Consider the following 114,002-nt stretch of genomic DNA (forward strand, 5'->3'; position numbering starts at 1 on the left):
CCGGTGAGTGAGCGGCTTGCGCTGCTGGAGGAGGCCGCGTTTCCCGACGTCGACCTCGACTGGGACGCGCCGCCCGAAGCGGGGTGGGTGTGGCCGGAGGTAGCGGGTCCGCACTGGTGCGGCCGGTACGCGTTCCGCTGCACCAGCGGCTCGTACAAGCCGCACTTCTGGGCCGGGGAGGCCTGGGAGGACGTACGGGACTTCGCCGCTCCGGCGCTCAGGGAGAGCCTCGACGGGTTCCTGCGGGGCCTGTTCTGGCACGACGACCCCGCGCCGCCGCCGCTCGACGGCCTCCTCCACGGCGACCCCGGTCCCCGGCGGCCCGGCCTGCTCGTCGCGTGCCCGCCGAAGGCGGTGGCGGAACTGGGCGCACGGTGGGCCACCGCCGAACCGCTGTTGGACGGACTGCGCGAGGTGTACGCCGTCCACGCCGCGCGTCCCGGCGGATGGATCGAGGACTTCGACGCGTTCGCCGTACTGCTCCGCGAGTGGGCCGCGGTCGTGGGCGAGGCCGAGCGGCGGGGGTGGGGGCTGCTCGGCCTGCCCTGGTGACCGTGACGGGCGGCGGCGCCCGGTGGCCTACTCGGCCCGCAGGGTCAGCTCCGGCTCCCCGTGCGCGTCGCCCGCCGCCTCGCCGATCACGGCGGTGAACGCCTCGGTGCGGACGGCCAGCCCTGAACCGTCGTACGCGAACGTGGGCGCGAACCCGCCCGTCGGTCCGTAGCGTACGGCGAAGACGTGCAGGTCCTCCGGGGCACCGGGGGCCGGTTCCGCCTCCAGGGCCGTCGAGCCGACCAGGTGCCGCCAGCCCTCGTCGGGGTTGCCGTAGCCGCGGGGGTCGGCCGCCAGGGCGAAGGCCGCCTCTTGCTGGGTCCGTTCCGCGCGGGCGTCGAAGTGATCCGCACCGTCCGACTCGGGGTGGGTGAGGCGGAGTTCGCCCGCCGACGTGACCTGGCCCTGCGCGGTCCGGCGCACCCGGTCGCCGTCGTCGGCGGCGTACGGCAGGCCGGCGAGCAGATACGGCGTTCCGGGCAGCCGTTCCACCGCGACGGTCGTCCAGAGGCTGGTGCCGTCGGTGACGTACAGGGACCGCACATGCCGCAGGACGTGATCGCGGCCGACGACCGGCTTGGTGACCAGCTTGGCCGCGAGGCCGCCGGCGCGGACGTCCCTGACACGGACCTCGCCCATGGGGCGGCAGAACAGGAAACCGTCCGCCACCGGGCCGAAGCCGTGCTGCCGGTTCACCGCGGCCGGGAGGTAGTACGTGCCCGCCGCCTCGACCAGCGACGGCGTCATACGGTCGTCGAAGGCCACCGAGACCGTCCCTGCGCGGAGTTGGTGGCGTGTGGGCGTCGTGGACGGCGTGCGGTGCCAGCGGGTGCTGTCCTGGATCTGCCAGACCAGCATCCAGGCGAAGTGACCGTCGACTCCCCCGTCCGCCTTGACCGCATGCCGGCCCCAGCGGGTGTCACCCCGGTAGCGCCCCAGGTCGGAGCCGATCCGGGCGCCGAAGTAGCGCAGCCCGAGGACCGACTCGAAGCCGCTGTGCTGCTCGCTGTAGCGCGGACCGCCGTTGTCGAAGCCGCCGCCCGTGAGGCGGGCGTCGACGTAGCGGGCGAGTGCGTCGCCGTCCTCGGCGAAGATCTCCTCGCCGCTGATCCGGTGGGCCTGGGCGAGGAAGGACAGGGAGATCGGGCCGTAGTTGTTGTCGTAGGCGCCGCCGTGTTCCGGAGGCAGCAGTGCACCGCGGTCCGCGACCCGGTGGGCCCGGATCCTGTCGGTGTACAGGGCGATCGCGCGCGTACGCATCTGCTCGCCCTGGTCCGGCGGGAGATGACGGGCCAGCATCAGCCCGCCGACGACGCAGCCGATGGCCTGGTTGCCGGCCTCCTGCGGGTTGAAGAAGGTCGCCTCGGTGAGCCAACGCCAGTAGCCGTGCGCCACGTCGAGGAGTTCGGCGCGCTGTCCGTCGTCGACGAGGCCCTCGGCCAGGTCCAGCACATCGACGGCCTGGAGGAGCGCCCACACCGTGCTCGGCCAGTCGCCGATGGGGTGCGCGCCGGAGGCCAGGGTGTAGCGGGCGTAGGGCAGACCGGAGTCGCGCACCGTCAGGTTCGGGTAGCCGGGGTTGTCCCCGGTGTAGACCCGCTCGCGCAGATGGAAGGCGAGGCTGCGGCGCACCGCCTCCGGCAGCCTGGGGTCCTTGCCGCGCTGCCAGGCGAGGGCGAGGAGCGAGGTGATGCCGAGCGATGTGTCGCCGATGTCGTCGACGCAGTCCGGGTGCTCCAGGTTGCCCTCCGGCGTGAGCCGGGCCAGGGCCTGCTCGACGACGTCGGCGAGGACCGCGTCGTACGCCTCGGGGCTGTCCGGCAGATCGTGCAGCGGGCCGCGCTGGTGCGGGAGGTGTACGGGAGGGGACGTGAGGTCCACGGGGATCAGCCCTTCATGCCTGAGATGGCCATGGCGTGGTGTGTCGGGGTCACACGACAGGTGCGGGCCGACGGGCGTGCAGTGCGACGGTCAGTGTGTGCGGGCCGAGTCCAGCGATGTAGACGCGGTTCCCGGTCGTCGCGTCGGTACCGCCGACCACGGTGTAGTCCTGACCCGGGTCGTACCGCAGTATGTCGCTGCGGTCCGGTCCGGCAAGCGGCTCGCCCGCCTCGACACCGGTCTCGACCCGGATCTCGTCGTCGCCGACCCTGTAGGTCATTGGACCGGTCGTCAGGCACCAGCGTCCGTCGCCGATCGGTACGGCGCCCTCCGGCACGCCGCCCGGCCGGAAGGTCAGTTCGAGGGCCCAGGGCACCGGTGGTCCGCCGATGTCGATCCGCAGATCGGCCCCGTCCTCCCGCAGATCGACCTCGACTCGGGTCGTGTGGGAGACCTCGTCCTGAGGGCGGTCGGGGAAGGCCATCGCCGCGGAGAAGCGGCCCTCGTCCACCAGGCGGTAGGCGCCGTCGTCGCGCCTTTGGTCCTTCGGGAGCGGCTGGTAGTAGGCGGTTGTGAGGGTCTGGGTGAGCCGGTACCGGTTGTCGGCGAGCTGTTCCATGTCGGCGGCGCGGAACGGGCCCAGGTCGAAGAACACCCGCGAGAGGCGGACCGCGTCGAGGACGGCGGCACCGGCGAACATGCGCAGGAAGGTGGGGTTGCAGGCGAGGCCCGAGCGGATGCGCCGGTGCTCGGGCACGTCGGAGCCGCCGTACACCACGGTGTGCGCGGTGAACGAGGCGTGTGCGGCGAGGTGTGCGGTGGGGAGGTACCGGTCGCGCGGGAACTTCTCCGCGTCCGGGGCCGGCAGGGCGCGGCACAGATCCGGGGTGAGGAGGGCCTGGGCGAGCAGGTCGGGGTCGTCGATGCCGTCGGCGGCCGCCAGGCGGGCTGCGCGGGCGAAGTCGCCCCGGCCGGTGCGGATCGCGAGCAGCCGGTAGTGCGGCAGGTAGGGCCACAGCGCGAACGAGAGCTTCTGGTCCTGGCGGCGCGAGTGGACGGTCTCGACCGTGCCGTCCGGCCTGATCAGGTCCAGGGTCGTGGCGAGGTTGCGTTCGACGGCGTCCAGCAGGTCGCTGCGCCCGAGCACCTCGGCCAGCAACAGCAGCGCCGGGTTGGTCACGATCGACGCGTAGACGGCACTGCGTTCCGAGTACAGGCCCTCCGTGTCGATGTCGACGCCCTCGGCGAGCCACTCCTCGACGCGGTCGAGCAGCCGGTCGTCGGGGAACGACCGGTGCAGACGGGCGAGCGCCGCGCTCAGCTCCCAGCGGTGGTTCGGGGTGTGCACGCCACCGGTCAGGAGACTGGCGGTGGCGGCGCCGGCGATCTCGGCGAGCGCGGCCGTCACCTCGCCCAGTTCCGGTCCCGCGTCGGCGGCGAGGACGTAGGCGTCGCACACGTCGTTGACGGTGAACGCGGAGTCGGGCGGTGACTGGACGTTGTCGCCGCCCGCGAAGAGACCGGAGGGCGTCTGCGCGGCGCGCAGGGCGCGGAGGTGGGTCGTCGCGGCGGCGACCGCCTGGCCGCTGCCGTGCAGGGCCGAGTCCGGGGAACGGTAGGCCGCGATCAGGGTCTTCGCCCGGCGGGCCAGAACGCGGTGGGTCACACCGACGGGTTCCCGGTCCGGGTCGGCCGCCAGGGGGGCGGCCGACCGGTCGGCCGCGCGGGCCACCGCGCGGATGAACTCGTGGTCGAGCGGGTCGGGCAAGGTCAGTCCTTCAGGCCGGCGTTGATGTCGGCGTTCATGACGTACTTCTGGAACACCAGGAAGACGATGATCAGAGGGATCATGGAGATGACCGAACCGCCGAGCAGCACCGACCAGTTGATGTTCTGGGCCCCGACGAGGCTCTGGATACCGATCTGCACGGTGAACTTCTCGGGGTCGTTCAGCATCAGCAGCGGCCAGATGTAGTCGTTCCACCGCCACTGGAACGACAGGATGGCGAGCGTCAGCATGATGGGCCGGGAGATCGGCACCATGATCCTCAGGAAGATCGACAGCTCACGCGCGCCGTCGATGCGGGCGGCCTCGATGAGCTCGTCGGGGACCGTCAGGAAGAACTGGCGGAACATGAAGCAGCCGGTCGCGGTGAGCAGGGCCGGGAGGATGATGCCGGCGAGCGAGTTGTAGAGGCCGAGGTCGCGGACCACCAGGAACAGCGGGGCGAGCATGACCTCGCCCGGCAGCATCGTGGTGGCCAGGATGCCGACGAAGAAGGCCTTGAGCCACTTGTTGTCGTACTTGGCCAGCGCGTAGCCCGTACAGCAGCTGACTCCCACCGTGAGGATCGTCGCGATCACACACACGATGGTCGTGTTGATGAAGTACTGGGAGAAGTTGGCGCTGTCCCACGCCGCCTTGTAACCCGACACGGTGGGGTTGTCCGGGAACAGCGTCAGCGGAAGGGAGAACAGGTCTCCCGCCGGTTTGAAGGAGCTGAGGACGAACCACAGCACCGGCACGGAGTAGAGGGCCGCCAGGACCCACAGCAGTGTCGTCGCGGGCACCGCGCTCCGGAGCCCGCCGCTACGGCCGCTGCGGGGCCCCTTCTTGGAGACGGACCGGACGGAATCGGCGTCGACCTTGCGCGGCATGTCTGTGGTTGTCATCGGTTCTCCACCCGCCGGTTGACCATCATCTGGATGATCGCGACGACCATCAGGATGAGCATGAGCACGAACGACGCGGCGCTCGCGTAGCCGATCTGGCCCGTCTTGAAGCCGGTCTGGTAGATGTACTGGACAAGCAGGTTGTTCGACGTTCCGGGTCCGCCGTTGTTGAGGGAGGCGAACAGCGGATACTCCTTCATCGCGTGGATCGTGTTGAGCAGGATCACGATGAAGGACGTCGGCGCGATGCTCGGCAGGGTGATGCTGATGAACTGGCGCCACGGGCCGGCGCCGTCGAGCGCGGCCGCCTCGTAGTACGACGTCGGTACGTTCTTGATCGCCGCGATGAACAGCAGCATCGAGAAGCCCGTCCAGGCCCAGGACGCCGCCACCACGACCACGATCAGCGACAGGTCCGCGTTCGACTGCCACGGAACGGCACTTCCGCCGACCTTCTCGATGAGGTAGTTGACCAGTCCGAAGTTCTCACCGAACAGCCACCGCCACAGGACACCCACGACGATGGGCGACAGCAGCCACGGGATGAAGAAGAAGACGCGGGCGACCGACACACCCTTCGCGTGCTTGCTCACCAGCACGTTGGCGATGAGCAGCGAGAACACGAAGTTCAGCGGAACGAACAGCACGGTGTACAGCAGCGTCCGGGTCAGCGCGTCGTAGAAGGTGGAGTCCCCGGCCAGGTTCTGGTAGTTGTCCAGTCCGACGAACTGGAACGCCCCTACGCCCGTGTAGTTCGTGAAGGAGTAGACGAGCCCGATCACCGCCGGCCAGAGGAAGAACAGCGCGAAGAGCACGACATTGGCCGCGATGAGGACGAGCGGCGCGAGGGTGTACTTGCTGCGTCTCCTGGGCGGGCTCACGGACACGTCCGAGGCGCGTTTTGTCATCTTCCTGACTCCGTGCTGGTGGATTGGATTGCTGGGGGCTCACACCATGAGCCCGGCATCACATCGGGTCCACAGGGCCGGGCGGCGGTGTCTGGACCCCGCCGCCCGGGCCTGTGGCCTGCGATCAGCCGCCGACCTGCTGGTTGTAGCCGTCCACGATGTTCTGCAGGGCCTTGTCGGCCGACTGCTGGCCGTTGATCGCCTTGCCGAGCTCCGTCTTGGTCGGGTCCTCGGTGAGGCTCTTGCCCTTCAGCACCCAGTTCGTCTGCGCGCCGTTGAAGTAGCCGGAGATCGGGTCGTAGAGCGGGATCGACTCGTTGTACAGCTTGAACGCCGCCTGCGCCGCCTCGGACTCGAAGGGGTACTTCGGGGTCAGACCGCTCTCGACCGGCAGGAAGCCGGACGCCTCGCACAGCGCCTGGTAGTGGGCCGGCTCGTACAGCCAGGACAGGAACTTCTTCGCGGCGGTGGCCGCGTCGGCGTTGTTGTTGAAGCCCACCGTCATGCCGCCGCTGTTGACGTCACTGGCCTGCACCGGCTGGGCGGGAGTCGGGACGCTCGCCCACTCGAACTTCTTGATGCTCTCCGCGAAGGCGGGAACCTGCCACACGCCCGACCAGTAGGCGACGACGTCACCGCTCTGGAACATGGCGGACGGGTCGGCGCCGCTGGTCCACACCGACTTCGGCATGGTCTTGTCGTCGTTCCATCCGACGAAGGTGTTCACGGCCTTCTTGGTCGCCGCGTCGACCGAGAACTTGCCGGAGTCGTCGGCGTGGACGTACTTCCCGCCCATCTCGTACACCATGGCGCGCAGCCGGGACGGCGACTGGTCGAACGTCAGGGAGTACTTGGCGTCGGTCTTCTCCCGGACCTTGTTGGCCGCCTTGATGAACTCGGTCCAGGTCCAGGTCTTCTCGGGCGAGGTCGGGAAGGAGACCCCAGCCTTCTCGAAGAGCGACTTGTTGATGAACATGCCGGACGCGGTGACGTCCGAGGGGATGGACAGCACCTTCCCGGACGAGTCCTTGGCGACGAAGTTGGCGTTGATCTTGTTGGTCTTGTTGTTGGCGATGTCGCTGAGGTCGATCAGCTTGTTCGACCAGATCGGGTCCAGCGCCGGAACGGCCGCCACGTCGGGCAGGGAGTTCGCCTGCGCGGCGTTGTGCAGCTTCGTCGTGTAGCCGTCGTAGGGGATGTTGACGAGCTTGACCTTGACGCCGGTTTCCTTCTCGTACTGCGCCACCATCTTCTTCCAGCCCGCGTCCTGCCCCGGAACCGTGGAGATCCAGAACGTCAGCGACTTGGAGGTACCGCCCGAGTCGGATCCGCCTCCGCAGGCGGAGAGCAGCAGGACACCTGCCGTGGCCACGGCAGCGAGGGGGACAAGGCGGCGCATACCGCCGCGGCCGAGTCGGCGGGAGCGCCGCACACCCACAGTGGTCATCTTCGATCCCTTTTCGTCATAGGGGACGGAGCACGGCGCCGACCGAAGCGGCACGGGTGCATTTTGCAGGAAAATTTGCTTTCCGGAAGGGGCGGCCTCGCCCGGCCGCGTGGTCCACGCGGGGCGAGGTCCCCGGCCGTCCTGGCCGTCACCGCACGGGCTCGCCCTCGTGCGGTTGCCGTACGTCGAGTACGGGCGGGAGTTCGCCCCAAGCCGGCTGTCCCGGCCGACTTAGAAAGCGCTTGTCCGGACATTGGCAGACCGAGTCCGAAACCGTCAATCCTTCGTCCGCGCCACCTCGGTCACGGTTTGGACTCCTCTGGCGACCGCGAGGCGGGCCGCGCCGACCACGGTGCCGAGATCACCGACCTGGCTGCTGACCACCTCGGTGGGCCAGCTCAGCCGCTCCAGCTCGGCCCGCACACCGGGCAGGAGCTGCGGAGACGCGCCGGTGCTGCCGCCCAGCACGAGCAGTCCCGGATCCAGTACGGCGGTCACGGCGGCGGCCAGCCGGCCCACGTCCACGGCGTGCCGGGCGACGACGGCACGGGCCGGGGCACTGCCCTGTCCGGCGAGCGCGAAGAGCTCCTCGGCCGTACGCGGGCCGGTGCCGTCGGTGTCCGGCCATGCCTCGGCGGCCCGGCGCAGCAGGGAACGGGCCCCGATGTACTCCTCCAGGGCCTCGTGGCGGGGCTCCAGGTCGTCGTCCCAGGGGTAGGGCAGCCGGGCGAGCTCTCCGGCGGCTCCGTTCGCCCCGGCCAGCACCTGCCCTCCTACGACGATGCCCAGACCGATACCGACGCCGATCCGCAGATAGCCGAAGGTGTGACGGCCGCGCGCCGCGCCCTCGTGCAGTTCAGCGAGCGCGGCGCAGTTGACGTTGTTCTCCAGGTGGACGGGGACTCCGGGCGGCAGCGCGACGGCCACCGCGTCGAAGACGGGCCCGGCCTTGGCGGTCGCCGGGCGCATGCCGGAGCCCTCCTCGACCCGGGCGGTGACGTCACCGACGGCCACCACGATGGTGCGCAGCGGGGCGTCGGCGGGCAGCGCGCTCAGCGCGTCGCGCACCACGTCGGCCGCCTCGGCCCGGGGCCCGGTGGCCTCGGCGAGCAGGCTGCCGTCCAGGGCGCAGCCGCGGACCCGGGTGAGCGCGGGACCCAGGTCGACGGCGAGCACGGCACCGGCGGCCGGGCCGAGGCGGTACACGGCCGCGTTGCGCCCCGTGCCGCTGGAAGCGGTGCCGGAGTGGGCGGCCAGCTGGACGCCCTCCAGTTCGGCGACGGCGGCGGAGACCGTCGGTTTGGACAGCCGCGCAAGGCTGGCGAGCTGCGGCCGGGTCGCAGTGCCGGCCTGGGCGAGCACGGTGAATACGAGGTTTGCGCTCTCGGTCAGACGGGGGGCTCCCACCACGTCGTGTTCCACAGTTCCCCCAGGTGACAGGCTGCTCTCCCGGGCCGATCGGCTCGGCGGAAGGCTGCGATGGGTTGCCTTGGCGGCACGCGTTGTCGCCCCGGCCGAAAGGCCCGGGAAGCCGACTGCGCGACGCCTATTGACAGGCACTGTACTTCGTTAGTTAACTTCCTAACGAACGTCACGGTACTCGCCTGCCGTGGTCCGTCCAGAGGCCCGTCCCGGGGCTTCCCTAGCCTTCCAACTGTCTTGCCCCTCCGGCACGGTTCGCCCGCCGTCGCAGCACACAGCGCACCGACGAAAGAGGATCCGTGCAGGTCACCCCTTTGTCTGGCCCTCTGATGGTCGGCATCGACGTGGGCGGCACCAAGACGCATCTGCGCGCGCTCACGGGCGGCACCGTCCTGGCCGATCACGTCCGTCCCAGCAGCGGCTGGCGGCCGTACGATCCGGTGGCCGCCGCCGGCTGGCTGGCCGCGCTGCTCGCCGAGGCCCTTCCCAAGGGCACGCGCCCGTCCGCACTGGCCGTTGGCGCCCACGCCTGCGAGACCGCGCGCCAGTGCGCACAGATCAGTACCGCCCTCCAACTGCACTTCGACGCGCCCGCGCTGGTCATGGGCGACGCCGAACTCCTCGTGCCCGCAGCGGGCCTGGACAAGGGTGTCGGCCTGGTCGCCGGCACCGGATCCGTCGCCGTGGGCCGCTTCGCCGACGGCACACCGGTCCAGGTCGGCGGCTGGGGCGCGCTGCTCGGTGACGAGGGCGGCGCCGCCGGTGTCGTCCGCGAGGCCGTCCGTGCCGTATGGGCCGCGCACGACCGCGGCGAGGAGCCCGACGCGCTGGCGCTCGGTCTGCTGGCCGCTTTCGACGTCCCTGAAGTACCCGCGCTCGGCGCCGCGTTGGAGTCCGTCACGGCACCCTCCGCCGAGTGGGGCCGGCACGCCCCGGCCGTCTTCGCCGCCGCCGAGGCCGGCTCCCCGCTCGCCCGCACCGTGATCGCCGAGGCCGGCCGCGCCCTGGCCGCGCTCGTCGAACGCCTCGCCGCCCGTGGGGTGGTGGTCGACGATGTCGTGGTCGCGGGCAGTACCGTCCTCTCCCAGCCCCCGCTGTACGACGCCTTCGTGTCGGCGCTGGAGGAGAGCGTGCCCACGGCCCGGCCGCGTCCCCTGCGGGCACCGCCGGTCGAGGGCGCGGTGGCGATGGCCCGTTCACTTCTGTGACACCTGTCGGACGCCGGGCCATCCCGAGTCCGACACAACTCGCCCGTAGATCTTCGCTCGTACGACTCGGCCCCAAGCGCTTTCTCCGCGCCTCGCGCGTTCCCCGCGCACCGGACGGTCGAGTCGGTCATTTGGATCTCTTCCCGGCCGTACGGCCGACGAACTCAAGAGAGGCTCGCATGCCGTCACCCGCCGGGCTCCACGCCAACCCGTCGATGAACAGAAGGCGCTTTCTGCTGACCTCCGTCGGCAGCGGGGCGGCCCTGGTGGCCGTCCCCGCCTTCGCCGGCTGGCTCCCCACCGCGGACGCCAAGGCCGCGACGGGCGCCGCCGCATTCGTCGACGACTACAAGACCAATGTCGTCGCGAACCAGACGCCCGAGACCAACGCCGTGATCCGCGTCCTCGGCGGCTTCGCGAAGGTGTGGAAGACCGGCGGCGCCTGGAACACCGGCACCCCGCTCCTGCCCGAGGTGCTGCGTGCCAACATGCGCTACTGCGCCCGGATCACCGCCGCGCGCACCGACGCCCAGGCGAAGGAATCGTTCATCATCGACCGGCAGCACCAGAGTTACTCGGTGATCGCCGGGCTCGGTCCGCTGGCCGACCTGTACAAGTCGGGCGCCAAGGCGGTCACCTCGATCACCAGCGCGCCGGACGGCACTCCCGCCGGGAAGATCAGCGACGCCCTGCCCGCCGACGCGCCGGCCGGTTCCGCGATCGGCGCCGGCTCGTACGACTCCGAGCTCGGCAACGTGGCCAAGCTGGTCGACACCGTGCGCGGCCCCTTCGCCTCCGGCAACCCTGCCAAGTTCGCCTTCCAGTACCCGCGTCCGTGGCGCATGAACGAGGACAGCGAGGTCGTCGACACCGGCGAGAAGGACGAGTTCGGTTTCCCCGTCTACGAGTCCGAGGTGGTCGTCGCCCCGCAGCTGCTGCGCCAGCGCAGCGAGAACCCGGCCGAGGACGGCGGCTTCCCCAGCGGGCACACCAACGCGCTGCACCTGGCGGCCCTGGCGTACGCCTACGCCGTGCCCGAGCGGTTCCAGGAGCTGGTGACCCGCGCCTTCGAGCTCAGCCACACCCGCATCGTGGCCGGCATGCACTCCACGGTCGACGTCCTCGGCGGCCGCGTCATGGCCACCGCCCTGGCCGCCGCCGCCCTCACCGACCCGGCCAACGCGGAGCTCAAGGCCGCCGCCCGCGCCCAGGCCCTGGCGTACTTCGCGGAGCACACCGGCACGACGGCCGACACGCTCCACGCGTACGCCCACTCGGCCTCCGCCGGCACCGACCCGTACGCCGACCGCGACGCCAACGCCCGTACGGTCAAGCCCAAGCTGACGTACGTGCTGACCCGGAGCGGGCGCGACCAGCCCCTGACCGTGCCGAAGGGCGCGGAGGTGCTGCTGGAGACGCGGCAGCCGTACCTGGACGCGGCGCAGCGTCGCGAGGTGCTGCGCACGACCGCGCTGCCCGCCGGGTACGTCCTGCTGGACGGCTTCGAGCAGTGGGGGCGGCTCGACCTGTTCACGGCGGCGGACGGTTACGGGGCCTTCGAATCCGACGTGACCGTCTCGCTGGATGCTGCGGCCGGGGGCTTCGGCGCGGCGGACACCTGGCGCAACGACATCCGCGGCGAGGGCGGTCTGACCAAGCGCGGCACCGGCACGCTCACGCTGACGGGGCACAACCGCTACCACGGCGGCACGGTGGTCGAGGACGGCGTACTGGTCGCCGGTTCGGCGAACGCCCTCGGGCAGGGCGACGTACGCGTGGTGGGCGGCACGCTCCGCGCGGACAAGGTGGTGCGCGTGCGCGGTGCGTACGTCCAGGAGGGCGACACGGCCCTGGACCTGCTGCTGCGCAAGAACCACGGTCCGGCGCTGGAGGTGTCCGGCCGGGTGGTGCTGGGCCGGGGCAGCGTGCTGTCGCTGCGTGTCGACGCCGAGCGCCCGCCGGTCGCCGGGACCACGATCGCGGTCATCGAGGCACAGCGGCTGCGCGGCCAGTTCGACCGGGTGGAGCTGAACTCCGACACGCTGCGGGCCGTACCCGTCTACACGACGGACGGTCTGTCGGTACGACTCCTCAAGCGATAACCGCGTCCCTGGGCGGGAGCTGATGCAGAGTGGGCCCATGGGCCGGCTCTGGATCAGCACCCGCCGCCACGGGGTCGGCGGCACCGCGGAGCGGATGATGGCGCTCGACCCGCACTCGGCCCCGGCATCGCAGGCACGCCCCGCCGCGCCCCGCGCCTCGGACACTTCGCGTGCGTCCGCGGCCCCGCCCTGGCGGCGGTGGGTCGGGCGGCCCTGGTTCGTGCCCCTCCTCGTGGTCGTGCTGCTGGGCCAGATGGCCGTCGCGATGGTGACGACGGCCGTGCAGCAGACCCCGACGATCGACGAACCCGTGTACGTGGGCACGGCGGCCGAGTATCTGCACGAGCACCGGCTGCGGCACAACCCCGAGCATCCACCACTGGGAAAGCTGGTCATCGGCGCCGGGGTGGCACTGGCCGATCCGCACGTCGACCGCTCCTTCACCGGCGATCAGGGCCGGTTGGGGCGGCATCTGCTGTACGAGTCCGGCAACGACCCGTGGCGACTGATGCTGTTCGCCCGTCTCCCCGTGATCGTTCTGACGCTTCTGTTCGGGTTGACCGTGTTCGCCTTCGCCCGTGAACTCGCCGGTCCGGTGGGGGGATTGGCGGCCCTCGGGCTGTACGCCTTCTCCCCCGACCTCATCGCACACGGCTCCCTCGCGACGCTGGACGTTCCGGCGGCCGGGTTCGTCCTGACGTCGGTCTGGCTGGTGTGGCGGGCCCGGCGCCGGCCGCGGTGGTGCGTGCCACTCGCCGGCGTGGCGCTCGGGGCGGCGTTGGCGACGAAGATGAGCATGCTGGCGGCGGTCCCGGTGCTGCTGGCGCTCACCGCCCTGTCCGTGTGGTGTGCGAGGCCGGCGACCGAGCCGCGCCGCCGGGCGCTCGTGCGCGCGGTCGGGGGCGTCGGCGTCGTGGCGTTGGCCGCCGTCGCCGTCGTATGGGCCGCGTATCTCGTGGTCGATCCGAGGCTGCGCTGGACGCCGGAGCAGCCGGTGCCGGTCGTGCACGGGCTGCGGGGGCTGGTCGTGGATCTGCTGCCGTTCCCTGAGGCGTACCGGGACGGAGTGCGCGTCCAGTTCGCCTTCGAGAACCACCCCTGGCAGGGCTTTCTGTTCGGCCGGCTCTACACCGGCTCGCTCTGGTACTACCTGCCGGCCGCGCTGCTGGTGAAGACACCGCTCGGCATGCTGGCGCTGTGGGCGGCGGGTGTCGTCGCATTGGTGGCGGTACGGCGGCTGCGGCCGGTGGCGACGTATCTGCTGGTGCCCACGGGGGCGCTGCTGGCCGCGGCGATGCTCGGGTCGCGGGACTTCGGCACGCGGTACGCCGTGTTCGTGCCGATGTTCCTGGCCGTTGCGGCGGGCTGTGTGCTCGCGGTGCGACGGCGGTGGGTGCCGGTCGCGGCGGGGGCGCTGGTGCTGTTCGTCGCGGTCAGCTCGGTGCGGACGTATCCCTACTATCTGCCGTACTCCAACGAGGCGTTCGGGGGTCCGCAGAAGACGCGGCTGCGGTTGCACGACTCCAACGTGGACTGGGGCCAGGACCTCGGCCGGCTGGCCGAGCGGCTGCGCGAGCGGTATCCGGGCGAGCGCGTCTGGCTCGTGTACAAGGGCAGCGGGGTGCCGTCCTTCTACGGCATCCGCGCCGCCGATCCCCGCAAGGTGCCGGTCGGCGAAGTGCGCGGGCTGCTGGTCGTGTCGGACTCCTCGGCGGCCAAGGCGACCGGGCGGCTGGCCGAACTGATCGACAGCAGTCGTCCCATCGACACGGTCGGCCATTCGATCACGATCTATCGCCGCTGAGCGTTGCCCCTCGGAGTGCCCAGGGTCGCCACGATGTGTGGGCTATGTTGAAGCACTGTGGGAGACAAAGGAGGCGCACCGGTGCCATCGCCCCAGCAGGCACGCGCGCAGGCATCCGCGATCACCTCGGGAAAGCCGGCCTCGGAGGCCGAGGCATCCCCGACTTCCCAGCTCAGGACGCTTTTCGACCAGCCGAGGCTGTCGCCGGGGCAGCGACGCATCGCCCAGTACCTGATCGAGCACATCACCGAGGCCGCGTTCCTTTCGATCACCGATCTGGCGGACCGGGTCGGCGTGAGCCAGCCCTCGGTGACGCGCTTCGCCGCGGCGGTCGGCTTCAGCGGTTACCCCGCGCTACGGGAGAAGCTCCAGTCGATCGCCCTGGGCACCCTCGCCGGGGGTCCGGCGGCGGCCGAGGAGAACGGCGCCAACGAACTGCAGGCCGCGGTGGACGCCGAGATCGAGAACCTGGAGAACCTGCGGCGCGACTTCGCCTCCCCCGACCAGGTGATCGACATCGGTCGCAAGCTGTCGCAGTCGACCCCGCTGACCATCCTCGGGCTGCGCATCTCGGGGTCCCTCGCCGAGTACTTCGCCTACGCCGCGCGCCGTATCCACCCGGACGTGCGGCTGGTGACGCGGGGCGGCAGCGTGGCTTACGACGCGCTGCTGCAGTCGCGCGAGGCCGGCGGCACCTGGGTGCTGGCGTTCTCCATGCCGCGGCACGCCCAGGAGACGCTCACGGCCGTCCGGGTCGCTCGCAGCGCCGGGCTCAAGGTCGCCCTGGTCACGGACCTGGCACTCGGGCCGGTCGCGGACACGGCCGACGTCGTCTTCGCCACCGGCACCGGCTCCCGCCTGGTCTTCGACTCCTACGCCGCGCCCGGCGTGATGGCCGCCGCACTGCTGCAGGCCATGACCGACGCCGACCCGGAGCGCACGCAGGCCCGGCTGGAGGAGTACGAGCACATCTCCGACGAGCACCAGTTCTTCCTGCGGGACTGATCCCGCCCCTCGCCCGCCCGCGCGGGGCCCCTATCCACTAAGGCAAACCGGAGCACAGCGGAACCATTCATTTCAAAGCGCGCATGAATGTTTTCATACGCCTTGCAAAGCGGACGGCATATATAAATACTTCACACGCACCATCCGCCCGCAGAAAGCAGTCGGTCCGCTCATGCGCACGTCAGCCCATCCGCCGTGCGAACACCGCCTGCCCTCTGCGGGCTCCTCCGCGAACAGCCGAAGCCGCCGTCTCCTACCCGCGTCGGCGCCTGGGTTGTTCGGTCGGGCATCGCCTGCGCGAGCGCCCGTGGCGGCGGCCCCGGTCATCCCCTAGGCCGGGGCCGCGCCGACCCCGTCGGACACCCCATACGACGCCGCACACCCGGAAGCGATGACCATGCCACTGACGACCACGCGCATCAGCACCGACTGGCCGTGCCAGGTCAAGACCCCCGGTTCCTACGACTGGGAGCGCTCCGCGGCCAAGTGGCTGCGCGAGTTGGTGCCGGCCCGCTACGCCAGCTACCCCGCGCTGATCCGCCACCCGGTGCTGCTCGCCCGGCACGCGCAGATCCAGGTCCACAACGAGATCCGGGTCGCGCGCACCGCACTGCAGACGGCACGGGCCGACCTCCCCGCGCTCGGCATGCCCGAGTCGGTCATCGAACACACCATCAAGCTGTATGCGGCGGAGGTCATGCAGCTCCAGCACATCGCCCGCAGCGTGCGTGCGGTGTCCCAGGCGCTGATCGACCACGGGCGCTGAGCAGTTCACCCTGCCCCTGAGGTCGCCGCGCAGGTGACCGTCGCCGCCGGCTCCCCGGTCGAGTCCGAGGTGTCGGCGAGGAAGCCGAAGGTGACGCTCGCGCCGGGCGCCAAGGTGCCGTTCCACGAGGCGTTGGAGACGGTGGCCCTGCCGTCCGCGGTCGTGGAGAGAGCGCCGTCCCAGACCTGGGTGAGGCGGGCTCCGTCGGGCGGTACGACCGTCGCGGTCCAGCCTGATGCCGAGGACGCGGGCGCGTTGGTGACCGTCACCTCGCCCTGGAAGCCGCCCTGCCAGCTGTTGACGGTCCGGACGGACGCCGTGCAGGCGGAGTCTTCGGGGGCGTCCGGCGCGGGCGGTGCGGGCTCGGCCGACGCGGAGGCGGTCGGGGACGGAGCCGGTTCCTCCCGGGCCGCGGCGTCATCGTCACGGCCGGAGAGCAGGAGAGCGCCCCCGAAGCCGATGACAGCGGCCGCGGTCACGGCCACCGCGACGGCGGTACGCCGAAATCCGGGGCCGGAGGCGGCCGGACCGGGCTGGACACCGCCCCGCCGTACGCCCCTCGTCTCCCCGGCGACGGACGGCAGTTCCTGTGTCGCGTCCTCGGCACTCGGCAGGGGCACGGTCTCGTAGCGGGCGTTGTCCTCCTCCCACTCCTTGAACAGCTCCGCGAGGGCGTCGGTGCGGCGTGGGCGCAGGACGTGGATGGGTTCCAGGGCCGGGCCGTCGTCCGGCTCCTCGGGCTCGGGCCGTGTGGGCACGCCGCTCTCCTTCCGTCCCCGTCGGCACGGGGCGTCGCCAATCCCCGAGGAGTGATACGGGGTTGGCGTCCCGCCGGTTCAGCGCAACCCGGCGGGCGCGCGGCGCGTTCCGTCGTGCGCGGCGAGGAAGTCGTGCAGCGATGCCGTCATCGCGGTGACGAAGGCGTCCCGTCGTGGGTCGTCCAGGGCGTCCAGCGACAGATACGGGTTCAGGTCCTCCAGCTCGACCAGCAGGAGCTCGCCGCCCGGCGCACGGCAGGCGTCGACGCGCTGGATGCCATGGCCGAGGCCGTTCCACTGGATGAAGCGCCGGGCGAACTCCAGGTCGCCGTCGTCGGGTTCGTACGGTTCCAGCTGCCAGCGCCGGTCTGTGTGCGGCGCGTACAGGGCGTACTGGAAGTCGTGGTCGACGAAGTAGAACGAGACCTCGTAGGCGAAGTCGACACACGGCTGGACCAGGACATCCCCGCCGGCCGACTCCCGCGCACCGTCCAGGGACACGAACCGCAGCCCCATGGAGTCGGCGCCGAACTTGGGCTTGACGACGTACCGGTCGGCCTCGGGCAGGAGGCTCAGATCCTCGGCACGGTCCACGGTGGGGATGACCGGATACCCGGCGGCGGTCAGGTCGAGCAGGTACTGCTTGCCGGCCATGTCGGCCTTCCCCGTGAGCGGGTTGTAGACGCGTGTCCCGTCCGCGGTCGCCCGTCGGCGGAACTCGTCGTACGCGTCCTGGTGGGCCAGGACCGGGCCGCTGTTGCGGACGACGACCGCGTCGAAGGCGTCCATGAGCGCGACCGTGTCCCGGGGATGGCACAGGGCGAGGTCGAAGTCGTCGCGCAGCCGGGAGGTGAGGAAGATGTCCTCGTCGCAGTAGCGGCGCCCGCGTGCCTGGTAGGCCAGGTCGGTGACGTACAGGATGCGGGGTCGGGCGGGCGGCATGCGGGGCTCCTCGGCTGCGGCGGCAGCCGATCGTACGTGGAGCGGCAACAGCGGACCATCAGCAGGTCGATCGGGGTCGCCGCGCACGCGCCGCGTCGCTCGCACCGGCCGCTCGGTCAGGCTTCCGGCTCCGCGAGCCCGCCGCGCAACCGGCGCGTGCGCAGGACCAGTTCGAGTTCGAAGCGGCGCTCGGGGTCGTCCAGGTCGTCGCCCCACAGATCCCGGATCTGCCGTAGCCGGTTGCGTACCGTCTGGGGATGGACGCCGAGCCGGGCGGCCACCTCGGGCGCGCCGCCCTGGGTCTCCAGCCAGGCGAGCAGGGTCTCGGCGAGGCGGCGGGCCTGTTCCGGTCCGGCCTCGGTCAGCCGGTCCAGCCGACGGCGCGCGAGGTCGTCGATCAGTATCTCGGCAGGGAGCAGGACGAGCGCCTCGGCGTGCTCGCTGCAGCGCAGGAGGCGGCCCTGGGGAAGCAGGCCCTGCTGGATCATCCGGGCGGCCGCCGTCGCCCAGTGCAGTGACGTCGCGGCCCGCGTCACGGGAACGCTGGGCCCGATGGCTCCGGACCAGCCGCCCATGGCGCGGCGCAGCCGCTCGACGCGGCCGGGTGCTTCGGGGTCCGGAAGCACCAGCCGGGGCTGTTCGCCGTCCATGTCCAGCAGGACCTCGTCGCCGAGGGCGGGCGTGACGGGCTGCTGGGCGGGGCGGAGCAGGACGGCGACGGCGACCTCGCCGGGCAGCTGCCAGTCGGCGGCGGCGGCGCGTTCGGCGAGGGCGGCCGTCGGGTCGGTGCGGTGCTCGGTAAGGAGGAGGTCGACCAGCAGGCGCTGGCGACGGATCCGCTCCCCCGCCTGTCCGGCGGCGACCTCGGCGTAGCCGTGCAGGGAGTGGGACACGAGCTCGTCGAGGTACTCGAACGCGGACTCGGCGAGTTCGTACATCGCGGGTGGCGGGATCTCGACCTGCTGCCCGATCTCGGCGAGGCTGCGCCAGGCCAGCCGCACGTTGAGCCGGTAGATCGCCTGGAGGGAGTCCAGGCGACGTCCCGCGAGGGCCTGGTTGCGGCCGAACTCCCGGAATACCTCGGGGAGTTCACGAGGGCGTTCGATGTCGGTGGTCAGCTGCGCCACGAAGTTCTCGAGCGCGAGCCGGATCGCCAGGAGCGCCTTCGGCTCGCCCGTCTCGTCGGTCGTCAGCTCCAGGTTGGGGAACTCCCGGCGCATGGCCCGCAGGATGTCCTGGGCGATGTCCGGTACCTGCTCCATGGCCAGGTCGGCGAACCGCCGCACCTGGTCGGGGGGCACCTTGTGCCAGGCGGGGGGTGCGGGCACGGGCAGCATCTCCTAGCGGTCCGCGGTCTGCGTGGACGGCGTGGGTGCGGACCGGTCGCCGGACGGGTCGGGGAAGGTGACGAGTGGCACGTTCGGCTGCTCGGGGGTGGCGCTCAGTGCGGTGACGAGGCCGAGGGCGGCGCCCGTGGCCAGGGCGGCGGAGAGTGCGCAGGTCAGCAGGGCGGCGAGGATTCTGGGCATGGGGACGAGGAGCCTCTCGTTCGAGGAGGTTGTCACCCAGCGTTCCGGCCCGGTCCGGCACGATCAGTATTGAGTCACTGTTGACACCGGGTCAATAGCGGCTTAATTTCGCCGGTCATAACTACTTACTCCCCGGTAGGCCATCTTCGCCCCGGGTGAGCCGGACTGTCCAGCGCACGGCCGCACAGTCCGCCTCCTTCCGCTGCCACCGGAGTGCCCTCATGCGCCGTACAGCTTCCGTTCTGCCGCTGATTCTGCTCGGTTTGGGCGTGTTCGCGCTGGTTTTCGGCCAGCTACTCGACCGGTATGTGGAGCCGCGGGTCAAACGCACGCCCGTGGACGTCGAGACCGACTCGGTGCTCACCGGGACCGGCAGCTATTTCGACACCGGCGTCCTGGAGACCGTGCACGGGCAGCAGATCACGATCACCCGCCGGATCGTGGGCGACGTGGCCGCCGCCGAGCGCAGCGGGCACGCGGTGTGGAACGTCTCCACGCAGATCGACAGCCCCGCCACCCTGCCGCTTCGGGACCCGCGCAGGTCGCTGCAGTGGACCACCGAGCGCTGGGTCACCGACCGGCGGACCAACCTGCCGGTGCACTGCTGCGGCGAGCAGCCGTCCTTCCGGGGCGAGGCCTATCTGAAGTTCCCGTTCGACGTGCAAAAGCGCACTCACCGCTGGTGGGACGGCGTGCTCGGCGGGGCCGTACGGCTGAAGTACTCCGGCACCGAGAAGGTGCTCGGACACGAGGGCTACCGCTTCACCGGAAGCGTGGCGCCCCGGCGCACGGGCGTGACCCGCGAGGTGCCCGGATCGCTGGTGGGACGGCCGAAGCAGCGACAGGTGACGGCCGAGGAGTGGTACGCCAACGCCCGGATCGAGCTGGTGGTGGAGCGGCGCACGGGCCGGATCATGAACGCCCGCATGGCGCCGAAGATCACGCTCCGCGCTCCCGGTGCCCGGTCCGACGCGGTCACGCTGCTGGCCGGCGACCGGCTGGAGTTCACCGACGCGACCCGGCGCACCCAGGTGGCGCAGACCGCACGCGACAGTCGCCGGCTGGAGGTCCTGGGCGAGACCGCGCCCGCGCTCACCACCGTCGCGGGCGGTGTGCTCGCGGCCGCCGGACTGACGTTCCTGGTCCGTGAGCGGCGGCGACGAACGGCACCGGCGGACTCACGGCGGATCGACAGGACTCACACAGGTGACTGACCCGGGGGCGTGAGCGGGGAGAAATTGTCACCCGCGTGCGTATCCCTACCGGGTGGTCTCTCCGAAAACTGACGTTACCAACCAGTACCTCCGCGTTCTCCCGGAACCGGCCCAACCGTCACACAACGTCCCCGCCCAGCGTGTCTTCCCCGGACGCCCGGCTCCCCCACCCCCCGCATCCGACGAGGTGGAGCAACGATGCCCCAACACGCTTCCTCCCTGGTCCCCGGCCAGGAGGGGATCACCGCCGCTCATCCCCGCACCGCCCCTCAGCACGCCGGCCGGCGTCGTACGCCCGCCGCCGACGGCACCGCCTCCGGCACATCCCCGTTCCCGCGCCGGATCGTCTTCCTCGCCCGCCGCGACCTGGACAACCCCGCGGCCGGCGGCTCCGAACTGCTCGTCGACCGCGTCGCCGACGGCCTCACCGCCGCGGGCCACCAGGTCACACTGCTGTGCGGCGGCCCGGCGGCGTACCGCGACTACCGCGTGGTCTCGGCGGGCGGCGACGCCGGTCATTTCCTGCGCGCCAAGCGGGCGTTCGCCCGTCAGGTCGGCGACTGCGACCTCCTGGTGGAGGTGTGCAACGGCATGCCGTACCTGTCACCGCTGTGGCACAAGGGCCCGACGCTGTGCCTGGTGAACCATGTGCACAGCGACCTGTGGGACATGCGCTACCCGGGTCCCATGGCCCGGCTCGGCCGCAGGCTGGAGCACTGGGCGCTGGCCGGCCCGCACCGCGGCAGCCTGACGGTCGCCGTGTCCGACTCCACCGCCGCGGCGCTGCGCTCCATCGGCGTCCGGCCGGAGGGGATCAGGGTGGTGCACAACGGCGTCGACGCCCCCGGCCCCCTGCTGCCCAAGGCACCCGAGCCGCTGTTCGTCGCGGTCGGGCGGCTGGTCGAGTACAAGCGGATCGATCTGCTGCTACGGCTGTGGGAGCGGGTGCGCCCCGTCACCGGCGGGCAGCTTCTCATCGTCGGCGACGGCCCCGAGCGGGAGCGGCTGCAGGCCATGGCCGGGCCCGGTGTGGTGTTCACCGGCCGGGTCTCGGAGGCGGAGAAGCACCGCCTGCTGTGCCGGGCGTGGCTGCTGCTGCACCCATCCCTGGTGGAGGGCTGGGGCCTGGTGGTGACCGAGGCCGCCGCGCGCGGCACTCCGGCGGTCGGCTTCGACATACCCGGTCTGCGGGACTCCGTCGTCAACGGGGTGACGGGGGTGCTGGCCGGGGGCGAGAGCTCCTTCGCCGCGGCCTGGTCCACGCTTGCGCTCAGCCCCGACCGCCGCAGGGTCATGGGCCGTGCCGCCGAGGCGCGCGCCGAGAACTTCCGGTGGAGCAGCACCGTGCGGCAGTTCCGGGAGGTGGCCGCGGAGGCGTGTCGCGCGGCGGCCCGGTCCACGCCGGGCGGCCCGGCCCCGGCGCCCGACCCCTCCCTGCCACGCGACGCGCCCCTCCCCGTCGTCCCGCCGCAGGCCACCCGCCGACCCACCCGCGCCTGAGGTGACCGCACATGACTGAGGCCGTCGAACGCCCCCTCAGAGACCCCTCCCTGCGCAGATCGCTCACGCTGTTCCGAGCCTTCCTGCGGGAGCGGACCGACCCCGACCGCTGCTACTCCCTGCTGGCCCGCGACGCGGTCGCCCAGGTGGCACGCCACACGGACCTGCGCGGCCGGATCGTCCTCGACGTCGGCGGCGGCCCGGGGCACTTCACCGAGGAGTTCCGCCGCCGGGGCGCCCACGCCTACCTCTTCGAGCCCGACCCGCGCGAGCTGGGAGCGCGAGGTCGCCCGCCGCAGGGCGCGGTGGTCGCCGACGGCTACCTGCTGCCGGTGCCCGACGCGGTCGCGGACGTGTGCTTCACCTCGAACGTCCTGGAGCACGTGGCCGACCCGCAGACCTTCCTCAGCGAGCTGGTCCGGGTGACCCGGCCCGGCGGGCTGGTCTACGTCTCCTTCACCAACTGGCTCTCCCCGTGGGGCGGCCACGAGATGGCGCCCTGGCACTACCTCGGAGCAAGCCGGGCACGCGAGCGCCACCGGCGACGGACCGGCCGCGAGGCCAAGCACACCGTCGGCGAGAACCTCTTCCCCGTCCACATCGGGCCCACCCTGCGGCAGGTGCGCGCCCGCGAGGACGTACGCGTCGTCTCGGCCCGCTCCCGCTACTGGCCCGTCCTCCCGAGCGCCGTCACCCGGATCCCCGGGCTGAGGGAGTTCGCCACCTGGAATCTCCTGCTGATCCTGCGCCGCACCGGAGCCCCGGAGACGCCCGTCGGCACCCAGGCACGTCCCAGCGAGGCACGTTCATGAGCACCACCGTCCAGGCTCCCGCGCACGCCGCGCCAGCACCCGCACCGACCGCCGCGCCCGTCCAACGGCACGGGCGACGCCTGCTGTTCGGGTTCTGGGCAGCGGTCCTGACCGCGTTCTGCGCGGTGTCCCCGGGACGGATGACCTTCGAGACGAAGCTCGGTGTGGCGGCCGATCCGCTGCGGTTCCTCGGCGACCTCGGCAGGCTGTGGCACGACCGGGCGGGCTTCGGCGGCATCTCCGACCAGTACGTCGGTTACGCCTTTCCGATGCTGCCGTACTACGCCCTGACGGACCTGGCGCACCTGCCGGTGTGGCTGGCGGAGCGGCTGTGGCTGTCGATCGTCGTGACCACGGCGTTCTGGGGTGCGCTGCGGCTGGCGGAGCGGCTCGGTGTCGGTTCGTCCCGGACCCGGCTGCTGGGCGCGGTGGCCTATGCCCTGTGGCCCACCTTCACCGTCGTCGTCGGCTCCACGTCCGCCGCCGCGCTGCCCGGCGCCCTGCTGCCCTGGGTACTGCTGCCGCTGACCTCCGCGACGCTGAGCCCACGGATCGCCGCCGCCCGCTCGGCGCTGCTCGTGCCGTGCATGGGCGGAGTGAACGCGGCCTCAACTCTCGCCTCACTCCTGCCAGTCGGCCTGTACCTGCTCAGCCGCCCGAAGGGCCCCCGCCGTCGCACGCTGCTCGCCTGGTGGCTGCCCGGCGTGGTGCTGGCGACCGCCTGGTGGACGGTGCCGTTGCTGCTGCTGCGCTTCTACGGCGAGGACTTCATGCCGTACGTCGAGCAGGCGGACACCACCACCGCCACCATGTCCGCGACCGAACTGCTGCGCGGGGCGGGCAACTGGGTGGCGTACCTCCACTTCGGTGAGGCCTGGCTGCCGGCGGGCTGGACCGTCGCCGCTTCCGTGGTCACCGTGCTGGGCTCGGCGTTCGCGGCCGCCCTGGGCCTCGCGGGACTGGCCCGCCGGGACATCCCCGAGCGGCGCTGGCTGCTGCTGATCGTGCTGGCGGTGGCGCTGGTCGCCCTCGCCGGATACGGCGGCGCCCTCGGCGCGCCCTTCCACGACACCGTGCAGGGCTGGCTCGACGGCACCCTGCGGCCGTTCCGCAACATCTACAAGTTCCAGCCGGGACTCGCCCTCGCACTCGCCCTGGGCCTGGCACACCTGACGGCGGTGCTCGCCGAGCGCCGGGGCACCCGGGCGCCGTACGGCCGACGCCATGTCCCGGTGATCGCCGCGCTGCTCGTGCTGCCGGGCCTGGCCTGGCCGTACGCGAACGGCACCATCCTGCAGCCGGGCGCGTTCACCAAGCTGCCCGCCCACTGGGAGCAGGCCGCCGACTGGCTGGACGAGCACGCCGCGGACAGTCGTGCGCTCGTCGTACCGGCCACCGCGCACGGCATCCACACCTGGGGCTCCCCCATCGACCAGCCCTTCGACGTGCTGGCGAAGACCCGGTGGGCGCAGCGGGACTTCGTGCCGTTCGGCACCGCGGGCTCGCGCCGGGCCATGGACGCGGTCGAGCAGGCGCTGCTGACGGGTGGTGAGGTGCCGGGCCTGCGGGCGTATCTGGCGCGGGCGGGACTGCACGAGGTGGTCGTACGCAACGACCTCGACCCCGACCAGATCGGCTATGTACCGCCGCGGACGGTGCGGCGGACCCTGGAGGCCTCCGGCTATCGCAAGGCCGCAGGATTCGGCCCGCTGGTGACCGCGGGGCGCATCCCCGCCGACACGCCCATCCAGGTGCAGGGCCTCTACCCGCGTCTCCAGGCGGTCGAGATCTACGAGCCCGAAGGCGCCGCCGGGCGACCGGGGCAGGTCGGCATCGCCGCGGCCGGGGACACGGCCGTCGTGAGCGGCGGTCCCGAGGCGCTGCTCCAGCTCTCCGCCGACCCGGCGCTGCGCGACCGGCCCGCCGTGCTGGCAGGGGACGCCCATCCCGGCGTCGACGCCCCCGCGGTCAAGGCCGAGGCCGATGGAATGCGCCGCGCCGACACCCGCTTCGGCCTGGTCGACTCCAACACCTCGTACACCTACACGCCTACCGAGCGGAACCCCTCCGGCAGCCTCCAGGACCCGGGCGAGGAACCGAGGCAGATCCTGCCCACGCAGGGCGTGGACCATCAGACGACGGCCGTCCTGCGCGGCGCGGCGTCGGTGACCGCGTCCAGCAGCGGGAACTGGCTGTTCCATCTGCCGCAGTACGACCCGGTGAACGCCTTCGACGGCGATCCGGACACCGCCTGGGCCGAAGGCAGCCCCGGCGAACCCTCCAGCCAGTGGCTGCGGGTGGGCTTCGCCCGGCCGACCGATGTCCCCTCGGCACTCCAACTGACCCCACTGCCCGCGGACGCCACGCGGCCCGCCCCCACCCGGGTGCGGATCGAGACGGACCGGGGTTCGGTCGACAGCACCCTGCGGCCGGACGGTGAGCGGCAGTCGGTCCGCGCGCCCGAGGGCCGGGCGAAGTGGCTGAAGGTCGAGATCCTGGACGCCGAGTCGGCGCGCCCGGGGCTGTCGGGCGCCGGATTCTCCGAGGTGTCCGTGCCGGGCGTGCGGGTGACCCGGCTGCTGGCCCTGCCGACCGACGCCGAGCGCATCGACGCCGACGCGCAGGTGTACTCGCTGCACCGCGGCACCGACCCGGGCGGGCTCGCTCCGGGCTCCACGGAGGCGGGACTGCACCGGCAGTTCCACACCCGGGGCGACACGAGCGCGTACGACGTGTCCGCCCGGGCCGTGGCCGTACCCGGCGACGAACTGGACCGCCTGCTGGACCGCGTCGCGCCGCAGCAGCGCCAGAGGATCACCGCGTCCGCCGACTCCACGAGCCGCGACGGGACCGCGCTCGGCGCGCGGAACCTGGTCGACGGCGACCTGACGACCGCCTGGATCGCCGGGGACCGGCCCGTGATCCATCTGAGCTGGCCCGGGCGGAAGAAGATCGACGAGATCGTCTTCGGGGCGGCGGGCGGCCTGTCCTCCCGTCCCCAGGAGGTGCGGATCAGCTCGCCGCACGGCACGGCGACGGCCGAGGTGGACGCCGACGGACTGGCGCGGTTCGAGGCGATCACCACGGACCGCCTCGACATCACGGTCACCAGGACCGCGCCGCTGACCCTCTACAACCCCGTGGCCGACGAGCGGCTCCAACTCCCGGTGGGCCTCAGCGAGGTGTACGTGCCCGCGCTGGCCGACCTGCGAGTCCAGCGGCCCGGGCCGGACGCCCGCTTCTCGCTGCCGTGCGGGCAGGGCCCGGCGCTCGACGTCGACGGCATGCTCCACCCGACGAAGGCGTCCGGCCAGGTCCGTGATCTGACGGAGCGTCGGCCGGTGAAGGTGGAGCTCTGCGGGGACGAGGCGCGGGCGGGCGGTGTGGAACTGGCCTTCGGCAGGCACCGCGTGGAGGCCACCGGCACCGGTCCGCTCGCCGTCACGGACGTCACGCTGTCCCGGGGCGAGCCGCGCGCCGCCTCCGGTACGGCGGGCCGTGAGGTCACCGTGCGGGAGTGGGCCGGCGACAGCCGGGAGGTCTCCGTGTCCGCCGGGTCGGGCGCGGCGGCCTACCTGCGGACCTACGAGAACCTCAACGACGGCTGGAAGGCCACGCTCAACGGTGAGGAGCTCACCCCGGTCCGGCTCGACGGCTGGCAGCAGGCCTGGCTGATCCCGGCCGGGAAGTCCGGGACCGTGCGCATGGAGTACGAGCCCGCCGGGCTGTACCGCGCCGGGCTGATCGGCGGGGCGGTCGGTGTCGCCGCGCTCGTGGCCCTCGCCTTCGCCGGCCGGCACCGTGCGGCTCGAAACGCCGCCGGGGACACAGGAGTTCCGCCTGCCCCGGGTCCGGTTCTCGGCACTGTGGCGCTTACTGTCGTCCTGGCGCTGGTGGCGGGGCCCCTCGCTCTGGTGGTGCCCGTGCTCGCGGTGGTCGCCCGGGTACGGCCCGGCGCCCTGGTGCCGGTCGCGGCGGTGGCCATGGCGGGGGCGGGCATCGCGGCGGCCACGGGGGCGGGCGCGCCGGTCGCCGCGGATCTCGGGGCGTTCGGCGCCATCGCGCAGGTGCTGGCGCTCGTGGCCCTGGCCGCGGCCGTGGTGACGAGCGGCACGGGCGGGCCGAGAACCCGCTTCGGCGGGAGGGGTGGTGCGCGGTGAGCGCACCTCCGGTGGAGCCCCGTGTCGGGCGTGGCAGGGCTCCGGTGTCGGCACGGCTGGCGTTCCCGACCGTCGACGAGGTGTCCCGGCACATCCTCCGCGACGACGAGCCGGAGACGGTCCACATCGAGGTCCATCTGCCCGGCCGGCCGAACCCGCGGCGACTGCAGGAGGCGTTCCACCGGGCCCTGCTCGTCCACTCCCGGATCCTCGTACGCCAGGCGCCGCACCGCTGGTACCGGCGGTCCTACGAGTGGGAGCTGACGGGCACGCCCGACGTGGACCCGGTGAGTTTCGCCGGGCCGGGGCGCGACGCGCTGGCCCGCGCGCGGTCCCGGGCGCTCGCGCTGTGCCCGCCGCTGTCCCAGTCTCCGCCCGTGCGGCTGGAGGTGGTCGCGCTGGACGGCGTACGGACCGTCCTGCTGCTCACCCTGCACCACACCGCGCTCGACGCGCCGACCGGGCTGCGGGTTCTCGCGACGACGGCCGCGCTCTACGGAGGAGGGGAGAGCGCGGCCGTGGGAGGGATCTCGCCCCCGCGCCGGGAGCAGGTCATACAGCGCGGGGACGGCCGTGTGCGACGGGTCCGGCCCGCACGGCTGGCCTCGTCCACCGTTGCCCGGCCGCCGCGGGCGGGCGCGGCCGCCAACGGCATGCTGCTGAGGGAACTGCCGCTGCCACAACCGGATCCGGCGGCTCCGTGGACCGTCAACGACCGGCTCCTGGTCGCCGCCTCCCTGATGGTGAGCCGCTGGAACCACTCCCACGGCGGGCCCTACCGCCCGGTGCGGATCACCATGCCCGTGGACGACCGTGCCCGCGACCTGGCGATGCCCCTCGGGAACGGGACACGTCTCGTCGAGGTGCCGGTGACGCCGCGGGACCGGTCCGACGTGCCGCTGCTCCTGGCCCCGCGTCCGGATCCGGCCGCGGTGACCCGGCTGCTGCACACCACCGCGCGGCGCACCCGTGCGCTGAAGGCGCAGCGCCGCGCACCGCTCGGACCGGGGGCGTCCCTGCTGACGGCACCCGTGCTTCCGGTCGGGCTGCGCGGCGGGCTCACCCGTGGCGTGCGACGGGCCGTCGCCCCGTGGACGTCGACCCTGCTGCTCAGCAACCTCGGGCGGCTGCCGTATCCGCTGGACTTCGGCGATGCGGGGCGGGCCGGTGCCGTGTGGTTCTCCGCGCCCGCCCGCATGCCTCGCGGCCTGAGCCTGGCGGCGGCCTCCACCGGCGGCCGGCTGCACATGACGCTGCGCTGGTCGCACGACCTCCTCGACGACGCGGCCGGCGCCGCCCTGGCCCGTCTCTTCGAGGAGTGCCTCTGTACGACGTACGGCCCACGGAGCACGCCATGACCGCCCACGCCCCTGCCCACGCCCCCGCCCCCGGTCTGCGCGACTTCTACGAGGACCCCGCCGTCCCGGTCGCCTCCGGCGAGGTCCGCAGCCGACTCCAGGCGCGGATGCTGGCCCGCGCGCTCGGGCCCGTGCGGCCGGGCCGCGCGCCCGCGACCGTGCTCGACGTGGGGTGCGGGGACGGCTCGGCGGCGGCCGTCGCGACGCGGATCCTGGACGGGCACCGGATCGTGGGCGTCGACTGGTCGCAGGACGCGCTGCGCCGGGCGGCGCTGCGGCTGCCCGGGGTGGTGCGGGGCGAACTGTCCGACGGCGGGCTTCCGTTCGCGTCCGGCAGCGCGGACGCGGTGCTGTTCAGTGAGGTCGTCGAGCATCTCGTCAATCCCGACAGTGCCCTCGACGAGCTGCGCCGGGTGCTGCGGCCGGGCGGCCATCTGATGCTCTCCACGCCGAATCTCGCCGCCTGGTACAACCGGGCGCTGCTGCTCGGCGGTGTGCAGCCCGTCTTCTCGGAGGTGAGCCTGCGCCGGGTCCACGGCCGGCCGGGCAGCCAGGTGGTGGGCCATCTGCGGCTGTTCACCGCGCGTGCGCTTCGGGAGTTCGTGACCGCGTCCGGGTTCGAGGTCGTACGGCTTCAGGGCGCGCCCTTCCACGGGGTTCCGCGTCCGCTGCGCCCGCTGGACCGGCTGGCCTGCCAGGTGCCGTCCGTGGCCTCGATCCTCCTCGTGCACGCGCGGCGGAGGTAGCGCGATGGTGTGGGCAGTGGCCGCGGCGCTGCTGGCGAACGTCCTGTACAGCACCGGGTTCGTGCTGGAGAAACGGGCGCTGGCCGGGCTGCCGCCGCTGTCCGCCGGACGGCCGGGCCGGGCGGTGCTCCTGCTGGCCGGCAGCCCGCTGTGGCTCGGTGGAGCGGTGGCCCTGGCCCTGGGCTTCGCCGCTCAGCTGGCCGTCTACCGTGTGCTGCCGATCGCGGCCGCCCAAGGGCTGTTCGTCACCGGGCTCGTGCTGCTGCTCCTGCTCTCCTCGGTGGTGCTCGGCGAGCGGCTGACGGCCGGGGAGCGGCGCGGTCTCGCCGTCATCGGGGTGGCGCTGCTGATGATGCTGGCCTCCCTGCACGACGGCACCGAACCGATCGCCCGCACCGCTCCGGCCGGCCCCCTGCTCGCCCTGTGCCTGCCCACGCTCGCCCTCGGCCTGTGGCTGTACGGCACGGCCGAGCGCCGCGCCCGGCGGCACGGCGACCGTGCGGCGCCTACGGGCGTGGTGTACGCGGTGGCGATCGGGCTGGTGTACGGGGTGAGCTCGCTCGCGATCAAGGGCGTGTCGGGACAGCTCGCCACCGCGGGGCCCGGCGGCGCCGTCCCGGCCCTGCTCCGCTCCCCCTACCCCTACCTGCTGCTCCTCACCGGAGCCTGTGGCCTCGTGCTCTCGCAGACCGCCCTGCAGCGCTGCCGGGCCTCGCTGATCGTGCCCGTGTGCACCACCGTCACCTGTGTGTTCGGCGTGGCGGGCGGCACGGTCGCGTTCGGCGAACCGCTCCCCCAGGACCCGCTGCGGCTCGTCCTGTGCCTGGGCGGCACCGCGCTCGCCCTGGCCGTCGTACTGACCCTGCCCCGTCACCAGACCGACCGACCCGCCCCTGAAGGGAACCGCCGATGAGGCCCGACGACCCGTTGCTGAAGATCCTGGTCTGCCCGCTCGACAAGGGCCCGCTGATCCTGGACGGACAGGGATCCGCGCTCTACAACCCCCGCCTGCGGCGCCGCTATCCGGTGATCGACGGCATCCCGCAGCTCCTTCCCGCCTCCGGGGAACCGGTGACGGACACGGAGCTCGCAGCACTCAGTACCCCGCCACCAGCGCACTGAGTGCCATCAGCCTCGCTCTGGTGCTACGTTCCCGTTCATGAGCTCCAGCAGTGCGGCGCCCGGCCGCGGCGAGAAGGCGCAGGCCGCGACGGCGAAGCCCCCGATGCGGGAGGCCCTGGTCGCGGCGGCGTTCCAGCTGTTCACCGAGCGGGGCTACGAGCAGACGACGGTCGACGACATCGTGGCGCTGGCCGGTGTCGGGCGGCGGTCGTTCTTCCGTTACTTCCCGTCCAAGGAGGACGTGGTCTTCCCCGACCACGAGCGGTGCCTGGCCGACATGACGGCCTTCCTCGCCACGAGCGGCGCGGAGCACGAGCCGGTGCGCCGGGTGTGCGACGCGGCCCGGCTGGTGCTGCGCATGTACGCGGAGAACCCGGCCTTCTCGGTGCAGCGTTACCGGCTCACCAAGAGGGTTCCGGGGCTGCGCGCGTACGAACTGTCGGTGGTGTGGCGCTACGAGCGCGCCCTGGCCGAGTATCTGCGGGAGCGCTTCGCCGGCCGGCGCGACGGAACCCTGCAGGCCGACGTGATCGCCGCCGCCGTGGTCGCGGCGCACAACAACGCGCTGCGTTCGTGGCTGCGGTCGGACGGGCAGGGCGACTCGAGCGCCGCGGTGGACCACGCGCTGGGGTACGTGCAGTCCGCCTTCGGTGTCGCTCCCGCCCCGGGTCCCGCGCTCGACGAGGAGCCCGACGACGTGGTGGTCGTGGTGTCCCGGCGCGGCGCCCCGCTGTGGCGGGTCGTGCAGGAGATCGAGACCACGCTCGGGCGCGACTGATCCGGGATCCCGCCAGATTCAGGGTACGGAGTGCCTTTACGTATGGCACTGAGTGCCATACGCTGCGGCTGTGCGCGGTGGCACGGTGAACCGCGCACGTGCGTGCCCGGATGACCCGAGCACGCGGGATTCCGGCCGAGCGCAGGGAGTTGACCAGCGTGTACCACCACTCAGGCAGCGTTGTTCGTCAGACCGCCGGCTTCGGGGCCGGTCTCCTCGACCCCGCGGCTCCGGACACGGACGCCATGCTCTTCCAGCGCTGCACCTGGTGCGGCACCGCCATGTACCACCGGCTGCTGTGCCCGGTCTGTCAGGGCAGTGATCTGCGCACCGAGCGCAGTGAGGGCGTGGGCACGGTCCGCCACTCCACCGTGCTGCACCGCAACACCCCCGCCGCGCGCAACGTGTCGCTGGTCGAGATGGCCGAGGGGTTCGTCGTACGCGGCCGGGTCATGGGCCCGCCCATCGGCATCCACAGCGGCGACCGGGTCCGGCTGTCCACGGCGAAGGACCCGGTCCGGGGCGAGCCGGTGTTCCAGCTGGTCGACGAGCCCTACCGGGCCTGGACCTGAGCCGCCTGTCCCCGACCGCCTGAGGCGTCCCGGATCCCGGGGAGCAACTCCCGTACGTCGACGGGCCGCCCGCTCTCGAAGCACTGGTTCGCGGCGAGCCCGACGGCCAGGGCCAGCGCTCCGTCGCGTTCGCTCGCCGTGGGGTGCCCGGCCGGATCCGCGTCGACCGACCGCGCGGGATCGACGGGGCCGAAGAGGGCGTCGAGCATGCGCGGGTCTCCCCCGCCGTGCGCCTCGTGGGCGGTCACGAGCGGAACGTCCACCGGAGGCCGCCACAGCGGACGCAGCGTGAGCCTGGCGCCGCCCGCGTGCTCGGCCGCCGTGTCCCCGTGCAGCGCCCCGCTGCGCGAGCTGATCGTGGTCCGGGGCCGCTGCCAGCGGCTCTCCTCGACTTCGAGTTCCAGTCGTCCGGCGCTTCCGTTGAACATCACCCGGTAGCCCTCCCACGGGGAGTACGCGGTGAGGTGGTACGTCATCGTCGTGCCCTTGGCGTACCGCACCAGGACGGCCATGTCGTCCTCGATGGTGACGGGCCCGTCGAAGACGTTGCGGTCGCGGACGTAGCCGTCGTCCCGCTCGGCGTCGAGGTAGAGGGCGCGCAGGGTGTCGTCGGCCGCCAGGTCCAGGGCGAAGGGGTCGTCGGCGGCCCGGTCGGCGCCGTGGGCGCGGTCGTAGTCCCGGCGCAGCCCGTGGCGTTCGCCCGCCGCACGGCCGTAGAAGCCGAGCCGCCCGTAGCCGAAGACGTCCCTCGGCTCGTCGGCGAGCCACCAGTTGACCAGGTCGAAGTGGTGGCCCGACTTGTGCACCATCAGACCGCCGCTGTGCCGCTTCTCCCGGTGCCAGCGGCGGAAGTAGTCGGCGCCGTGGCGTACGTCGAGCAGCCACTCGAAGTGCACGGAGAGGATCTCGCCGATCGCGCCCTCGGCGAGCAGGGCGTGGACCTTCTCGTGCACCGGGTTGAAGCGGTAGTTGAAGGCTACGGTCAGGGAGTTGCCGGTCTCTTGGACCGTGTCGAGGATGCGGGCGCAGCGGTCGGCGTCGACGGTCATCGGCTTCTCGGTGACCACGCGGCAGCCGGCCTTCAGGGCCGGGACGATGTACCGGTCGTGCTCGGCGTCGACGGTGGTGACGACGACCTCGTCGATCTCCTCCTTGGCGAGCAGGTCGGCGAAGCGGTCCGGCTCCCACTGGGTGGCGAGGGGTTCGCCGGCCTCGGTCAGCAGCCGGTTGTGGAAGGCCATGCGGGTGGGGCTGGGGTCGCAGAGGGCGGCGACCAGGTGGTCGGGGCGTTCGGCGAGGGCCCGGGTGAAGGTCTGGGCGCGGTGGCCGGTGCCGACAACGGCGGCGCGATGACGGGGGGTTCGGCTCATGGGGGTGGCCTTTCCCGTCGGCCGGTCACCCAGTCCTCGATGAGACGGACCGCGCGGCCGGAAATGGTACGCGGCACCGCACCCCCTTCCTTCACAGGCAACGCACAAGCATCTCCTGCCGTCCTCTCGGAGTGAGGGCTCCGGGGCCGTCCCGGGGCGAGCGGAAGGAGGGGCACGTGATCCGTGCCCGAATATGGGTCACCGCTGTGGCGTTACTCGCGGTGGTGGGGGCGTCGCCAGGGTGGGCGCAGGCTCAACCGGCCTCCGGCGTACGGGCGTTGGCTGACCCGGTCGACGAGGGCGCCGGTCTGCCGGACGACTGGAGCATCACCGGTGAGGGCGCCGCGCGGAAGCTGGTGTGGCGGTCCGACGAGCGTGTGCCCATGGGGGATGCCCGGGTCGAGTTCTACGCAGGCGACCGCCTGCTCGGCCGTCCCGCCCCCGGGAAGGACGGGCGCACCTTCCGGCTGGGCCTCGACGGGGTCCGTCTGGATTCCGTGCGGGACCTTGAAGTACGGGCCGCCGGACGCCGGTTGGACGCACCCGACACCACGTCCGGCGCACGCTCCGCGGTGACCGTCCCGCAGCGGCTGCCGGTGAACCAGGTCGACCCCGGCAAGCCGGGCGCCTACCGGACCGTCACGGGCGAGTACGACCTCGACCCGGTGCGGCTGCCCGGTTTCACCGAGCCGGTGGAGATGCGGGCGGTGGTGGTGGCGCCCGAGAACGCCGACGGCCGCCGTCCGTTCGCTCTCTTCCTGCACGGACGCCACTTCACCTGCTACACCCCGCAGGGCGAGATCACCGGCGACTGGCCCTGCGCCGCCGGCTCCAAGCCGGTGCCGAGCCACCGCGGCTATCTGCGCGACCAGCGACTCCTGGCCTCCCAGGGCTATGTGACGGTGTCGATCTCCGCCAACGGCATCAACGGCCAGGACTGGCAGGCCGAGGACGGCGGCGCGCAGGCCCGTTCCTCGCTCGTCCGGCAGCATCTCGCCCGCTGGGCCGACTGGTCCGCCCACCCGGCCACGGCGCCGCAGACCGTACGCAAGGCGCCCAAGGCCGATCTGTCCCGGGTGCTTCTGGTGGGTCACTCGCGGGGCGGCGAGGGCGTCAACCGGGCCGCGATGGACAGCCTTTACGCGCCGCCCGCGGACCAGGACGGCTATCACGGCCCGGTGCGCTGGCGCATTCGCGGCACCGTCCTCATCGGCCCGACGATCTTCGGCCAGAATCCGGTCGCCGATGTGCCGTCGATGACGATCCTGCCGGGTTGTGACGGCGACGTCTCCGACCTGCAGGGCGAGGTGTACGTCGACGGCACCCGCGGGGTGAGCAAGGGCAGCGCGCTGCACAGCGCCGTGTACATGGTCGGCGCCAACCACAACTTCTTCAACAGCGAGTGGACGCCGGGGCAGGCCGTGGCGCCCGCCGACGACGACTTCTGGCACGACGAGGAGCAGCCCGACCGGGTCTGCTCCCCCGGCACGAGGACCCGGCTGACCGCCGACCAGCAGCACAAGGCCGGCGCCACCTACATCGCCGCGGCGGCACGGCTGTTCGTCGCCGGGGACGACCGGGTCCGCCCGCTGCTCGACGGCTCGGGCCGCCGCGCCCCCTCGGCCGGTCCCGCGCACGTCCTGACCCACGCGGTGGGCGCGAAGCGCGGTCCCGGCTTCCTGCCGGACGGCAAGGTCGCCGTGAGCGGCGCCCGGCTGTGCTCGGCGGTGGATCCCGCCGCGGCCAAGGCCTGCCTCTCGTCGGAGACGGCCGGGGGCTCACCGCACTTCGCGCGGTGGGACACCGACCGTGAGCCCGGCCGCCGAGCGGTCGCGCTGAGCTGGACGGCGGCGGGAACCGCGGCACGGATACGGCCTCAGCAGCCGCTGTCCCTCACCGGCGCCAAGGCCCTCGCGCTGCGCGTCATCGTGCCGCCCAACACCACCGGGACGCAGCTGGACGTCTCCGTCACCGACGTCTCCGGACGGCACCGGACCCTCGGCCGGGTCAAGGTCGACGGGCTGCCGGGGTCGGACCGGACCGCCTCGTACTGGGCGCGTGAGGTGCGCGTCCCGATCGGGGCCGACGACGCGGCCGCCCTCGACCTGAAGCACGTCAAGTCCCTGGAGCTGACGCCGCGCACGAGGTCCGGGCGGGCCTGGCTGATGGACGCCTGGGCGTGGCGGCCGGGCACGCCTCCCGTGCGGGAGGCGTCACTGCCCCGGGTCGACGTCGGCCGGCTCACCGTCAAGGAGGGTGACTCGGGCGTCAGGACCTACCGGGTGCCGGTGCGGGTCTCCGGGCAGGGCAGCGGGCAGGTACGCCTGTTCGTCGCCGACCCGGTCACGGGCAAGGTCACGGACCGGCTGGTGACGGTCCGGCCCGGGACGCAGGGCATCGACGTACCGGTGAAGGTCGAGGGCAACACGCGCTACGGCTATGAACTGGCGCACGACGTGTTCGTGAAGGCGGTCCGCACTTCCGTGGTCGGCTCCCACCGGGGCGGGGTGACCGCGGAGAACGACGACCCGATGCCCTCGATCTCCGTGAGCCCGGTCGCCGACCGAGTGGCCGAGGGGAAGCCGCTGAAGTGGCGGGTCTCCCTGTCCGCGGTGGCCGATGTCGAGATCGGCGGCTCGTTCACCGTGCTGCCGGTCACCGGTGGCCAGGAGCTGTCGACGAAGGACGTCGACCCGCGCTGGCTCATGGACCACTCCGGTGCCTCCCCTGATCCGGAACGCCCGTTGTCCAAGGTGGACGGTCTGTACTTGTGGGCATCCGTCGACGCCGGGGAGAAGAGCACGGAGTTCGTGGTGCCGACGCTCAAGGACGGCGTGGCCGAGCCGGCCGAGTCGGTGCGCCTGCAGATGAGCGACGACACCGGTGAGCCGGTGCCCGGCACTCCAGTGCTGACGGGCACGGTGGTGGACGCCCCGTGACACGTCACCGGCCGTCCGTGACGTAGGTCCGGGCGCGGTGAGGCGGATCAGGGCGTCAGCGTGATCCGGATGCCGACTGTGCCGTTCACACCACGGCGCAGTCGGCTGCCGAGCAGCGTGAGGCGGCCGGTGATCCCGTACTTGCGGGCGATGAGCCTGCGGTAGCGGGCGCCGGTCGCCTCGTCGCAGATCTCGGCGGTGGCGGGGACCGACTCGCCGGTGGGCCTGCCGCGCAGGTCACAGGGGCCGACGAGGACGTCGGCGCGGGCCCGGACGCGCTTGACCTTCCAGGAGTCGGCGACCGTCCACACACCGAGCGCGTCCCCGTCGCGGACCACCCAGACCGGGGTGGGCACGCCGGTGCCGTTCTTGCGGTAGCTGGTGATGAGCAGGTATTTGCCCGCTCCGAGGTGTTCCAGCGACGTGTCGTCCATGGCCGGAAGTGTAGGCAGCGGGTGGGACGCCGGCCGTCGCGCCCCACCCCTGCCCGGTCAGTCGAGTGCCGCGGCCATCCGCCGTACGCCCTCCGTGATCAGCTCGGGCGATGTCGCCAGGTTCAGCCGTACGTGCCCCGCGCCGCCGGTCCCGAACGGGATCCCGGAGTTCAGTGCGACCCGGCCGCGGTGCAGGAAGACGTCCGCCGGGTCCTCGTCGAGGCCGAGGGCGCGGCAGTCGAGCCAGGCCAGGTAGGTGGCCTCACCTGGGCGGTAGGTGATCGCCGGGAGGTGCTCGGCCAGGAGGTCCGCGAGCAGGCGCCGGTTGTCGTCGAGGCCCGCCAGGAGGGCGTCGAGCCAGCCGGTGCCGTCGCGCAGGGCGGCGGTGTGGGCGATGACGCCGAGGTGGCTCGGCCCGTGGCTGACCTCTTCGGGCAGGCGGGCCAGGTCGGCGGCGGCAGCGGGCCCGGCGACGGCCAGGGCCGCCTTGAGTCCGGCCAGGTTCCAGGCCTTCGACGCGGACATCAGCGACAGCCCGCTCCCGCCGCCCGGGACGCTCAGGTACGGCACGAAGTCGACGCCGTCGGCGGTGAGGGGTGCGTGGATCTCGTCGGCGACGACGCGCACGCCGTGCCGGTCGGCGAGGGCGGCCACGGCCGACAGTTCCGCCGCGGTGTGCACGGTGCCGGTCGGGTTGTGGGGGCTGCACAGCAGGAAGGCGGCGCGCCTGCCGCCCGCGACCGCCCGCCGGAAGGTGGCGTCCAACGTGTCGAGGTCGATGCGCAGGTCAACGCCCAGCGGAGCCTCCACCACCTGCCGGTCCATGTGCTCGACGAACTGGTGGAACGGCGGATACACCGGTGAGTTCACCACGACCGGATCGCCCGGACCGGTGACCAGCTTGAGCATCTCCACCACGCCGAGCATCACGTCGGGCACGATCGCCGTCCGCTCCACGGCGAGCCCGCCCCAGCCCCACCGCTTGTCCGCGAACCCGGCGAGCGCCTCCGCGTACCCGGTGCCCGCCGGGTAGCCGGTGTCGCCGAGGGCGAGGGCGTCGGTGACCGCGCGGACGATCGGTTCGGCGAGCGGTACGTCCATCTCGGCCACCCACAGCGGCAGCACGTCGTCGGCGTAGGTGCGCCACTTCATGCTCGTGCGACATCGCAGGCGGTCCAGGGTCAGGGCGCGAAAAGGATTTGGTTCTGCGGACGTCTCGTGCGGGATCCTGGTCATGGGGCACAAGATAGGGGGCTGTGCGGTGGCCGGGAACGGCGAGAACGCGGCGTGGGCGGTGCCGCGCCGCGGTTTTCTCGAAGTGGCCTGCGACGAGTCGGGGTCGGACGGTGAGAATCTCACCGGCGGGAACACCGATGTCTTCGCGCACGCCAGTGTGCGACTGCCCGTGGAATCGGCCGCCGCATGTGTCCAGCAGGTCCGGGACCGGATTCGTTCGCCCGCGTCGGAGTACAAGGCGAACCATCTGCTGCGGGAGAAACACCGGGCGGTGCTGGAATGGCTGCTCGCGCCCGCCGGTCCGATCCATGGGAACGCCCAGGTGCATCTGATCGAGAAGGCGTACTTCGTCGTGGACCGGGCCGTCGACCTGCTGCTCGGCGACGCCGCCGACGCGCTCGGCCTGTACCGGGCGGGGCGAGGGGAATTCGGCGATGAACTCTGGCGGGAATTCCTGACGGCGGCCAACCAGTTGCTGCGGGTCAGGAACGACGGTGCGCCCCAGGAGCCCGTCGACGCGTTCTTCCGCACGGTGCAGGCGCTGCGACGCGCGGATCGCCGTACGGAATTGGCCGGAACACTCGACCGACTCACGGTGTCCCGGGCCCGCGCCGATTCCTATCGGGCGCGACTGGTGGACGGACCGACCCTCATTCCGGTCCTCAATCCCCTGCTGCCCGCCATCGTGAACACGGCCGCCTTCTGGAGTGCCGGTGGACGCCCTGTGCGGCTCGTCCACGACCGGCAGAACATGCTGACGCCGGAACGCATCGCCTGGATCGGGGAGACGGCCCGGCGGGCCGGTATCGGCTTCGGTGGGCTGCGGCTGGTGCACTCGGTGCTCGATCCTCGGGTGCAACTCGCCGACTTCCTCGCGGGGATCGCCCGCAAGATCGCCTCCGACGAGCTGAACGGACAGGGCGATACGGCACTCACCGCACTGCTGCGCCCGTACGTGGACCCGGCGTCGATATGGGGCGACGAGCGCAGCTGGGCGGTGCTCGGGCGGACCCGGGCACAAGAACGATCACCTGTGCGGTGAACACGGGCGGCCCGGGCCACGTATGGAGTGAGGGTGCTCAACCACGGGAGGGCCCCGCGGCGTTGACGCCGCGCTGTACTGGTTCGGGAGCCATGCATGAGGCACGCACGACGACGTCTCGTCCGGCGAGTGACACGGCTGGCGGCGGTCGGCGGACTCCTCCTCGGAGGAACGATGGTCACACGCGCCGTGGCGAGCGAACCACCGGACGCCTCCGCCGTCCCCCGCACGTACGCGGCTTCGGCCGCCGACACCGGCAGCGGTCTCGTCTCCCGTCTGGGCACGTCCCGTACGGCGGGCAGCTGGCTCGGTGCCGGCGGGAAGCCGGTCGTCGCGGTCACCGACGAGGAGGCGGCCGCCGAGGTGCGCAAGGCCGGTGCCGAGGCGAAGATGGTCGACCACAGCATGGACGAGCTGAAGTCGGCGACGTCCACGCTGCGTTCGGCGCCGCGCGTGGCCGGCACGGCGTGGGTCATGGACTACCAGTCCAATGAGGTGGTGGTACGGGGCGACAGCACCGTCTCCGCCGCCGACTGGTCCCGGATGACTCAGGTCGCGGGCGACATCGGGGGCTTCGTGCGCATGGAGCGCACCGAGGGCACGTTCACCACACGGCTCAACGGCGCGCTGCCGCTGCTGTCGACCGCCGGGCGCTGTTCGGCGGGCTTCAACGTCACCGACGGACAACGCGACTTCATCCTCACGGCCGGGCACTGCGGGCCGAACGGTTCGGTGTGGTTCGCCGACAACCGGGGCGAGCAGCAGATCGGCCAGACGATCCAGCAGAACTTCCCCGGCGGTGACTTCTCCCTCGTGGAGTACGCGAACGGGGACGCGGGCGACGGCGCCGACGTCGTGTCCATCGGCGACGGCAAGGGGGTGCGGATCACCGGCTTCGCGGATCCCGCCGTCGGACAGCGGGTGTTCCGCAGCGGCAGTACGAGCGGGCTGCGTGACGGCGAGGTGACGGGGCTCAACGCCACGGTCAACTACCCCGAGGGGACGGTCACCGGGCTCATCGAGACGAACGTGTGCGCCGAACCCGGGGACAGCGGCGGTCCGATGTTCTCCGAGGGGGTCGCGCTGGGAGTGACCTCGGGTGGCAGCGGCGACTGCAACGCGGGCGGTACGACGTTCTTCCAGCCGGTGACGAAGGCGCTGCAAGCGCTGGACGTCAAGCTGATCGTGACGGCGCAGAACGGTGCGGGTCAGGGTGCCTCTCCGGCGCCGTCGGCGACGCAGAGCGCGATCGCGCCCGATGACGCCTCACCCGGCTCGTCGGTCTCGGTGAGCGGCGCCTCGACGCTGCTGTCCCGCCTCGCGGACCCGAAGAACGTCGGTCCCGGTCTGCTGGTGGTCGCGGGCAGCCTGGTCGCGCTGGCGGCGACCCGGTTCATCCGGGCGGAACAGGACCGCAAGGCGTACCGGCGGTACTACTCGGCGACGTGGGGCTGAGGCCGGCCGCACGACAAAGGCACCCCTGGTCTCAGGGGTGCCCGGTGAGGATGGTGCGACGGGTGGTGAGGTGATCCGAGGAGGGCGTTCGGGACGGGCCGAGGCGAGTGCTCAGGCCGCCTTCTCCGACTGCGGGGCCGCTGCGGCCCACTCCAGGACCAGGCGCTGGTACTCCTCGCGCTGCTCGACGCTCAGTGTCCCGCCCGACCGGCGCCACAGCGCCCGGATCTCCTCGTTGACCTCGTCAGCCGATCGCTCGGAGGCGAATTCAACAGTGGTGGACATGCTGTGAAGCATAAGGCTCCAGGGGTGAAGGCGCTGTGAGTAAGCTCGCACAATGCGGGCATATCGGACCGTGTTGCTGATCACGTCCATCTGTCAACACCCCTCGCCGAGTTCAGGCGTCCACCGCCCCCAGCACCAGCACCTGGATCGCCAGCACGGCGGCGCCACGTGCCCAGTCGTGAAAGTCGGACACCTTGGTCTCCAGGTCGATCGGCGCCGCGAGCGGGTGCCGGTGGGCGCGGATGGTCTCCGCCACGGTCTTGCCGGCGACGTCCATGAGCCCCACCCCCTCTCCGGCGAGCAGGATCTTCTGCGGCAGCACGAAATTGCCGATCTGGGCGACCAGGGTGCCCAGCGCACGGGCCGCCTCCTCGATCACCCGGGCGGGCATCGGCTCACCGGCCGCGGCGAGCCGCAGGATCTCCTCGTACGTCCTGTCACGGCCGGTGGCGGCCTGCACCTGGTAGCGGATGTTGGGGATGGTCAGCAGTGAGACGGCGCTGCCGCGCGCACCGTCGGGGGTGAGCGGGCCGTTGGGGTTCACGATCCAGTGCCGCCCGAAACCGCGGTCCTCCTCGGCGTACGGCACCCGCTTGCCGCCCAGGACCAGGCCGTAGCCGATGCCGGCGCCGATGGTGAGCACGACGAAGCGGTCGAGGCCGCGGCCGGCACCGAACCAGGTCTCGGCCTCGACGAGGGCGGCCACGTCATTCTCCACGACGACCGGCAGCCCCGTGCGCTCCTCGACCAACTCGGCGAGCGGGACGTCGCTCCAGTGCAGGAACGGGGATTCCCCGACCACGGCACGGTCCTCCACGAGACCGCCCACGCCGATGCCGATGCCGGCGAGCCGGGGGTGGTCACCGGCGAGTTCGTCGGCCATCTCCCCCAGCAGGTCCACGACTTCGGCGGGGTCGTGGGTGGTGAGGGGCCGGTCGTGGCGGGCGACGATCTCGCTCCTGAGCGTGGTCACGACGCCGTAGACCATGTCGTCGGTGATCTTGAACCCGACGAAGGAGAGGGACTCGGCGACGACGTCCAGCGGCTGGGACGGGCGGCCCTGACGCACCTCGACCGGGGCGCCCGCCTCGGGGACCTCGACGAGGAGGCCCGACTCGATCAGCGGCTTGGTCAGCCGGGTGAGGCTGCCCGCGGACAGGTTGAGCCGTCCGGCGAGTTCGGTGCGCGACAGTGGTCCGCCGAGCAGAACCTCGATCGCGACGGAGCGTTCACCGGGGCTGAGCGGAAGCCAGCTGGCGGCTACTGGGGTCATGGTCGTCAGGCTCCCACACGATTCTTTCCCGCATGATTTCTTTCTCCGCGAAATCAACCAGGCCAGTGTAAGGCGACGGGATCGGCCAGGAGAAGATACCGACGCACCTCTTGACGGTTGGATTCTTCCGCAACAAAAGTAAGTGGCCGAGGACGAGCCGCAGACGAGGGAGTCTCCCGATGACCATCGCCTCCAGCAGCCCTCCGTCGCGTCTGCCGTTGGGCGACGCCACGGGGGCAGGGACGAAACAGCGGACCAGGCGGGCGGCATCCCGCGAGACCCAGGGGGACGGGCGGCTCGCCGCGGTGTTCATCGCACCGGCGCTGCTGGGCTTCGCCGTCTTCCTGCTCTGGCCGACGCTGCGGGGCATCTACCTGAGCTTCACCCGCTTCAACCTGCTCACTCCGGCGGAGTGGGTGGGCCTGGACAACTACGTGCGGATGGTCAACGACCCGATCTTCTGGGACTCGCTGACGGTCACCGTCGAGTACGTGGTCATCAACATCGGGGTGCAGACGGTCTCGGCGCTCGCCATCGCGGTGCTGCTGCAGCGGCTGACGCAGTCGGCGGTGCTGCGGGGGATCGTGCTCACGCCGTATCTGATGTCCAACGTCGTCGCGGGCATCGTCTGGCTCTGGATCCTGGACACCCAGCTCGGCATCGGCAACGAGATCATCTCGGCGGTCGGTGCGGACCGGATACCGTTCCTGGCCGACGAGACCTGGGCGATCCCGACGATCGCCCTGATCAACGTATGGCGGCACGTCGGATACACCGCGCTCCTGCTCTTCGCGGGACTCCAGGCCATCCCGGGCGACGTCTACGAGGCAGCCAAGGTGGACGGCGCGAGCGAGTGGCGGATGTTCTGGCGGATCACCATGCCGCTGCTGCGGCCGGTCCTGGCGGTCGTTCTGATCATGACGGTGATCGGCTCGTTCCAGGTGTTCGACACGGTCGCGGTGACGACCGCGGGCGGTCCGGCGAACGCGACCAACGTCCTGCAGTACTACATCTACGGCGCCGCCTTCGGCCGCTTCCAGTTCGGCTACGCGTCCGCCATGTCCGTCGCCCTGCTGGTGGTGCTCAGCGCCATCACCGTCATCCAGTACCGGCTCACCCGGGCCGGCCAGACCGACCTCGGCTGAGGAGAAGGGAGAGACCGGCATGGCTGCTGTGACCGCTCCGACGACACAGACCCGGGTACGACCCGTCAGGCGCCGCCCTTCCCCGGGGCGGATCGCGGCCTGGGCGGCGATGGCCGCGATCGTGCTCGTCACCCTGCTGCCGTTCTACTGGATCCTGCGCACCGCGCTGTCCACCAACACCGCGCTCGCCGCCCACCCCGGCGACCCGCTCCCCGTCGACCTGACGACCGGTGGCTTCGAGCGGGCGCTGGGTCTGCAGTCCACCGAGGAGGCGATCGCCCAGGGCGGCGCGGGCGGCGGACTGAAGTTCTGGCGCTATCTGATCAATTCGGTCGTCGTGTCGACCCTGATCACCGGCTGCCAGATCTTCTTCTCGGCGATGGCCGCCTACGCCTTCGCCCGGCTGCGCTGGCGCGGCCGGGACAAGGTGTTCGGTCTGTTCCTGGCCGGGCTGATGGTGCCCACGATCTTCACACTGCTGCCGAACTTCGTGCTCATCAAGCAACTCGGTCTCATCGACAACCTGTTGGGCATCGCCCTGCCCACGATGTTCATGACGCCGTTCGCGGTGTTCTTCCTGAGGCAGTTCTTCATGAACGTGCCCCGGGAGGTCGAGGAAGCGGCCCTGCTGGACGGAGCCGGGAGGATCCGGGTCTTCTTCCGGGTGATGCTGCCGATGGCGTCGACACCCGTGATCACCCTGGGCGTGCTGACGTACATCACCTCCTGGAACGACTACTTCTGGCCGCTGATGGTGTCGTACAGCGACAGTTCGCGCGTACTCACCGTGGCCCTGGCCATGTTCCGGGCACAGACCCCGCAGACCGGCTACGACTGGTCCGGCCTGATGGCGGCCACGCTCATCGCCGCTCTCCCGATGCTCGCGCTCTTCGCCGTGTTCGCGCGCCGCATCGTCAGCTCCATCAGCTTCACCGGGATCAAGTAAGGGGACAGGGATGCGAATTCGGATGCTCCCCCACGCTCGAATGAACTCGCGCGGGGGGACCCCCATGGTCACCGCACTGACCGGGGCCCTCGCGCTGTCCTTGGTCACCGGCTGCGCTCAGGGCGACTCCGTCTCGGCGGGCGGGAACACCGTGACGTACTGGCTGTGGGACGCCAACCAGCTGCCTGCCTACCAGGCCTGCGCGAAGGGCTTCGAGAAGAACAACCCGGGCCTGAAGGTGAAGATCACCCAGATGGGCTGGGCCGACTACTGGACCAAGCTCACCGCGAGCTTCATCGCGGGGACCGAGCCGGACGTCTTCACCGACCACATCCAGAAGTTCGGGCAGTTCGCCGACCTGAAGGTGCTCGAACCGCTGGACGACCTGGGCATCGACGACTCCGCCTACCAGTCGGGACTGGCCGCCAACTGGAAGGGCCAGGACGGCCACCGCTACGGCGCGCCCAAGGACTGGGACACCGTCGCCCTCTTCTACAACCAGAAGATGGCCAAGGAGGCCGGGCTCACCGCGGACCAGCTGAACAGCCTCTCCTGGAACCCGAAGGACGGCGGCACCTTCGAGAAGGCCATCGCGCGTCTGACCGTCGACAAGAACGGCAAGCGCGGCGACGAGGAGGGCTTCGACAAGAACAACGTCAAGGTGTACGGGATGGCGACGGGCGGTGCGGGCGACGCCGACGGTCAGACCACCTGGAGCCCGTTCGTCGCCTCGGCAGGCTGGAACTACACGGACAAGGCCCGCTGGGGCACCAAGTACCAGTACGACAGCGAGACCTTCCAGTCGGTGGTCGACTGGTACTTCGGCCTGGCGAAGAAGGGCTACCTCGCTCCCTTCACCGACTACACCGACGGAGCCAACCCGGCCAACGCCCAGGTCGCCTCCGGCAAGGCGGCGACCTCCTTCGACGGCGCCTGGATGATCTCCACGTACCACACCACCAAGGGCCTGGACGTCGGCACCGCACCCACGCCGATCGGCCCGACCGGCAAGCGGGCCACCATGATGAACGGCCTCGCCGACTCCGTCACCAAGAACTCCCGCAACAAGGAGGGCGCGAAGAAATGGGTGCGGTACCTGGCCTCCAACGAGTGCCAGAAGACCGTCGGCGGCTACGGCATCGTCTTCCCCGCAACCCCGGACGGCACCCGGGCGGCGGTGGCGGCGTACAAGAAGAAGGGCATCGACGTGTCCGCCTTCACCGAACCGGTCAACGACAAGAAGGACTCCGCCACCTTCTCCTTCCCGATCACCGACTACGCGGCGGACGTCTACTCCCTGATGCGCCCCGCGATGCAGGACGTCTTCGCCAATGACGCCCCGGTGAGCGGCCTGACCAGCACCAACGACCAGATCAACCTCGTCCTCGGCCAGTGAAAGGCATCCACTCCATGACGTTCTCCCTCGGCATCGTCGGCGCCGGCCAGTTCTCGGGCCAGTTCGCGAAACTGTTCCTGGCCCACCCCGGCGTCACCGACGTCTACGTCACCGACCTGCTCCCCGAACGAGCCGAACAACTCGCCGCCGCCGAAGGCCTGACCGGCACCTTCCCCTCGTACGAGGCCATGCTGGAGTCGGAGGCCGTCGACGCGGTCGCCGTCTTCACCCAGCGCTGGACGCACGGGCCGCTGGTGCTCCAGGGCCTGAACGCCGGCAAGCACGTCTACTCCGCCGTCCCCATGGCGATCACCACGGAGGAGATCGCGGCGATCATCGACGCGGTCAAGGCCACCGGGCTGACGTACATGATGGGTGAGACCAGCCAGTACAACCCGGCGACGGTGCACGCCCGCAACCAGATCGCGGAGGGCGCCTTCGGGCGGCTCTTCTACGCCGAGGGCGACTACGTCCACGACATGGATCTGGGGTTCTACGAGGCGTACCAGTACAGCGGCGGCGAGAACTGGAAGGCGACCGCCAGCTATCCCCCGCTGCTGTACCCGACCCACGCGGTGGGCGGCGTGCTGGGGGCGTGGCAGACGCACGCCGTGAGCGTCTCGGCGATCGGGGTCGTGGACGACCGGGGCGACGGTGTCTTCGACAAGGACGTCAGCCAGTTCGGCAACGACGTGTCCAACGCGACCGCGCTGTTCGAGGTGGCGGGCGGCGGCTCGTTCCGGACGAACGAGTTCCGGCGGGTCGGCTACCCGTCCCACATACGGGAGTCGCGTTTCCGGTTCTTCGGCACCGAGGCCAGCATGGAGCAGCTCGCCACGGTGGCCCTGTGGCAGGACAAGAAGGGCGTGAAGGACATCAGCGAGCTGCTGGAGCCCAAGCCCACCATGGCTCCTGACGATCCGTCACTCCAGCACATCGCGCCGGATCTGCGGGCCGCCTTCACCTCGGGTTCGGCGCCGGTGCACGACCGGTCGCGGCTGCCGCGGGAGTTCGACAACCTGCACAACGGCCACGAGGGCAGCCACCACTTCCTGGTGGACGACTTCGTGACCGCCGTCAACACCCGCACCCAGCCGTCCGTGAACGCGTGGGTAGCCGCCCGCTATACCCTGCCGGGCATCGTCGCGCACGAGTCCGCGCGGCAGGGTGGGGTCAGGCTGGAGATCCCGGACTTCGGGGACGCCCCGGAGGCGTGACGTTTCCCCGACATCGACTCGCAAGCCGGGTGCCTGTCCTGACTCAGGTGCCCGGCTTGCGGCCGTACACGTAGACGTCGTCGCCGTTCTTCAGCAGCGACCAGTACTTCTTGGCGTTGGTCTTGGTCATGTTGACGCAGCCGTGCGAGCCCGGCGGGTTCCACATGCTGACGCCGACGGAGTGGAAGGCCTGGCCGCCGTCGAAGAACTGGGCGTAGGGCATGGGCACGTTGTAGATGCTCGACACGTGGTCGATATTGCGCCAGTAGATCTTCTTCAGGCCCGTGCGGGTCTCGTAGCCGTTGCGGCCGGTGCGGACCGGTACGGGGCCGTAGACCAGCTTGTCGCCGTCCTGGATCCAGCTCAGCTGGAGCGTGAGGTTCACGCAGGCGATGCGGCCCTTGTTGACGGGGCACTTGCCGTCCTTGTTGGGCTTGTTGCCGACGGCCTTCTGCTTGTTCATCAGGTCCATCACGCCCCAGGTGACGGGACCCGCGTAGCCGGCGTTCGGGCTGATGCCGTGCTTGGTCTGGAAGGCCTGGATGGCCTTGCAGTCGGCGGCGGACTGCTTGCCGTCGACCGGTCGGCCGAGAAACTTCTCGACCTGCTTCTGGTACGGACCGGTCTGGGTCGTGCAGCTCGGGGCCGCCTGCGCCGGTGCGGCGCCGAGCGTGAGCGCGAGCGGTGCGACGAGTCCGCCGGTGATACCGAGTGCGACGGCGCGCCGTCTGCGTATGTCCCCCATGGCCGGGCCTTCCCTTTGCGTGTTCCTGTGGGCTTCTGCCTGGTAGACCAGCGCGTGGGGGTGTCGGTTGTGGCCCTGGCCGGGCTGTGACCAAACGGTGAAATTTGGCCAGGCCGGAGGTCTCGGAAGGTGGCATGGGTCACGCGGCGCGTCGGGCTCCTCAGGCGGGGTCCGAGTGCCGGACCGCCGCCTGGAATCCGGTGTTGACCGCGGTGAGGCCGCCGTCGACGGTGAGGGTGGTACCGGTGATCCAGGCCGCGTCATGGGACGCCAGGAAGGCGACCGCGGCGGCGATGTCCTCGGGTTCGCCGACCCGGCCCAGGGGGTACAGCCCGCGGACCGCGTCCAGGTCCGCCTCCCGCCCTTCCCAGGCGGAGGTGCGCACCGTGCCCGGCACCACCAGGTTGACGCGGACCCCTCGGGCCGCCGCGTGCCCGGCGAGAGTCCGGGTGAGGGAGCCGAGGCCGGCCTTGGCGGCGCTGTAGGCGTGGTTGCCGAAGTCCTGGAGGCCGTTGACGGAGCCGATGTTCACGATGGCTCCGCGGCCGGTGGCGGCCAGGTGCGGGAGGGCTGCGCGGCAGCAGCGGTAGGGGCCGGTCAGCGTGATGTCGAGGTCGCGGGACCATCCCTCGTCCGGGAAGTCCTCGAAGAGCGGGGGGTCGGGGGTGCACGAGGCCGCGCTGTTGACCAGGACGTCGAGCGAGCCGAAGGCCTCCACGGCGTGCGCGACGGCCGTCTCGACGGAGTCACGGTCGGCGACGTCGCAGGCCCGCGCCTCCGCCGTGAGCCCCACGTCCCGCAGGGCCGACGCGGTCTTCTCCGCCTCGGGTCCGTCCCGGTCGGTCACGAGGACGCGCGCGCCCTCCTCAGCGAGTCGGCGGGCGGTGGCCGCGCCGATGCCGCGGGCCGCACCGGTGACCAGGACCGCGTACCCCGCGAAGCGCGTTGTGTCCGTCATGGACCGCACCGTAGTGCCGGGACGGTCATCCGGGCAGGTAGCGTGCGTCCATGTCCGCGTTCATTCAGCAACTCCCCGCGCTCATCGGTGTCGTGATCGGCGCGCTCGGTTCGTATGTGGTGGTCGTGCGGGGCGACCGGGTGAGGTTCCGGCGGGAGCAGGCGGCGCGTTGGGAGGAGCGGCGGCTCGCCGTGTACAGCGACTACGCGCGGTCGGTGAAGAAGGCGGTCACGGTGGCCTACCGGGTCGCAGCCGAACGCGGCATCGGCACGCACCCGCACCCCCTGACCCTCGACGTCGCCCAGCCGCTGCTGGCCGAGGCGAACGACGAACGGGACCCCTCGGGCGAGGCGCTGATCATGCTGGGCAGCGTCGTCGTGGTGGAGAAGGCGCGGGCCTGGGTCACGACGGTGATGGACATGGAGCGCTTCCTCCGCGAGGGCGGCCGGGACCAGGAGGCCTGGCAGGCGCTGCTGGAGAGGCAGCGCGCCGGGCGCGAGGGCTACTACGCGGCGGTGCGGGAGGACCTGGGCCTCCCGCCGGGCCACTCCGCGCGCTGGCCGATCCGCGAGGCCGAGCCGGTGCCCCCGGTACCGTCTCAGCGGTAGCCCGTCGTGTCCGCCGGCTTCCCCGCGTCCTGGACCTCGACCAGGTACCGCCAGGCATCGGGGCGGCTGCCGTCGAGGTCCGTGAAGCCGTAGACCTGCGCGAGCTGCCCGCCGGAGAGGGACTCGCCGTTCCAGCGGGCCACGTCGGGGTCGGCGGCGAGGGCGGCGACGGCGCGGCCCACATAGCGCGGGGTCTCGGAGATGGCGAAGTGCGGGACGCGCTCGAGGGCGTCGCGCCAGTTGTCCTCCCGCACTCCGAAGGCCTCCAGCATCATCTCGGAGCGCAGCCAGCCCGGGGTCAGCGCGACGGCGGTGGCGCCGCGCGGTCCGAGTTCATGGCCGAGGGAGAAGGCCATGCGCAGGACCGACGCCTTGGCCAGGTCGTAGAAGAAGGAGCTCCGGTAGTTGACGCGGTTGTACTCCGCGGTGCCGTCGGTCATCTCGACCACCAGTCCGCCGGGGTGGCGCAGGAGCAGCGGCAGGGCGTGATGGCTGGTGATCGCGTGGGTCTCGACGGCCAGCCGGAGCAGGCGCAGGCCCTTGTCGAGGTCGTGCTCCCAGACCGGGCTGTCCCAGGCGAACAGCTTCTCGCCGCCCCAGATGTCGTTGACGAGGACGTCGAGGCGGCCCTGCTCCTGCGCGATCCGGTCCACCAGGACACGGACCTGCGCCGGGTCGAGATGGTCGGCGGGTACGGCGATGCCCTGGCCTCCCGCCTCGGTGACGAGGTCGGCGGTGTCCTCGATCGTCTCGGGGCGGTCGTACTCCGAGCGCCGGGCGCGTGTGCTGCGTCCCGTCACGTAGACGGTGGCCCCGGCGGCCCCGAGCTCCACGGCGATACCGCGTCCGGCTCCCCGTGTCGCCCCGGCGACCAGTGTGACCTTGTCCTTCAGCGGCTGTGACATGTCCGGCCTCCCGACCCCGTGCTTGTTACGTCGCTGTCGAGGGTGCCGGGTAAGCCGGACATCTTCTGTCGTCTTTTAAGGGCGGGTGTGGCCTTTTGCGGGAGGGTCACCCGTCCGGGCCTCAGTGGCCGCGGTCGATCCACTCCTGCAGATGCGGCGTCTCCGTGCCGATGGTGGTCGCGTCGCCGTGGCCGGTGAGGACCTTGGTCTCGGGCGGGAGGGTGAGCAGGCGGGTGCGGATCGAGTCGATGATCGTCGGGAAGTGGGAGTAGGAACGGCCGGTGGCGCCGGGGCCGCCCTGGAAGAGGGTGTCGCCGGTGAAGACGACGCCCAGGCCGGGGTCGTACAGGCACACCGCGCCCGGCGCGTGGCCCGGGGTGTGCAGGACGGTGAGGTCGGCGCCCGCGGCCTCGATGATCTGCCCGTCCACGAGATGGGCGTCGGGGTCGCGGTCCGGATGGGTCTGCTTCCACAGCGACAGGTCGTCGGGGTGGAGCCAGATGGTGGCGCCGGTGCGGTCGGCGAGGGCGGGTGCGGCGTCGATGTGGTCGTTGTGGGCGTGGGTGCACACGATCGCGGTGAGGCGGCGGTCACCGACGGCCTCGGCGATGGCGTCGGCGTCATGGGCGGCGTCGATGACGATCACCTCCTGGTCGTCGCCGACGATCCACACGTTGTTCTCGACGTCCCAGGTGCCGCCGTCCAGCGTGAACTGGCCGGAAGTGACCAGGCGTTCGATGCGCGCGGCCCCGCTCACAGCGTCACCACCGAGCGCAGGACGTCGCCGCCGTGCATCCGCTCGAACGCCTTCTCCACCTCGTCGAGCTGGATGGTCTCGGTGACGAACGCCGCCAGGTCCAGACGGCCCTGCAGGTGCAGGTCGATCAGCATCGGGAAGTCGCGTGAGGGCAGGCAGTCGCCGTACCAGGAGGACTTCAGCGCGCCACCACGGCCGAAGACGTCCAGAAGCGGCAGTTCCAACTTCATCTCCGGGGTGGGCACACCGACCAGGACGACCGTGCCGGCGAGGTCGCGGGCGTAGAAGGCCTGCTTGTACGTCTCCGGACGGCCCACCGCCTCGATGACGACATCCGCGCCGAAGCCGCCGGTCAGCTCGCGGATCGCCTCCACCGGATCCGTCTGCCGGGAGTTGACGGTGTGCGTGGCGCCCATCGCGCGGGCCTTGTCCAGCTTGCGGTCGTCGATGTCGACGGCGATGATCCTCGCCGCCCCGGCCAGCCGCGACCCGGCGATCGCCGCGTCCCCCACCCCGCCGCAGCCGATCACCGCCACGCTGTCACCACGCCCCACCCGCCCCGTGTTGATCGCCGCGCCGATTCCGGCCATCACCCCGCAGCCCAGCAGACCCGCGACCTGCGGTGCCACCGACGCGTCCACCTTGGTGCACTGCCCGGCCGCCACCAGCGTCTTCTGCGCGAACGCACCGATACCCAGCGCCGGGGACAGCTCCTGCCCGGACGAGGCAAGGGTCATCTTCTGCTTTGCGTTGTGGGTGTTGAAGCAGTACCAGGGCCGACCCCGCAGACACGCACGACACTGACCGCACACCGCACGCCAGTTGAGGATCACGAAGTCCCCGGGCTCGACGTCGGTGACTCCCTCGCCGACGGCCTCCACCACACCGGCCGCCTCATGCCCGAGCAGGAAGGGGAAGTCGTCGCTGATGCCGCCCTGCTTGTAGTGCAGGTCGGTATGGCACACACCGCACGCCTGCACCTTCACCACGGCCTCGCCCGGCCCCGGATCGGGCACCACGATCGTCTCCACCCGCACCGGCTCGTCCTTGCCCGGTGCGATCACACCGCGAACTTCCTGCGCCATGGTGCTTCACCCTTCCCTCGGCGGCTCCGGTTCCACTCCCGACCCTAGATGTGACTGATCAGTAAAGGCACGCGGCAGAGCCCTTCACAGCACCATCCAGCCACCACACCACTGGATACCCCCCGGGGTACCTCTGCTATCTTTGACATATACCCCCGGGGGTAATTCTTCCAGCGGGTTTCACGGGGAGACGGGGAAGACGAGGAGAGAGGAGCACTGCCGTGTATTTCGTCGACACCATCGACGTGCCGGGGCTCGGGAACCGCAGCTATCTGGCGGGCGGTGCGCACAGCGCCGTGGTCGTCGATCCGCCCAGGGACATCGACCGGGTGATCGCGGCCGCCGCCCGGCGGGGTGTGCGCATCACGCATGTCGCCGAGACCCACGTCCACAACGACTACGTGACCGGCGGCCTGGAGCTGGCCCGGATCACCGGTGCCGCGTATCTCGTACCGGCCGCGGCGCGGGTGGGGTACGAGCGGGTGGCGGTCGCCGACGGGGACCGTACGGAGATCGCGGACGGCCTGGGGCTGCGTGCCCTGGCCACTGCGGGGCACACCCCGCACCACACCTCGTACGTCCTGGAGGAGTCCGGGCGCGCGGTGGCCGTCTTCACCGGCGGTTCGCTGCTGATCGGCACGGTCGGGCGGCCCGACCTCGTGGAGCCGCGGCTGACCGGGCCGCTGGCGCGGGCGCAGTACGACTCCGCGCACCGGCTGGCCGCCGAGCTGCCGGACGAGACGGCGGTCCTGCCTACGCACGGTTTCGGCAGCTTCTGCTCCGCCACGCAGGGGGCCGGCGGGACGGCGACGACCATCGGACGCGAGCGCGCCGTCAACGAGGCTCTGGTGAAGGACGTGGACACGTTCGTCGCGGACCTGCTCGCCGGGCTGGAGGACATCCCGGCCTACTACGCGCACATGGGCCCGGCGAACGCGGAAGGTCCGGCGCCGGTGGACCTGACCCCGCCGCACCCGGCCGACGCCGGGGAGATCGCGGCGCGGCTGGCCGCCGGGGAGTGGGTGGTGGATCTGCGCAACCGGGTGGCGTTCGCCGAGGGACATGTCGCCGGGTCGTTCAACTTCGAGGCCGAGGGGCAGCTCGCCACCTATCTGGCCTGGCTGCTGCCATGGGGCAAGCCGGTCACGCTGCTGGCCGAGAGCCCGGCCCAACTGGCCGACGCCCAGCGGGAACTGGTCCGGGTCGGCATCGACCGGCCGGCCGCCGCCGCGACCGGTTCCCCCGCCGACTGGACACCGCAGGGCGAGCGGCCGCGCTCCTTCCCGCGCGGCACCTTCGCCGACCTGGCCGCTGCCGAACGGGCCGCACGGCACGGCGTCGTGGTCCTGGACGTGCGGCGCGACTCCGAGCGCGCCGCCGGTCACATCCGGGGCTCGGTGCACATTCCGCTGCACCGGCTGCGCGACCGTCTCGCGGAGATACCGGACGGCACCGTGTGGGTGCACTGCGCCGGCGGTATGCGCGCGGCCATCGCCGCCTCGCTGCTGGACGCGGCGGGACGTGACGTCGTCGCCGTCGACGACGGGTTCGCCGCGGCGCACGAAGCCGGGCTCCCCATGGCACGCATCACCGCGGCGCAGGCTCATGAGCGGGTGGGCGCGGACGCCGTTCTCGTGGACGTGCGCGAGCGCGACGAATGGGCCGCCGGACACGCTCCGGGCGCCGTACTCGCGCCGCTGTCCGCACTGTCGTCCGGGGAACTGCTCCCACAGGCCGCACAGGGCCGGCCGGTCGTCGCGATCTGCCGCTCCGGGAAGCGCTCCCGGGAGGCCGCGGCCCTGCTCGCGGCGCGCGGCGCCGATGTCGTGGACGTGATCGGCGGCATGAGCGCCTGGGCCGAGGCAGGGCTTCCCGTGGTGGCGGAGCCGGGGGCGCGCGGTGGTGAGTGAGGGCGCGGGCGGAGCGCGGGAGATCCTGGGCGATACGCGGGAGTTCGCGGGGCGAGCCCGGGAGCTCACGAGCCCCGCCCACCAGTCCGCGGAGCGAGCCCGGGAGCCGCTGCCAGAAGCGGTGCCGCCCCATCACTTCGGCCGCGCACGACCCCTGTCTCTGCGGGTGCCCCTGGACCACCACGCCTTGTCCCGCCGCCCGGGCCTCCCACGGTGAGCGCCCTTGTCCTCGGCCTGCTCGCCGGTGCCGTCACCGGGCTCGCGCTCGGGGCGTTGGGAGGTGGCGGCAGTGTGCTCGCCGTGCCCGCGCTGATGTATCTGCTGGGCTTCACGCCGGCCGCGGCGGCGACCGCGAGTCTGGTCATCGTCGCCGTCACGTCCGTCACCGCGCTGGGCGCGCATGCCCGCGAGGGCACCGTGCGATGGCGTGCCGGGGCGCTGTTCGCGGCGGCGGGCCTGGTGCCCGCGGCGGTCGGCGGGGCGCTGTCCGGGCGGCTGCCTCCCGGCCTGCTCACCGGGGCGTTCGCGGTGATCGCCGCTGTCGCCGCGCTGCGCATGCTCCGGCCGTCGGCCGCCGTACGGCACGACGACGTGCCGGTGCGTCCCGGTCGGGTCGTTCAGGCCGGCGCGGGGCTCGGCGCGGTCACCGGGGTGCTCGGGGTGGGCGGCGGCTTCCTCGCCGTACCGGCGCTGGTGAACGTGGTGGGGCTGCGGATGCGGGCCGCCGTGGGCACGAGCCTGCTGGTCATCACCGTCAACTCGCTGGTCGCGCTGGCGGCTCGGGCCGGCTCGGCCGCGCCCGTGGACTGGACCGCCGTCGCGCCCTTCGCCGCGGCCGCGGTGCTCGGTGCCTGGGACGGCAGGCGTCTCGCCGCGAAGGTCTCCGGAGGCACGCTTCAGCGGCTCTTCGCGTACGTCCTGCTGGCGGTGGCGTTGTTCATGCTGGGCGACGCCGTCGCGTGACACCTACGCCAGCGACAGGAACAGCTTCTCCAGCCGGGCCTTCATCTGCTGCGTCGTCTCGCCGTCCCGCTCGTTCCTGTCGGCGTCGGTGAGGCACTGCTGCAGCCCGGTCGCGATGATCGCGAAGCCGGCCCGGTCCAGGGCCCGGGAGGCGGCGGCGAGCTGAGTGACGACGTCCTCGCAGTCGCGGCCCTCCTCGATCATCTTGATCACTCCGGAGATCTGACCCTGCGCCCGGCGCAGACGGTTCAGCACCGACTTGAGCTCATCGCCCTCGAACTGCAGCTCCACGATCACTCCCTCTACATACCCTTGGGGGTATTTTACCCCCTCCCTCGAAAGGATCTCACTCCCCGTGAACCCGCAGCTCAACCCCGACTCCCACAACCCCACCTCCCTCAACCCCGACGAGGCCCGCACCCGGCTGCCCGGCCTGACCGTCATCGACGTACGCACGCCGGGCGAGTACGCCGCCGGCCATCTCCCCGAGGCCCTCAACATCCCCTTGGACCAGCTCGACAGTGCCCTGCCCGAGCTCCGGCGGCTTTCCGGCGAGTTGCTGGTCGTCTGCGCCTCCGGCGCCCGCTCGGAGAACGCGTGCCGTGTGCTCGCCGGGCACGGCATACCGGCCATGACCCTGACGGGCGGCACCCAGGGCTGGGCGGGGCGCGGGCACGAACTGCACCGACCGGCATCGGGCACGCGCGCCGTGTGGGCCATGGAGCGCCAGGTCCGCTTCACGGCGGGCACGATCGTCCTGGCCGGCCTCGGCCTCGGACTCCTGCACCCGGCCTGGCAGTTGCTCTCCGCGGGGGTCGCGGGCGGCCTGGTGTTCTCGGCCCTCACCAACACCTGCGGCATGGCCTCCCTGCTGTCGAAGCTGCCGCACAACCGTCCGCGCCCCGGCGACCTGGAAGCGACCCTGGCCGCTCTGGCCGAGCGCGGGCGGCCCGCGGTCACCTGAGGAAATCCCGGACGGCCCGGGCGAGATCGGCCTCGTCCAGGCCGTCCGCGTCACCCAGGGGCAGCAGACGGTGCGGTACGTGGAGGAGCGTCTCGGCGACGTGCCGGGCGGACAGTCCGGGCCGCCCGGGCTCGACGAGCACCACGTCCGCGTGGTCGGCGGCCAGGACGGCCGTGCGCAGGCCGACCTCGTCGAAGGGCCGGACGGTGGCCGTGTAGAGCACGGTCAGGTCGAGGCCGGCCGTGGCCCGCAGGACGGGGTCGAGGGTGGCGCCCACCGCGGCGACGACTCCGTCGGGCCCTTCGCGGACGAGCTCGAAGCCCTCGGTCACGCCGCGCGGTTCGGCGTTGGAGACGCCGGACACGTGCACGCACGCCCGGTCGCCGCCGCGCACGGCGCGCTCGATCGCGCGGCGCACCTCGACGGGGTGGCCGGGGGCGTGCACGGCCCAGCGGGGGTCGGTGGCGAACCGCGTATCCCGCTGGTCTCCGACACCACCGGCGAGCCGGTGGGAGCCGAGGCCGCCCGGCCGGACCACTGGGTTCGGGCACTGCGCGATCCGGTCCGTTTCGCGGACGCGGTCACCCGCATGAGGCATGACGGTGTGACCGCCTTCGTCGAACTGGGGCCGGGCGAGGTCCTGTCCCGCGTGCTCGACGCCTGTCTGCCGCAGGGGGACGACCGGCCGATCGTGCTCTGCGTCGCCCGGAACCGGCACGCCCAAGGCAGGCGGGCCGACGTAGCCTGAATGCTCCGTCCGACTCCGAAGGAGCGCCGTGAGCACAGACCGGACAGCGACCGACCAGCCCGCTTGGCGGCTGCTCCTCGGCTACGTACGGCCCCACCGGTGGGCCCTGCTGACGGGCGCCCTGCTGTCGCTGGTCACCGGGGCCACGGGGCTGCTCCTTCCGCTGGTGGCGCGGGACTTGATCGACGACCTGTCCCACGACCGGGCCATCACCGGGGCGCTGCTGGTCATGTCCGGGCTGGTGGTGGCGAACGCGGCGCTGGGCGCGCTGGGCTCGTACGTGCTGCGGCGCACCGCCGAGTCGGTGGTGCTCGGCGCGCGGCGCGCCCTGTCGTCGTATCTGCTGCGGCTGCGCATCACCGCCGTGGACCGCAGTGAGCCGGGCGATCTGATGGCCCGCATCACCTCGGACACGACGCTGCTGCGCGAGGTCACCACCGACTCCCTCGTCGGCCTCGGCACCGGCGGGCTCACGCTGGTGGCGACGGTGGTGATGATGGGCCTGGTGGACCCGGTGCTGCTGGCGGTCACGCTCGCCGTGATCCTGGGCGCCGGGACGATCCTCGGCGTGATCGTGCCGCGCATCAACCGGGCCAGCCGCGAGGCGCAGAACGCGGTCGGCGTGATGGGGGCCTCGCTGGAGCGGATACTCGGGGCGCTGCGCACGGTGAAGGCGTCCGGCGCCGAGCACCGGGAGGAGCGGACCCTGCACGAGGCCGCCGAGGAGTCGTGGCGGCAGAGCGTACGGGCCGCCAAATGGTCGGCGGCGGCGGGCAACACGGCCGGGCTCGCCATGCAGATCGCCTTCATCACGGTGCTCGCGGTGGGCGGGGCGCGGGTGGCGACCGGGGCGGTCGACGTCGGCACGCTGGTCGCCTTCCTGCTGTACGTCTTCTATCTGATGTCGCCGATCCAGCAGGTCGTCGGCGCCATCACCCAGTACCAGACGGGCGCGGCGGCGCTCGCCAGGATCCAGGAGGCGCTGCAACTGCCCGCCGAACCGGCCGCCGTACCCGAGCCGTTGCCCGCCGCCGGGGTGGAGCCCGCCGCGCTCGCCTTCGACGACGTCCGCTTCCGCTACGCCGACGACCTGCCGTACGTCCACCACGGGGTGACGTTCGCCGTGCCCGCGCAAGGGATGACCGCGTTCGTCGGCCCGTCGGGCGCGGGGAAGACCACCGTCTTCTCCCTCATCGAGCGGTTCTACGACCCCGAGGCGGGGACCATCTCGCTCGACGGGCGGGATCTGGCGGACTGGGAGCTGTCCCGGCTGCGGTCCGCCATCGGCTATGTGGAGCAGGACGCGCCGGTCCTGTCGGGATCACTGCGGGACAACCTGCTGCTCGGCAACCCCGACGCGGACGACGACGCCGTCACGCGGGTGCTGAAGACGACCCGGCTCGACGGCCTGGTCGCCCGGCTGCCCAGCGGTCTCGACACGCTCGTCGGACACCGCGGCACCAAGCTGTCCGGCGGGGAGCGCCAGCGCGTCGCCATCGCCCGCGCCCTGCTGCGCCGCCCCCGCCTGCTGCTGCTCGACGAGGCGACCTCGCAGCTGGACGCGGTGAACGAGGCGGCGTTGCGCGACACCGTCGCCGATGTCGCCCGTACGACCACGGTGCTGGTCGTCGCGCACCGGTTGTCGACGGTGACGATGGCCGACCGGATCGTGGTGATGGACGCGGGCCGGGTGCGCGCGGTGGGCACGCATCGCGAACTCGTCGCGCAGGACCCGCTGTACGCGGAACTGGCGGCGACGCAGTTCCTGGCGACGGCCGGGTGACGACACCGGCCGCGCCGTCGGGGGCTCAGCCCTGCAGCCTGCGAAGCCGCTCCGCGTCGCAGGTGCGGGGGCATGTGGAGCATGCCTCGTCCGGGCGGATCGTGTAGTACATGCAGCAGCCCGCGCGAGTGCGGGTGGGGTGCCGCTGTCCGTCCGGGGTCGTCAGGTAGCGGAAGTCGGCGCCGCCGGGATACGGAGCGACGGAGCCGGGAAGCAGTTCGGTGGCCGCGCGTACGGCGTCGCCCTCGCGGCCGAGGATCCGGCCCAGGTACCAGATGCCGGAGACGAGGTCGTCGGAGACCATCCCCCACAGGGCGCGCGGGCCGCGCCGTACGAGCGGGCCGATCGCTTCCAGGAGCGGCGCCATGTGGTCGGCGACCGCCCGCCTCAACTCCACGCGCAGCGCCTCTTCGTGAGGGACCGTCAGCGCGGTGGGAAGGTCGGCGTCCGAGTCGTCGGGCAGGCAGGCGAAGTCGGTTCCGGGAGCGAGGGTGAACACGGACGAGCCGAGATCCAGCCGCAGCTCCTCGGGCCGGATGCGCGGCACCCTCCGCTCCAGGTACCAGGGTCCACTCATGAGCAGCGCGACCGACCAGGCGTAGTCGTGCAGGGCGCGCGAGGCGGCCACATCGCGGCGCGGGGCGACCGTGTGGCGGTCCTGGATCCGGCCCGCCTCGGCGTCGACGAACGCTTCGAGGACGGCCGGTTCGGCTGCCAACTCGGCCGCTGTCACGCCGGCCTGGGCCACATCCTCACCCGGCTCCGCGACCCGCACGGACAGGACTTCGCAGAGGTCGGTCAGCCCGCGGTAGACGTCACCGAGCGTGCGCCGGGGCGGGGCGCCGGTCGGCGGGGTCGTCAGGGCCAGGGACATCGACGCTCCAGTACGGGATTTGCACACGCTGGCGAGGTAAGGCTTACCTTACACACGTCATCGCTGGACAACCGCATGATCGCAGCCGGAACGCGATCTTCTATTGCGAACGTCACAGAGATCACACAGCAGTTGAAATCTAAAGCAAGGCTAACCTAATCTCACGGCTTGTGACTGCGACCCAACAGGGCGCACCCCCCACAGGTGTGCCCTCCCGTGCCCTGAGGCACATTCCGATCTTCCTCGCCGGCATCGCCGCCCTCGCCCTCTGCACCGCCCTGAGCCTCGCCCTCGGCGCCCGTTCGGTACCCCTGTCCACGGTGACCGACGCGCTGTTCGGCGACGCCCATGGGCGGGACGCGCTCGTGGTGACCGGGCTGCGGCTGCCGCGTACGGTCATCGGACTGGCCGTCGGGGCCGCGCTCGGGGTCGCCGGGGCCGTGGCGCAGGGCATCACCCGCAATCCGCTCGCCTCACCCACGACGCTCGGCATCAACGCGGGCGCCGGTTTCGCGGTCGTCGTCGCCATCTTCGCGCTGAAGCTCAACAGCCCCGCCGAGTACGTGTGGTTCGCGTTCGCGGGCGCGACGGGCGCCGCCGTGTTCGCCCAGGCGCTGGCCCGGCGCGCCGGGGACATCGACGCCGTGCGGCTGGCGCTCGGCGGCACCGTCCTGCAACTGGTGCTGCTGTCCTGGACGTCGGCGGTGATGCTGATGAACCAGCGCACCCTGGACGAGGCCCGCTTCTGGCTGGCCGGGTCGCTAACCGGCCGCACCCTCGACGTACTGTGGCCGGTGCTGCCGACCCTGCTGCTCGGCCTCGTGGTCGCGCTGGCCGTCTCCCCCGCCCTCAACGCCCTTGCCCTGGGCGACGATTCGGCCCAGGCGCTCGGCGTCCCGGTGGCCCGGATCCGGCTGGCCGGCGGCATCGCGGTCGTGCTGCTCGCCGGATCGGCGGTGGCGGTGGCCGGTCCGGTCGCCTTCATCGGGCTGGCCGCGCCCCATCTCGTACGGCCGCTGCTCGGCGGCGACCACCGGCTGCTGGTGCCCGGCTGTCTGATCGCGGGCCCGCTGCTGCTGCTCGCGGCCGACGTGCTCGGCCGGATGGTGATCCGCCCCTCGGAACTGGAGGTCGGCATCGTCACCGCGTTCCTGGGCGCGCCGCTGCTCGCGCTGCTGGCTCGAAGGGTGGCCCGATGAGCACGACGAAGGGTGGCTCCATGAGCGCCACGAAGAGTGGCTCCGCCAGCGCCACGAAGGATGACTCGATGAGCGCCACGACCGTCGCCGTCCGGCCGAAGTCCACCGCCCGTGCCCGCGTCCGCCGCCGCGTGACGCTGTTCGCCACCACCGGTCTCCTCGCCCTCTTCGCCCTGCTCACCCTCTCCCTGACGACGGGTGAGATCCCGATGCCCGCCGGCACCGCCCTGCGCGCGCTGATCGGCCTCGGGGATCCGGGCGACGTGCTGGTGGTGCAGGAATTCCGGGCGCCGCGCTCGGTGGCGGCGATCGTCGCCGGTGCCGGCCTGGGCGCTGCGGGCTGTGTGCTGCAGCGTCTGTTCCGCAACCCGCTGGCCTCCCCGGACGTCATGGGCATCACCGGCGGTGCGTCGCTGGGCGCGGTGGCGTTGATCGCCGCCGGGGCCTCGCCGACGCTGATCCCGGTCGGTGCCCTGGGCGGCGGGCTGCTCGCGGCGCTGCTGCTGGGCGTGTTCGCCTGGGGCTCGGGCCTCGCGGTCACCCGGCTGGTGCTCACCGGGCTCGCCGTGCAGGCCGGACTCGCGGCCGCCGTGAACCTGATGATCGTGCGCTTCCCGGCCGAGCTCGCCGGATCCGCGCTGCAGTGGACCACCGGCTCGGTGTACGGGCGGACCTGGGCGGAGGTGTGGGGAGCGGGCGGCGCCATGGTGCCGGCCCTCGCCACCGCCCTGGTGATGAACCGTCAGTTGGCCGTGCTCGACCTCGGGGACGACTCGGCGGGCGCGCTCGGTCTGCGCACCTCCAGTGCCCGGCTCCGGCTTCTCGTCCTCGCCGTCGTGCTGGCGTCGCTGGCCGCCGCGCTGGCCGGTCCGGTGACGTTCGTGGCGCTCGCCGTGCCGCACATCGTGCGGTTCGTCACCGGGCCGCCGACCGCCGCGTCCCTGGCCCTCGCCGGGCTCACCGGCGCGGTCCTGCTGCTCGCCTCCGACCTGGTCGTGCATCACCTGCTGCCGATCGAGGGGCTGCCGGTCGGCGCGGTCACCGCCACGCTCGGCGCTCCCTGGCTGCTGATCCTGATGCTGCGTCAGAGCTCGCCCGTGCAGAGGAGTCAGTGATGACGGAGCGCGCCGCAGGGGATGTCGCGTTGTGCCGTCTGGCGTCTGCGGCGCCATCGTGGCCGGCCGCGCCCGCGCGGCGGGAGCCGCATGTTCAACACAGCCCCGCGCCCTTCAGGAGCGATGCCGTACTGCCGAGGACTTCGCGCCGCCTGCTCGGCGCCCCGCACGAACCCTCCCCCGCCCCCAGGAGCCGCACATGACCGCCACCGCCAACCAGCTCTCCACCCAGGGCCTCGACCTGCGCTACGGCGACCGGCTCGTGGTCGGGGAGCTCGACCTGACGCTGCCCGGCGGTGCCGTCACGGCCATCGTCGGCCCCAACGCCTGTGGGAAGTCGACCCTGTTGCGGGGCCTCAGCCGGCTCCTCGCCCCGGCCGCCGGCACCGTCACGCTCGACGGTTCCGACATCCACCGGATGTCCGCGCGGACGCTGGCCCTGCGCATGGGTCTGCTGCCGCAGCAGCCGGTCACGCCGGAGGCGATCACCGTCGAAGCGCTCGTACGCCTCGGCCGGTACCCGCATCAGCGGCTGCTGAGCCCCTGGTCCGCCGCCGACCAGAAGGCCGTCGACGAGGCCCTGGAGCGCACCGGCACCGCGGCCCTGCGCGACCACCCCGTCGACCGCCTCTCCGGCGGTCAGCGGCAACGGGCCTGGATCGCGCTGGCGTTGGCGCAGGACACCGAGCTGCTGCTGCTCGACGAGCCCACCACCTTCCTCGACCTCCGGCACCAGCTCGACGTCCTCGACCTGGTCGCCGCCCTGCACGCCGAGGCGGGCCGCACCGTGGTGATGGTGCTGCACGACCTCGGACAGGCCGCCCGCTACGCGGACCACATGGTGGTCCTCAAGGACGGCCGTCTGGCCGCCGCCGGCGCCCCGGCCGACGTCCTCGACGCGGAGCTGGTCAAGTCCGTGTTCGACGTGGACTGCCGGGTGATCCCAGACCCGGAGACCGGCACCCCGCTGGTCGTCCCCATGAGCCGAGGGGCGCGCCGGGGTCGAGAGCCCGAGCGCGCGGAGGCCCGAAGGGCTGAGCACGGTCGGGGTCTCGACCCCGGCTGAAAGCGCTCCGTAGGCGAATCAATCAAAAGGTGCGCAGTGCGGTGCGGCACTCCGCCGTCTCCGGCTGATCAACCACTAACAGAAAGTCCCCACGCTCATGCGCTCTCCCCTGCGCGGATTCGGCCGGCTCCTCGCCGTGCTGCTCTCCGTCCTGCTCGGTACGGCCGTGCTGGCCGCCTGCGGCAGCGAGAAGTCGTCCGACGAGGCCGACACGGCGAAGGCCCCCGGCGCCTCGTCGACCGCCTTCCCCCGCACCCTCAAGACCGTGATGGGCGACGTGAAGATCCCGTCCCAGCCGAAGCGGGTCGTCGTGCTCGACACCGGTGAGCTGGACGACGTCACCCTGCTCGGCATCGACCCGGTCGGCGCGGTCGCCCCGCACTTCAAGACCGAGGGCGGCTTCCCGACGTACCTGGACGGCGAGTTGAAGGACACCGTCGACGTCGGCCCGCTCCTGGAGCCGAACCTGGAGAAGATCGCCTCCCTCAAGCCCGACCTGATCCTGTCCTCCAAGGTCCGGCACGAGAAGGTCTACGACAAGCTCAGCGCGATCGCCCCGACCGTGTTCACCGAGACCACCGGCGGTGTCTGGAAGGAGAACCTCAAGGTCCACGCCGAGGCGCTGGGCCTGGAGAAGGAGGCCGCGGCCGAGCTGAAGGAGTACGAGACGCAGGCCAAGGCGCTCGGTGAGGCCATCAAGAAGAAGGACGGCGGCACCATGCCGACCGCGTCCGTGGTCCGCTTCATCGCCGGTCCGACCCGTCTGTACCAGTCCAACGCCTACAGCGGCGTCGTCCTGAACGACATCGGCCTCCAGCGCCCGAAGACGCAGATCTCCAGCGACCCCGAGGTCACGATGAAGGACGTCAGCCCCGAGCAGATCGACCAGGCCGACGCCGACCTGATCTTCGTGACCGCCGCCGACGCCGAGGACAAGACGCAGAAGGCGCAGGTCGTCTCCAACCCGGTGTGGAAGAGCCTGCCCGCCGTGAAGGACGGCAAGGTCTTCGAGGTCCCGGACGAGACGTGGATGTCCGGCATCGGTGTCCAGGCCGCCGAGGAGATGCTCAAGGACGTGGCGAAGGCCACCGGCGTGGAGCTCCCGGCGAAGTAACCGCCGCTGTTCTACCGGGGCGGGCCGCGCGCGACCGGCTCGGCCCGCCCCGACCCCCCACCCGCTAGCGGAAGTTGCTGCTCTGCCATGCGTCTGTACCTGCTCGCCCTCAACCCGACCGACTCCGTCACCGAGGGCTTCCTGCCCGCCGCCGCGCGCCTCGGCCTGGACGTCACCGTCCTCACCGACCAGCCCGACGCCCACCGCCGCACCTACCCGGAGATCGAGATCCTGGAGTGCGACGTCCGGGACCACCGGGCCGTGATCACCCGGATCTCCACCCACCACCGCCCCGACGCCGTCTTCACCAACAGCGACCACCTCCAGACCCAGGCCGCCCTGGCCGCCGCCTACTTCGACCTCCCCGGCAAGGACTGGCGGGCCACCCTGCGCTGCAAGGACAAGGCCGAGATGCGCCGCCGCCTCGCCGCGGCCGGCGTGGACACCGTCTGGTCGGCCGAGCTGACCGAGGCGGTCGCTCCCGGGGACGCACCGTACCCGTGCGTGGTCAAGCCGCGCGAGGGCGTCGCCAGCGAGGACGTCGTCCTCGTCCACGGCCCGGAAGACCTGGTGGCCGAAACCAAGTCGATCCTGGAGCGCCGCCCGGGCGCCGTGCTGGTCGTCGAGGAGTACCTCCCCGGCGAGCTGTTCACCCTGGAGACCCTCGGCGACGGGAACGTCCGCCATGTGCTCGGCGGCTTCCACACCGAGCTGTCGCCGCCGCCGTACTTCATCGAGGAACGCCTCACCTTCGTCCCCGCCCACCCCGAGCCGGTCGTCGAGCAGGTCCTGGCGCAGCTGGACGCGCTGGGCGTCGGGTTCGGCGCCTGTCACACCGAGTTCGTGGTGCACGAGGGGCGGGCGCGGATCATCGAGGTCAACTACCGCGCCATCGGCGACCAGTGCGACCTGCTGCTGGCCCGCCTGCTTGAGATCCCGCTCTTCGAGCACATCCTGCGCACCCACCTGGGCGAGCCGCTCCCGGCCGACCTGGGCGCCCGGCGCGACGGCGCCGCCCGCCTGGAGTACCCGTGCGCCGACCGCGCCGGCACCCTGGTCGGTGCCCCCGAGGCCACGGACCTCGACGTCGACGGGGTGCACCTGACGTACCGTCCGCTGCGGTCCGTGGGCGAGTGGCACGAGCTGTACATGACCAACCGGGACTACCTCGGGGTGCTGCGCGCCACCGGAACCGACCAGGGCACGGTGGACCGGGCGGTGGCCGACTTCCTGGCCGAACGGCAGTGGGAGATCCAGCCGTGAGCGCCCCGACCGTGACGGACACCTGCGAGGCGGAGCTGCTCACCCGTGTGCTCAGCGCCCTGCTGCGCGAGGACGTGGTCGGGCTGCGCACGCGCAGTGCGCTCCTGCACCGGCCGGACGGTGACTGGCTGAGGCTGCCCACACCCGGGGGTGACGCGCTGCTGCTGCCCGTCGGGGAGGACGGCTACCAGAGCGAGTACGCCGCCCGGCTGCCGCTCCTCGTGCGGGAAGCCGACGGCACCGAGCTGACGTCGTACGACACCGTGCTCGGCGCGCTGCGCGAGCTCGCCGAGCCCGTGGACCGGGGCGGCTTCGACGCCTTCGCCGAGGAGTGCCGGCAGACGCTGGCCACGACACGGCTGCACGTGGCGACGCGGACGGAGGTCCTGGCACGGCTCGAACCCGGGACCGGCCTCGGCGGCGGTCTGGCGTACGACGCGCTCGCCGCCCGCCTCGACCACCCCGTCTACCCGACCGCGCGCGGCCGCTCCGGGCTGACGGAGGAGCAACTGCGCGCGTACGCCCCGGAGTTCCACCCGCGTTTCGCGCTGCGGTGGCTCGCTCTGCCCCGGGAGTCGGTCACCCTGACCGGCACGCTCCCGCGGCTCTGGCCCACACCGGCGACGCTCGGCCTGACCGAGGTGCAGGACACCCATCTCGCGCTGCCCGTCCACCCGTTGACCGTCGAAGCACTGTCGGACGCCGACGGCCTCCCGGGCGGCGCGGTCCTCGCCGACCGCGCCCACCTCGATGTCGTACCCACCCTGTCGATGCGCACCGTCGCCACGGTCGCGGATCCCTCCCTGCACCTCAAACTCCCCCTGGCCACCGCCACGTTGGGCCTGCGCAACAAGCGGACCGTCAAGCCCGGCACACTCGTCGACGGCGCGGTGGGGCAGCGGCTGCTGGAGGCCGTGATCGCCCGTGAGCCCCGCTTCAGGGACACGATCCTGCACGCCGACGAGACGACGTACGCGCACGCGGGCCATGAGCTGCTGGCCGTCCTGTGCCGCCGCTACCCCGCCGGGCTCGACGACTCGACGGTCGTTCCGCTGGCGGCCCTCCTCGCGCAGGCCTCCGACGGACGGCCGGTCATCGACCATCTCGCCGACCGCTTCTACGGCGGTGACCCGCTCGCCCTGCTGGACGCCCTGCTGACGCTGCTGTTCGACTGGCAGACCACGCTGTTCGGGTACGGCATCGCGCTGGAGTCGCACCAGCAGAACATCTCGGTGGTCCTGCGGCCGGGCGGCGACCTGCGGCTGCTGTTCAAGGACAACGACGGGCCGCGCATCAACGCCGAGCGGCTGGACGCCGTACTCCCCGGGCCGTGGGACTTCGACGACGCTCGGATCTTCGCTACGGACGACGGTCCGGTGGCCGATGTGTTCGCCACCATCACCGTCCATCTGTGCGCCGGCTCCTACGCGTTCGGCCTGCCGAAGCACCGTGACGCCCTGCTGGACCTCGTCCGCGACCGGCTGTCGCAGGCCGTGGACCGGCTCGGCGGCGACGCGGCGGCCGTCCTGCGCGCCCGTGTCCTGGACGCGCCGCGGCTGCCGGTGAAGGCGATGGTCTCGGCGGGGACGCTGCTGTCCAAGGAGCGCTCGGGTGCGGCCGACATCAACAAGCACTACACGAGCGGACCCAACTACCTGCTGCGCGGCGGTGGTTCGGCATGAGCGCGCAGGCGCTGCGCATGCCGCGCCCGGGGTTCGGGCGCGGGCATGTGCAGGCGGTGGCCGGCTGCTACTTCGTGGCCTCGTTCGCGGCCCTGGGGCTGCCGCCGTACCTGACCGAGATCCTGCCGGAGCTGGGCGACCACCAGGCCCGCTGGGCGGGGGTGCTGTACATCGTGCCGACCGTGTTCGGCGCGCTCGGCGCCCCGCTGTGGGGGCGGCTCGCCGACCGGTACGGCCGTAAACGGCTGCTGCTGCGCGCCCAGTTGGGGCTCGCGGTGTCCTTCGTGGTCGCGGGCTGGGCGGACTCGATGGCCACCTTCACGGTGGCGTTGGTGCTCCAGGGCGTCCTGGGCGGGACGTTCGCCGCGTCCAACGGCTATCTGGGCGCCGCGCTGGAGGGCCCCGCGCTGTCCAAAGCGCTCACCCTGATGCAGGGCAGCGCGCGGGCGGCGCTGGTCGTGGCGCCGATCGTGGTCGGATCCCTGTCGGGCTGGCTCTCCCCGCACCGTCAGTACGCGCTGCTCGCCGTACTGCCGCTGACGGCCGCTCTGTTGCTCGCCGCACTTCCCGAGCCGGAGCCCGTCGAGCAGCCGCAGAGCCGGCCGGAGACGGTCGACGCGGCGGCCCCGGTGGTCTCGCTGAAGGTGCTCTACGCCCTGGAGTTCGCCTTCGTCTTCTCCACGGTCATCTCCTTCCCCTACCTGATCGCGCTCGTCGACGACCGAATACCGGGGACCTCACCGGCCCTGTCCGGCGTGCTCTTCGCCCTGCCCCACCTGGTCTATCTGGTGGCGGCACTGGCGGTGCACGCGACATTCCGGGACCGTCCGAGGGCCGGGATCGCGCTCGGCTTCGCCTGTATCGCGCTCGGCCTCGCCGGGCACGCGGTCGCCGGTTCGCCGGCCTCGCTGATCGCCGTACGACTGCTGCTGGGCGTCGGACTCACCCTCGGCCTGGTGTCCCTGTCGGTGCTGGCCGCCGACTGTGCCAAGGGCCGTGCGCCGGGGGGCATGTTCGGATCACTGGAGTTCTTCTCCAAGGCCGGCGCGGTCGCCGCCGGAGTGGCCGCGGCGGCGGGCAGTGCCCGCTTCGGACCGGCCGCGCCCGTGCTCATCGGCGGCGCCGCCGCCGCAGTCACCGTCATCGCCACGCTTCTCCTCTCCTCACTCCCCGCACTGAACCACCGCACCCGCCGGAGCAGCTGATGCCCTCCCTGACCGACTCGCTCGGCAGCGCCCCCAAGCTCTCGACCCCGCTCGAACAGCGCGGCACCCCCGCCCCCCGCACCTCTTTGCCCACCGCCGACGACGCGGTGGCCCACACCCTGCTCAACTGCCTGCTGCGCGAGGTCTCCGGCCCCGAGCACCAGACCGTGGTCACCGACGGCCACCTGCTGCTGCGCCTGCCCCGCCGCGGGGTCCTGCTGCGCGCCGCCCTGCGCCGTACCTCGCTGCTCGGGGCGCACCGGTTCACCGGCCCGGTGAGCGAACAGCGCGACGGCGACTGGACCGAGGTGGACTGGCGTCGCCTCGCCGAGTACACGCACGACGAGCTGACGCTGCGCACGGGCGTGCGCAACGATGAGTTCCTGAAGCAGATCGCCTCCAGCCACGAGGCGGTGGCGACCGCGCTGGCCGGCCCGCGAAGTCCCTCGGACGCCGCCTCCGAGGACCGGCTCTCCGCCTACCTCGCCTCGGAGCAGTCCCTGCTCTTCGGCCACCGCTTCCACCCCACACCGAAGGCCCGCACCGGCGATCCGCGCGCCTGGTCCGCGTACGCCCCGGAGGTCGGGGCCGCCTTCCCGCTGCGGCACCTCGCCGTGCGCGCGGACCTGATCGCCGAGGAGTACGCCGACGCCACGGCCGTCGCCTCGCTGGACGGGCAGCGCACGGACGTCCCCGAGGGCTACCGGCTGCTGCCCGCCCACCCCTGGCAGTACGAGACGCTCAGCGAGCATCCGCTGCTCCGCGCGGCCCTCGACCGCGGCGACGTCCTCGACCTCGGCCCCGGCGGACGGCCCTTCGCCGCCACCGCGTCCGTCCGCACCCTGTACGACGGCGAGAGCTTCCTGAAGTTCAGCCTGAACGTGCGGATCACCAACTGCCTGCGCAAGAACAGCAGTTACGAGCTGTCGGGCGCCGTCGCCCTCACCCGCGTCCTGGCCCCGGCGCTCGCCGACCTGGCCGAGCGGTTCCCGGGCAGCGCGGTGCTGCGCGAGCCCGCCTACCGCACGCTGGCGCTCCCCGGACCGGACGGGACGCCGGACCGCGAGCTCTTCGAGGGCTTCGGCGTCATCGTCCGCGAGGGCCTGCCGCAGCGGCTCGCGCCGGGCACCACTCCCCTGCTGGCGGCCGCGGTCGCCGACGAGTACCCGACCGGCGCCGCGCACATCTCCCGGCTCCTCGCCGGCGCCGACGAGCAGGCGGCCCTCGACTGGTGGTCGGCGTATCTCGACCTCCTCCTGCCTCCCGTCCTCGCCGCGTACTTCGACCACGGCCTGGTCCTGGAACCCCATCTGCAGAACGTCCTGATCTGCGTCGACGGCGACGGCAGGCCCGCCCAGGTCCTCTTCCGCGACCTGGAGGGCACCAAGCTGGTCCCCGACCACCACGCGGACACGCTCGCCGGGCTGCCGCCCGAGGTCGCGGGCCCGATGACGTACGACGCGCAGCGCGGGTGGGACCGGGTCGTGTACTGCCTGCTGGTCAACCATGTCGCCGAGCTGCTCGCCGCCCTCGCCGACCTGCACCCGACGGCGGAGGCCGCGCTGTGGGCGCGGGTGCGGGCCACGCTCGATGCGTACACCGACCGGTTCGGCTGCCCGCCGCGCATGGCGGCCCTGCTCGCGGGCGTGCCCCTGCCCGCCAAGGCCAATCTGCTCACCCGCTGGGAGCGCAAGGCCGACCGCGAGGCCGGGTACGTCCGGCTGCCGTCCCCGCTCGCCGAAGCCGTCCTGGGCGGCGCGACAAGGGCCACCACCGCCCCGCGTGACACGACCGGGGGCACCCGATGACCGAGCCGACACCCGCGGTCCGCGACCGCGCCCTGTCCCTGCGGCCCACCGAACTGCCCGCGTACCTCTACGACTTGGCGGCCCTGCGCGACCACGCCGCCGCCGTGCGCGACGCCCTGCCCGAGCGGGTCGAGCTGTACTACGCCGCGAAGGCCAACCCGGAGCCGGAGATCCTCGCCGCGCTCAGCCCGTACGTCGACGGGTACGAGGTCTCCTCGGGCGGCGAACTCGCCCACGTCGCCAAGGCCGTGCCCGGCCGACCGCTCGCCTTCGGCGGTCCCGGGAAGACGCCGGACGAGGTGACGGCCGCGCTGGAGGCGGGGGTCGAGCGCTTCCACGTCGAGAGCGCGTACGAGCTGCGCGTGCTGGCCGAGTTGGCACGGGCGTACGCGCCGGGTCGGCGGGTGGCGGTGCTGCCGAGGGTCAACCTGCCGGTCGCCGACGGGTCGTTGGCGGGCAGCTCGCTGGCGATGGGGGGCCGTCCGACGCCCTTCGGTACGGACCCGGCGCAGGCCGTCGAGATCGTGCGTGCGCTGACGGACGGGACGTATCCGCACCTCGAACTGCGCGGTATCCACGCCCACTTGGCCAGCGGCCTGGAGGCGGCCGAGCAGGTCGCGGTGGCGGAGTCGATCGTGAGCTGGGCGACGGGCCTGGGTGTGCCGCTCGCCGAGGTGAACGTCGGCGGCGGCATGCACGTCGACTACGCCGACCCGGAGCGCCGCTTCGACTGGGCCGCGTACGGCAAGGGTCTGGCCCGCCTGGCCGAGGCGCACCCGGGGCTGACCCTGCGCATCGAGCCGGGCCGGGCCCTCACGGCGTACTGCGGCTGGTACGCCACCGAGGTGCTGGACGTGAAGCGGAGCCACGGCGAGGAGTTCGCCGTCGTGCGAGGCGGCACGCACCACATGCGGACCCCGGCGACGAAGGGCCACGACCAGCCCTGTTCCGTGCTGCCGGTGGACTCCTGGCCGCACCCCTGGCCACGGCCCGCTGCGGAGGGCGAGCGGGTCACGCTGGCCGGTCAGCTGTGCACGCCGAAGGACGTGCTGGCACGCCGGGTGCCCGCGGCCGGGCTCCGGGCCGGGGACCGGGTGGTGTTCTCGCTGGCGGGCGCCTACGCGTGGAACATCTCCCACCACGACTTCCTGATGCATCCCGGGCCGGGCTTCCACTTCCTGTCGCCGCAGGACCGAAGCGCCGGGTAGCGAGTCGTCACTCTCAGCACACACGAGCGGCACACACGAAGGGCCGCCCGGCACGATCCGGGCGGCCCTTTCGGTGTGTCGACCTAGCGGAGGTGTCCCAGCTGCGCCGGGTTCAGGGCGTTGATGCGGTCGAGGTGCCCCAGCTGCTGGGAGACCCGCGGGACCCGGGTCTTGTGCTGCTCGGGGATACCGGTCGTGGCGAGCGAGTCGAGCGTGCTGATCGGGTTCAGCGGTCCGCCCGCGTTCCGGGTGTCCACGGGGTGCGCGTTCGCCAGCGGAGCGGCGAGGCCGGTGATGCCGGCGGCGAGACCAACGGCGGCTGCGATACGTCGTGTTGAGATCATGCTTTCAGCAACGCGGGCGGCCCGCCGCCGGACACGGCCGCCCGGCGGCGCTCACCCGTCAGGCCCAGCGCACCGGGCGCGCTTGCCGAGTCCGGCGAGGCGGAGGAGTCTCGGAGGAGAGGTCTTCGCGGCCGCCCCTCGTCCTGCCGCGGGCCTCGGAGGAGGTCACCATGGGCACTGCCACAAGCCCTTCGTTCGACACCGAGACACTGCGCCGGGGCATAGAAGGACAGACCCCGGAGACACTTCTGTCGCTGTACGCGGACGACGCGGAACTGCGCGTCGTCAACCGCAACACCCAGCCCAGCCACCCCAAGGTGCTGCACGGCCGCAACGAGATCGCGGACATGCTCCTCGACGTCTACAGCCGCGACATGACGCACAAGCTGGAGGGATGCGTCATCCAGGGGGACCGGGCGGCCTACAGCGAGTCGTGCGAGTACGCGGACGGGGTGCGCGTCCTGTCCGAGTCCATGATCACGCTGCGCGACGGCAAGATCTCCCGGCAGATCCTGATCGAGGCGTGGGACGAGTAGGAAGGTGGGAGAGGAACGGCCGAAGGTCCGGGCCACCCACGGCTGACCTGGACCTTCGCCGTGGTCAAGGGGTTCTCAGCGTCGTGACCAGGTCACGCGGCAGTCCGTGGGTGTCATGGAGGTAGCGGTAGTCCTCGTCGCTCAACGGGCCCTCGAACTGCGGCCTGCCGAGCACCCGGCGGCCCCGCTCCAGCAGCCTGCCGAACCGCCGTTCCTCGTCCAGCAGCACCTCGCGCACCGGACCTGTTCCGCCGGGCCGGCGGAAGTGGTCCAGTGTGTGCCGCAGGACCTCCTCGGGCAGGTCGGAGAGGGTGCGCGAGGGGTCGTCGCGCCACAGGGTGGTGAGGGCACGGCGGATCAGCCTGCGCAGGACGTAGCCGCGTCCGGTGTTGGAGGGCCGTACGCCTTCGCCGATGACGACGATGCCGGACCGCAGGTGGTCACAGACGAGGCGCCTCGACGTGCCGTCCAGGTGCCACAGCGAGGGCAGGAGCCTCATCCAGGGTTCGAACAGGTCGATGTCGTAAACGGAGTTGTGGCCCTGCAGCACCGTCACGAGCCGCTCCAGTCCCATCCCGGTGTCGACACCGGGCTGTTGGAGGGTGTGGAGGCTGCCGTCCCCGAGCCGGCGGTAGCGCATGCTCACGTGGTTCCACACCTCGACCCACCTGGGGTCGCAGGTGGGGGTGCCCTGTGGTGGCGTGCCCAGATCACCGGTCCAGACGAAGATCTCGGAATCGGGGCCGCACAGGCCGACGGGACCGTGGGACCACCAGTTCTCCTCGCGGGTCGGCTCGACGGGCAGCCCCAACTCCCGCCAGGTGCGCAGCGATTCACTGTCGGGACCGACCTGGTCGTCTCCCCCGAAGACGGTGACGTACATCCGCTCCGGCGGGATCCCGAATCCGTCGCGCAGCAGCTCGTACCCCCAACGCAGGCTCTGTGAATGGCCGTAGTCGCCCAAGGACCAGGAGCCGAGCATCTCGAACACCGTCAGATGGGTCGGGTCGCCCACCTCGTCGAGGTCGCTGGTGCGCAGACAGCGCTGGACGTTGACCAGGCGCCGTCCCTGGGGATGCGGGCGGCCTTCCAGGTAGGGAGTGAGCGGGTGCATGCCCGAGGTGGTGAACAGCACCGGGTCGGAGGGCGGCGGCAGGAGTGTGCCGCCGGTGACCTGCTCGTGGCCCCGTTCGCGGAAGAAGTCGGTGAAGGTGCGGACGATCTGGTCGGTGGTCGGCGTGGTGTTCATCGCGGGTTCCTTCGGGTCGTCGGGTCATGACGACCGGAACGAGCCGCGGAACGGAGTGCGACGGGGAGGAAGAGGGTGGCGCACACCGGCGGTCCGTTTCCGGCCGCCGGGAGGAGTGGGATCAGGCGTGGGCAGCCGGGGAGCTGGTCGCTCGCGCGGCTGCGGTGCGGGTGTGCCTGATGACCTTCATGGAATCGACGGTAACAGCCGGGGTCCGAGCCGTCGCCGGGATTTTCCGGGCCCGAGCCTCGACCGGCGTGCGCGCGCCGAGCGGCCGCGTGGTCGCGGACGGCCTCCGCTATGGTGGCCGTGGGCCGTGACTGGCGCTGAGGTGGAGTACCACCGGGGAGCGACCTCGCAGAGTCGATGCCGTGCGCCTGGGCGAACCTGACACCCCAGCCCAGGAGTGGATCATGACCCAGGCCCGGCTCATGGATGGCACCGCGCTCGCCCGGCGCATCGTCGAGGAGACCGCAAAGCGGGCGGCCGACCTCACCGAACGCACCGGCTCCGCACCTTGCCTTGCGACCGTACTGGTCGGAGAGGATCCCGCGTCCGTCACCTACGTCCGGATGAAGCGGAACCGGTGCCGCACGGCCGGGATCACCTCACGCCATGTGCCGCTGCCCGCGGACACCACCACCGAGCAAGTCGTCGCCACCCTGCGCGAGTTGTCGGCCGACCCCGGTGTGCACGGCATCCTGCTCCAGCACCCGATGGGCCCGCACATCGACGAGCGGGCCGCGTTCGAGGCGATCGCGCCGCAGAAGGACGTCGACGGCGTCACCTTCGCATCCTTCGCCACGATGAGCTTCGGGCTGCCGGGGTTCGTGTCCTGCACGCCGGGCGGGATCATGCGGCTGCTCGACGAGTACGGCGTCGATCCGGCGGGCCGTCGTGCCGTGGTCGTCGGCCGCAGCGCGATCCTCGGCAAGCCGGCCGGCATGCTGCTCCTCGCACGTGACGCGACGGTGACGTACTGCCACTCCCGTACGACGGACCTCTCGGCGGCCGTCCGCGAGGCGGACATCGTCGTCGCGGCGGTGGGGCGCCCGCGGCTGATCCGGGGGCAGGACGTCAAGCCCGGCGCCGTGGTGATCGACGCCGGGTACAGCCCCGGGAACGTCGGCGACGTCGACTTCGACTCCGCCGTCGAGCGGGCCTCGCTGATCACGCCGGTACCGGGCGGCGTCGGCCCGATGACGATCGCCACGCTGCTGGAGCAGACCGTGGACGCCGCCGCCCGGCAGCTCGGGGTGTGACACAGGCTCTCAGCGCATCCAGGCGCTGTACGACATCACGTCGCCGGCCTTGACGCCGTACTCGGGCTCGGCCTTGGTGAAGGTCGTCTCCAGTCCGAGGACGGCGCCGTCGGCGGGGTCCATGATCAGCATGTGGCGAGCGCCGGACATCTCGTAGACGTATGCCTGCCCGCCGCGCCCCAGCCGGTCCCGCACCTGCCCGACGGGGCGCAGCCCCTCGGCGTCCGCCAGGAGTCCGGCGAGCACGGCGGACTCACGGGCGCCGAGGGTCCAGTGATCCAGCAGGATCTTCGTGGCATCGAGCAGTTCGGACGTGCTCAGCGGCTTGCTGTGGTCCGACAGGTGGGCACGCACCGCTTCTTCCAGATAGGCGCTCAGCTCCACGGCGTCGTGCGGCGGTGGCGACTTGGGCGGGGCGTCACTCCAACTCGGCGGGTACGTCTGCCTGCTGAGCACATGGCCGTCGTCGACGACGCGCGGCTCGCCGTCCCCCTCGACGAGGACGGGCCGGCCCGGATGGCGCGGGTCGGTCGCCACGACGATCTCCGTGTGGCTGTCGTCGGCGTTCCAGCGGACGATGCGCTCCTCGGGGAGGGTGATCGGCGGCTTGTCCTCGGACATGCCCATGCTCCACGACTGCACGTGCGTGCCCTTGCGGAGCTCGGGCTCCCCGTCCCGGGCGTCGGCTTTCGCTCGTTCGGCCAGGGTCTTCAGGGATACGGGGGTGGAGTCGGCCCGCACGACCAGCGGGCGGGGGGCGGCGATGGCGGGGGCGGTGGTCTGGCCGGTGAACAGCAGCGCCGACACGAGCGCGGCGACCACGCCGGTGGCGGCGAGTCCCCACAGCAGCCGGGGCCCACGGCGGGCGATGGCCGGCCGCTCGTGCAGCAGCCGGTCGAGGTGGCGTTCGGCGTTGTGGTCGAGCGGCCCGTCGCCGTAGTGGGGGCCGTCGGAGGGCACCGGGTTGGCGCCGCGCAGGAGGTCGAGTTCGTCAGCCATGGCCGTGTTCCTTTGCCGGGGTCGTGGGAGACATGCGGTCGATCTCGGCTCTCAGCCGGCGCCGCGCCCGGTGCAACCGCATCGACGCGGCCCGGCGGCCACAGCCGAGCACGACGGCGACCTCGTCGATGCCGAGCTCCTCCCAGGCCGTCAGGCGCAGCACCTCCTGGTCCGGCGGGGAGAGCCGGGCGAGCGCCTCGTGCACCCAGGCACCCGGTGACTCGGCGTCGGGGCCGGCCTCGATGTGCCGGCCGTGCGCCGTGTCGTCGTTGCCGAGCCGGTCGACCAGCCGTCGACGGCGCCCGTAACCGCGTACCGCGTTCGCCAGGCAGTTGCGTGCCACGCCGTACAGCCAGGGCAGCGGTGCGTCCGGGATGTCGTCCCGGCGCCGCCAGGCGACGGTGAACACCTCCGCCACCACTTCCTCGACCTCACTCGTACGCCCGTCCAGTCGCCGCGCGACATAGCGGCTGACCGCCCAGTAGTGCTCGCGATAGGCAGCGGCGAAGATCTCGTCGTTGCTCATGTCCCTTTCGTGTCCGGCACCCGCCGGATCGTCACACCCGCTTCCGTGATTCTTGTCGCGTCCTCAGAGTGTGACCTCCGGTCGGACGCCGGACACAGGCGGGGCGTGAAGACGATCAGAAACGCCAAGCAGGTCAGGGCCGTCCAGTGGCTGACCACCACCGACCACAAGACGATCGGAACGCTGTATCTCGTCACGTCGTTCGCGTTCTTCGTGATCGGCGGCGTGATGGCGCTGCTCATGCGCGCCGAGCTCGCCCGTCCTGGTCTGCAGATCATGTCGAACGAGCAGTTCAACCAGGCGTTCACGATGCACGGCACGATCATGCTGCTGATGTTCGCGACGCCGCTGTTCGCCGGCTTCGCGAACTGGATCATGCCGCTGCAGATCGGCGCGCCGGACGTGGCCTTCCCCCGGCTGAACATGTTCGCCTACTGGCTGTACCTGTTCGGCTCGCTCATCGCGGTCGGCGGCTTCCTCACCCCGCAGGGCGCGGCCGACTTCGGCTGGTTCGCCTACGCCCCGCTGTCGGACGCCGTGCGCAGTCCCGGTGTGGGCGCAGACATGTGGATCATGGGCCTTGCCTTCTCCGGCTTCGGCACCATCCTCGGCTCGGTCAACTTCGTCACCACGATCATCTGCATGCGTGCCCCCGGCATGACCATGTTCCGCATGCCGATCTTCACCTGGAACGTGCTGCTGACCGGTGTGCTGGTCCTGCTCGCCTTCCCGGTGCTGGCCGCGGCGCTGTTCGCGCTGGAGGCGGACCGTAAGTTCGGAGCGCACGTCTTCGACGCGGCGAACGGTGGAGCGTTGCTGTGGCAGCACCTCTTCTGGTTCTTCGGCCACCCGGAGGTGTACATCATCGCGCTGCCGTTCTTCGGCATCATCAGTGAGGTCATCCCGGTCTTCTCCCGCAAGCCGATGTTCGGCTACATGGGTCTGATCGCGGCCACCATCGCGATCGCGGGTCTGTCCGTGACGGTGTGGGCACACCACATGTACGTCACCGGCGGTGTGCTCCTGCCGTTCTTCGCCTTCATGACGTTCCTCATCGCCGTACCGACAGGCGTGAAGTTCTTCAACTGGATCGGAACGATGTGGAACGGCTCGCTGAGTTTCGAGACCCCTATGCTCTGGGCCTTCGGATTCCTGATCACCTTCGTCTTCGGCGGCCTGACCGGCGTCATGCTCGCCTCACCGCCGCTGGACTTCCCGACGTCCGACACCTATTTCGTCGTGGCCCATTTCCACTACGTCATCTTCGGCACCGTCGTCTTCGCGATGTTCTCCGGATTCCACTTCTGGTGGCCGAAGTTCACCGGCAGGATGCTCGACGAACGCCTCGGCAAGATGACGTTCTGGACGCTGTTCATCGGCTTCCACGGCACGTTCCTCGTCCAGCACTGGCTGGGCGTGAACGGAATGCAGCGCCGGATTCCCGACTATCTGGCGGTGGAAGGGCTCACGCCCCTCAATTCGCTGTCGACGGTGTTCTCGTTCGTGCTCGGGCTGTCCCTGCTGCCGTTCTTCTACAACATCTGGAAGACCGCGAAGTACGGCAGGAAGGTCGAGGCCGACGACCCCTGGGGCTACGGCCGATCCCTGGAATGGGCGACCTCCTGCCCGCCGCCGCGGCACAACTTCGTCGTCCTGCCGCGGATCCGGTCCGAGTCCCCGGCGTTCGACCTGCATCACGCCCCCGCGCCGGAGCGGGAGTTGACCGCCCTGTGAGCATCACGGACAAGTTCCTCAACGACATCGAGGGGCATCTGCTGCTCGCCGCGACCCGCGAGGAAGGCCGTACGGCCGCCGCGCGATTCAGCGCGCCGCTGGACTGGCTGACCGACGCCCAGCGCGGCGAGGTGGAGCGGCGGTTCGAGGCGGAATACCTCGCACTCGTCCGCGCCTCCTGGCAGCACACGGCGGTGCGTGCCGGGAGACTGCGGGACGAGTACGAGGCGACGTACCGCGGCCTGCGGCGCCGTCTGCTGGCCGGCTGGCTGCTGACCGGTGCCCTGGCTCTCGGTTTCCTCGTGGTGTGCCTCGTCTAGGCGCGGGCTAGCTCACCGTCCACTTCTGGTTGTTCTGGCCGTTGCAGGCCCAGAGCACCAGCTTCGAGCCGTTGGCCGTGGCAGCGCCGTAGGCGTCGAGGCAGAGCCCGGCGTTGACGTTGGTGAGCGTTCCGTCGCTGTTGACGTTCCACTTCTGGTTGTTCTGGCCGTTGCAGTCCCAGATGACGACCCGGGTGCCGTTGGTGGTGCCTTGGTCGTAGGCGTCGAGGCACTTGTTGCCGTACACCACCAGTTCCTTGCGGGTGCCGTTGTACTGCCACACCTGGTTCTGGCCGCCGCCGCAGTCCCACAGTTGGGCGTCGGTGCCGTTGGTGATGGTGTTGTTGTTGATGTCCACGCAGCGGCCGGACCCGGTCCCCGTGATCAGCGTGCCGTTCCTGCCGGGAAGGGGCCGGACGACGATGCCTTCGAGCGTCGGGGCGCCGGAGAAGGAGATCGTGTTGGTGCTGCCCTTGAAGAGGGAGACGTTGACGGAGATGTTGCCCGGGCTCGTGCCGGTCGGCGGGAAGGAGACCTTGGTGGAGGTCTGGCCGTTGACCGTCAGGGTGGCGGGGCGGGCGGTGGAGGTGTTGTTGGTGTAGGAGACCTCGACCGTCTTCAGACCGGCGCTGCCGGCGACCACTCCGGAGAAGCTCGACGTGCCGTTGTACGTGCTCGCGGACTGCTCGGTGCCGCCGGTGACGGTGAGCATCACGGAACCGCCGGCCGGGACGCTGGTGGTGTGACTCGTACCGGTCGTGGCGACGTTCTGGCGGGCCCACAGATCACGGACGGTCGCGGAGGCGTTCGTCAGGCCGAGGTCGGACCAGCGGACGGTCATGTTCTGCGTGGCCGACGTGCGGTTGAGGAGGACGACGGCACGGTTGCCGCTGCCGGAGAGGACCTTGCCGTAGACCTGGAGGCCGGAGGTGTCCTCGGCGACCTTGACGCCCTGCAGGCCGCGCGCGTCCTGGTCGACGGCGATGACCTCGGGGTTGGTGAGGATGTTCGTCGTCTCGGTGGTGAGGGTGGTGAGATCGAGGCCGGCCAGGAGCGGGGCGCCGGAGATCGCCCACAGGCTCATGTGGCTGCGGCTCTGGGCGGCGGTCAGGCCCGTCATGCCGACGACCATCATGTCGGGGTCGTTGTAGTAGCCGGTGTGCTGGGCCGTGGGGTGGATGTTGCGGTCGAAGGCGGTGAGGACGTTGCCGTACGACGGTGTGCCGCCGTGGAAGAAGATGTCCGTGTTCGTCCGCCACATCGGACCCATGCCCGGCGCCCAGTTCCAGGGGTTGGAGTAGCCCCAGTTGCACAGGGAGAGGGCGAGCGGGCGGCCGGTGGTGGCGGTCGCGGCGGCCACGGCGTCGCTGATCGCCTGGTAGGTCGTCCTCGGGTCGAGGCCCTCGGCGTCACCGCCGCACCAGTCGACCTTCACGAAGTCGAAGCCCCAGCGCGAGAACTGGAGCATGTCCTGCTCGTAGTGCCCCTCGCTGCCCGAGCCGGGCGCGGCCGGGCGGCCGGTCGGGAAGTAGTAGCCGCAGCCGTCCTTGCCGGCGTCGGTGTAGATGCCGGCCTTGATGCCCTTGCTGTGGATGTAGTCGGCGATGGCCTTCATGCCGCCGGGCCACTCCGCCTCGTCGACGGTGATGTTGCCGCCGCTGTCCCGGGTGCCCTGCCACCAGCCCTCGTCGATGTTGATGTACTCGTAGCCGGCCTCGGGCAGACCCGCCGCCACGAACGCGTCGACCTGCCGCTTGATGACGTCGTAGTCGACCTTCGCGGCGAACGCGTTCCAGGACGCCCAGCCCATCGGGGCCGTGGGCACGGGTATCTGACGGGCCGTCGTGGCCGCCCGGGCCGGTGCGGGCCCCGCGAACATCAGGGCCGCGGCCGCGGCGAGCACCAGGACGAGGGCGCGTACGGCCGCGGAGCTGAGGCGGTGTACGGGAGTCAATCGGGGCGGGGGGTACATGCGGCTCCTAAGTGCGGGAGGAACACTCAGCTCGTACGATATTTCGAACTCAATTCGAAAAATCGAACATGTCGCGCCGAAATTAGAGCCACGCGTGAGTGAAGTCAACGGCCGGGACAGACCCGAAGTCGTCATTTCCCACGTTCCGTTGGCCCGCAGGTCCGCCCGCGCCGCCATACTGGCCGAGTGCGCGTAGCGATCATGACGGCGGGCTCCCGGGGCGATGTGGCCCCCTACACCGGCCTCGGGCACGCCCTGTCCCGGGCCGGACACGAGGTCACCTTGGTGACGCACGGCCGCTTCGAACGGCTCGTGGCGGGGTCGGGCGTACATTTCCATCCGCTGCCGGTTGATCCACGGGCGGAGCTGGAGTCCCCGCGCGGGCGGAGCCTGCACAGGAGCGCGACCGGCGTGGGCAAGCTCGTGCGCGTGGTCGCGATGGCACGGGCCCTGGCCGGGCAGATGACCGACGCCATGCTGGCGGCCGCGCGGTCCAGTGACGTCCTGCTCCTGGCAGCCTCCACCGCCCCGCTGGGGCAGGTCATCGCCGAGGGCCTTTCGCTGCCGAGCATCGCCCTCCCGCTGCAACCCCTCGCCCCCACCCGGGAGTTCGGGCCCCCGATACTCGGCGGCCGCTCCTGGGGAGGCCTCGGCAACCGTGTCGCCGGGCACGGGGTGAACCTGGCGATCGAGCGCGTCTTCTCGGCGGCGGTGCCGGATGCGCGGACGAGGCTCGGGCTCTCCCGCGGCGGGGCCCGCACCGCGCGACGGAGCCCTGTGCTGCACGGTTTCAGTCCCCTGGTGGTCCCCCGGCCGCGCGACTGGCGCCCGGATCTGGAAGTGGCGGGTTACTGGTGGCCGTACGACGGTGAGGCTCGACTCCCCGCCGGACTGCGGGACTTCCTGGACGCGGGTCCGCCGCCGGTCTACGTGGGCCTGGGCAGCGCGACCGTGCCCGACCCTGCCGGGCTCAGCACGGAGGTCGTGGACGCGCTGCGGCGGGCCGGGCTGCGCGGGGTGATCCAGCGAGGGTGGGGCGGGCTGGAGGCCACCGGCGACGACGTCCTGACCATCGACGACGTACCGCACTCCGCGCTGTTCCCGCGGATGGCCGCCGTGGTCCACCACTGCGGTGCGGGCACGACCGCGGCCGGCCTGCGCGCCGGGGTGCCGGCCGTTCCCGTGCCGGTCCAGTTCGACGAGGGGTTCTGGGCCGGACGCCTGGTCGCGCTCGGCACGGCGCCCCGGGCCGTACCGTTGCGCAGGCTCACGGCCGGGTCACTGGCGGCGGCCCTGCGCCGGGCGACCGGCGACCCGGCGTACGGCCGCCGCGCCCGGGCTCTGGCCGACGAGCTGCGTACCGAGAACGGTGCGGCTCCCGTCCTCGAAGCGGTGAACCGGCTCGGCTGAATCGCTGTTCAGCTCCGTTCAGCATTCGTTCAGCCCTGACATCGCATCCTGGAACCACAGGTCGGACCGCACACCGAAGTGGGCACCGCACCGCGCTGCACAAGGAGCGGACATGAAGCACAAGGGCAAGTGGATCGTCGCGGGCGTGATCTCGGCCGTGCTCATCGGCGGCGGCACCGGGCTCGCCGTGGCCACCGCCGGCGGGGACGACTCCGAGCCGCCCATCACGGGCAGCGCGCTGGAGCGGGCGAGCGCCGCCGCGCTGGACCACACCGGCGGCGGCAGGGTCACGGACACCGAGGCCGGCGACGAGGACGCGTACTACGAGGTCGAGGTCACGCTCGACAACGGCAAGCGGACCGATGTCCACCTCGACAAGGACTTCAAGGTCGTCAGCAGTTCGGCGGACAGCGGCGAGGACGAGCAGAACGGCGACGACTGATCACCGACGGCTCCGGCACCGCCGTCAGGGCCCGGCCATCCGCGGATCCGCCGGCTGGAGGATGCCGAGGAGCAGACGGACGAGTTCGTCGACGACCTCGTCGAGGGTCGCGTCCACCCACCCCGCGCTCCAGTCGTGCAGCAGACCGTTGACGCTGCCGATGAACGCGGTCACGGCGAGGCGGTAGTCGCGAGGTGCCGCCTCCCCGCGGGCGACGGCGGCCGCCACCTCGGCGCACACCAGGTCGATCCACTGGGCGCGGCGGGCGAGGCGCTGCTCCTCCAGGCGCGGGCTGACGCCGACGATCTCGACGAAGGTGATGCGGATGCGGCGCGGGTCGGCGGTGACGTTCGCGGCGTACGCGCGGAAGATCGCGGTGGCGCGTTCGGCGAGCGGCCGGTCGACCACGTCGGCGGCCACCGCCAGCACGGCCTCCTGCGACCACCCGTTGACCTGGAGGTGGAGGGCGGCCAGGACGTCCTCCAGGCTGCGGAACTCCTCGTAGAACTGACGGGTCGACAGGCCCGCGGCCTCGCTCAGGGCGACGACGGTCGTGCCCCGGTAGCCGGGGCTGTCGCCGAACAACTGCAGCGCCGCGTCCAGGAAGCGGCGCCGCCGCTCGGCCTGTCGTTCCTCGGCCGACTTGCCGCCGTAGCGGCCGGTGGGCGCCTTGAGCCTGCCCGCCACACTGTCCTCCCGCCACCTCGCCGACCCGACGGCCAATTTTGTCGTGTCCGCGGTCTTGTGGAGAAGGGCACCCCTTCCTTACTTTTCAGTAAGTTGATTCTGAAACCGCTTGTGTTCAGATCCGCCGCAGCTCTGCTCTTGGCATGCCCCACTCATGAAACCCACCCGAGAGGAAGGGAGCAGTCATGCCTGCCATCAGACCCAGGCACCTGTGCTCCGTAGCCGCCGCCCTCGCCCTGACCGTCACCGCCCCCGCGACCGTCGCCACCGCCGCCGACTCCTCCGCCGCCCTGCGTGAGGTGATGTTCGTCGGCAACAACTGGGACGGCACTGCCGATGTCATCAAGTCATCCGCTGACTTCGCGAAGATCGGCCGCATCGACGTCGTCCCCGACAAGGACGAGCGGATGGCGGAGATCAACGCCGATCCGATCAAGTGGATCTACTTCATGGCGATCCGCAACAGCGTCGGCGAGGGCCACGACCAGTTCGTCGACGACATGTACTCCACCCCCGACGGCACGTCGATGGTCGTCTCCCGGCCGAGCTTCGCCGACGTCGTGTCCATCGACCTGGCCACCGGTGACATCAACTGGCGCTTCCCCGTGTCCGGTTACCGCGCCGACCACATGGCGGTCTCCCCCGACGGCAAACGCGTCGCGGTGTCGGCCTCGACCTCGAACACCGTGCATGTGCTGGACATCGACACGGGCAGGGAACTGGGCAGGTTCGCGACGGGCGACAAGCCGCACGAGAACATCTTCACGCAGGACGGCAAGTACATCTACAACATGGCGATCGGCGACGTGAACACGCAGACCGACGCCCCCTGGCTGGACTGGACGAAGGGCGACCGGCGCATCACGGTCGTCGACGCGAACACGTACCAGCAGGTCAAGGTCATCGACATGCGCCCGAAGCTGGACGCGATAGGTCTGAAGGACCACTCCGACGCGGTACGGCCCGCCGTGTTCTCGCCGGACGAGTCGAAGCTGTACTTCCAGGTGTCGTTCTTCAACGGCTTCTTCGAGTACGACCTGGCCACGGACAAGATCACCCGGACGAAGACCCTGCCGAAGAACCCGGCGACCAGCGACGACCGCACCACCTTCGTCAACGACTCGCGCCACCACGGCATTTCGATGAGCCCGGACGGCAGCAAGCTGTGCGTCGCGGGCACGATGGACGACTACGCCACCGTCGTCAACCGCACCACCCTCCAGGAGGGCCCGCTCGTCACCGCCTCCAAGCCCTACTGGGCCACCGTCAGCGGTGACGGCAAGTCCTGCGTGGTCTCCGAGAGCGGCACCGACCAGGTCACCGCCATCGACTTCGCCACGGGGCGCAAGACGGTGTCCGTCCCGGTCGGCGACCATCCGCAGCGGGTCCGGCTGGCCCATGTGCCGGCCGGCTGGACCGGCCCCTCGGTGAGCTGATCAGCCCAGTGCCTTGAGCACCGCACCCACCCCGTCCTCGGTCGCCATGTGCCGCGCGGCGACCGAGGCGGCACGGGCGTACGTCTGCTGCCGTAGGGCCCGGCCGAGCGCGTCGGCGAGCCGCTCGACGGTGAGGGCGGCGAACGGGACCGGTGCGGTGGCCGCGCCGATCGACGCCAGCCGTCCCGCCCAGAACGGCTGGTCCGCCGTCACCGGCACCGGAACCGCGGGCACCCCGGCGCGCAGGGCCGCCGCCGCGGTGCCCGCCCCGGCGTGATGAACCGCCGCGGCCACCCTCGGGAACAGCAGCGCGTGCGGTACGTCGCCGATGCTCAGGACGTCGTCGCCGCCGTCCGCCGCGAGTCCGGCACTGCCCGCCTGCACGATGCCGCGCACCCCGGCGCGGCGCAGCGCGCGGACGGCGATCTCGCTCAGCCGCTCACCGTGCCCGGCGGCCATGCTCCCGAAGCCGATGAACACCGGGCGCGCCCCGGCCGCGAGGAAGTCCTCGACCTCGGCGGGCAGCCGCCGGTCCGGTGCGACGTACGGCCACCAGGTGCCGACGACGTCGAGACCCTCGCGCCAGTCCGACGGGCGCGCCACCAGCGCCGTACTGAAGCCGTGCAGCACGGGCCGGTTCGCCCGCTCCTGTCGGCGGCGCGTCTCGGCCGGAGTCCGCGGTGGCAGGTCCAGGCGGCGGCGCAGTTCGGTGACGGCCTCGGTGTAGACGCGGTCGACCATGCGCAGCGCGAAGCGTCCCGCGGTGCGGTTGCCGAGGCGGCCGAGGGAGCGGGTGCCCATGACGTTGGGCGGGAAGTCGCCGGTCGGGGCGGTGGGTTGAAGGTAGGCGTCGACCGTAGGGATGCCCATGGCCTCGGCCACATGCCGGCCGAGCGGTGCGGTGGTGACCGACAGCACGAGCAGGTCCGTGCCCGGGTCCACCGCGTCGGCGAATCCCCGGCCGAGTTCGGTGACGTACGCGGCCGCGGTGCGCAGCAGTTCACGTCTGCCCTCGACTCCGCCCCGGTCCTGCGGGCGGGTGGGCAGCCCCCTGAACTCCAGGCCGGCCTCCCGTACCAGGGGCGCGAAGGCGTCGGTCGTGGCCAGGGTGACCTCATGCCCGGCCGCGCGCAGGCCCGCCCCCAGGCCCGTGTACGGAGCCACGTCACCGCGCGATCCGGCGGCGGCGATCAGGATCCTCATCTGTCCTCCTCGCGGTCCGCCCGGCGGGCCGCGTTCGCGTGGACGGCCTTGCACAGATGGGCGGCGAGGCCCGGCCGTTGCTGCGACGGCGGCACGACGAGCGCGAAGGCGCGCGGATCGGCGGCGAAGTCGTCCGCGATGCGCCGGTGCATGTCGGGTGGACAGGTGGTGAACCAGCGGGCGATGTGCAGGCGGTGCTCCTCGGCGAGGTCCATGGTCCGCTCGCCGTCGGCGGGCTCCCCATCGTCGAAGGCCGCGAGCAGTTCCACCCGCCAGGCGGCGGCCTCGCGCATCAGCTGCCGCCAGTCCTCCTTGGTGTGGGCGGCGGCGCGAGCCATCGACTCCCGATGCCCGGCCGAGTCCTGCCACTTGAGCTGGGCCTCGGTGGCGTAGCTGAGGTCGAAGCCGATCTCGCCGAAGACCTCGAAGCGTTCCTCCGGGGTCAGCTCCACGCCCGTCTGCCGGACCTCGATCGCCTGCTCGGCGACCTCGGCCAGGCGCTGCAGCCGTCCGATCTCCTCGCTCAACTGCCTCAGCCGGGCCCGGAGATGCTCCAGGGCGTTCGCCTGCGGGTCCTTGAGGATCTCGGCGATCTCGTCGAGGGAGAAGCCGAGTTCGCGGTAGAAGAGGATCTGCTGGAGCCGGGCCAGATCGGCGTCGCTGTACAGCCGGTAACCGGCGCCGCTGCGGCCACTGGGCGAGAGCAGTCCCGCCCGGTCGTAGTGGTGCAGCGTGCGCACGGTCACCCCGGCGAAGGACGAGACCTGCCCCACGGAGTAGCTCATTCACCTGCCCTTTCGTCGGGGTACAGCGTGCAGCCTGACGTAAGGGGAGGGTCAAACGGCGGTTCTATCCGACGGTTCGCGCGGCCCACGCGCTGAGCTCGGACCGTGCGGCGTTCAGCACCGTCGCCGAGGGCGCGGTCGCCCCGTTGGTCACCAGCGCGTAGTGCGGGACTGCGGAGTCGGTGTCGGTGAGCAGCAGGCGGCGGCTGCCCGTGCCGCCCGGTTCGGCGGCGACACCGACCGGGGTCGTCGAGGTGTACGACGGCGGCGCGTACGCCGTACCCAGGTCGGAGACCACCGTCGTGGACCCGGGCGGGAAGGACGCCGGAAGGTGCAGTTCGGTGGGCGCCGTGCCGCTGTTCGAGCGCCACACCAGCAACCCGTACTGGCCCGATCCCACGAGCTGCGCCACGTTCGGCAGTGAGCTCGGCACCGGGTTCCAGGTCAGGGTCGCGTTGCCGTCGCGTGAGCGGTCCTCGTAGGTGAAGGCGACGGTCGTCCCGGACGTGGCGCTCGGGTAGATGCGGTCGAGCAGCCGGGCGTCCTGGCGCAGCACCGCCGTACCCGAGTCGTCGAGGCGTACGGCGGACAGGTCCTCGCCGTTCCAGGCGTCGCCGTCGGTCTGCACCTTGTCCGGGTTGTCGTTCATCAGCTCCTGGTGACGGCCGTTGTAGATGTCCCACTGCCACTGGGAGCCGGAGAGGACGGGACCGGAGCCCGCCGGGTTCGACCACCAACTCGCGCCCTTCACCCGGGAGTCGAGGGCCTGGTACATCGCCTTGTAGACCGTCGGCGCCTTGTCGGAGACGGATCCGGTGAGCGGGTGCCCGAACTCGCTGATGATCGCGGTCGTCCCGGTAGCGGAGGCGCGGTCGCGGACGGTCCCGAAGTCGCCCACGTACTGCCCGTCCTGCGCCTTGCCCCACATGAAGACGCCGGAGATGGCCTTCTGGTCGTAGAAGTGGGTGTTGAAGGCGTAGCGCGGGCCGAGCGTGCCGGCGTCCAGCAGTCCGCCCTCCTCCTTCTGGAAGTCGAGGTTGGCGTTCCAGAAGAGGTTGGGCTCGACGAAGGCCGGCTTGGCCTGCCAGCCCGCCGCGTCCATGCGGGCGCGGAACTTGACGTAGAAGGGCCACAGCACGTCCTTCTCCCACGTCCGGCTGGTCTGGCCGGAGTCGTAGGTGCCGGCGTGCGGCTCGTTCCACGGGTCGAACCCGACGACGCCCGTGAACTGGGCGGCGGTGAGGTTCTGCTTCACATACGCCATCGTCTTCTGGGCGGTGTCGAGGAAGGCGTCCTGGAGGCCGTACGCGTTGTGCCAGAAGTCGTACGTCGACTGCTTCACGGCCTCGTTCGAGGTGATGTTCTGGCCCCAGAACGGGCAGATCCCGCAGTATTCGTCGGGATAGTCGCCGAGGTCGACCGCCCACTTGGGGGCGCCGTCGCCGGTGTACCAGCTGTCCGTGTCGAACAGCCAGCGGGAGTAGAGGTCCTGGTGGAAGTCGGGGTACACGCGGATCCCGGCGTCCAGGAACGCGCGCATCTGGTCGGTGGCCTTCGCGAGGTAGGTGGTGTCGACCTGGCCGCGCACGGGCTCCGCGTAGGCCCAGGAGAGCAGGAAGCGCACCGAGTTGCCGCCGCCCAGGGCGCGCAGCGCGGTCGCGGACTTCTTCGCGTCGGCGGTCGACGCGAAGGGCAGACCGTTGTTCTCCTTCAGTTTCGTCTCGCCGGAGACGTTGTAGCCGCGCAGCACGACCTCGCGGCCGTTGCCGTCGACGAAGCGGCCGTTCTGCACGGTGAGGGGGGTTTCGTCGAACCAGAGGGAGCCGGGAAGGGTGGCGGCGGTGGCGGGAGAGGGGCCCACCACCGTCAGGGATCCGAAGAGGACGACCAGGACAACCAGCAGTCGCGACCGTATGTTCGGCATGTCCACTACAGTCCGGTGATTTCAGGACACAGTCAACACCCCTGACTCTGGAGTAAGTTCAGTCTTTCCCGCCACCCCGGCCTCATCCCTCGCTGGGCAGACCGAGTTCCTCACGCGCCTCCGTGACCCACCGCAGGACGCCGTCCGCCCCCGCCTTGCCGGCCGACTCAGCCGCCTCCCGCAGGAGTTCCGCGGCTTCCTCCCGCCGGTCCTGCTGAGCCGCGAGGTACGCGAGCCCGATCAGGTTGGCGGCCACCCCCGGCAGGAAGCCGAGTTCGCGGCGCAGCCGGGTGGACTCCTCGAAACGGGCCCGCGCCGCGTCGAGCCGGCCGGCCATGTGCTCCGCGAAGCCGAGGTGCCGAAGGGCGTAGGAGATGGTCAGCCGGTCGTCGGCCCGGGTGGCGAGGTCGAGGGAGCGGGTGAAGGCGGGCAGGGCGGTCTCGGTGTCGTCGCGGACCACCTGGTGGAAGGTGCCGACCCAGAACAGCGCCTCCCCCTCGCCGCGCACGTCACCGAGCTGCCGGTACAGCCGTGCGGCACGTTCGAAGAGCTCCAGCTCCCGTCCGTCCTCGACCCGGTCCTTCAGGAACCGGGCGTGGACGATCCTGCCTCGGGCCAGGGCGAGATCCGCCTCGACCGCGTCGAGCCCTTGGTCGGCCGTGTTCAGGGCGTCGCCGTCACCGCCGAACACCGAGCGTTCGTAGGCGAGTTGGGCTTGCTCAATGCGCGGGTCCACAGTCATGCGGCGATCGTACGAACTTCGCCCCTCGCCCTCACCAAGATTTCTCAGCTCCCGACCCTGCGCGTCAGGTTCAGCAGGTACTCCTTCCGGTTCAGCGGGTTGAGGTCGGTACGGCGGCGTTCCGGAAGCGTGCCGCGCGGGGCGGGTGCGTAGTGGTCGAAGGCGCTCTCCAGCTCGCCCTCGCCGCGCGTGAGCCCCGGTAGGTGCTGCTCCAGTTCGTGCACGTGGGCCGCGGGGACCGAGCCCTCCAGCGAGCAGGTGTCGCCCCGCGTCCGCGTGGCCTGCGGCACCGCGCGCAGCCTGGTCAGCACCGGCAGCAGGGCGGCCAGGGTGTCGGTCGGGGCCTCGAGGCGGAAGCGGTGCATCGGCTCGTGGACCCGGGTGCCGGCCCGGCGCAGCGCCTCCACCAGGACCAGCGGGGTCAGACCGCGGAAGTCCTGTCCGGTGCTGGACATGCTCTTGTCGAAGCCCTGGTGGGCGTGGCTCTGCCGGGGCGAGTAGCCGCAGTGGGTCATGGTGACCGTGCAGTCGGGGATCTGCCAGCCGTGCAGCCCCTGCGTGAGGGTCTCGCGGACGGTGTCCTCGACGGCCTTGAAGAAGGCGTACGGCATGGAGCCCAGCTCCACCTCCAGGCGGAACTCCACTCCGGATCCGACCGGCGCCGGGTCGACGCGCAGGCCGACCGTGGCGAGGAACGGGTTCGCGTCCTTCTTGTTGAACTCGACCGCCGCGCCCGGGCCGACCGGCCGCTCGACGCACAGCGGGGTCGTCTCGCGGAAGGTGACGTCGAGGCCGAAGTCGTCGGCGAGCGTGGCCTGGATGACCTCCTTCTGCACCTCGCCGTAGAGGGAGACGAAGGTCTCCTGCCGTACCTCGTCGTGGCGCAGGTCGATGAGCGGGTCCTGTTCGGCCAGGCGGGTGAGGGCACGGTGCAGGGCCCGCCGGTCCGTGCCGCCCGCCGGGTCCACGACCGTTTCGAGCGTGGGCGGCGCGAAGTGGTGCCCGTAGGCCTTGCGGGGCTCGCCGATCGCGTCGCCGATCCTGATGTCGGCCAGGCCCCACAGCCTGGCGATGCGGCCCGCCGCCACCTGGTCGTCCCTGACGTCCGTGCCCTGGTCGAAGACGCTGATCGCGGTGATCCGGCCCTCGGCACGGGAGTCTCCGAGGGCGCCGGTGCCGCCGGTCTCCCCTGCGGCGCCGAAGCGGATGCGGTCACGGGTGCGCAGGGTGCCGGAGAACATCCGCGCGTAGGCGACCTTCTCCCCCGCCGCTCCCCGCTCGACCTTGAAGACGGTGCCCGAGACCGGGCCCTCGGCGTCGCCGTCCGCGGCGGGGAGCAGTTCCCTGATCCCGCCGACCAGTGCCGTGACTCCGGCGCCCGTGACGGCGGATCCGAAGTACACCGGGTGGACCAGCGCCTGCCGGGTCTGGTGGGCGAGGGCGGCGCGCAGGCGGTCGTACGAGACCGTCTCCTCGACGTACGCCGTCAGCAGTTCGTCGTCGTGGTCGGCCAGGACGTCGAGTGCCGCCGGGGCGAGGCCCGGGACGAACCGGGCGTCGCGCGTGCCCAGGCCCTGGGCCGTCCCCATCGGCACCACGGCCGACGTCAGCCGTTCCGCCAGGGCCCGCAGGACGGCGTCGTAGCGTGCGCCGCGCCTGTCGATCTTGTTGACGAAGACGAGGGTCGGGATGCGCAGCCGCCGCAGCGTGCGCATCAGCACACGGGTCTGCGGCTGGACGCCCTCGACGGCCGAGACGACCAGCACGGCGCCGTCCAGGACGCCGAGCACCCGCTCCACCTCGGCGATGAAGTCCGGGTGGCCGGGGGTGTCGATGAGGTTGACCGTCACGTCGTCGAGCGTGAAGGAGACGACGGCGGACTTGATGGTGATGCCGCGCTGCCGCTCCAGCGCGAGGGAATCGGTCTGCGTGTTCCCGGCGTCGACGCTGCCGATCTCGTCGATCACGCCCGCGGTGTGCAGCAGGCGTTCGGTCAGGCTGGTCTTACCGGCGTCGACATGGGCGAGGATCCCGAGGTTGAGCAAGTGCACGAAACGTCATGTCCTTCGATGAGGGGGTCGTTCCTTCCGGGGTGGACATGAACGCAGTGCGCATTGCTGCTCCTTCTTGGGTGACGGCCTTGGGTGACGGCCTCGGCCTTCGCCGGACCCGTGCAGTGCAGCAGGACGGGGCCCGCACAAGCAATGGATTAACGCTCAACGAACGCTGCCGCAGCACTCGCCGCGTCACCGCCGCCGCCATAGAGTGACGTACATCACGTTCGGCCGATGTTTCTTCTCCACTTCCGCCCGAACGGCCCTTGGAGGGCACATGACTCACATCTCGCTGAAGGTGGACGGCACGACCTACGAGGACGACGTGGAGCCCCGTCTCCTCCTGATCCACTACCTGCGCGACCGCCTCGGTCTGACCGGCACCCCGATCGGCTGCGACACCTCGAACTGCGGGACCTGCACGGTCGAGCTGGACGGCACGGCCGTCAAGAGCTGCACCGTGCTCGCCGTCCAGGCCGACGGGAGCGAGGTGACCACCGTCCAGGGGCTCGCCCATGACGGCGAGTGGACGGCCCTGCAGCGGGCGTTCCACGAGCGGCACGCGCTCCAGTGCGGCTACTGCACCCCGGGGATGATCATGGCGGCCCGCGATCTGCTGCGCGAGCACCCGCACCCCACGCCGGACGAGGTGCGCCATGGCCTGGAAGGCAACCTGTGCCGCTGCACCGGCTACCAGAACATCGTTCAGGCGGTCCTGGACGCCTCCGAGGAGGAGGTCACGGCATGAGCGAGACCGTCGAACGCGAGGTCGGACGTGCCCGGTACCGCAAGGAGGATGCCCACCTGATCACCGGGCAGACCAACTGGACCGACAACATCAGCGTCAACGGACTGCTGCACCTGGCGATCCTGCGCAGTCCGATGGCCCACGCCCGGATCGACCGCGTCGACGTCTCCGCGGCGCTCCAACGCCCGGGAGTCATCGCCGCGTTCAGCGGACGCGACGTCGCTGAGGCAATGGGCTCATTGCCGTGCGCCTGGCCCGTCGCCGAGGGCACCGTGGTGCCGGACCACCCGCCGATCGCCGTCGACGAGGTGCGCTACGCCGGCGACCCGGTGGCCGTCGTCGTGGCCCGCGACCGGTACACGGCCGCCGACGCGCTGGAGGCCGTCGAGGTCGACTACACCCCGCTGCCCGCCGCCCTGGACATCGAGGGGGCGCTGGCCGAGGGCAGCCCACTGGTCCACTCCGACAAGGGCACCAACCGCTGCTACGACTACCGCACGTCCGACGGCGACTACGCGGCCGCCAAGGCCCGGGCCGACGTCGTCCTGACCCGCCGCTACCACCAGCAGCGCCTCATCCCCACCGCGATGGAGCCGCGCGCCGTCGTGGTCACCCCGCTCGCCGCTTCCGGCGATTTCACCCTCTACTCCTCCACCCAGGTCCCGCACGTCCTGCGCGTCCTGCTCGCGGTCACCACCGGCATCCCGGAGAACAAGATCCGCGTCGTCGCCCCCGACGTGGGCGGCGGGTTCGGCTCGAAGCTCCAGGTGTACGGCGAGGAAGTGATCACCCTGGTGCTGGCCAAGCGCCTCGGCCGGCCGCTGAAGTGGACCGAGTCCCGCTCCGAGGCCAACGTCGCCACCCACCACGGCCGCAGCCAGGTCCAGGACATCGAGATCGCCGCCCGCCTCGACGGCACCGTGCTGGGCCTGAAGGTCTCACTGCTGGCCGACATGGGCGCGTACCTGATGCTGCTCAGCCCCGGCATCCCGATCCTCGGCGCCTCCATGTACCCGGCGATCTACAAGATGGGGGCCTACGAGTTCTCCTGCACGGGCGTCTTCACCAACCGCACCCCGATCGACGCCTATCGGGGAGCGGGCCGCCCGGAGGCGACGTACGCGATCGAGCGGATCATCGACGACCTGGCCGCCGAACTCGGCATGGACCCCGTCGACCTGCGGCGCCACAACTGGATCCGGCACGAGGAGTTCCCGTACACCACGATCGCGGGGCTCACCTACGACAGCGGCAACTACGAGGCCGCCACCGACAGGGCGCTCGCGCTGTTCGACTACGACAAGCTGCGCGCCGAGCAGGCGGACCGCGTCGACCACGCGGACACCGTGCGCCTCGGCATCGGCGTGTCCACGTACACGGAGATGTGCGGCCTCGCGCCGAGCCGCTGGCTGGGCGAGATGAACTACGCGGCGGGCGGCTGGGAGGCGGCGAACATCAGGGTGCTGCCCACCGGCAAGGTCGAGATCATCACAGGGACCAGCCCGCACGGGCAGGGCCATGTGACGTCCTGGAGCCAGATCGCCGCCGACGTCCTCGGGGTGCCGTTCGACGACATCGAGGTGATGCACGGCGACACCGTGCTGGCGACCCATGGCATGGACACCTACGGCTCACGCTCGGTCGTCATCGGTGGCGTCGCCGTCCACGAGGCGGCGCGCAAAGTGGTGGACAAGGCCCGCAAGGTCGCGGCCCACCTGCTGGAGGCCAACGAGGCGGACCTCGACTTCGCGGACGGCGTCTTCTCCGTCAAGGGCTCCCCCGAGGCGCGCAGGACCATCCAGGAGGTGGCCTTCGCGACCTTCTCCTCGCACGACCTGCCCGACGGCATGGAGCCGACGATCAACGCCGAGCACGTCCTCGACCCCGACACGTTCTCGTTCCCGCACGGCACCCACCTGTGCGCGGTCGAGGTCGACACCGAGACGGGTGCCGTGCACATCCGGTCGTACGTGTGCGTCGACGACGTCGGCAAGGTGATCAACCCGGTGATCGTCGAGGGCCAGCTGCACGGCGGCATCGCCCAGGGCATCGCCCAGGCGCTGTACGAGGAGGCCGTGTACGACGAGGAGGGCAACCTGGTCACCGGAACGCTGGCCGACTATCTGGTGCCGGGCGCCCCGGACCTGCCCGAGTTCGTCACCGACCGCACCGAGACACCCGCCACCTCGAACCCCCTCGGCGTGAAGGGCGTCGGCGAGACGGGCACGATCGCCTCGACGCCGGCCGTGGTCAACGCGGTCGTGGACGCCCTGCGGCCCTTCGGCGTCCAGGACATCCGGATGCCCTGCACACCGGAACGGGTCTGGCAGGCCGTTCGGTCCGGTCCGTCCGGTTCCTCGGCCCAGTCCGGGAAGGAGGCGTCGGCATGATTCCCGCCGCGTTCGAGTACGCCCGTCCCAGCAGCGTCGACGAGGCCGTCCGCATGCTCGCGGACGCCGGCGAGGACGCGAAGGTGCTGGCCGGCGGGCAGAGCCTGCTGCCGCTCATGCGGCTGCGGCTGGCCTTCCCGGAGCTCGTCGTGGACGTCAACCGGATCCCCGAGCTGCGCGGGGTCCGGGAGGACGGCGACACCCTGGTCATCGGCGCGATGACCACGCACCACGACGTCATCGCGGATCCGCTGGTCCGGCGGCACGCGGGGCTCCTGGCCGCCGCCACCTCCACGGTCGCGGACCCGGCCGTACGGCATCGCGGCACCTTCGGCGGCTCGCTCGCACACGCCGACCCCGCCGGGGACCTGCCCGCGGTGGTGCTGGTGATGAACGCTGAGCTGGTGGCCCAGGGGCCGCGCGGGCGGCGCACGATCCCGGCGCGGGAGTTCTTCGTCGACTATCTCCAGTCCGCGCTGGAGCCCGACGAGCTGCTGGTCGAGGTCCGGATCCCGAAGGCGGACGGCTGGGGCTTCCGCTACGAGAAGTTCCACCGCGTCGCCCAGGCCTGGCCGATCGTCGGCGTGGCCGCGCTGGTGCGGCGTGGCGACGGGCACATCGCCGAGGCGCGGGTCGGGCTGACCAACATGGGCACGACCCCCTTGCGGGCGGCGGCCGCCGAGGAGGCGCTGTCCGGCGCCGGGGATCCGGAGGCGGTCGCGCAGGCCGCCCAGGAGGCGACGCAGGGCACCCGGCCGGCCCAGGACAGCTCGGCCTCGCCCGAGTACCGGGCCCATCTGGCGCGGGTGCTCACCAAGCGGGCGGTGCTGGCGGCCGCCGGGATGGGGTGAGCGACGATCATCGGCATGGACGGCCCGGAGCAGGTGCGGGCCCGCCTGGAGGAGACGGGGTACCTCGTCGACGACGGGCTGGCCATCGCCTGCTTCCTGGCCCTGCGCCTCAGCCGGCCGCTGTTCTGCGAGGGCGATGCGGGCGTCGGCAAGACCGCGCTCGCCTCCGCCCTCGCCGAGGCTCTCGATGCCCCGCTGATCCGGTTGCAGTGCCACGAGGGCATCGACGCCTCGCAGGCCCTGTACGACTGGGACTTCCCACGCCAGCTGCTGCACCTGCGGGCCGCCGAGGCAGCCGGTGTCACCGACGCCGACAAGCTGGAGGGCGAGCTGTACGACCGGCGTTTCCTGGTCGCCCGTCCCCTGCTCAGGGCGCTTCAGACGCAGCCGTCGGTGCTCCTGGTCGACGAGATCGACCGCGCCGACGACGAGTTCGAGGCGTTCCTGCTGGAGCTGCTGTCGGAGTTCTCGGTCACCATCCCCGAGCTCGGCACGCTGCGGGCCGAGACGCCCCCGGTGGTCGTGCTCACCTCCAACCGCACCCGCGAGGTGCACGACGCGCTGAAGCGGCGCTGCCTGTACCACTGGTTCGACCATCCCGACTTCGCCCGCGAACTGGCCATCGTCCGGCGGCGGTTGCCGCGGGTGTCGGCACGGCTGGCCGAGCAGGTGACCGCCCTGGTGCAGCGGCTGCGCGGCCACGACCTGCTCAAGCCGCCGGGTGTCGCCGAGACGATCGACTGGGCCGAGGCCCTGGACGCGCTGGGCGCGAGCGAGGTCGACGCGGAGCTGGCGGTGGCGACACTGGGGTCGGTCCTCAAATACCGGGAGGACGCGGAGCGGGCGCGTGGGCTGGACTTCGCGGCGGTGCTCGCGGCGCGAGGGGCGTGACGGCCGTGCTCGCCGGGGACGCCGCGCTCCTCGGCTTCGCCCGTGTTCTGCGTGCGGCGGGCGTCGACGCGAGTGCCGAGCGGGTGCACGCGTTCCTGTCCGCGGTGGACGTGCTGCGGCCGGGGATGCGGGCCGACGTGTACTGGGCGGGGCGGCTGACGCTGTGCGGGAACCGGGACGATCTGGAGCGGTACGAGCGGGTGTTCGCGGCCTGCTTCGGGGGTGGAGAGCCGGCCGGGCGGAGGGTGGCAGCGGCTCCCGCCCCACGTCTGCGCCTCGTCGTGGCAGACGCGGGTGCCGAGCGCCGTGCTCCTGGGGCGGCCGACCCCGCCACCCCGCCCGCCGCCTCCCTCGCCGGCTCCGCCGAGGTGCTGCGGCACCGCGACGTCGCCGACCTGGACGCGGCCGAGCGCGAGCAGGTGCGCCGGCTGCTGGCCGCTTTCGCGCTGCGCGGCGAGGCACGGCGCTCCGCGCGCCGGCGCCCTGGCCGGCGCGGGGCCGTCGATCCGCATCGCACGGTGCGGGAGCTGCTGCGGCACGGCGGTGAGCCCGCGCTGCTGCGTCGGCATGCCCGCACCGAGCAGCCGCGCCGGGTGGTGCTGCTGGTGGACGTCAGCGGCTCCATGGCGCCGTACGCCGACGCGCTGCTGCGCTTCGCGCACGCCGCCGCGCGAGGCGGCCGTACGGAGGTGTTCACGATCGGCACCCGGCTGACCCGGGTGACGCGGGAGCTGACGCACCGGGACCCGGACCTGGCGATGGCGGCGGTCGCCGCGGCGGTGCCCGACTGGCGCGGGGGTACCCGGCTGGGCGAGCTGCTGCGGGCGTTCCTGGACCGCTGGGGACAGCGCGGCATGGCGCGTGGTGCGATCGTGGTGGTGCTGTCCGACGGCTGGGAGCGCGGCGATCCGGAGCTGCTCGCGGGCCAGATGCGGCGCCTGCACCGACTGGCGCACCGGGTGATCTGGGCCAACCCGCGCAAGGCCCGCCCCGGCTACGCGCCCCTGGCGGCCGGGATGGCGGCGGCGCTGCCCAGCGTGGACGCGTTCGTCGAGGGGCACAGTCTGGCCGCCCTGGAGCGGCTGGCGGCCGTGGTGAGAGGAGCGGACGATGCGTGAGATTCTCCCGGTGCTCGGCGGCTGGTACGCGGCCCGGGTGCCGTTCGGGCTCGCCACGGTGGTCGCCACTAGCCGCAGCGCCCCGCGTCACCCCGGTGCCGCGATGGCCGTCGGTCCGGACGACGAGGTCGTGGGCAGTGTGTCCGGCGGCTGTGTCGAGGGGGCCGTCTTCGAGCTCGCGCAGGAGGTGGTGGCGAGCGGCGAGGCGCGGCTGGAGACCTTCGGGTACAGCGACGAGGACGCGTTCGCGGTCGGGCTGACCTGTGGCGGGGAGATCACCCTGCTGGTGCGGCCCGTGACGCCGGCGAGCGATCCGTCGTTCGGCGAGGTCGCCGAGTCGGTCGCGGCAGGCCGTCCGGTGACCGTGGCGACGGTGACCGACGGGCCGGCGCCGCGCGGGGCGACACTGGTGGTGTGGCCGGACCGGGTCACCGGCACGCTCGGCACGTCCGGCCTGGACGTGGCGGTCACCGCCGACGCGCGCGGCGAACTCGCCCTCGGCGCCACGGGGTTGAGGCACTACGGCCCGCACGGCGAGCGCCGCGAGGACGACGTCACCGTCTTCCTGCACTCCTTCGCACCGCCGCCGCGCATGCTGGTCTTCGGCGCGATCGACTACGCGGCCGCGGTCGCGCGCATCGGCGACTTCCTCGGCTACCGGGTCACGGTGTGCGACGCACGGCCGGTCTTCGCCACGCCGAAACGCTTCCCGGAGGGCGTGGAGGTGGTCGTGGACTGGCCGCACCGCTACCTCGGCGGCACGGACACCGACGAGCGCACGGTGATCTGCGTGCTCACCCACGACCCGAAGTTCGACGTGCCGCTCTTGGAGGAGGCCCTGCGCCGCCCGGCGGCCTACATCGGGGCGATGGGCAGCCGCCGTACGCACGACGACCGCATGAAGCGGCTGGCCGAAGCCGGGCTCGCCGAGGGCGAGTTGGCCCGGCTGCGCTCCCCGGTCGGGCTCGACCTCGGGGCCCGTACGCCCGAGGAGGTCGCCGTGTCCGTCGCCGCCGAGATCGTCGCGCTGCGGTGGGGCGGCACGGGCGTCCCGCTGACGGCCACAGCGGGCGCGATCCACCCATCGTCGTAGCAGCCGATTGGAGGAAGTCATGGAGCTGCACCACGAGTTCACCGTCCCCGTCCCGGTCGACGAGGCCTGGCGCGCGCTCCTCGACATCGAGCACGTCGCGCCCTGCATGCCCGGGGCGAGCGTCGAGGAGTACGACGGCAGGACCGTGACCGGCGCGGTGAAGGTCAAGGTGGGGCCGATCACCGTGACGTACAAGGGCACCGCGGCCTTCGAGGAGCAGGACGAGACGGCGCACCGCATGGTGCTGATCGCGAGCGGCCGGGAGACGCACGGCCAGGGCACCGCACGGGCCACGATGACGGGCACGCTCGGCGAGAGCGACGGCGGTACGGCCGTGTCGGTGGACACCGATCTGACGGTGACCGGCCGCCCGGCCCAGTTCGGGCGCGGGGTGATGGCCGATGTGGGCGACCGGCTGGTCGGGCAGTTCGCCGCGTCCTTGTCGGAGCGGCTGGCCGAGCCCGCCGGGAGCGCGGCGGTGGCCGACGAGCAGGCGGACGAGCCGCTCGACCTGCTCCGCACGGCCGGGGTGCCGGTGGCGAAACGGGTCGCGGCGGTGGTGGCGGTGGTAGTGGGGGTGCTGGTGGTGGCACGGGTACGGAGGTGGCGGCAAAGCGGACGTAAATGACCGCCGTCAGCCGGTGTAAGGCGGGCGCTAAGGGGTAGTCACGCCACAACGGAGGCATCCGTGCCTCCGAGCCACAGCCTCTGAGCGGGAAGGAGGTCCATGACAGCGCATAAGCAGCGCCGGGCCGCTTCCCACGCACGGAGCGGCCCGGACCTTTTGCCCGGCCGTCAGCGCTGAGGCAGCCGGTGCAGCTCCACGTCCATGAGCCGGCCCTCTTCCACGATCGCGGTCATGTAGGTGCAGTGGGGCTGTCGGCGGCGGTCCGTCGGGGAGCCCGGGTTGAGCAGGCGCAGGCCTGAGGGCGCGGTGGTGTCCCAGGGGATGTGGCTGTGCCCGAAGACCAGGACGTCCAGGTCGGGGAAACGGGCGGCGCAACGCGCCTCGCGGCCCTGGGCGGGGCCGGTCTCGTGGACCATGCCGAACCGCAGGCCGCCGAGCTCGACGTACGCCACTTCGGGGAGGCGGGCGCGCAGGTCGGGTCCGTCGTTGTTGCCGTAGACACCGACGAGCCGGGCGCAGCGGCCCTCCAGCAGGTCGAGCGTGGCCGCGTCGACCCAGTCCCCGGCGTGGAACACGACGTCGGCGCGCGGGAGTTCGTCGAGCAGCGCGGCCGGCAGAACCTTGGCGCGTTTGGGCAGGTGGGTGTCGGACATCAGCAGCAGACGCACCCCGTCAGGCTATCGACGGGGAGGAGCAGAGTGCGTTTCCGCCGTGGTTGAGCGGTGGACAAAACCGGTGACAGGGTTAGGATCTGGCCACGAGCACCTCAATCTGACTCAAACGCACAGCGACCTCTGGGGGCTGGGAGCCGGATGCCGGTCAAGGTCAGCGTCGTCGTCCCCGTGTACAACCCCGGGGTCTACATCGAGAACTGCATCGCCTCGCTGCTCGGACAGTCGCTGCCGCCAAACGACTACGAAGTGATCTTCGTGGACGACGGTTCCACCGATGACACACCCGCCCGGCTCGACGCGCTCGCCGCCCGCGACCCCCGGGTGAGCGTCGTCCACCAGGAGAACTCCGGCTGGTCGGGCAAGCCCCGCAATGTCGGCATCGCCGCAGCGCGGGGCGAGTACGTGATGTTCGTCGACAACGACGACCACCTGGGCGACGAGGCCCTCGAGCGGATGTACGACTACGGCGTGGCCAACGCCGCCGACGTCGTGGTCGGCAAGATGGCGGGCAAGGGCCGCGGGGTGCCGGTGGAGCTGTTCCGCCGCAACCGCCCGCGCGCCACCGTCGAGAACGCTCCGCTGATCGACAGCCTCACCCCGCACAAGATGTTCCGCCGCGCCTTCCTCGACGACATCGGCCTGCGCTTCCCCGAGGGCAGGCGGCGCCTGGAGGACCACGTCTTCGTCACGGAGGCGTACCTGCGCGCGAGCAACATCTGCGTGATCGGCGACTACGTCTGCTACTACCACGTGCGGCGCGACGACTCCTCGAACGCCGGTTTCCAGCGCTTCGACCCCGGCGGCTACTTCAAGAACCTCCGCGAGGCCCTCGACGTCGTCGAGCGGTACACCGAGCCGGGCCCCCTGCGTGACCGGCTGCTGCGGCGGTGGCTGCGGGTGGAGATGGTCGAGCGGATGCGCGGGCGCCGCTTCCGTGCGATGCCGGCCGACTGGCGCCGGGAACTGTTCGAGGAGATCCACCAGGTCGTCGTGGAGCGCTTCGGCCCCGGCGTGGCGGCCGGGCTGCAGCCGACGCAGCAGGTCGTGGCCGCGCTGATCGCGGCGGACCGGTACGACGACGTCGAGGCCTTCGCCGAGTGGGAGACCGGCATCGCGCTCAGGGCCGTCCCCGAGCGTGTGGTGTGGGAGAACGGCACCCTGCGGGTCGGTTTCACCGCCGAGTACACGGTCGCCGGTGAGCCGATGACCTTCGCCGCCGACCCGGCCCGCACGCCGCTCGACGGACCGCCCGAGGACTTGGCGGCGGCCATCGCGTGGGTGGGCGCCGACACCGTGGCCCGGTTCGGCACGTCCACCGCGGATCTGCTGCTGCGCGAGCGGGCCAGTGCGGCCCAGTACTTCCAGCCGGTGGAGTTCACCCGGGAGGAGGTGCCCGCCGGGGACGACGGCCGGGTCCGGCTGGTGCTGCGCGCGACCGCCGCCGTCGACCCCGCCACCCTCACCCGCGACGGCCTGTGGGACGCCTTCGCCCGCGTCAGGCTGGGCGGCTGGACCAAGGAGTGCCGCCTCGGCCCCGCCCCACGCGAGGACCGTCCCGCCCCGCCCGCCGGTGTGGTCGGCGGCCACGTGGTCCTGCCGTACTGGACCACGCCGCACGAGAACCTCGCCCTGGACGTGGACCGCGCGACCCACCGCGTCGGCCTGGGCGCCCTCGCGCCGCACGACGTCACGGCCGTGGGCGGGCGACTGCGCGCACCGCTCCCGCTGCACGTCCCCGACGACGGCACGAAGGTGTCGCTCAGGCTCACCTCGTCCGGCTCCTCCCGTGAGGTGCCCGCCACGCTCGTCCCGCACGGCTCCCGGGCGCTGTTGAAGGCCGTGCTGCCGCTCGGTGACCTGCGGCGAGGGACCTGGCGCGCGGCCCTCGGCACGCCCGGCCCGCGCTTCCTGACTCTGCCGTTCGCGCTGCGCACCGGTGCCGGCGGAGTACGCGTGGCGCGCACTCCCCGCTCCGGCACGCTACGGAGACTGGTCCGCAGGGCGCGGCGCACGCTCGGCACCGCCCTGGGCCGTACGGCGGCCCGGCTGCGGGTCCGGGCCCACGCCCGCAGGAGGTGACGGCATGCGATCCCTCGGCATCGACGGCGCCTGGGCGCTGGAGCCCAAGGTCTTCCCCGACGACCGGGGCAGCTTCCACGAGTGGTACCGCGGCGAGGAGTTCCGCGAGGCCACCGGCTACGACCTGTCCCTGGCCCAGGCCAACTGCTCGGTCTCCCGCTGGGGCGTCCTACGGGGCGTGCACTTCTCCGACGTGCCGCCCGGCCAGGCCAAGTACGTGACCTGTCTGCGCGGCGCCGTCCTCGACGTGGTCGTCGACATCCGCGTCGGCTCCCCCACCTTCGGCCGCTGGGAGGCCCTGCGCCTCGACGACGACAGCCACCACGCCGTGTTCCTCGCGGAGGGCCTCGGCCATGCCTTCATGGCCCTCACCGACCACGCCACGGTGGCCTACCTGTGCTCGACGGGCTACGCCCCGGAGCACGAGCACGGGGTGCACCCGCTGGATCCGGAGCTCGGCATCGCGTGGCCGGAGAACATTCCACCGGTGCTGTCCCCCAAGGACGCGCAGGCGCCGTCACTGGCCGTGGCCGAGCGGACGGGCCTCCTACCGTCCTACGATGCCTGCACCGCCCGCTACGACCAGCTACGCACGGGGCGTCTCGGCCGCGGCTGACCGCAACGTCTTCAGGGGCGCGGGGCTGTATCGATATGCGGCTCCGCCGCGCGGGCGCGACCAGCCACGACGGCGCCGCAGACGCGACAGGCCGCGACAGGCCACATCTCGGCACTGACAGAGCGCACCGTTCACCCGCCGGCGGCAACCCGCGAAACCGCCGCGCGCAACGGCTCCCACCCTCGCGAGCGCCCGACGCCCAGGGTGCGAGCCCGAGCCAACGGCCGCCAGAAGCTCCCGCCGAGCAGAGCCGCAGGCGCCACCGCCCCCGCCCGGTCCAGAATCGTCTCGGGCACCTTCTGCGGGTCGGGCACCTCGTACTCGGATACGATCTCCTCGTACCGGTCCCGCAACACCGTGTTCCGGCGATCCGCGCCGAAGACGACCAGCTGCCCGGTCGGCCGGGTGTCCACCAGCACCGTCACCAGATCGGGCCGGTAACGGCCCAGGATCTCGGCGATCTTGTAGACGTCACCGGTCCACGCCCCGGTGTGCCGGTCCCGCGCCGCCTCGTCGACATTGCGGGGCAACATGTCGTCGAAGACGATCACACTCGTCCAGTCCGAGTACCGCTCGATGTTCATGAAGTCCCGCAGCGCGTACTCGAACAGATGCATGCCGTCGATGAACGACAGGTCGAGGACGGTACGCCGCCAGTACCCGAGCGGACGGCGCCCGCGCCGCAGATTGCGGAGCGGATGGCGGCCGCCCCTGAGGTGGATGAACGGATTGTCGCGGGCGAAGAAGTCATCGCTGGTGGCCTTGACCAGATGCACGTCGCAGCGGATCTCCGTGACGACCTTGAAGGCAGGGTCGACGGCGACGGTGGGGACGCGGGAGAGCCGGAGGCTGCGGCCGTCGTTGACGCCGATCTCCAGGTAGTTGCGGTTGCCGCTGACCTTGTGCAGTTCCCTCAGGAACTCATGGCGTTTCACGAAGGGTCTCCTTGCGGATCCGGGGAAGTGCTTCGTGCAGGGCGGCGCGCCAGTCGCGCGGTGGGGCGAGGCCGAGCCGCTGCCGACGGCCGTGCGCGAGGACGCTGTACGCGGGGCGGGGCGCGGGCCGGGGAAAGGCCTCGCTCGGGACGCGGCGCACTCGGTCGGGGTCGGCGCCGAGCAGCCGGAACACCTCACGGGCCAGGTCGTACCAGGTGGCCTCGCCGGAGTTGGTGGCGTGCAGGACGCCGGTCGCGTCACGGCCGACGCGCGGGCCGAGGTCGGCGACGAGCGCGGCGACGTCGGCGGTCCAGGTGGGCTGACCGCGCTGGTCGTGCACGACGTCCACGGTGTCGAGGCGGGCCTCGGCCTCGATCATGGTACGGACGAAACTGCGGCCGTGGACGCCGTAGAGCCAGGCGGTGCGCACCACCGCGCCAGCAGCCGGGAGTTCGTCCAGCACACCCCGCTCACCGGCCAGTTTGGTGCGGCCGTAGGCGGTGCGCGGGGCGGGGGGATCGTCCTCGGCGTACGGGGTTCGGGCATCGCCGGCGAAGACGTAGTCGGTGGAGACGTGGATCAGGCGGGCTCCGCGAGCGGCGCAGGCCCTCGCGAGCAGGCGCGGCCCGTCGCCGTTGACCCGCAGGGCCCGTTCCTCGTCCTTCTCGGCGTCGTCCACGGCCGTGTACGCGGCACAGTTGACGACCACGTCGGGGGCGTGCGCGGCGAGGGCGTGGTCGACGGCCTCGGGGCCGGTGATGTCGAGGTCCGCGTGGCGCAGGCCGGTCACCTGCTCGCCGCGGGTGAGGAGTTCCTCGACCGTGTCGCGGCCGAGCATGCCGCCCGCGCCGGTGACCAGCCACCTCATCCGTGCTCCTCGCCCGCGCGCCGTTTGAGGGGTTCCCACCAGGCGCGGTGGTCGCGGTACCAGGCGACGGTGGCGGCGAGGCCGGACGCGAAGTCGTGGCGGGGCCGGTAGCCGAGTTCGGTGCGGGCCTTGGTCCAGTCGACGGAGTAGCGCAGGTCGTGGCCCTTGCGGTCCTCGACGTGCTCCACCCGGTCCCAGTCCGCGCCGCAGGCTTCCAGCAGCTGGGCGGTGAGGTCCCTGTTGGTCAGTTCCGTGCCGCCGCCGATGTTGTAGATCTCGCCGGGGCTGCCTTGGGTGCGGACGAGTTCGACGCCGTGGCAGTGGTCGTCGACATGCAGCCAGTCGCGGACGTTGAGGCCCTCGCCGTAGAGGGGGACCCGTTCGCCGTCGAGGAGGTTGGTGATGAACAGCGGGACGACCTTCTCGGGGAACTGGTGCGGCCCGTAGTTGTTGGAGCAGCGGGTCACCCGGACGTCGAGGCCGTGGGTGCGGTGGTAGGCGAGGGCGAGCAGGTCGGAGGAGGCCTTGGAGGCGGAGTACGGCGAGCTGGGCCGCAGGGGGTCCTCCTCGGTGGCGGAACCCGTCTCGACGGAGCCGTAGACCTCGTCCGTCGATATGTGCACGAAGGGCGCGACGCCGTAGCGCAGGGCGGCGTCCAGCAGGGTCTGGGTACCGACGACGTTGGTGAGGACGAAGTCGCCGGCGCCGGTTATCGAGCGGTCCACATGGGACTCGGCGGCGAAGTGCACGACCTGGTCGGCCTCGGCCATCAGCTTGTCTACGAGTTCGGCGTCCCGGATGTCGCCGCGCACGAACTCCAGCCGGGGATGGCCGAGTTCGAGGTTGTCCAGGGTGCCGGCGTAGGTGAGTTTGTCCAGCACGGTGATCCGTGGGGCGGCGGGGGCGTCGCGGGCGAGCAGAGTGCGGACGTACGTCGAGCCTATGAAGCCGGCTGCGCCGGTGACGAGAAGGTTCATGTGTGGATCTGCACTTTGCTGTGGTCTCCGAGGACGAGGCGGTGGGCGCTGGGGACGCTGGGTGCGGGCGTGACCTGGACGTGCCGCCCGATGAGCGAGGACTCGATCCGGCCCACCCCGTCGATGGAGGCGTCGTGCAGCACGATGGAGAACTCCAACTCGCTGTCGGTGATGCGGCAGTTCTCCGCGATGGAGGTGAACGGGCCGACGTAGGAGTCCTCGACGACGGTGCCCGCGCCGACGACGGCGGGGCCGACGATGCGCGAGTTGACGATGCGCGCGCCCTCCTCGACGACGACCCGTCCGACGGTCTGCGAGGCGTCGTCGACGTCACCGTCGATGCGTCGCGCGAGGCCCTCCAGGACGGTCCGGTTGACCTCCAGCATGTCGGCGACGTTCCCGGTGTCCTTCCAGTAGCCCTTGATGACCGTGCAGCGCACGTCGGCCCGGGAGTCGATGAGGTGCTGCAGGGCGTGGGTGATCTCCAACTCGCCGCGCCAGGAGGGCTCGATGGCGCGGACCGCGTCGTGGATCACCGGCGTGAACAGGTAGACGCCGACCAGGGCGAGGTCGCTCTTGGGGTGCGCCGGTTTCTCCTCCAGGCCGATGACCTGGCCGAGGTCGTCGAGTTCGGCGACGCCGAAGGAGCGCGGGTCCTCGACGCGGGTGAGCAGGATCTGGGCGTCGGGGCGGTTGTCGCGGAACTCGTCGACGAGGTCGGTGATTCCGCCGACGATGAAGTTGTCACCGAGGTACATAACGAAGTCGTCGTCGCCGAGGTAGTCCCGGGCGATGAGGACGGCGTGGGCCAGCCCCAGCGGGCGTTCCTGCGGGATGTAGGTGATGTCCAGACCGAATCTGGTGCCGTCGCCGACGGCGTCCTGGATCTCCGCGGCCGTGTCGCCGACGATCACGCCGACGTCGGTGATGCCGGCGTCGGCGATGGATTCCAGCCCGTAGAAGAGCACGGCCTTGTTGGCCACCGGCACGAGCTGTTTGGCCGAAGTGTGCGTGATCGGCCGCAGGCGTGTACCGGCGCCGCCGGACAGCACAAGAGCCTTCATCGGTTCACCTTAGCCCGGATCCGGCCGATTTGACGGGGTCGGGATTGGCTTGTTCGTCATGCCAGTACCCCTGGGCGTTCACCGGAATCCAGCCTCAGCCGCCCAACGCGAGTTCGCACCACACCTGTTTTCCGCCACTGACCGGCACTGTCCCCCAGGTGGCCGAAACGGCCTCGACCAGGAGGATGCCGCGGCCGCCGGTGGCCTCCCAGCTGATGCTGGTGGGCTTGACCGGGGTTCTGGGTGAGGCGTCGGTGACGGCGACGCGCAGCCGGTCGTTGACGAGGGTGAGGTCGAGGCGGACGCGGCCGTCGGTGTGCACGAGGGCGTTGGTGACGAGTTCGGAGACGACGAGCAGTACGGCGTCCAGGTCCCGCGGCGGCACGCCCCAGATGCGCAGGGTGCGCCGGGTGAAGCGGCGGGCGTGGCCGACGGCCTCCGGGACGCGCCAGACCGTCCAGGTCTCGCGCAGCGGGCGTACGGCCATGCCGTCGTAGCGCATGAGGAGCAGCGCGATGTCGTCGCTGCGGCGTGCGCCCACCAGCAGGGCGTCGGCGACGAGGCCGAGGTGGGCGGCGTCGGAGAGGGCCAGTTCGTGGGCGAGCCGGTCCATGCCGTCGTCGATGTCGGCGTCGGCCGACTCCACGAGGCCGTCGGTGGTGAGGGCGATGACGGTGCCGGGCCGCAGCCGCAGCGGGCTCATCGGGAACTCGGCCTGCTTCAGCACACCGAGCGGCGGGCCGCCCTCCGACTCGGCGATCTCCGTGGTGCCGTCCGGGTGGCGCAGCACCGGCGGGAGGTGTCCGGCGCGCACGCACCAGGCGGAGCCCTCCTCCAGGTCGACGTCCACGTAGGCGCAGGTGGCGAAGAGGTCGGTCTCCATGTCCATGAGGAGACGGTTGGCGTGGTGGACGACCACGTCCGGCGGGTGCCCCTCGGCGGCGTAGGCGCGCAGCGCGGTGCGCATCTGGCCCATGAGGGTGGCGGCGGCCGCGCTGTGGCCCTGGACGTCGCCGATGACGAGGGCCACGTGGTTGTCGGGCAGCGGGATCACGTCGTACCAGTCGCCGCCGACCTCCAGGCCCGCCGTGGTCGGCAGATAGCGGGCGACCGCCTCCGCGCCCGGCAGCCGGGGCAGCCTGCGCGGCAGGAGCTGGCGCTGGAGCATGCCGACGAGTTCGTGCTCGGCGTCGAAGGCGTGCGCGCGCAGCAGGGCCTGGCCGGCGAGGCCCGCGGAGGCGGTGAGCAGGGCGCGTTCGTCGGGGCCGAACTCGTGCGGGGTGTCCCAGCCGATCAGGCACGCGCCCGCCATGCGGCCCCCGGCGGGCAGCGGCAGGACGGCGAGGCCGCCGGGGCCGACGTCGGCGAGAGCGGGCTCCAGCGGGGTGCCGGCCGGCCAGATCCGGGCGCGGCCCTCGCGCAGGGCGGCGGCGAGGGTGGGCATGGCGCGCACGGGGGCGTCGGGCCATTCGGTACGCCACTCCAGGCGCCACAGCTGAGGCCAGGACTCGGGTTCGGGCGGGTCGAGGACGGTGACGACGAGCCGGTCGTTCTCCAGCTCGGCGAGCGCGATGCGGTCGGCGCGCAGCGGCTTGCGCAGGGCGGTGACCACGGCGTGGCCGACGTCGCGGACGGTGACGGCGGTGGCGAGGGCGGCGGCGAGGCGCTGGACGCGGGCCACGTCGGTGACCTCGGCGCGCAGGGTGGAGGCGTCGGCGACGGTGCCGACGAGGCGGGCGGGGACGCCCTCGCCGCCGGGCAGGAGGCGGCCGCGCAGCCGCAGCCACCTGGGCGGACCGGTCGGCTGCAGGATCCGGAACTCCAGCTCACGCTCGCCGATGGACATGTGGTCGGCCTCGACGACGGACATCAGCGACGGCAGGTCCTCCGGGACGGTCAGGCCCAGCAGGGTCTCGACCTTGCCGTCGAACTCGGCCGGGCCGAGGCCGAACAGCGCGAGGATGTCGGCGCCGACGTCGACGCGGCCGGTGTCCATGGCGAGGCTGAAGGCGTCGGCCGGGAGTTCGCCGCCCTCCGCGGCCGCGGGCAGCACGGGGAAGGCGACGGCCTCGGCGACCAGTTCCAGGCATTCCCGGTCGTCGGTGCCGAAGCCGCCGGGGTTCTCGCTCACGGCCAGCAGACAGCCGCCGCCGTCGCCGCGCGCGGGCAGGGCGGCCAGGAAGAAGTCCCGTGCGGGAGCCCTGCGCGACTCGGCGAGCTCGGCCGGGGAGAGCCACCGGGAGCGGCCGGTGCGGTGGACATCGGCGACCGGGGAGCGTCCGGCGAGGGCGTAGCTGTCGCGCAGGCCGTACAGGGTGCGGGGCACGCCGACGGACTCGATCAGGCACAGCAGCTCGCCGTCCTCGCTGGGCGTGTACACGGCGGCGAAGGTGGCTCCGCCGTAGACGAGCGTCTGCTCCAGGACCCGGCGCAGCCGTTCGGGCGAGTCGGGCTCGGCAGAAAGCGCCTTCAGGGCGCCTTCGGCACGCGGACGCCTCGTCCTGCGTCCCGCAGCGCCCTCAGTGACCACGTCCGCCATTACAGCGCTTGTGGGCCACGTGCGCAGCCCTTGTGACCGTTCGATGGAGCGTTGACGTGGGAAGCGCTCGAAACCCTCCGAACAGTTCTTGACGCGTGCGTTCCGCACGGTGATCTCGTGACAGCCATGACTGTCCGTGCCCGCCGGCCCGCTGGAAGTCTCGGCGTGGGGCCAAGGAGGGGGAGGCATGGACAAGCGGTACGAGGTGTACGCGCTCGCCGACCGGCACTTCTACGAGACGCCGGAACGCGTGTCCGCGGGGACACGGGACGCCGAGCAGCTGTACGAGACGGCGCGGCGTGCGGTGCCCGAGGGCTGGGAGTCGGCGCGGATCGGCGACTGGCTCGCGCTCACGCCGCTCGGCCCGGACGGGGCGCCTGTGCCCGGCCCGGCCCAGGGCTGGAAGGTCCATGCCTCGGCCACCCGGGCGAACGCGGAGCGGATCGCCGCACTCGTGTGGGACTACTGCGTGCCCCGCCGCATCCCGTTCAAGTTCGTGCCGGGCCCGAACCTGCTGCACCTGCGCAACACCAAGTACGCCGCCCGTGACTCCAGCGGCAAGTTCGTCACGGTCTACCCGGCCGACGAGGAGCAGCTGCACGTCGTACTGCGCGAGCTCGGCAAGCTCCTGGAGGGCTTCGAGGGGCCGTACATCCTCAGCGATCTGCGCTGGCACGACGGCCCGCTCTATGTCCGCTACGGCGCTTTCGCACGCACCTTCGTCGTCGACGAGCGCGGCTCGCTGGTGCCGGCGGTGCTGGACGGCGAGGGCAAGCGGGTGCCGGACCGGCGGGCGCCGTCCTTCCAGGTGCCGGAGTGGGTGACGCTGCCGGGCTTCCTGGAGCCGCATCTGGCGGCACGCAACACCACGACGGTCGGCGGGCTGCCGTACCGCATCGAGAAGGCGCTGCACTTCTCCAACGGCGGCGGGGTGTACGCGGGCACCGACACCCGCGACGGGCGCCGGGTCGTGCTGAAGGAGGGCCGGCCGCACGCGGGGCTGGCCGCCGACGGGGCGGACGCCATCACGCGCCTGGAGCGGGAGAAGGACGCCCTGGAGCAGCTGGCGGGGACGGGGGTGGTGCCCGAGGTGCGGGACTGGTTCATGCTCGGCGACCACCGGTTCCTCGTCATGGACTTCCTGGAGGGCCGCCCGCTGAACTCGTTCTTCGCCGAGCGGCATCCGCTGCTCACCCCGGATCCCGATCCGAAGGCGGTGGCCGAGTACACGGCGTGGGCGGTGCGCATCCACGGGGCCGTCGAGCGGGCGGTGCAGGAGGTGCACGCGCGCGGGATCGCCTTCAACGACCTGCACGTCTTCAACATCATGGTCGGACCCGACGAGGAGTCGGTGTCCCTGCTCGACTTCGAGGCGGCGGCGCCGATCTCCGCGCAGGGCCGGCAGGTGGTCGCCCATCCCGGCTTCTTCGCCCCGCCGGACCGCACCGGCGCCGACGTGGACCGCTACGCACTGGCGTGTCTGCGGCTCGCCCTGTTCCTGCCGGTGACCACGCTGTTCGTGGTCGACCGGGGCAAGGCGGCCCACCTCGCCGACGTGATCGCACGCGAATTCCCGGACGTGCCCCGGGAGTTCCTGGACGAGGCGGTCGCGGAGATCACGCGGGGCGCCCCCGCGCCGGCACCGTCCTTCGTGTCGCCCGGCGACTGGCCCTACAGCCGCGACTCCATGGTCAAGGCGCTCCTCGCCTCGGCGACCCCGGAGCGCGACGACCGGCTCTTCCCCGGCGACATCACGCAGTTCTCCGACGGCGGCGGACTCGGCCTGGCGCACGGTGCGGCCGGGGTGCTGTACGCGCTGGACGCGGTCGGTGCCGAGCGCTACGAGGAGGGCGAGCGCTGGCTCCTGGCCCGCACCGCACCGCCGCCGACGGGCACGCCGCTGGGGCTGTACGACGGTCTCGCGGGCGTCGCCCACGTCCTGGACCGGCTCGGTCACCGCCGGCGCGCCCTGGACCTGGTCGAGAGGATCCTCCAGGAGCGGTGGCAGAACCTCTCCGCCGACCTGCACGGCGGACTGGCCGGACTCGGCCTGGTCCTCGGCGAGTTGGCCCACACGACCGGCGAGACGGAGCTGCGGGACCGTGCCGCCGAGGCCGCCGACATCCTCGTACGACGACTCACGCAGCCTCTCCCGGACACGCCGCGGCGGCGCCGGGCCGGGCTGCTGCGGGGCGCGAGCGGCCCCGCGCTGTTCCTGCTGCGGCAGTACGAACGGACCGGTGAGCCGGGGCTGTTGGCGGCGGCCGGGGTGGCGCTGCGGCGCGACCTGGAGTGCTGTGTGACGCACCCGGGCGGCTCGCTGGAGGTCGACGAGGGCTGGCGGACGCTGCCGTACCTCGGCGACGGGAGCGCGGGCATCGGGATGGTCCTGGACGACTACCTCGCTCAAGGCGGCGGCCCCGACGGTGAGATGGACCGGGCCCGCGCCGGGATCCTGACCGCCGCCACCAGCCTCTTCTACGTCCAGCCCGGCCTCTTCCAGGGCCGCGCCGGGATGATCCTGCACCTCGCCCGCACCACCGCGCCCGGAGCGACCCGCGAACGGCTCGCCGAGCAGATCGCCGGGCTCGGCTGGTTCGCGATGGACTACCAGGGCCAACTGGCCTTCCCCGGCCACCAGATGATGCGGCTGTCGATGGACCTGGGCACCGGAACGGCAGGGTGCCTGCTCGCGCTCGGCGCGGCCCACACGGCCCCCGGCGATCCGGACACCGCCCACCTGCCGTTCCTGCCGCCGCTCGGGCGGCCCCCACAGCGCGGTTCCGCGATCTGACGGAGCCGTGACCCAACCCCGTCCCCACGGGTGGACGACACCGAAGGAAGGAAATCGAGATGGCACTGCTCGACCTGCAGGCGATGGAGTCCGAAGAGCGCACCGAAGGCGGCGGCCCCAGCACCCTGAGCCTGCTGTCGTGCGTCAGCGCGGCGAGCCTGACGCTCTGTCTCTGACGAGCTCCGTGCGTCCAAGGCTGCGGGCGGTCCGCTCCCGCGAGGGAGGGGCCGCCCGGGGTCCTGCACCGTCCCGGAGGGCCGCAACCGTATGACCGAAGCCATCAGGACGCTCCCCGGACCGCTCGGCCCGGCGCCCGTCCGCACGCTGGCCCTGTGCCTGGTGAGCACGTCCGCGACCGGCGCCGGCCTGCTGCTGCCCGCCGCGCTCGGCCGGACCCTCGATCTGCTGCTCTCGCAGGCTCCGGCGACTCGCTGGGTCCTGTACTGCGCCGCGATCGTCCTGCTGCTCACCCTGCTCGACGCGTGCGAGACCGTACTGCGCGGCACGGTGGACGCCGGCACCACCGCCTGGCTGCGCCGCCGTCTGACCGGTCATGTCCTGGCCGTCGGCCCGCGCGCATCCGAACGCTTCGGCCCCGGAGACCTCGTCGCCCGACTCGTCGGCAACGCCGCCCAGGCGGGCACCGCACCGACCGCCCGCGCGGCCCTGCTCGCCGCGCTCGCCGGACCGGTCGGCGCCATCGTGGCCCTCGCTCTGATCGACCCGTGGCTCGCGGCCGTACTGCTGGCCGGAGCACCGGTGCTGGCGCTGCTGCTGAGGGCCTTCGCCCGCGACACCAGGCAGTGCGTGGTGAGCTACCAGAAGGCGCAGGGGCGGATCGCCCAGTCGCTCTCCGAGGCCGTCCGCGGACACCGCACCATCGAGGCGGCGGGGACGGCCGGCCGGGAGACGGCACGGATCCTGCGGCCGTTGCCCGAACTGTCCGAGGCCGGGCACCGCATGTGGCACGTGCAGGGGCGGGCCGCGGGCCGGTCCGTGGCCGTGGCCCCGCTGCTCCAGCTCGGCGTCGTCGCCGTGGCCGGGGTCCTGCTGGCCCGGCACCGGCTGACGGTGGGCGAGGTACTGGCGGCGTCCCGGTACGCGGTCCTCACGACCGGCGTCGGCGTGCTGGTCGGACAGCTCGCCGGGCTCGCCCGGGCCCGTGCGGCGACGGAACGCCTCCACGAGGTCCTGGCGGAGCCCGCCCCCCGCTACGGCGAGCGCGGGCTTCCCCCCGGTCCGGGCCGACTGGAACTGCGCGGGGTGACCGCCCGGCGCGGTGGGCGTGCCGTGCTCGACGGCGTCGACCTAGTGGTGCCCGGCGGGACGACCATGGCCGTCGTGGGCCGTTCGGGCGCCGGCAAATCGCTCCTGGCCGCGATCGCCGGACGGCTGACCGAGCCGGACGCGGGAGAGGTACTGCTCGACGGCGTGCCGTTGCGCGACCTCACCCACGACGCGCTGCGCCGCGCCGTCGGCCACGCCTTCGAACGCCCGGCTCTGCTGGGTGGCACGGTGGAGCAGGAGATCGGCATGGCGCTGTCCTCCCCCTCCCCCGCCCGCGTGCGGGAAGCGGCCCGCACGGCCCACGCGGACGACTTCATACGCCGCCTGCCCCAGGGATACGCCACCGCCGTCGCCGACGCCCCCCGCTCCGGCGGCGAGTCCCAACGCCTCGGCCTGGCCCGCGCCTTCGCCCACGGCGGCCGCCTCCTGATCCTCGACGACGCCCTCTCCAGCCTCGACACGGTGACCGAGACCCGCATCTCGGCCGCCCTCGTCGACGGCGGCGAGAACAACGGCACCCGCCTCCTGATGGCCCACCGCGCCGCGACGGCGGCCCGCGCGGACGCGGTGGCGTGGCTGGAGGGAGGGCGGGTGCGGGCGGTGGGGCGGCATGAGGAGCTGTGGGAGATCCCGGAGTACCGGGCGGTGTTCGCGGACGGGGAGCGGCCGTGAGCGAGGGCGTCCAGGGGCGCGGGCACCGACTCCTGCCGGAGCAGTGGCGGGTCCTGGTGCGGCATGAGGAGCGGTGGGAGTTTCACGCAATCCCGCGCGGACATCACGTCCGAGAAGCGGCCATGACCGAGGGCGTCCGCCGGAGCGGACTCCGACCCCTCACGCAGCAGCGGCGAGTCCCCGTACGGCACGAGGAGCAGTGTCGGATCCCGCCCAACCCGGCGGGCTTGGCAGACGGGCAACGGCCATGACCGAGGGCATCCAGCGGCGCGGACTCCGCTTCCTGACGGACCGGTGGCGGGTCCTGGTGGGGCTGGGTGCCTGGTCGGTTCTGGAGACCGGGCAGACCTTTCTCACCGGGTTCGCGCTCGCCCGCGCGCTGGACGAGGGGTTCCTGGCCGGACGACCCGGGGCCGGGCTGTCCTGGCTCGGGGTGGCCGGGCTGGCCGTGCTCGTCGGGGCGTACGGCACCGTGCGGGTGTACGGCGCGGTCGCGGCGCTGACCGAGCCGCTTCGGGACCGGCTGGTCGAGCGGGTCGTGTCGCGCGGGGTGCGGGAGGCGGACGCGGGGGCGCTGTCCGGGCTGACCCAGCAGGTCGAGATCGCGCGGGACACCTTCGCCGGGCTGGTGATGGTGTCCCGTTCGTTCGTGTTCACCTCTGTCGGCGCGGTCGTGGGCCTGGTGTCGCTCGACCCGCTGCTCCTGCTGGTCGTCGGGCCTGCGCTCGCCGCGGGTCTGGGCCTGTTCGCGGCGACGCTGCGACCACTGGCCCGCCGCCAGGAGGGGTTCCTCGCCGCCGACGAGGCGCTGGCCGACGGCCTCGGCTCGGTCTGCCCCGGGCTGCGGGACATCACCGCGGCCGGTGCGGAGGAACGGGTCGCGGCCGCCGCCCGGTCCCGTGTCGACGCCGAGCTGCGGGCCGCCCGCTCCCTCGCCCGCTGGGGCGTCCTGCGCGTGGCCTCGCTCGCCCTCGGTGGCCACCTCCCGATCGTGCTGCTCCTCGCCTGCACGCCCTGGCTCCTCGACACAGGCGTCACCCCCGGCGCACTCGTCGGCGCCCTCGCCTACGTCACCCAGTCCCTGCTCCCCGCCCTGCACAACCTGGTCCACGGGCTGGGCACGAGCGGGTCGCGGCTGGTGGTGGTGCTGCGGCGGCTGACGCGGGAGGCGCCCGGCGGGGCCGACGTCGTGGCCGAGGCAGATCCCGGGACCGGGACCGGGGCCGACCTGGAGTCGCCGCCCAGCGCACGCCCCGCCGACGGCCCACCCGCCCTCTCCCTCACCTCCGTCACCTTCGCCTACGGCCCCTCCGCGACCCCCGTCATCGACGACCTGGACCTCACCCTGCGGCCCGGCGCCCACCTGGCCGTCGTCGGCCCGAGCGGCATCGGGAAGTCCACGCTCACCGCGCTGGTCGCCGGATTGCTGGAAGCGGGCCGGGGCACCGTCCGGCTCTGCGGGCACCCGGTGCCCGGGCCCGAGGCCGCCGCGTTGCGGGTGCTGATCCCGCAGGAGGCGTACGTGTTCACCGGCACGCTGGCCGAGAACCTCGGGATGCTGCGCGCGGCCCCCGTGCCCGAGGCGGAGCTGCTCGCCGCGGCGCAGTCCGTGGGGCTTCTGCCGTTGCTGGAAGCGCTCGGCGGGCCCGCCGCGACGGTCGATCCGGCGGCGCTCTCGGCGGGCGAGCGGCAACTCGTCGCCCTGACCCGGGCGTACCTGTCGCCGGCCCCGGTCGCCCTGCTCGACGAGGCGACCTGCCACCTGGACGCGCGGGCCGAGGAACGCGCGGAGCGGGCCTTCGCGGCTCGGCCGGGCGGCACCCTGGTGGTCGTCGCGCACCGCATCAGCTCGGCCCGCCGCGCCGACCGGGTGCTGGTCATGGACGGCCGGCACACGGAGTACGGCACCCACGAGGAACTCCTGCGCCGATCGCCGTCGTACCGCGATCTGGTGGGCGGCTGGACGCCCGTGCCGTCACAGCCAGCCCTCGCCCTGCGAGATCCGGATCGCGTCGATGCGGTTGCGGGCACCGGTCTTGCGGGTGATGGCGGCCATGTAGTTGCGCACGGTCCCGTGGGACAGGTGCAGGCTCCCCGCGATCTCCGCCACCGAGGCCCCCTCGGCGGCGAGGGATAACACGCTCAGCTCCCGCCGGGTCAGCGGCATCTCGGCGGCCTTGAGGAAGCCGAAGCCCA

The 114,002-nt window shown here is 72.0% G+C and carries 97 protein-coding genes, 3 pseudogenes and 1 riboswitch (2 of these 101 cut by a window edge); of the genes and pseudogenes, 59 read left to right on the forward strand and 41 right to left on the reverse strand.

The genetic code is table 11. From position 1 onward, the window contains the following. Nucleotides 1-552 carry the 3' portion of a hypothetical protein gene (locus tag EJ357_RS02555; RefSeq protein ID WP_126388170.1) on the forward strand. The gene continues 54 nt to the left of window position 1, outside the view, so 552 of the gene's 606 nt are visible here — the last part of the coding sequence; its start codon lies off the left edge, out of view; it ends in the stop codon at nt 550-552. Nucleotides 553-579: 27 nt separating this feature from the next. Here the strand turns inward: EJ357_RS02555 and EJ357_RS02560 are convergent, their stop codons facing one another. From EJ357_RS02560 to EJ357_RS02585, 6 genes are all read right to left on the reverse strand, one after another. Beyond that, nucleotides 580-2,433, reverse strand: coding sequence for a hypothetical protein (locus EJ357_RS02560; RefSeq protein ID WP_126388172.1), 1,854 nt, complete (start codon nt 2,431-2,433; stop codon nt 580-582). Nucleotides 2,434-2,482: 49 nt separating this feature from the next. Then, nucleotides 2,483-4,201 carry a hypothetical protein gene (locus EJ357_RS02565; protein WP_126388174.1) on the reverse strand — a complete coding sequence of 573 codons (1,719 nt, stop codon included), beginning with the start codon at nt 4,199-4,201 and terminating at the stop codon, nt 2,483-2,485. A gap of 2 nt (nt 4,202-4,203) precedes the next feature. Further along, nucleotides 4,204-5,106 (reverse strand): carbohydrate ABC transporter permease, encoded by a 903-nt coding sequence (locus tag EJ357_RS02570; RefSeq protein ID WP_126388176.1) that lies wholly within the window; start codon nt 5,104-5,106, stop codon nt 4,204-4,206. Continuing rightward, nucleotides 5,103-6,014, reverse strand: coding sequence for a carbohydrate ABC transporter permease (locus tag EJ357_RS02575; RefSeq protein WP_126388178.1), 912 nt, complete (start codon nt 6,012-6,014; stop codon nt 5,103-5,105). The genes EJ357_RS02570 and EJ357_RS02575 overlap by 4 nt, the downstream gene beginning before the upstream one ends. Before the next feature lie 124 nt (nt 6,015-6,138). After that, nucleotides 6,139-7,461 carry an extracellular solute-binding protein gene (locus EJ357_RS02580; RefSeq protein WP_126388180.1) on the reverse strand — a complete coding sequence of 441 codons (1,323 nt, stop codon included), beginning with the start codon at nt 7,459-7,461 and terminating at the stop codon, nt 6,139-6,141. Between the two features lie 276 nt (nt 7,462-7,737). Beyond that, nucleotides 7,738-8,871, reverse strand: coding sequence for an ROK family protein (locus EJ357_RS02585; RefSeq protein WP_228472928.1), 1,134 nt, complete (start codon nt 8,869-8,871; stop codon nt 7,738-7,740). Nucleotides 8,872-9,212: 341 nt separating this feature from the next. On the opposite strand from EJ357_RS02585, the gene EJ357_RS02590 reads away from it, so the two are divergent. The 5 genes from EJ357_RS02590 to EJ357_RS02610 all read left to right on the forward strand — a co-directional run bounded on the left by EJ357_RS02590 (nt 9,213) and on the right by EJ357_RS02610 (nt 15,768). Then, entirely contained in the window at nt 9,213-10,091 is an 879-nt protein-coding gene (locus EJ357_RS02590; protein WP_126399122.1) for an N-acetylglucosamine kinase, read from the forward strand. Nucleotides 10,092-10,270: 179 nt separating this feature from the next. Further along, entirely contained in the window at nt 10,271-12,193 is a 1,923-nt protein-coding gene (locus EJ357_RS02595; RefSeq protein ID WP_126388184.1) for a phosphatase PAP2 family protein, read from the forward strand. Nucleotides 12,194-12,230: 37 nt separating this feature from the next. Next, nucleotides 12,231-13,997 (forward strand): ArnT family glycosyltransferase, encoded by a 1,767-nt coding sequence (locus tag EJ357_RS02600; protein WP_407698463.1) that lies wholly within the window; start codon nt 12,231-12,233, stop codon nt 13,995-13,997. An 81-nt stretch (nt 13,998-14,078) separates the two neighbouring features. Further along, the gene (locus EJ357_RS02605) at nt 14,079-15,002 is read left to right on the forward strand and encodes a MurR/RpiR family transcriptional regulator (protein ID WP_175647287.1); all 924 of its coding nucleotides are present in this window, start codon (nt 14,079-14,081) and stop codon (nt 15,000-15,002) included. 391 nt (nt 15,003-15,393) lie between these two features. After that, the gene (locus tag EJ357_RS02610) at nt 15,394-15,768 is read left to right on the forward strand and encodes a hypothetical protein (protein WP_126388188.1); all 375 of its coding nucleotides are present in this window, start codon (nt 15,394-15,396) and stop codon (nt 15,766-15,768) included. Between the two features lie 5 nt (nt 15,769-15,773). Here EJ357_RS02610 and EJ357_RS50455 read toward each other — a convergent pair whose 3' ends face one another. The 4 genes from EJ357_RS50455 to EJ357_RS02630 form a co-directional block, all read right to left on the reverse strand. Continuing rightward, entirely contained in the window at nt 15,774-16,526 is a 753-nt protein-coding gene (locus EJ357_RS50455) for a cellulose binding domain-containing protein (protein ID WP_126388190.1), read from the reverse strand. Between the two features lie 78 nt (nt 16,527-16,604). After that, nucleotides 16,605-17,468 (reverse strand): ATP-grasp domain-containing protein, encoded by an 864-nt coding sequence (locus EJ357_RS02620; RefSeq protein WP_126388192.1) that lies wholly within the window; start codon nt 17,466-17,468, stop codon nt 16,605-16,607. Nucleotides 17,469-17,584: 116 nt separating this feature from the next. Further along, a complete protein-coding gene (locus tag EJ357_RS02625; RefSeq protein ID WP_126388193.1) occupies nt 17,585-18,805 on the reverse strand; it encodes a helix-turn-helix domain-containing protein in 1,221 nt (406 codons plus the stop codon). A 3-nt stretch (nt 18,806-18,808) separates the two neighbouring features. Continuing rightward, nucleotides 18,809-18,997: a hypothetical protein gene (locus EJ357_RS02630; RefSeq protein ID WP_126388195.1), complete on the reverse strand. Its 189-nt coding sequence runs from the start codon at nt 18,995-18,997 to the stop codon at nt 18,809-18,811. A 221-nt stretch (nt 18,998-19,218) separates the two neighbouring features. Between EJ357_RS02630 and EJ357_RS02635 the strand changes: the two genes are divergently transcribed. From EJ357_RS02635 to EJ357_RS02680, 10 genes are all read left to right on the forward strand, one after another. Continuing rightward, on the forward strand, nt 19,219-20,211 hold the full coding sequence (locus EJ357_RS02635) for a DUF3068 domain-containing protein (RefSeq protein WP_126388197.1): 993 nt from the start codon (nt 19,219-19,221) through the stop codon (nt 20,209-20,211). Nucleotides 20,212-20,409: 198 nt separating this feature from the next. Further along, nucleotides 20,410-21,711, forward strand: coding sequence for a glycosyltransferase family 4 protein (locus EJ357_RS02640; RefSeq protein ID WP_126388199.1), 1,302 nt, complete (start codon nt 20,410-20,412; stop codon nt 21,709-21,711). An 11-nt stretch (nt 21,712-21,722) separates the two neighbouring features. Next, on the forward strand, nt 21,723-22,523 hold the full coding sequence (locus tag EJ357_RS02645; RefSeq protein ID WP_126388201.1) for a class I SAM-dependent methyltransferase: 801 nt from the start codon (nt 21,723-21,725) through the stop codon (nt 22,521-22,523). Continuing rightward, the gene (locus EJ357_RS02650; RefSeq protein WP_126388203.1) at nt 22,520-26,683 is read left to right on the forward strand and encodes an alpha-(1->3)-arabinofuranosyltransferase domain-containing protein; all 4,164 of its coding nucleotides are present in this window, start codon (nt 22,520-22,522) and stop codon (nt 26,681-26,683) included. The genes EJ357_RS02645 and EJ357_RS02650 overlap by 4 nt, the downstream gene beginning before the upstream one ends. After that, entirely contained in the window at nt 26,680-28,041 is a 1,362-nt protein-coding gene (locus EJ357_RS02655; protein ID WP_228472930.1) for a condensation protein, read from the forward strand. The genes EJ357_RS02650 and EJ357_RS02655 overlap by 4 nt, the downstream gene beginning before the upstream one ends. Then, entirely contained in the window at nt 28,038-28,787 is a 750-nt protein-coding gene (locus tag EJ357_RS02660) for a class I SAM-dependent methyltransferase (protein WP_126388205.1), read from the forward strand. The genes EJ357_RS02655 and EJ357_RS02660 overlap by 4 nt, the downstream gene beginning before the upstream one ends. A 4-nt stretch (nt 28,788-28,791) precedes the next feature. Beyond that, nucleotides 28,792-29,700: a DMT family transporter gene (locus tag EJ357_RS02665; protein ID WP_175647288.1), complete on the forward strand. Its 909-nt coding sequence runs from the start codon at nt 28,792-28,794 to the stop codon at nt 29,698-29,700. Next, nucleotides 29,697-29,909, forward strand: coding sequence for a Trm112 family protein (locus tag EJ357_RS02670; protein WP_126388207.1), 213 nt, complete (start codon nt 29,697-29,699; stop codon nt 29,907-29,909). Before EJ357_RS02665 ends, EJ357_RS02670 begins: the two co-directional genes overlap by 4 nt. A gap of 37 nt (nt 29,910-29,946) precedes the next feature. Next, complete coding sequence (locus EJ357_RS02675) at nt 29,947-30,687, forward strand: TetR family transcriptional regulator (RefSeq protein WP_126388209.1); 741 nt, start codon at nt 29,947-29,949, stop codon at nt 30,685-30,687. A gap of 158 nt (nt 30,688-30,845) precedes the next feature. Further along, on the forward strand, nt 30,846-31,259 hold the full coding sequence (locus tag EJ357_RS02680) for a Zn-ribbon domain-containing OB-fold protein (protein WP_126399130.1): 414 nt from the start codon (nt 30,846-30,848) through the stop codon (nt 31,257-31,259). On the opposite strand, the gene EJ357_RS02685 is transcribed toward EJ357_RS02680, so the two are convergent. Further along, nucleotides 31,241-32,629 (reverse strand): Gfo/Idh/MocA family protein, encoded by a 1,389-nt coding sequence (locus tag EJ357_RS02685; protein WP_126388211.1) that lies wholly within the window; start codon nt 32,627-32,629, stop codon nt 31,241-31,243. The genes EJ357_RS02680 and EJ357_RS02685 overlap by 19 nt on opposite strands. A 176-nt stretch (nt 32,630-32,805) precedes the next feature. On the opposite strand from EJ357_RS02685, the gene EJ357_RS02690 reads away from it, so the two are divergent. After that, the gene (locus EJ357_RS02690; protein WP_126388213.1) at nt 32,806-35,568 is read left to right on the forward strand and encodes a hypothetical protein; all 2,763 of its coding nucleotides are present in this window, start codon (nt 32,806-32,808) and stop codon (nt 35,566-35,568) included. A gap of 47 nt (nt 35,569-35,615) precedes the next feature. On the opposite strand, the gene EJ357_RS02695 is transcribed toward EJ357_RS02690, so the two are convergent. Further along, nucleotides 35,616-36,002 carry a PPOX class F420-dependent oxidoreductase gene (locus EJ357_RS02695; protein WP_126388215.1) on the reverse strand — a complete coding sequence of 129 codons (387 nt, stop codon included), beginning with the start codon at nt 36,000-36,002 and terminating at the stop codon, nt 35,616-35,618. Nucleotides 36,003-36,059: 57 nt separating this feature from the next. Beyond that, nucleotides 36,060-37,238: a MalY/PatB family protein gene (locus EJ357_RS02700; protein ID WP_126388217.1), complete on the reverse strand. Its 1,179-nt coding sequence runs from the start codon at nt 37,236-37,238 to the stop codon at nt 36,060-36,062. On the opposite strand from EJ357_RS02700, the gene EJ357_RS02705 reads away from it, so the two are divergent. Together EJ357_RS02705 and EJ357_RS02710 are read left to right on the forward strand one after the other, a co-directional pair. Next, a complete protein-coding gene (locus EJ357_RS02705) occupies nt 37,237-38,280 on the forward strand; it encodes a hypothetical protein (RefSeq protein ID WP_228472931.1) in 1,044 nt (347 codons plus the stop codon). The genes EJ357_RS02700 and EJ357_RS02705 overlap by 2 nt on opposite strands. Nucleotides 38,281-38,376: 96 nt before the next feature. After that, nucleotides 38,377-39,735, forward strand: coding sequence for a S1 family peptidase (locus EJ357_RS02710; RefSeq protein ID WP_126388219.1), 1,359 nt, complete (start codon nt 38,377-38,379; stop codon nt 39,733-39,735). Between the two features lie 111 nt (nt 39,736-39,846). Here EJ357_RS02710 and EJ357_RS02715 read toward each other — a convergent pair whose 3' ends face one another. Further along, entirely contained in the window at nt 39,847-40,032 is a 186-nt protein-coding gene (locus EJ357_RS02715) for a hypothetical protein (protein ID WP_126388221.1), read from the reverse strand. Between the two features lie 100 nt (nt 40,033-40,132). After that, a complete protein-coding gene (locus tag EJ357_RS02720; protein ID WP_175647289.1) occupies nt 40,133-41,293 on the reverse strand; it encodes an ROK family transcriptional regulator in 1,161 nt (386 codons plus the stop codon). Between the two features lie 179 nt (nt 41,294-41,472). Here EJ357_RS02720 and EJ357_RS02725 point away from each other — a divergent pair, with 179 nt between their 5' ends. The 4 genes from EJ357_RS02725 to EJ357_RS02740 all read left to right on the forward strand — a co-directional run bounded on the left by EJ357_RS02725 (nt 41,473) and on the right by EJ357_RS02740 (nt 45,997). Next, on the forward strand, nt 41,473-42,438 hold the full coding sequence (locus tag EJ357_RS02725; protein ID WP_126388223.1) for a carbohydrate ABC transporter permease: 966 nt from the start codon (nt 41,473-41,475) through the stop codon (nt 42,436-42,438). 19 nt (nt 42,439-42,457) lie between these two features. Then, nucleotides 42,458-43,384 (forward strand): carbohydrate ABC transporter permease, encoded by a 927-nt coding sequence (locus EJ357_RS02730; protein ID WP_126388225.1) that lies wholly within the window; start codon nt 42,458-42,460, stop codon nt 43,382-43,384. A gap of 64 nt (nt 43,385-43,448) precedes the next feature. After that, on the forward strand, nt 43,449-44,780 hold the full coding sequence (locus EJ357_RS02735; protein ID WP_126388227.1) for an ABC transporter substrate-binding protein: 1,332 nt from the start codon (nt 43,449-43,451) through the stop codon (nt 44,778-44,780). Nucleotides 44,781-44,794: 14 nt separating this feature from the next. Further along, nucleotides 44,795-45,997: a Gfo/Idh/MocA family protein gene (locus EJ357_RS02740; protein ID WP_126388229.1), complete on the forward strand. Its 1,203-nt coding sequence runs from the start codon at nt 44,795-44,797 to the stop codon at nt 45,995-45,997. A gap of 43 nt (nt 45,998-46,040) precedes the next feature. Here the strand turns inward: EJ357_RS02740 and EJ357_RS02745 are convergent, their stop codons facing one another. Together EJ357_RS02745 and EJ357_RS02750 are read right to left on the reverse strand one after the other, a co-directional pair. Further along, nucleotides 46,041-46,742, reverse strand: coding sequence for a L,D-transpeptidase family protein (locus EJ357_RS02745; protein WP_126388231.1), 702 nt, complete (start codon nt 46,740-46,742; stop codon nt 46,041-46,043). A gap of 160 nt (nt 46,743-46,902) precedes the next feature. Next, nucleotides 46,903-47,700 (reverse strand): SDR family NAD(P)-dependent oxidoreductase, encoded by a 798-nt coding sequence (locus tag EJ357_RS02750; RefSeq protein ID WP_126388233.1) that lies wholly within the window; start codon nt 47,698-47,700, stop codon nt 46,903-46,905. A gap of 50 nt (nt 47,701-47,750) precedes the next feature. Here EJ357_RS02750 and EJ357_RS02755 point away from each other — a divergent pair, with 50 nt between their 5' ends. After that, a complete protein-coding gene (locus tag EJ357_RS02755) occupies nt 47,751-48,308 on the forward strand; it encodes a hypothetical protein (RefSeq protein ID WP_126388236.1) in 558 nt (185 codons plus the stop codon). Here the strand turns inward: EJ357_RS02755 and EJ357_RS02760 are convergent. The 3 genes from EJ357_RS02760 to EJ357_RS02770 form a co-directional block, all read right to left on the reverse strand. Next, complete coding sequence (locus tag EJ357_RS02760) at nt 48,299-49,213, reverse strand: SDR family oxidoreductase (RefSeq protein ID WP_126388238.1); 915 nt, start codon at nt 49,211-49,213, stop codon at nt 48,299-48,301. The two genes, EJ357_RS02755 and EJ357_RS02760, sit on opposite strands and share 10 nt — an antisense overlap. A 121-nt stretch (nt 49,214-49,334) precedes the next feature. After that, nucleotides 49,335-49,970 (reverse strand): MBL fold metallo-hydrolase, encoded by a 636-nt coding sequence (locus EJ357_RS02765; RefSeq protein WP_126388240.1) that lies wholly within the window; start codon nt 49,968-49,970, stop codon nt 49,335-49,337. Continuing rightward, nucleotides 49,967-51,055, reverse strand: coding sequence for an S-(hydroxymethyl)mycothiol dehydrogenase (locus EJ357_RS02770; protein ID WP_126388242.1), 1,089 nt, complete (start codon nt 51,053-51,055; stop codon nt 49,967-49,969). The genes EJ357_RS02765 and EJ357_RS02770 overlap by 4 nt, the downstream gene beginning before the upstream one ends. Before the next feature lie 221 nt (nt 51,056-51,276). Here EJ357_RS02770 and EJ357_RS02775 point away from each other — a divergent pair. The 3 genes and pseudogenes from EJ357_RS02775 to EJ357_RS02780 all read left to right on the forward strand — a co-directional run. Beyond that, nucleotides 51,277-52,629: pseudogene (locus tag EJ357_RS02775) on the forward strand (MBL fold metallo-hydrolase); the annotation flags it as partial. Between the two features lie 27 nt (nt 52,630-52,656). Further along, nucleotides 52,657-52,965 (forward strand): annotated as a pseudogene (locus tag EJ357_RS50460) (rhodanese-like domain-containing protein); the annotation flags it as partial. A gap of 213 nt (nt 52,966-53,178) precedes the next feature. Then, a complete protein-coding gene (locus EJ357_RS02780; RefSeq protein ID WP_126388246.1) occupies nt 53,179-53,928 on the forward strand; it encodes a sulfite exporter TauE/SafE family protein in 750 nt (249 codons plus the stop codon). 3 nt (nt 53,929-53,931) lie between these two features. On the opposite strand, the gene EJ357_RS02785 is transcribed toward EJ357_RS02780, so the two are convergent. Next, nucleotides 53,932-54,219 (reverse strand): metal-sensitive transcriptional regulator, encoded by a 288-nt coding sequence (locus tag EJ357_RS02785; protein WP_126388248.1) that lies wholly within the window; start codon nt 54,217-54,219, stop codon nt 53,932-53,934. Nucleotides 54,220-54,283: 64 nt separating this feature from the next. Between EJ357_RS02785 and EJ357_RS02790 the strand changes: the two genes are divergently transcribed. Further along, nucleotides 54,284-54,892 (forward strand): rhodanese-like domain-containing protein, encoded by a 609-nt coding sequence (locus tag EJ357_RS02790; protein WP_126388250.1) that lies wholly within the window; start codon nt 54,284-54,286, stop codon nt 54,890-54,892. Here the strand turns inward: EJ357_RS02790 and EJ357_RS02795 are convergent. Then, complete coding sequence (locus EJ357_RS02795) at nt 54,885-55,490, reverse strand: transketolase (protein ID WP_228472933.1); 606 nt, start codon at nt 55,488-55,490, stop codon at nt 54,885-54,887. The genes EJ357_RS02790 and EJ357_RS02795 overlap by 8 nt on opposite strands. Here EJ357_RS02795 and EJ357_RS48090 point away from each other — a divergent pair. Both EJ357_RS48090 and EJ357_RS02805 read left to right on the forward strand, forming a co-directional pair. Further along, complete coding sequence (locus tag EJ357_RS48090; RefSeq protein WP_175647290.1) at nt 55,482-55,640, forward strand: hypothetical protein; 159 nt, start codon at nt 55,482-55,484, stop codon at nt 55,638-55,640. The genes EJ357_RS02795 and EJ357_RS48090 overlap by 9 nt on opposite strands. Before the next feature lie 28 nt (nt 55,641-55,668). Then, a complete protein-coding gene (locus EJ357_RS02805) occupies nt 55,669-57,423 on the forward strand; it encodes an ABC transporter ATP-binding protein (protein WP_126388252.1) in 1,755 nt (584 codons plus the stop codon). A gap of 25 nt (nt 57,424-57,448) precedes the next feature. Here EJ357_RS02805 and EJ357_RS02810 read toward each other — a convergent pair whose 3' ends face one another. Continuing rightward, complete coding sequence (locus EJ357_RS02810; RefSeq protein WP_126388254.1) at nt 57,449-58,297, reverse strand: (2Fe-2S)-binding protein; 849 nt, start codon at nt 58,295-58,297, stop codon at nt 57,449-57,451. A 206-nt stretch (nt 58,298-58,503) separates the two neighbouring features. Between EJ357_RS02810 and EJ357_RS02815 the strand changes: the two genes are divergently transcribed. The 9 genes from EJ357_RS02815 to EJ357_RS02855 all read left to right on the forward strand — a co-directional run bounded on the left by EJ357_RS02815 (nt 58,504) and on the right by EJ357_RS02855 (nt 69,957). Next, a complete protein-coding gene (locus EJ357_RS02815) occupies nt 58,504-59,496 on the forward strand; it encodes a FecCD family ABC transporter permease (RefSeq protein WP_126399136.1) in 993 nt (330 codons plus the stop codon). Nucleotides 59,497-59,564: 68 nt separating this feature from the next. Beyond that, a complete protein-coding gene (locus EJ357_RS02820; RefSeq protein WP_126388256.1) occupies nt 59,565-60,611 on the forward strand; it encodes a FecCD family ABC transporter permease in 1,047 nt (348 codons plus the stop codon). Nucleotides 60,612-60,810: 199 nt separating this feature from the next. After that, nucleotides 60,811-61,677, forward strand: coding sequence for an ABC transporter ATP-binding protein (locus EJ357_RS02825; protein ID WP_228472935.1), 867 nt, complete (start codon nt 60,811-60,813; stop codon nt 61,675-61,677). 97 nt (nt 61,678-61,774) lie between these two features. Beyond that, complete coding sequence (locus EJ357_RS02830; protein WP_126388258.1) at nt 61,775-62,791, forward strand: ABC transporter substrate-binding protein; 1,017 nt, start codon at nt 61,775-61,777, stop codon at nt 62,789-62,791. Between the two features lie 87 nt (nt 62,792-62,878). After that, the gene (locus EJ357_RS02835; protein ID WP_126388260.1) at nt 62,879-64,054 is read left to right on the forward strand and encodes an ATP-grasp domain-containing protein; all 1,176 of its coding nucleotides are present in this window, start codon (nt 62,879-62,881) and stop codon (nt 64,052-64,054) included. Continuing rightward, the gene (locus EJ357_RS02840) at nt 64,051-65,736 is read left to right on the forward strand and encodes an IucA/IucC family protein (RefSeq protein WP_126388262.1); all 1,686 of its coding nucleotides are present in this window, start codon (nt 64,051-64,053) and stop codon (nt 65,734-65,736) included. Before EJ357_RS02835 ends, EJ357_RS02840 begins: the two co-directional genes overlap by 4 nt. Next, nucleotides 65,733-66,941 carry an MFS transporter gene (locus tag EJ357_RS02845; RefSeq protein WP_126388264.1) on the forward strand — a complete coding sequence of 403 codons (1,209 nt, stop codon included), beginning with the start codon at nt 65,733-65,735 and terminating at the stop codon, nt 66,939-66,941. The genes EJ357_RS02840 and EJ357_RS02845 overlap by 4 nt, the downstream gene beginning before the upstream one ends. Next, nucleotides 66,941-68,749 carry an IucA/IucC family protein gene (locus EJ357_RS02850; protein WP_228472937.1) on the forward strand — a complete coding sequence of 603 codons (1,809 nt, stop codon included), beginning with the start codon at nt 66,941-66,943 and terminating at the stop codon, nt 68,747-68,749. Before EJ357_RS02845 ends, EJ357_RS02850 begins: the two co-directional genes overlap by 1 nt. Beyond that, a complete protein-coding gene (locus EJ357_RS02855; protein ID WP_126388266.1) occupies nt 68,746-69,957 on the forward strand; it encodes a type III PLP-dependent enzyme in 1,212 nt (403 codons plus the stop codon). The genes EJ357_RS02850 and EJ357_RS02855 overlap by 4 nt, the downstream gene beginning before the upstream one ends. A gap of 83 nt (nt 69,958-70,040) precedes the next feature. Here EJ357_RS02855 and EJ357_RS02860 read toward each other — a convergent pair whose 3' ends face one another. Beyond that, nucleotides 70,041-70,301: a hypothetical protein gene (locus tag EJ357_RS02860; protein WP_126388268.1), complete on the reverse strand. Its 261-nt coding sequence runs from the start codon at nt 70,299-70,301 to the stop codon at nt 70,041-70,043. A gap of 170 nt (nt 70,302-70,471) precedes the next feature. Between EJ357_RS02860 and EJ357_RS02865 the strand changes: the two genes are divergently transcribed. Next, complete coding sequence (locus tag EJ357_RS02865) at nt 70,472-70,837, forward strand: nuclear transport factor 2 family protein (protein WP_126388270.1); 366 nt, start codon at nt 70,472-70,474, stop codon at nt 70,835-70,837. Nucleotides 70,838-70,901: 64 nt separating this feature from the next. On the opposite strand, the gene EJ357_RS02870 is transcribed toward EJ357_RS02865, so the two are convergent. Beyond that, nucleotides 70,902-72,086: an alanine--tRNA ligase-related protein gene (locus EJ357_RS02870; RefSeq protein WP_126388272.1), complete on the reverse strand. Its 1,185-nt coding sequence runs from the start codon at nt 72,084-72,086 to the stop codon at nt 70,902-70,904. A gap of 306 nt (nt 72,087-72,392) precedes the next feature. Beyond that, nucleotides 72,393-72,476, forward strand: a riboswitch (ZMP/ZTP riboswitch). Nucleotides 72,477-72,499: 23 nt separating this feature from the next. On the opposite strand from EJ357_RS02870, the gene EJ357_RS02875 reads away from it, so the two are divergent. Then, on the forward strand, nt 72,500-73,348 hold the full coding sequence (locus EJ357_RS02875) for a bifunctional 5,10-methylenetetrahydrofolate dehydrogenase/5,10-methenyltetrahydrofolate cyclohydrolase (RefSeq protein WP_126388274.1): 849 nt from the start codon (nt 72,500-72,502) through the stop codon (nt 73,346-73,348). 9 nt (nt 73,349-73,357) lie between these two features. Here the strand turns inward: EJ357_RS02875 and EJ357_RS02880 are convergent, their stop codons facing one another. Then, complete coding sequence (locus EJ357_RS02880; RefSeq protein ID WP_126388276.1) at nt 73,358-74,347, reverse strand: CU044_5270 family protein; 990 nt, start codon at nt 74,345-74,347, stop codon at nt 73,358-73,360. Further along, a complete protein-coding gene (locus EJ357_RS02885; RefSeq protein WP_126388278.1) occupies nt 74,340-74,873 on the reverse strand; it encodes an RNA polymerase sigma factor in 534 nt (177 codons plus the stop codon). Before EJ357_RS02885 ends, EJ357_RS02880 begins: the two co-directional genes overlap by 8 nt. Nucleotides 74,874-74,978: 105 nt before the next feature. Between EJ357_RS02885 and ctaD the strand changes: the two genes are divergently transcribed. Further along, nucleotides 74,979-76,607: an aa3-type cytochrome oxidase subunit I gene (ctaD, locus tag EJ357_RS02890; protein ID WP_228472939.1), complete on the forward strand. Its 1,629-nt coding sequence runs from the start codon at nt 74,979-74,981 to the stop codon at nt 76,605-76,607. Beyond that, the gene (locus tag EJ357_RS02895; protein ID WP_126388281.1) at nt 76,604-76,927 is read left to right on the forward strand and encodes a hypothetical protein; all 324 of its coding nucleotides are present in this window, start codon (nt 76,604-76,606) and stop codon (nt 76,925-76,927) included. The genes ctaD and EJ357_RS02895 overlap by 4 nt, the downstream gene beginning before the upstream one ends. Before the next feature lie 7 nt (nt 76,928-76,934). Here the strand turns inward: EJ357_RS02895 and EJ357_RS02900 are convergent, their stop codons facing one another. Continuing rightward, nucleotides 76,935-78,899: an RICIN domain-containing protein gene (locus tag EJ357_RS02900; protein WP_126388283.1), complete on the reverse strand. Its 1,965-nt coding sequence runs from the start codon at nt 78,897-78,899 to the stop codon at nt 76,935-76,937. A gap of 201 nt (nt 78,900-79,100) precedes the next feature. Here EJ357_RS02900 and EJ357_RS02905 point away from each other — a divergent pair, with 201 nt between their 5' ends. Together EJ357_RS02905 and EJ357_RS02910 are read left to right on the forward strand one after the other, a co-directional pair. Continuing rightward, a complete protein-coding gene (locus EJ357_RS02905) occupies nt 79,101-80,309 on the forward strand; it encodes a glycosyltransferase (RefSeq protein ID WP_126399142.1) in 1,209 nt (402 codons plus the stop codon). Between the two features lie 112 nt (nt 80,310-80,421). Beyond that, nucleotides 80,422-80,751, forward strand: a complete 330-nt coding sequence (locus tag EJ357_RS02910) for a PepSY domain-containing protein (protein ID WP_126388285.1) — start codon at nt 80,422-80,424, stop codon at nt 80,749-80,751. Between the two features lie 24 nt (nt 80,752-80,775). Here EJ357_RS02910 and EJ357_RS02915 read toward each other — a convergent pair whose 3' ends face one another. Continuing rightward, nucleotides 80,776-81,438: a TetR/AcrR family transcriptional regulator gene (locus tag EJ357_RS02915; protein WP_126388286.1), complete on the reverse strand. Its 663-nt coding sequence runs from the start codon at nt 81,436-81,438 to the stop codon at nt 80,776-80,778. 185 nt (nt 81,439-81,623) lie between these two features. Between EJ357_RS02915 and EJ357_RS02920 the strand changes: the two genes are divergently transcribed. After that, nucleotides 81,624-82,874, forward strand: coding sequence for a YncE family protein (locus EJ357_RS02920; protein ID WP_126388289.1), 1,251 nt, complete (start codon nt 81,624-81,626; stop codon nt 82,872-82,874). Here EJ357_RS02920 and EJ357_RS02925 read toward each other — a convergent pair whose 3' ends face one another. From EJ357_RS02925 to EJ357_RS02945, 5 genes are all read right to left on the reverse strand, one after another. Beyond that, a complete protein-coding gene (locus tag EJ357_RS02925; RefSeq protein ID WP_126388291.1) occupies nt 82,875-84,077 on the reverse strand; it encodes a glycosyltransferase in 1,203 nt (400 codons plus the stop codon). Beyond that, the gene (locus tag EJ357_RS02930) at nt 84,074-84,862 is read right to left on the reverse strand and encodes a MerR family transcriptional regulator (protein ID WP_126388293.1); all 789 of its coding nucleotides are present in this window, start codon (nt 84,860-84,862) and stop codon (nt 84,074-84,076) included. The genes EJ357_RS02925 and EJ357_RS02930 overlap by 4 nt, the downstream gene beginning before the upstream one ends. Nucleotides 84,863-84,926: 64 nt before the next feature. Then, the gene (locus EJ357_RS02935; protein ID WP_126388294.1) at nt 84,927-86,786 is read right to left on the reverse strand and encodes a cellulase family glycosylhydrolase; all 1,860 of its coding nucleotides are present in this window, start codon (nt 86,784-86,786) and stop codon (nt 84,927-84,929) included. Between the two features lie 82 nt (nt 86,787-86,868). Continuing rightward, the gene (locus EJ357_RS02940) at nt 86,869-87,528 is read right to left on the reverse strand and encodes a tetratricopeptide repeat protein (RefSeq protein ID WP_126388296.1); all 660 of its coding nucleotides are present in this window, start codon (nt 87,526-87,528) and stop codon (nt 86,869-86,871) included. A 44-nt stretch (nt 87,529-87,572) separates the two neighbouring features. Further along, the gene (locus EJ357_RS02945; RefSeq protein ID WP_126388298.1) at nt 87,573-89,579 is read right to left on the reverse strand and encodes an elongation factor G; all 2,007 of its coding nucleotides are present in this window, start codon (nt 89,577-89,579) and stop codon (nt 87,573-87,575) included. A 280-nt stretch (nt 89,580-89,859) separates the two neighbouring features. Between EJ357_RS02945 and EJ357_RS02950 the strand changes: the two genes are divergently transcribed. From EJ357_RS02950 to EJ357_RS02980, 7 genes are read left to right on the forward strand one after another with little or no spacing between them, the layout of a single operon-like run. After that, on the forward strand, nt 89,860-90,330 hold the full coding sequence (locus tag EJ357_RS02950) for a (2Fe-2S)-binding protein (protein ID WP_126388300.1): 471 nt from the start codon (nt 89,860-89,862) through the stop codon (nt 90,328-90,330). Then, the gene (locus EJ357_RS02955; RefSeq protein ID WP_126388302.1) at nt 90,327-92,720 is read left to right on the forward strand and encodes a xanthine dehydrogenase family protein molybdopterin-binding subunit; all 2,394 of its coding nucleotides are present in this window, start codon (nt 90,327-90,329) and stop codon (nt 92,718-92,720) included. Before EJ357_RS02950 ends, EJ357_RS02955 begins: the two co-directional genes overlap by 4 nt. Beyond that, nucleotides 92,717-93,571 (forward strand): FAD binding domain-containing protein, encoded by an 855-nt coding sequence (locus EJ357_RS02960; RefSeq protein ID WP_126388304.1) that lies wholly within the window; start codon nt 92,717-92,719, stop codon nt 93,569-93,571. Before EJ357_RS02955 ends, EJ357_RS02960 begins: the two co-directional genes overlap by 4 nt. Before the next feature lie 15 nt (nt 93,572-93,586). Beyond that, complete coding sequence (locus tag EJ357_RS02965) at nt 93,587-94,462, forward strand: AAA family ATPase (RefSeq protein WP_175647291.1); 876 nt, start codon at nt 93,587-93,589, stop codon at nt 94,460-94,462. Continuing rightward, nucleotides 94,459-95,580, forward strand: a complete 1,122-nt coding sequence (locus EJ357_RS02970) for a vWA domain-containing protein (RefSeq protein ID WP_126388306.1) — start codon at nt 94,459-94,461, stop codon at nt 95,578-95,580. Before EJ357_RS02965 ends, EJ357_RS02970 begins: the two co-directional genes overlap by 4 nt. Continuing rightward, complete coding sequence (locus EJ357_RS02975) at nt 95,573-96,673, forward strand: XdhC family protein (protein ID WP_126388308.1); 1,101 nt, start codon at nt 95,573-95,575, stop codon at nt 96,671-96,673. Before EJ357_RS02970 ends, EJ357_RS02975 begins: the two co-directional genes overlap by 8 nt. A 19-nt stretch (nt 96,674-96,692) precedes the next feature. After that, nucleotides 96,693-97,301, forward strand: coding sequence for an SRPBCC family protein (locus EJ357_RS02980; protein ID WP_126388310.1), 609 nt, complete (start codon nt 96,693-96,695; stop codon nt 97,299-97,301). 167 nt (nt 97,302-97,468) lie between these two features. Here EJ357_RS02980 and EJ357_RS02985 read toward each other — a convergent pair whose 3' ends face one another. Further along, nucleotides 97,469-97,969: a metallophosphoesterase family protein gene (locus tag EJ357_RS02985; protein ID WP_126388312.1), complete on the reverse strand. Its 501-nt coding sequence runs from the start codon at nt 97,967-97,969 to the stop codon at nt 97,469-97,471. 144 nt (nt 97,970-98,113) lie between these two features. Between EJ357_RS02985 and EJ357_RS02990 the strand changes: the two genes are divergently transcribed. Then, nucleotides 98,114-100,054 carry a glycosyltransferase family 2 protein gene (locus EJ357_RS02990; RefSeq protein ID WP_126388314.1) on the forward strand — a complete coding sequence of 647 codons (1,941 nt, stop codon included), beginning with the start codon at nt 98,114-98,116 and terminating at the stop codon, nt 100,052-100,054. 4 nt (nt 100,055-100,058) lie between these two features. Continuing rightward, nucleotides 100,059-100,670, forward strand: a complete 612-nt coding sequence (gene rfbC / locus EJ357_RS02995; RefSeq protein ID WP_126388316.1) for a dTDP-4-dehydrorhamnose 3,5-epimerase — start codon at nt 100,059-100,061, stop codon at nt 100,668-100,670. A 131-nt stretch (nt 100,671-100,801) separates the two neighbouring features. Here rfbC and EJ357_RS03000 read toward each other — a convergent pair whose 3' ends face one another. The 5 genes from EJ357_RS03000 to EJ357_RS03020 form a co-directional block, all read right to left on the reverse strand. Further along, nucleotides 100,802-101,605: a class I SAM-dependent methyltransferase gene (locus tag EJ357_RS03000; RefSeq protein ID WP_126388318.1), complete on the reverse strand. Its 804-nt coding sequence runs from the start codon at nt 101,603-101,605 to the stop codon at nt 100,802-100,804. Then, complete coding sequence (rfbD, locus tag EJ357_RS03005; protein WP_126388320.1) at nt 101,592-102,473, reverse strand: dTDP-4-dehydrorhamnose reductase; 882 nt, start codon at nt 102,471-102,473, stop codon at nt 101,592-101,594. Before rfbD ends, EJ357_RS03000 begins: the two co-directional genes overlap by 14 nt. Continuing rightward, nucleotides 102,470-103,450, reverse strand: a complete 981-nt coding sequence (gene rfbB, locus EJ357_RS03010; protein ID WP_126388322.1) for a dTDP-glucose 4,6-dehydratase — start codon at nt 103,448-103,450, stop codon at nt 102,470-102,472. Before rfbB ends, rfbD begins: the two co-directional genes overlap by 4 nt. Continuing rightward, complete coding sequence (locus tag EJ357_RS03015; RefSeq protein WP_126388324.1) at nt 103,447-104,514, reverse strand: glucose-1-phosphate thymidylyltransferase; 1,068 nt, start codon at nt 104,512-104,514, stop codon at nt 103,447-103,449. Before EJ357_RS03015 ends, rfbB begins: the two co-directional genes overlap by 4 nt. A gap of 94 nt (nt 104,515-104,608) precedes the next feature. Beyond that, nucleotides 104,609-107,053, reverse strand: coding sequence for a SpoIIE family protein phosphatase (locus EJ357_RS03020; protein ID WP_126388326.1), 2,445 nt, complete (start codon nt 107,051-107,053; stop codon nt 104,609-104,611). Between the two features lie 187 nt (nt 107,054-107,240). Between EJ357_RS03020 and lanKC the strand changes: the two genes are divergently transcribed. From lanKC to EJ357_RS49015, 4 genes and pseudogenes are all read left to right on the forward strand, one after another. Continuing rightward, nucleotides 107,241-109,847, forward strand: coding sequence for a class III lanthionine synthetase LanKC (gene lanKC, locus EJ357_RS03025; protein ID WP_126388328.1), 2,607 nt, complete (start codon nt 107,241-107,243; stop codon nt 109,845-109,847). 59 nt (nt 109,848-109,906) lie between these two features. Continuing rightward, nucleotides 109,907-110,023 (forward strand): SapB/AmfS family lanthipeptide, encoded by a 117-nt coding sequence (locus EJ357_RS03030; RefSeq protein WP_093909968.1) that lies wholly within the window; start codon nt 109,907-109,909, stop codon nt 110,021-110,023. A gap of 91 nt (nt 110,024-110,114) precedes the next feature. Then, the gene (locus EJ357_RS03035; protein ID WP_126388330.1) at nt 110,115-111,806 is read left to right on the forward strand and encodes an ABC transporter ATP-binding protein; all 1,692 of its coding nucleotides are present in this window, start codon (nt 110,115-110,117) and stop codon (nt 111,804-111,806) included. A 631-nt stretch (nt 111,807-112,437) separates the two neighbouring features. Continuing rightward, nucleotides 112,438-113,550 (forward strand): annotated as a pseudogene (locus EJ357_RS49015) (ATP-binding cassette domain-containing protein); the annotation flags it as partial. Between the two features lie 231 nt (nt 113,551-113,781). Here the strand turns inward: EJ357_RS49015 and EJ357_RS03045 are convergent. Continuing rightward, nucleotides 113,782-114,002: the final stretch of a response regulator transcription factor gene (locus EJ357_RS03045; RefSeq protein ID WP_126388332.1), read on the reverse strand. 388 nt of this gene lie beyond the right edge of the window; the window shows 221 of its 609 coding nt (coding positions 389-609); its start codon lies beyond the right edge, outside the window; its stop codon occupies nt 113,782-113,784.

Origin of the sequence: Streptomyces cyaneochromogenes (genome assembly GCF_003963535.1) — a bacterium.
Lineage (GTDB): Bacteria > Actinomycetota > Actinomycetes > Streptomycetales > Streptomycetaceae > Streptomyces > Streptomyces shaanxiensis.

Bases quoted from the DNA above. Each gene is read 5' to 3' on its own strand.
- EJ357_RS02570 (WP_126388176.1), bottom strand. From the start codon at position 5,106: ATGACAACCACAGACATGCCGCGCAAGGTCGACGCCGATTCCGTCCGG.
- EJ357_RS02575 (WP_126388178.1), bottom strand. From the start codon at position 6,014: ATGACAAAACGCGCCTCGGACGTGTCCGTGAGCCCGCCCAGGAGACGC.
- EJ357_RS02580 (WP_126388180.1), bottom strand. From the start codon at position 7,461: ATGACCACTGTGGGTGTGCGGCGCTCCCGCCGACTCGGCCGCGGCGGT.
- EJ357_RS02590 (WP_126399122.1), top strand. From the start codon at position 9,213: ATGGTCGGCATCGACGTGGGCGGCACCAAGACGCATCTGCGCGCGCTC.
- EJ357_RS02595 (WP_126388184.1), top strand. From the start codon at position 10,271: ATGCCGTCACCCGCCGGGCTCCACGCCAACCCGTCGATGAACAGAAGG.
- EJ357_RS02600 (WP_407698463.1), top strand. From the start codon at position 12,231: ATGGGCCGGCTCTGGATCAGCACCCGCCGCCACGGGGTCGGCGGCACC.
- EJ357_RS02610 (WP_126388188.1), top strand. From the start codon at position 15,394: ATGACCATGCCACTGACGACCACGCGCATCAGCACCGACTGGCCGTGC.
- EJ357_RS02620 (WP_126388192.1), bottom strand. From the start codon at position 17,468: ATGCCGCCCGCCCGACCCCGCATCCTGTACGTCACCGACCTGGCCTAC.
- EJ357_RS02625 (WP_126388193.1), bottom strand. From the start codon at position 18,805: ATGCTGCCCGTGCCCGCACCCCCCGCCTGGCACAAGGTGCCCCCCGAC.
- EJ357_RS02630 (WP_126388195.1), bottom strand. From the start codon at position 18,997: ATGCCCAGAATCCTCGCCGCCCTGCTGACCTGCGCACTCTCCGCCGCC.
- EJ357_RS02635 (WP_126388197.1), top strand. From the start codon at position 19,219: ATGCGCCGTACAGCTTCCGTTCTGCCGCTGATTCTGCTCGGTTTGGGC.
- EJ357_RS02640 (WP_126388199.1), top strand. From the start codon at position 20,410: ATGCCCCAACACGCTTCCTCCCTGGTCCCCGGCCAGGAGGGGATCACC.
- EJ357_RS02645 (WP_126388201.1), top strand. From the start codon at position 21,723: ATGACTGAGGCCGTCGAACGCCCCCTCAGAGACCCCTCCCTGCGCAGA.
- EJ357_RS02650 (WP_126388203.1), top strand. From the start codon at position 22,520: ATGAGCACCACCGTCCAGGCTCCCGCGCACGCCGCGCCAGCACCCGCA.
- EJ357_RS02660 (WP_126388205.1), top strand. From the start codon at position 28,038: ATGACCGCCCACGCCCCTGCCCACGCCCCCGCCCCCGGTCTGCGCGAC.
- EJ357_RS02665 (WP_175647288.1), top strand. From the start codon at position 28,792: ATGGTGTGGGCAGTGGCCGCGGCGCTGCTGGCGAACGTCCTGTACAGC.
- EJ357_RS02670 (WP_126388207.1), top strand. From the start codon at position 29,697: ATGAGGCCCGACGACCCGTTGCTGAAGATCCTGGTCTGCCCGCTCGAC.
- EJ357_RS02675 (WP_126388209.1), top strand. From the start codon at position 29,947: ATGAGCTCCAGCAGTGCGGCGCCCGGCCGCGGCGAGAAGGCGCAGGCC.
- EJ357_RS02685 (WP_126388211.1), bottom strand. From the start codon at position 32,629: ATGAGCCGAACCCCCCGTCATCGCGCCGCCGTTGTCGGCACCGGCCAC.
- EJ357_RS02695 (WP_126388215.1), bottom strand. From the start codon at position 36,002: ATGGACGACACGTCGCTGGAACACCTCGGAGCGGGCAAATACCTGCTC.
- EJ357_RS02705 (WP_228472931.1), top strand. From the start codon at position 37,237: ATGGGGCACAAGATAGGGGGCTGTGCGGTGGCCGGGAACGGCGAGAAC.
- EJ357_RS02700 (WP_126388217.1), bottom strand. From the start codon at position 37,238: ATGACCAGGATCCCGCACGAGACGTCCGCAGAACCAAATCCTTTTCGC.
- EJ357_RS02710 (WP_126388219.1), top strand. From the start codon at position 38,377: ATGAGGCACGCACGACGACGTCTCGTCCGGCGAGTGACACGGCTGGCG.
- EJ357_RS02715 (WP_126388221.1), bottom strand. From the start codon at position 40,032: ATGCTTCACAGCATGTCCACCACTGTTGAATTCGCCTCCGAGCGATCG.
- EJ357_RS02720 (WP_175647289.1), bottom strand. From the start codon at position 41,293: ATGACCCCAGTAGCCGCCAGCTGGCTTCCGCTCAGCCCCGGTGAACGC.
- EJ357_RS02725 (WP_126388223.1), top strand. From the start codon at position 41,473: ATGACCATCGCCTCCAGCAGCCCTCCGTCGCGTCTGCCGTTGGGCGAC.
- EJ357_RS02730 (WP_126388225.1), top strand. From the start codon at position 42,458: ATGGCTGCTGTGACCGCTCCGACGACACAGACCCGGGTACGACCCGTC.
- EJ357_RS02735 (WP_126388227.1), top strand. From the start codon at position 43,449: ATGGTCACCGCACTGACCGGGGCCCTCGCGCTGTCCTTGGTCACCGGC.
- EJ357_RS02740 (WP_126388229.1), top strand. From the start codon at position 44,795: ATGACGTTCTCCCTCGGCATCGTCGGCGCCGGCCAGTTCTCGGGCCAG.
- EJ357_RS02745 (WP_126388231.1), bottom strand. From the start codon at position 46,742: ATGGGGGACATACGCAGACGGCGCGCCGTCGCACTCGGTATCACCGGC.
- EJ357_RS02750 (WP_126388233.1), bottom strand. From the start codon at position 47,700: ATGACGGACACAACGCGCTTCGCGGGGTACGCGGTCCTGGTCACCGGT.
- EJ357_RS02755 (WP_126388236.1), top strand. From the start codon at position 47,751: ATGTCCGCGTTCATTCAGCAACTCCCCGCGCTCATCGGTGTCGTGATC.
- EJ357_RS02760 (WP_126388238.1), bottom strand. From the start codon at position 49,213: ATGTCACAGCCGCTGAAGGACAAGGTCACACTGGTCGCCGGGGCGACA.
- EJ357_RS02770 (WP_126388242.1), bottom strand. From the start codon at position 51,055: ATGGCGCAGGAAGTTCGCGGTGTGATCGCACCGGGCAAGGACGAGCCG.
- EJ357_RS48090 (WP_175647290.1), top strand. From the start codon at position 55,482: ATGAGGCATGACGGTGTGACCGCCTTCGTCGAACTGGGGCCGGGCGAG.
- EJ357_RS02795 (WP_228472933.1), bottom strand. From the start codon at position 55,490: ATGCCTCATGCGGGTGACCGCGTCCGCGAAACGGACCGGATCGCGCAG.
- EJ357_RS02810 (WP_126388254.1), bottom strand. From the start codon at position 58,297: ATGTCCCTGGCCCTGACGACCCCGCCGACCGGCGCCCCGCCCCGGCGC.
- EJ357_RS02820 (WP_126388256.1), top strand. From the start codon at position 59,565: ATGAGCGCCACGACCGTCGCCGTCCGGCCGAAGTCCACCGCCCGTGCC.
- EJ357_RS02825 (WP_228472935.1), top strand. From the start codon at position 60,811: ATGACCGCCACCGCCAACCAGCTCTCCACCCAGGGCCTCGACCTGCGC.
- EJ357_RS02830 (WP_126388258.1), top strand. From the start codon at position 61,775: ATGCGCTCTCCCCTGCGCGGATTCGGCCGGCTCCTCGCCGTGCTGCTC.
- EJ357_RS02835 (WP_126388260.1), top strand. From the start codon at position 62,879: ATGCGTCTGTACCTGCTCGCCCTCAACCCGACCGACTCCGTCACCGAG.
- EJ357_RS02845 (WP_126388264.1), top strand. From the start codon at position 65,733: ATGAGCGCGCAGGCGCTGCGCATGCCGCGCCCGGGGTTCGGGCGCGGG.
- EJ357_RS02850 (WP_228472937.1), top strand. From the start codon at position 66,941: ATGCCCTCCCTGACCGACTCGCTCGGCAGCGCCCCCAAGCTCTCGACC.
- EJ357_RS02855 (WP_126388266.1), top strand. From the start codon at position 68,746: ATGACCGAGCCGACACCCGCGGTCCGCGACCGCGCCCTGTCCCTGCGG.
- EJ357_RS02860 (WP_126388268.1), bottom strand. From the start codon at position 70,301: ATGATCTCAACACGACGTATCGCAGCCGCCGTTGGTCTCGCCGCCGGC.
- EJ357_RS02865 (WP_126388270.1), top strand. From the start codon at position 70,472: ATGGGCACTGCCACAAGCCCTTCGTTCGACACCGAGACACTGCGCCGG.
- EJ357_RS02870 (WP_126388272.1), bottom strand. From the start codon at position 72,086: ATGAACACCACGCCGACCACCGACCAGATCGTCCGCACCTTCACCGAC.
- EJ357_RS02875 (WP_126388274.1), top strand. From the start codon at position 72,500: ATGACCCAGGCCCGGCTCATGGATGGCACCGCGCTCGCCCGGCGCATC.
- EJ357_RS02880 (WP_126388276.1), bottom strand. From the start codon at position 74,347: ATGGCTGACGAACTCGACCTCCTGCGCGGCGCCAACCCGGTGCCCTCC.
- EJ357_RS02885 (WP_126388278.1), bottom strand. From the start codon at position 74,873: ATGAGCAACGACGAGATCTTCGCCGCTGCCTATCGCGAGCACTACTGG.
- EJ357_RS02900 (WP_126388283.1), bottom strand. From the start codon at position 78,899: ATGTACCCCCCGCCCCGATTGACTCCCGTACACCGCCTCAGCTCCGCG.
- EJ357_RS02905 (WP_126399142.1), top strand. From the start codon at position 79,101: ATGACGGCGGGCTCCCGGGGCGATGTGGCCCCCTACACCGGCCTCGGG.
- EJ357_RS02910 (WP_126388285.1), top strand. From the start codon at position 80,422: ATGAAGCACAAGGGCAAGTGGATCGTCGCGGGCGTGATCTCGGCCGTG.
- EJ357_RS02920 (WP_126388289.1), top strand. From the start codon at position 81,624: ATGCCTGCCATCAGACCCAGGCACCTGTGCTCCGTAGCCGCCGCCCTC.
- EJ357_RS02925 (WP_126388291.1), bottom strand. From the start codon at position 84,077: ATGAGGATCCTGATCGCCGCCGCCGGATCGCGCGGTGACGTGGCTCCG.
- EJ357_RS02930 (WP_126388293.1), bottom strand. From the start codon at position 84,862: ATGAGCTACTCCGTGGGGCAGGTCTCGTCCTTCGCCGGGGTGACCGTG.
- EJ357_RS02935 (WP_126388294.1), bottom strand. From the start codon at position 86,786: ATGCCGAACATACGGTCGCGACTGCTGGTTGTCCTGGTCGTCCTCTTC.
- EJ357_RS02940 (WP_126388296.1), bottom strand. From the start codon at position 87,528: ATGACTGTGGACCCGCGCATTGAGCAAGCCCAACTCGCCTACGAACGC.
- EJ357_RS02950 (WP_126388300.1), top strand. From the start codon at position 89,860: ATGACTCACATCTCGCTGAAGGTGGACGGCACGACCTACGAGGACGAC.
- EJ357_RS02955 (WP_126388302.1), top strand. From the start codon at position 90,327: ATGAGCGAGACCGTCGAACGCGAGGTCGGACGTGCCCGGTACCGCAAG.
- EJ357_RS02960 (WP_126388304.1), top strand. From the start codon at position 92,717: ATGATTCCCGCCGCGTTCGAGTACGCCCGTCCCAGCAGCGTCGACGAG.
- EJ357_RS02965 (WP_175647291.1), top strand. From the start codon at position 93,587: ATGGACGGCCCGGAGCAGGTGCGGGCCCGCCTGGAGGAGACGGGGTAC.
- EJ357_RS02975 (WP_126388308.1), top strand. From the start codon at position 95,573: ATGCGTGAGATTCTCCCGGTGCTCGGCGGCTGGTACGCGGCCCGGGTG.
- EJ357_RS02980 (WP_126388310.1), top strand. From the start codon at position 96,693: ATGGAGCTGCACCACGAGTTCACCGTCCCCGTCCCGGTCGACGAGGCC.
- EJ357_RS02990 (WP_126388314.1), top strand. From the start codon at position 98,114: ATGCCGGTCAAGGTCAGCGTCGTCGTCCCCGTGTACAACCCCGGGGTC.
- rfbC (WP_126388316.1), top strand. From the start codon at position 100,059: ATGCGATCCCTCGGCATCGACGGCGCCTGGGCGCTGGAGCCCAAGGTC.
- rfbD (WP_126388320.1), bottom strand. From the start codon at position 102,473: ATGAGGTGGCTGGTCACCGGCGCGGGCGGCATGCTCGGCCGCGACACG.
- rfbB (WP_126388322.1), bottom strand. From the start codon at position 103,450: ATGAACCTTCTCGTCACCGGCGCAGCCGGCTTCATAGGCTCGACGTAC.
- EJ357_RS03015 (WP_126388324.1), bottom strand. From the start codon at position 104,514: ATGAAGGCTCTTGTGCTGTCCGGCGGCGCCGGTACACGCCTGCGGCCG.
- EJ357_RS03020 (WP_126388326.1), bottom strand. From the start codon at position 107,053: ATGGCGGACGTGGTCACTGAGGGCGCTGCGGGACGCAGGACGAGGCGT.
- lanKC (WP_126388328.1), top strand. From the start codon at position 107,241: ATGGACAAGCGGTACGAGGTGTACGCGCTCGCCGACCGGCACTTCTAC.
- EJ357_RS03030 (WP_093909968.1), top strand. From the start codon at position 109,907: ATGGCACTGCTCGACCTGCAGGCGATGGAGTCCGAAGAGCGCACCGAA.
- EJ357_RS03035 (WP_126388330.1), top strand. From the start codon at position 110,115: ATGACCGAAGCCATCAGGACGCTCCCCGGACCGCTCGGCCCGGCGCCC.